This window comes from Pseudomonas urmiensis, assembly GCF_014268815.2.
Taxonomy (GTDB): Bacteria; Pseudomonadota; Gammaproteobacteria; order Pseudomonadales; family Pseudomonadaceae; genus Aquipseudomonas; species Aquipseudomonas urmiensis.
This window is the reverse complement of the sequence record NZ_JABWRE020000001.1, coordinates 5,462,972-5,577,211: the sequence shown is the minus strand read 5'-3', so window position 1 is coordinate 5,577,211 and position 114,240 is coordinate 5,462,972. Positions and strand designations below refer to the sequence as shown.

The window sequence follows — 114,240 nt, the reverse complement described above, 5'->3', positions numbered from 1 at the left end:
GCAGTACCTGGATGTGGAGACCGGACTGCATTACAACCGGTACCGGTACTATGATCCGCAGGTGGGGCGGTTTGTTTCGGCGGATCCGATTGGGTATGCCGGGGGGCTGAATCTTTATCAATATGCGCCGAATCCAGTTGAGTGGATTGATCCACTGGGTTTAGCAAAAAAACTATACCATACATACACTAAAACTCATCCGGAAAGTGGAACCGTATACTCGGGCAGAACTTGTGGTTGCAAATTGCCCGAAGAAAATATCGCTAGGAGAGACAGCGGGCACCATATGAACAAACAAGGCTTCGGGCCTGCAGTTCTTGACAAAACCTCAGAAAACCCGTCCGCGATTCGCGGAAGAGAGCAAATCTTAATAGACACCAACGGGAAAGCACAATCGATGGGAGGTACGTCGGGAAATGTGCTGAATGGCATTTCCACTAGAAACAAAAATGCATCAAATTACTTTGATGCAGCGCACCAGGAATTCGGAGAATAACATGCGTAAAAAGAATGGTACCTTAGGGGATATACTGAAAATTGATTTAAAAAATGGGTCCTACGCCTTTGGTCGAGTGCTCAAAAGCCCGCTCATAGCCTTTTACGATGTTGCCTCAGAAACTCAGACCCCACCGGAAGGACTTTTGAGCAGAGATATATTATTCAAAGTATGGGTAATGAAAAGCGCATTTAAATCCAAAAACTGGGTGATAATCGGAAACTCACCAATTGACACCCCTCTTATGGAAGATCCATGGTTCTTCAAAATAGACCCCATCAGCAAAAAATTCTCAAGATACAAAGACGGCATAGAAGTCCCAGCATTTCGAGAGGAGTGTTTGCATTTAGAAAGAGCTGCCGCATGGTCCCCAGAACATATTGAAGATAGGCTACGCGATTATTTCATGGGCATTCCAAACAAGTGGGTAGAGTCATTGAAATGCCCGACTTGATAGAGGAAATTTGATTCCCCCAGTGCATGTACTCTGTTTTACATGCCAGCAAGACTGACGCGAGAACCAAAAGTTCTTTAATAATCTGGTCTTCCCTTTTCAACGTTGAGACGCTGAAGAGCCACATTCAGCCACCGCCATGGCCAGCACTGGCAAAGCGAAGCCTTCCACTACGACGGCAACGGCCAGCTGCTCATGGCCGAGAACAGCTAGAGCAAAGCTGCAGTGGTTCTGGGGGACGAATATAGTGAGACTGGTAAAAACTGGTAGCTGAGTATTTAGCAGCACTGACGGATGACAAGAATTAAGAATCGACAACAAATCCACTAAAGGAAATCACACCCCTATTACTCCGAATGAACATCTGAACATATACGACCAAAACCCCACCACACCTAAAGCAAATAATCACATACCATTTTGGGCAAGTTGATGATCACACCTCAACTCAATAAAACTGGACGAATAATCGCTGATAATGACAAGGATTACTACATAAGGATAATATGCGACAAAGAAAATACGGGAGGCTATCTTATACTGACCTCATCCAACCTTGATTTAAGCAGCGGATTCGACAACTGGGTAGAAACAGAGGAAACCCTACAAAAATATATTGAAGAGTCAAAATGGGAAATAGATTGGACAGTAGAGTGAAGCACAACCGAAGAACAGTCGGAAAAACTTTATAACCCCTACTGTAAAAACCCAAAAAACAAGTGAAACTTTAATAACAGAAGACAAGTTCAACAGACTCATAGGTCTTTGCAACTCAGCGACTAGTGCCGTTTGGAAATCTCATCGAAGGTAGGAGAGTAGATCTAATTTCAGTACATAGGAAGTACGAGAGAAGAAATTTCAAGCGGACACACACTAACGATTACTCATGCCTGAAGGCCTGACTATAAAATACGAGCGCACAAGGTGAGTCACGAAATTGACAAGTCAAGGATAGCCACCGAAATCCTAGACTATTTGAATACGCACAAATACCAGCCCGATCGAGCGGCCCAATATATATTCAAGATATGGCTTGATGAAAAAATCTACCTTTTCGACGACCAACCATTTTGCGACAACATTGACAAACTTAGCAGCATGGACGCGGGAGATGAGTTCACTTTTACAAAGGAAGAGATTATAGAAATTCTCACCCCATACATTACACCCATCACATAAAACACCCATACACTTAACACCCCAGAGAACAAACACACCCCATCAAAAATTTACCTATAAGATCACGAAGGCATACTTGACATTCTAGATCCTAAAACCGGCGCTAGAAGTTCACGACTAGTGATACCGAAACCATGAAAAAACCTTTAACAACGAATAAAACATTCAACTCAACCTCAGTGCAACTTGGCTTCCAGGGGGATGGAGCCACCCGCTTCATCGAGAAAGCCGACTATTACCTACTAATAAACCACCAAAAATCAGCATACAACAAGACATTCTATATAAATGTTGGCATTATTTATAAAGAGCTATTAAGCACCCACCCTAGCGCACAACAATTAAACGGCGCTTTTAATGTAAAAAATCCAACAACTGTAATCCATGTTGACTTCAGGCTAGATGACTTCCCTGGAGCCTCGCAAAACTTACAGGAAACATTTGACTCACTAGTCAAACAGCACGACCTCGAAAGCAGTGCGAACGTACTAATGGACAATCTAAAAAAACTTTTAAGCTTCATGCAAGAAAACCATGCACGCGATAACATAAGATCCCTGAGAGACCAAAAAAAACTCAACGCAATGATACTCAAAGAGGTTTGACCTAAGCTTAGCTACGTTGGCGCCAAGCAAGCATGAACAATGAACTATACAAAGAATTAGAGTGCGCACTAAAAAAACTAAATATCAAAATCGAAAAACCTATCAATAGCGAAAAAAACACACTAGTTAGATCAATCGAGAAAAAATACATCAGAGGAAATCCTAGGGCGTGGTGGACCTCTATGCAAAGGCAGCCGAAAATATATGAGCAACCTGACAGCCGAGGACACCTTAAAATCCTTCAGATAGCGCCAAAAACCCATGAAGATGTTTGGCTCATCGCAGACGAAGACAATGAAGAAAAAATCATACTAGGACTTCCTATAGAACTCATACCCTCAGTACTCGAAGAATGCTATTACTTTGAGTATTACATTACACCAAAGGATTTGTCCTGGCTGCTTGCAGAGAACGACCACGGGGACCTCCTTTTAATCATTGACGACAACAAGTGAACTACCCGCACACACTGCTAAAGCTGATGAGCGCGCCGAGCACCACCAGAGTAATGAACTCAGGAAAAAACTCATGAAAATTTTAGTCCGACTAAGAATCGACTCAGATGACTACCCACCCGTTTCCTATGAATCACTGTGGGCTACCCTCAACCCTGACGACACATGCACAATAGACAACACTCCGTACTATGTATATGGCCTTAGCAAAGGGGACTCAGTGAGTGTGAAGTTCGAAGACGGGGAGCGTTATGCAGACACGATAACATCTAAAGGCGGACACTCAACTTTAAGAGTTTTTTCAAGCAACCAGGATGAGTCCATGGAGATAATAGATTTCATCAGGAAGAATGGGGGGAACTGTTCAAAATCTCATGGGCTATCACTATTTTCGGTCGACATCCCCGCAAAGTGCTCTTTTGAAGTGATTGATGATTATTTATCAAACATACAAAATGATGACACCATCGCATTCGAAGACGCGTGTCTGCAACATGCAAACATCCCTCAGGACAGACTGTTAGAGTGCCTATCACTGGCCACCCTAGTAGAAACCCCGGCCAAAGCCAAACTCACCCAATGACAACCTGAATACATCGAAAAATTAAATCCAAACAACAGCCGCTCAAAACTGGACCACCACACCATCAAATAAAACCAAGGCGAAGCCCCGAAGCCACCCAACTAAACAGACAAAAACAAAACAGACTATTAGAGTTCGATAACTGGCCAGAACAGTCTAACTCCGCGAAGGAAACATGAATGCAAGAAAAAACAAAACTCTCACGCTTTCATTTGAAGAGGCAATTACTCTACTGAGTGAGCTCGAAACCCTACTCATCTCTCTAGCTAATATTGGCAGACACTATCATCACGAGACCACACCCTTGAACGAGCAGGCCAATATACAGTACGCGCTAGAAACAACTCGGTTCATTGATGAATACAACATTACAAACACCCTCGCACAGATGAGGAAAATGATTTCAGAGAAATTTGACAACTCCATAGGCACGGATGACATGGGGACATTGAACGAGCAATTCAAAACCTCAAAACTTGGGAAAAACCAGGCGACCAGCTAAAATAATGTTTCAGTTTAGGAAAGATCAAATCAGCAAAAACACAATACAACAGGGCACAGTGTCGAGCATCCGACACCGCTCAGCCTGGGCTTCACCCTATCTCGAGTTTCGATGAAGAAATCGGTATCGGCGCGTCACGCCTCTAGCCCCGATCGCTTCGCAGCCACGAGCAATACCTGCGGATAGGTCGCTACAAAGTTCAGTGGACTCGCCCCTCACAGTATTGGGCGGATACATACCATTTTCTTCCCCTTATCACGCCTGCCTATTACGCTGTCGGTTTCATCTGCACGCCACTTAGACTCGACGCATCCCGCACCAGGACCACGCCCATGCCCGAGACCCTGCTCAGCTCCCGCAACCTCGCCTTCGAACTCTATGAAGTGCTCGACGCCCAAGCCCTGACCCAGCGTCCGCGCTTCGCCGAACACAGCCGCGAGACCTTCGATGCAGCGCTGGCCACGGCGCGCACCATCGCCGAAAAGTACTTCGCGCCGCACAACCGCAAGGGCGATGAGCACGAGCCGCGTTATGTCGACGGGCGTGCCGAGCTGATTGCGGAGGTCAAGCCGGCGGTCGACGCCTTCCTCCAAGCGGGCTTTCTCAATGCCAACCGCGATTTCGAGGTGGGCGGCATGCAGCTGCCGAGCCTGGTCTCGCAGGCCTGCTTCGCACATTTCCAGGCGGCCAACGCTGGCACCACGGCCTATCCGTTCCTGACCATGGGTGCGGCCAACCTGATCGAGAGTTTTGGCACCGAACAGCACAAACGCCTGTTCTTGCAGCCGATGATCGATGGCCGCTACTTCGGCACCATGGCGCTGACCGAGCCGCATGCCGGTTCTTCACTGGCCGATATCCGCACCCGCGCCGAGCCTGCTGCAGACGGCAGCTACCGGATCAAGGGCAACAAGATCTTCATTTCTGGCGGCGACCATGAGCTTTCAGAGAACATCGTGCACATGGTCCTGGCCAAACTGCCGGATGCGCCTGCCGGGGTGAAGGGTATCTCGCTGTTCATCGTGCCTAAGTACCTGGTCAACCAGGACGGCAGCCTCGGGCCGCGCAACGATGTGGCGTTGGCCGGGCTGTTCCACAAGATGGGCTGGCGCGGCACCACCTCCACCGCGCTGAATTTCGGCGACAACGGCGAGTGTGTCGGCTACCTGATCGGCCAGCCGCACCAGGGTCTGGCCTGCATGTTCCAGATGATGAACGAGGCGCGCATCGGGGTCGGCATGGGCGCGGTGATGCTCGGCTATGCCGGCTACCTGTACTCCCTGGAATACGCCCGTCAACGGCCGCAGGGCCGGCTGCCGGACAACAAGGATCCGCACAGCCCGGCGGTGCCGATCATCGCCCACAGCGATGTGAAGCGCATGCTGCTGGCGCAAAAAGCCTATGTCGAAGGCGCCTTCGACCTGGGCCTGTACGCGGCGCGGCTGTTCGACGACACCCACACCGCGCCCAGCGAAGAGGGCCGACGCCAGGCCCAGGAGCTGCTCGACCTGCTCACGCCCATCGTCAAATCCTGGCCGTCGGAGTTTTGTCTCAAAGCCAATGAACTGGCGATCCAGATCCTCGGCGGCCATGGCTATACCCGCGAATATCCAGTGGAGCAGTACTACCGCGACAACCGCCTGAACCCGATCCATGAGGGCACCCATGGCATTCAGTCGCTCGACCTGCTGGGACGTAAATTGGCGCAGAACGGCGGTGCCGGGCTCAAGCAGTTGATTCGCCTGATCGCGGCCACCGGCGAGCGCGCCAGCCACCACCCACGCCTTGACGCCCTGCGCGTGCCGCTCGAGCAACTGGTCAATCGGCTGCAGGCCGTCACCCTGGCCCTGCTGGGCGACCTGGCGCGAGGCAAGATCAGTGCCGCGCTGGCCAACTCGGCGCTGTACCTCAAGGCCTTCGGCCATTGCGTGATCGGTTGGCGTTGGCTGGAACAGGCGATCCACGCCGAGATCGGACTGCTCAACGGCCATCAGGCGGACCGTGACTTTTATCTGGGCAAATTGCAGGCCGCGCGTTATTTCCTGACCTGGGAAGTGCCGGGCTGCCATAATGACCTCGCATTGCTCGAGGCCCGCGACGATACCTGCCTGGGCATGCACGAGGGGTGGTTCTAGGGGGAGCCACCGCGCACACGGAGATTCCCGCATGTTCGATTCCAGCGCCCTGCTGCGCCAGCGCTTCGCTGCGCTGCGCAGTACGGCCGAGTTGTTTTCCCTGCGCCATGTGAAACAGTCCTACCAAGGCCTGTCGGTGCGCCGCAATGTCGCCGAGCCGCCATTCTTCAGCCAGGATGAAGGCGCCATGCTCACGGTGCGCATCAACGGTGTCGAGGCCTACGCGGCCACCGCCGACCGGTCCCAAGCCGGTTTGCAACAGGCACTGCAACAGGCCGAGGCATTGGCGCGGCAGATCGCCGCGCACAGCCTGCTCGACCTGCGCGAACACGCCGTGCCCAGCGAGCGTCACGAGCATATTTCGCCAAACTTCGAGCAGTCCTTGCCCAACCTTGCCGATTGCCTCGACCTGCTCGCCGCCGAGTCGGCCAGCGTGCCCAAGGACAACCGCCTGGTCGACTGGCAGGCGAGCCTGGGCATCAGCCGCGTCGAGCAGACCTACCTGAACTCCGCTGGCGCCGAGCTGCGCCATGCCCAGCGCTTTCTGTTCCCGGGCCTTGGCGTGACGGCCAGCGACGGCCAGGACAGCCAGAGCCGCAGCCTGGGGCGGGACAACTTTGGCCAGCAGGGCGGCTTCGAGATCATCGAGCGCTGTCGCCTGGTCGGCGCCGCCCGCCGCGTGGCCGATGAGGCCCTGCAATTGCTGCTGGCGCCCAACACCCCTAGCGGCCCGCGCGACCTGCTGTTGATGCCCGACCAGATGATGCTGCAAATCCACGAGTCGATCGGCCACCCGCTGGAGATGGACCGCATCCTCGGTGACGAGCGCAACTACGCCGGGACCAGCTTCGTCAAAGCCAGCGACTTCGGCCACCTGCAATACGGCTCGACACTGCTCAACGTGACCTTCGACCCAACCATCGACGAAGAGCTGGCCAGCTACAGCCACGACGATGACGGGACCCGGGCCCGCAAGCAGTTCCTGATTCGCCAAGGTAAGCTGCTGCGTCCGCTGGGTGGCGCGCTGTCGCAGTTCCGCTCGGGGCTGGACGGGGTGGCCAACAGCCGCGCCTGTAGCTGGAACCGCGCGCCCATCGACCGCATGGCCAACCTCAACATCGAGCCGGGCGATCAGTCGCTCGAGCAACTGATCGGCGGCATCGAGCGCGGCATCCTGATGCGCACCAACCGCTCCTGGTCCATCGACGATGCGCGCAACAAGTTCCAGTTCGGCTGCGAGTGGGGCCAGTTGATCGAAGAGGGTCAGCTCAAGGGCGTGGTGAAGAACCCTAACTACCGCGGCATCTCCGCGCAGTTCTGGAGCAACCTGGCGGCAGTCGGCGATCGCAGCACCTTCCAGGTACTCGGCACGCCCAACTGCGGCAAGGGCGAGCCTAACCAGGTGGTCCGCGTGGGCCATGCTTCGCCGGCTTGTGTATTCCGCCAGATCGACGTATTCGGAGGAGACGCCTGATGAGCGCCACACCCCAGCAACGCTTCGAACAGCTGCTGAGCGCCTTGCGCGCTGCGCTGCAGGATGGCGAGCAGTTCACCCTCGGTTTCAGCGCCGAGCAGTCGCAATTTATCCGTTTCAACCATGCCAAGGTGCGTCAGGCTGGCGAAGTCAGCCAGGCCAGCGCGCAACTGCGGCTGGTGCGCGATGGCCGCCAAGCCGAGCAGCAGTTCACCCTGTGTGGCGACGCCGAGCTCGACCGCCAGCGCCTGCACGAGGCCCTCGAGCAACTGCGCCAGACCCTGCCACTGCTGGCGCTCGATCCTTACCTGAGCCTGGACGACAGCGCCTGGCAGTCGCACAGCCAGCAGCAACAAGCGCTGCCTGACATCGCCGAGGTGCTGGCGCTGGTGGAACGCGAGGCGGGTCAGTTGGACCTGGTGGGTATCTACGCAGCCGGGCCGATCTGTCGGGGCTTTGCCAGCTCCTATGGCGCCTTTGGCTGGCATCAGGCCAATAGCTTCAACTTCGACTGGAGCCTGTTCCACGCCAATGGCCAGGCGGTCAAAGCCAACTACGCCGGGCAGTCGTGGGATGCTGCAGCGATGGTCGAGCGCCTGCGCCTGAGCCGCGAGCAACTGGCGTTTCTTGGCCGGCCGGCGATTACCCTCAAGCCTGGCAGCTATCGCGCCTACCTGGCGCCAGCGGCCATGGATGAAATTGCCGGGATGCTCGGCTGGGGCGGCTTCTCAGCCCAGGCCCTGACCACGGGTAACAGCCCGTTGCAGCGACTGTACGGCGGCGATGCGCAGCTCAATCCGCTGGTCAGTTTCGACGAGCAGGTCAGCGGCTCGCTGAGCCCTGCGTTTTCCGATGAAGGCCTGCCGCGCCGCGATGTTCGGCTGATCGGCGAAGGGCGTGGCCTGGAGCGGCTGATCAGCGCGCGCAGCGCCGCCGAGTTCGCCCTGACGGCCAATGGCGCCGACAGCTACGAAGCGCCGTGCGCCCTGAGCCTGGCGCCGGGCAATCTGCCTTCGGCGCAGATTCTGCAGCGCCTGGGCACCGGGCTGTACATCAGCAACCTGTGGTACCTGAACTACTCGGACCTGCCAGCGGCGCGCATGACCGGCCTGACCCGTTTTGCCACCTTCTGGGTGGAGGATGGCCAGATCCAGGGGCCGGTCAGCACCATGCGCTTCGACGATACCTTGTACAACCTGCTGGGTAACCAGCTGGAGGACCTGACCTGTGAGCGCGAGTTGATCCTGTCGACCAGCACCTATGGCCAGCGGCACACCGGATCGAGTCATTTGCCCGGGGCGTTGGTCAAAGGGCTCACGCTTACCCTGTAAACACCTCTGTACGGCTTTTCGTGGGAGCGGGCTTGCCCCGCGATAGCGTCAGCCATTGTCGGCCCTGTCGATCAGGCTGACGCTATCGCGGGGCAAGCCCGCTACCACGAGCCCCGCTCAGTTGCTCTCGACGCGAAGGTTGCTTATGTCCGAACGCCCGCCGCTGGACCCCGTCACCGCCCGCTGGATCCCCTGGGTCGTGGCCATCGCCTTCTTCATGCAGTCGCTGGACGGCACCATCCTCAATACCGCCCTGCCGGCCATGGCCCGTTCACTCGAAGAAGACCCACTGCGCATGCAAGGCGTGATCATCGCCTACATGCTCACCGTCGCCCTGCTGATTCCGGCCTCTGGCTGGATTGCCGATCGCTTCGGCACCAAACGGATCTTCTTCAGCGCGATTCTGCTATTCAGCTTCGGCTCGCTGCTGTGCGCCATCGCCAACAGCCTGACCTTCCTGATCATTGCCCGGATCATCCAGGGCCTGGGCGGCGCGCTGATGCTGCCGGTGGGGCGCCTGGTGGTCCTGCGCGCCTATCCGCGCTCGGAGCTGGTGCGGATCATGAGCTTCATCACCATTCCCGGCCTGCTCGGCCCGCTGCTCGGGCCGACGATGGGCGGTTGGCTGGTGGAGATCCTCAGTTGGCACTGGATCTTTTTGCTCAACCTGCCGGTGGGCGCCCTGGGCTGCTACGCGGTATGGAAGTTCATCCCTGATCTGCGCGGCACGGAACGGACCACCTTCGATGCCCCGGGCTTCATTCTGTTCGGCGCGGCGATGGTACTGATCACCATCGCCATGGAAGGCCTGGGCGAGCTGCACCTGCCGCACTTGCGCGTGATGTTGCTGCTGTTCGCCGGCATGGCGTGCCTGGCGGCCTATTGGCTGCGCGCCGGGCGCGATCCGGAGCCGCTGTTCTCGCCCAGCCTGTTCCGCGTGCGGACCTTTGCCATCGGCATCCTGGGTAACCTGTTCGCTCGCCTGGGCAGCGGCGCGTTGCCATTTTTGGTGCCGTTGTTGCTGCAAATCGCCTTGGGCTACTCGCCCTCCCAGGCGGGGATGAGCATGATCCCCCTGGCGGCGGCAGCGATGCTCGCCAAGTCAATTGCCAGGCCGCTGATCGAACGCCTGGGCTACCGGATCATCCTCACCGGCAATACCTTGCTGCTGGGCATTCTGCTGGCCAGCCTGGGCCTGGTGGACGAGCAGACGCCTTACGCCCTGCTGCTGGTGCAGTTGTCCTTGCTCGGCGCGGTCAACTCGCTGCAGTTCACCGCGATGAATACAGTGACCCTGATCGACCTGGACGACGCCAGCGCCAGCAGTGGCAACAGCTTGCTGTCGGTGGTCGCGCAGCTGTCGCTGAGCCTGGGCGTGGCCTGCGCCGGTGCCTTGCTTGGCGGTTTCACCGCGGCCGGCAGCGCCGAGGGCGTGGAAACCACCCTGGGCGCGTTCCAGCTGACCTTCTTCACCATCGGCCTGATGGCCATGCTGGCGGCGGCGATCTTCCTGCAACTGGCGCCGACAGACGGAAGGCGTGCCCGTCGTCCGGAACCGGAGATCGAACCTTAGGGCGAATGGCCACGAGGCTGGTAGACTGTGCGGCATTTTTCGCTTCGCAACGCAGGCCCGCCTCGTGACCACCGAATCCACCGCATTTGCCACTCTGCCGCTGTCCGCCGCCATGCTGGCCAACCTGGACGCCCTCGGCTATGCCGCGATGACCCCGATCCAGGCCCAGAGCCTGCCGGTCATCCTCAAGGGCCAGGACCTGATCGCCCAGGCCAAGACCGGCAGCGGCAAGACCGCCGCCTTCGGCATCGGCCTGCTCAACCCGATCAACCCGCGCTACTTCGGCTGCCAGGCGCTGGTCCTGTGCCCGACCCGCGAGCTGGCCGACCAGGTCGCCAAAGAACTGCGCCGGCTGGCCCGGGCCGAGGACAACATCAAGATCCTGACCCTGTGCGGCGGCGTCTCGCTCGGCCCGCAGATCGCCTCGCTGGAGCATGGCGCGCACATCATCGTCGGTACCCCAGGCCGGGTGCAGCAGCACCTGGACAAGGGCACCCTGGTGCTCGACGGGCTCAACACCCTGGTGCTCGACGAAGCTGACCGGATGCTCGACATGGGCTTCTTCGACGCCATCGCCAGCATCATCGGCAAGACCCCGGCGCGCCGCCAGACCTTGCTGTTCTCCGCCACCTATCCAAGCGGCATCGAGCAACTGGCCGCAGACTTCATGCGCAAGCCGCAGCAGGTCAAGGTCGAGGCGTTGCACAGCGAAACCCAGATCGAGCAGAGCTTTATCGAGATCGACCCACAGCAGCGCCTCGAAGCGCTGACCCGGGTGCTTGGCCACTATCGCCCTGAATCGTGCGTGGCGTTCTGCTTCACCAAGCAGCAGTGCGAAGAGGTGGTTGCCCACCTCACCGCCAAGGGCATCGTTGCCCAGGCCCTGCACGGTGATCTGGAGCAGCGTGACCGCGATCAGGTGCTGGCCATGTTCGCCAACCGCAGCAGCTCGGTACTGGTGGCCACTGACGTCGCCGCCCGTGGCCTGGACATCGATGGCCTGGACATGGTGATCAACGTTGAACTGGCGCGTGACGCCGAGATCCACGTACACCGCGTTGGCCGTACCGGTCGCGCAGGCGAGAAAGGCGTGGCGGTGAGCCTGGTGGCACCGGCCGAAGGCCATCGCGCGCAGGCCATCGAGCAGTTGCAGAAGCGCCCGCTGCGCTGGGAGCAACTGGACAGCCTGAAGAACAAAGGCGGCGAACCGCTGCTGCCGGTCATGGCCACCTTGTGCATTGCCGCCGGACGCAAAGACAAGCTGCGCCCAGGCGATATCCTTGGCGCGCTGACCGGTGATGCGGGGATTCCTGGCAAGCAGGTGGGCAAGATCGCCATCTTCGACTTCCAGGCCTTCGTGGCGGTGGAGCGGGCCTTGGCCAAGCAGGCCATGCAGCGGCTCAACAGCGGCAAGATCAAGGGCCGTTCGCTGAAAGTTCGTATCCTTTAAGCAGCACCACGTGCCCTGTAGGAGCGGGCTTGCCCCGCGATAGCGGTCGACCAGGCAACGTCGTTGACGCTATCGCGGGACAAGCCCGCTCCTACCAGGGTGGCGTCGACCTCCTATTTCATCGTTCGCAGGGAAACTATCTTGCACTCCACCGACGTGATCATCCTCGGCGCTGGCGCCGCCGGCCTGATGTGCGCTCAACTCAGTGCCCGACGCGGGCGCCGTGTGCTTCTGCTCGACCACGCCAACAAACCGGGCAAGAAGATCCTCATGTCCGGCGGCGGGCGCTGCAACTTCACCAACCTGTACACCGAGCCTGGCAACTTCCTCTCGCACAACCCACATTTCTGCAAGTCGGCGCTTGCCCGCTACACCCAGTGGGACTTCATCGAGCTGGTGGCCAAGCATGGCGTGCCATATCACGAGAAGAAGCTGGGCCAGCTGTTTTGCGATAACAAGTCCAGCGACATCCTCAACCTGCTGCTCGCCGAATGTGACGATGCCGGGGTCGAGCTGCGGATGGAAACCAGCATCGAGACCATCGACAAGACCGACAGCGGTTATCGCCTGCACACCAGCGCTGGGCCGTTTGCCTGCCAGTCGCTGGTGATCGCCACCGGCGGTCTGTCGATTCCGACCCTGGGCGCCAGCGGCTTTGGCTATCAGGTCGCACGCCAGTTCGGCCACAGCCTGCTGCCCACCCGCGCAGGTTTGGTGCCGTTCACCATCACCGAGCCCCAGCTCAAGGCATTGTGCAGTGAACTCTCGGGGACCTCGCTCGATTGCACCGCCAGCTGCAACGGCACCAGCTTCCGCGAGAACCTGCTGTTCACCCATCGTGGCCTGAGTGGCCCGGCGATCTTGCAGATCTCTTCGTTCTGGGAGGCAGGCGACACGGTCGAGATCAACCTGCTGCCGGACCGCGATGCCCTCGACTGGCTGCAACAGCAACAGACCGAGCGCGCCAACAGCGAACTGAAGACCGTGCTGGGCGAGGTGTTCACGCGCAAGCTGGCCAACCTGTTGGCTGATCAGTGGTTCGTCTCCAAGCCGATGAAGCAGTACACCCCGGCCGAGCTTGTGCAGATCGCCGAGAAGCTGGCGGCCTGGCAGGTTGTGCCGGCCGGGACTGAGGGCTATCGCACTGCTGAGGTGACGCTTGGCGGGGTGGATACCCGCGAGGTGTCGTCCAAGACCATGGAATCGCTGAAGAGCCCGGGGCTGTACTTCATTGGTGAAGTACTGGACGTCAGCGGCCATCTGGGTGGGTTTAATTTCCAGTGGGCCTGGGCCTCGGCTAACGCCGCCGCGCAGTTCGTGTAAGGTAGAATCCTTTCAGCACGGAACGCTTCTTGCTGGTCCGTGCCAGGATGCATCAAAGCTGGGTCCGCTGCGCGGCCCCTCGCGGGCAAGCCCGCTCCCACAGAGTTTTGCGCTGGCCGCTGTGGGAGCGGGTTTGCCCGCGAAGGGCCGCGCAGCGGACCCCAGCTGCAATGGCATTCACTGAACAGGTTCTCATTCGATCACTGCCAGCAGGCCATCATGTCATCGAGCTCGTTTCGCCATTCTCTGCGTCGCCTGTGGGGCCAAGACAAGTTCAGCTACAGCATCCGGGTAACCGTCGCCCTCACCGGCAGCATGGCCCTGTGCTGGTACCAGGATGAAATGAACCTGTTGATCCCGCTGTTCCTGGGGATCATCGCCAGCGCCCTGGCCGAGACCGACGACGGCTGGCAGGGCCGGCTCAGCGCGCTGATGGTGACCCTGGTGTGTTTTGCCATCGCCGCACTGTCAGTCGAGCTGCTCTTCCCCTATCCGTGGATTTTCGCCATCTCGCTGGCCTTGGCCGCGTTCTGCCTGACCATGCTCGGCGCCCTGGGCGAACGCTACGGGGCAATCGCCTCGGCAACATTGATTCTGTCGGTGTACACCATGATCGGCGTGGACCAGCGCGGTGGCGAAGTCACCGATTTCTGGCACGAGCCTTTGCTGCTGGTAGCCGGCGCCGCCTGGTATGGCCTGCTCTCGGTGCTGTGGCAGGCGCTGTTCTCCAACCAGCCGGTGCAGCAGAGCCTGGCCAAGCTGTTCAATGAGCTGGGCCGCTACCTCAAGCTCAAGGCCAACCTGTTCGAGCCGATCCGCAACCTCGACGTCGAGGCCCGGCGCCTGGAACTGGCCCAGCAAAATGGCAAGGTGGTGGCAGCGCTCAACGCAGCCAAGGAAATCATTCTGCACCGGGTCGGCAACAGCCAGCCGAACTCCAAGGTCAGTCGCTACCTCAAGCTGTACTTCCTGGCCCAGGATATTCATGAGCGGGTCAGCGCCTCGCACTATCCCTACAATGCGCTGGCCGAAGCGTTTTTCCACAGCGATGTGATGTTCCGTTGCCAACGCCTGCTACGCCAGCAAGGCTCGGCCTGCCAGCAGCTGGCTGAATCGATCCGCCTGCGCCAGCCCTTCGTCTATGGCACCGGCTTTGCCGAAGCACTGGAAGACCTGCACGCCTCGCTCGAACACCTGCGCATCCAGAGCAACCCCGCCTGGCGCGGGCTGCTGCGCTCGTTGCGCGCGCTGGCCGGTAACCTGGCCACCCTCGACCGCCTGCTCGGTGCTGCGAGCAACCCGGACAGCCTCGCCGACGCCAGCGACAGCAGCCTGCTCGACCGCTCGCCACGCACCTTCAAGGATGTCTGGAGCCGGCTGCGCACGCAGCTCACGCCCACTTCATTGCTGTTCCGCCACGCCCTGCGCCTGCCGCTGGCGTTGTCGATCGGCTATGGCATGGTTCATTTGATCCACCCGACCCAAGGCTACTGGATCATCCTCACCACGCTGTTCGTCTGCCAGCCCAACTACGGCGCGACCCGGCGCAAGCTGGTGCAACGGATCTTCGGCACGGCCATCGGCTTGACGGTGGGCTGGGCTCTGTTCGACCTGTTCCCCAACCCGATCATCCAATCGATGTTCGCGGTGGTGGCGGGCGTAGTGTTCTTCGTCAACCGTACCACCCGCTACACCTTGGCCACCGCCGCAATTACCTTGATGGTGCTGTTCTGCTTCAACCAGATCGGCGATGGCTACGGGCTGTTCCTGCCGCGCCTGTTCGATACCCTGGTCGGCAGCCTGATCGCCATTCTGGCGGTGTTCCTGTTCCTGCCCGACTGGCAGGGGCGGCGCTTGAACAAGGTGCTGGCCAATACCCTCAGCTGCGCCAGCGCCTACCTGCGCCAGATCATGCAGCAATACGCCCATGGCAAGCGTGACGACCTGGCCTATCGCCTGGCCCGGCGCAACGCGCACAACGCCGATGCAGCGCTGTCGACCACCCTGGCCAACATGCTCATGGAGCCGGGGCATTTCCGTAAGGAGGCAGATGTCGGTTTCCGTTTCCTGGTGCTCTCACACACCCTGCTCAGCTACCTCTCCGGGCTGGGTGCGCACCGTGATACGGCGCTGCCGGCCGAGGTGCATGAGCAGTTGATCGAGGGTGCCGGGCAGAGCTTGGCCAAGAGCCTGGAAGAGATCGCCAATGGCCTGGCAGCGCGGCTGCCAGTGGCCATCCACAGTGATGAAGAAGAGGCGCTGGCCAATGCACTGGAGCAAATGCCAGAGGAGTTGGATGAGCATCAGCGCCTGGTGCAGACGCAATTGGCGTTGATCTGTCGCCAGCTCGGGCCGCTGCGGACCATGGCCGCTCACTTGATCAAGGAAGGCTCTCCTGCCTGAGGATTGGCGGATGCCCAATTGTCCCCACGGCAGCGGGCTTACAACCTTCAGGCCTCAATTGTTCTCGTGGGAGCGGGCTTGCCCCGCGATCAGGCCTGCACCGCCCCCCCCTCAGAACCCATGCTGGCGTAGCAGCCGGGCATAACTGCCATCGGCCTTCATCGCCACGATTGCACGCTCGAACCGCTGCACGATCTGCTGATGCTGTGGATGCTTGAGGCTCACCAGGATATGCAGGCTGTTCTCCCCCAGCGGCGGCTCGACGAAGCTCACCGCATCGCGCACCTGCTGTGGCTCGCGCTGCAAGTTGTAGCGGGCCACATACTCGTCTTCCACTGCCAACTTCACCCGCCCTGCCGCCAGCATGCGTACGGCAGATGAGAAGTTACGCACAGGCACTTTGCTCAAGCGGGTATCACTGTCGAAATCCGGTGAGTAGGCATAATCGCGCACCACCGCAATCGAGTACGGATACAGGTCGGCCTGGCGCTTGTAGCTAAAGGCATCTCCCTGGCGCTTGAGCAGGCGAATCCGATTGGTCAGGTAGGCTTTGGAAAATTGGCCGATCAGCGCGCGCGAGTCGTTGTACCAGGCATTCACCAGTACATCGTAGCGACCATCAGCCACGCCCTTGAGCGCCCTGGCCCAAGGCACCTCCTCGAACTCGCTGGCATATCCCGCACGCATCAGGGCGGTGGTGACGATGCTGGTGGCCAGGCCGCCGCCGGGCATGCCGGTATCGGTGAAGGGCGGCCAGCTGTCGGACACCAGGCGTAGCTTGTCCTGCGCCGATGCTACGGGCAGCAGCATTAGCGCCAGCAAACCAACAACACAAAGCAGTGGCCGCATGCTCAAGTCCTTTCGCAATTAGGGGCTCACGCGGGAGCTTCATCACTACAGGTTGGCAGAGTACACACAGGCGAAAGCCGGTCGCAGCCGACAATAATGTCAAATAGCCTCTATTTTGGCCGAACTGCGCCGCAGTTGATCCACGGCATCGGTTTCTCGTGCTTGCCCGCCAGATTTGCGATGATCGTCAGCCCATCCCAGGAGCGCATCTCAATGTCCATCGAGTGGATCTGCAAGCACCATACCGACCTCGACAAGCAACAGCTGTATGACATCCTCGCGCTGCGCACAGAAGTATTCGTGGTAGAGCAGCGCTGTCCTTATCAGGAGGTCGACGGGCTCGACCTGAGTGGCGATACGCTGCACTTGATGGGTTGCCAGGACAACCGCCTGGTCGCCTATCTGCGCCTGCTCGACCCGCAGGCGCATGACGGCGAGGTGGTCATTGGCCGAGTAGTGACCGCAGCTGCCGCTCGGGGCAACGGCACTGGCCACCAATTGCTGCTCAAGGGCCTGGAGTGTGCCGAGCACTGCTGGCCAGGCACGCCGGTCTACCTGTCAGCTCAAGCACACCTGCAAGGCTACTACGCACGCCACGGCTTCGAGGTGGCAGGAGACGAATACCTTGAAGATGGCATCCCTCACATTGGCATGCGCAGGGGCTGAGCTCAGGGGCTGAGCCCAGCGTTGAGGCTCAGGGATAGCCCAACACCTGGCGGATTGTGCGCAGGTGCTGAATGATCCACTGCTTGTCGATCGCACCCCAGTCATGGATGCGGTAGTGCCCAGCATGGTTGCGAGCACCCGCTTCTTGCTCGAACTCGCAGACGATGTCCAGGTCGGCCAGGGCTGCGATGGTGTCCTGGGCGGTGCGCCGGGGCATGCCGGTGGCCTCCATCAAGGCGGGGACGCTGGTCGCGGTCTGGCTGTCGATCAGCCAGGCCACGTAGAGGCGGCGGTAGAAACTGCTCTTGGTCTTGCTTACATCCATGCTGGGTGGTCCTTACGTGGTGCCCGGCAGCTCCCGGTAGGTCAGGTAGACGCGCAGGTCGAATTCCAGTTGATGGTAGTCCGGCTCCATGTGCTGGCACAGCTGGTAGAAGGCCTTGCTGTGGTCGCGCTCCTTGAGGTGGGCCAACTCGTGCACCACGATCATGCGCAGGAACTGCGGCGCAGCTTCCTTGAACAATGCCGCAATGCGGATCTCTTTTTTCGCCTTGAGCTTGCCGCCCTGCACTCGCGATACCGCGGTATTGAGCCCCAAGGCACGGTGGGTCAAGTCCAGGCGGTTGTCGAACAGCACTTTATCCAGGTTCGGCGCGCTGCGCAGATAGGCCTGCCTGAGCTCTTGGGCATAGAGATACAAGGCCTTGTCGTTCTGCACCTCGTGGCGCCCTGGATAGCGCTGGCGCAGGTAATCGCCCAGGCGGTCGCTGGCAATCATCTGGCGCACCTGCTCCTGCAGGTGTGGTGGGTAGGCTTGCAAGTAGCGTAATTCGGTCATGGCACGGCGGTCGCTGAAAGCAGAGGCGATTCTAGCCAATCATGACCGTGGCCAGGGGAAAATCGCCGGAAAGCCGCTGGCATCGGCGCAGGTCATCGGCCGCGCCACCAAAAAGCCCTGCACGTAGGCACAGCCATTGGCCTTGAGCCAGGCGGCCTGGGCAGCGGTCTCGACGCCTTCGGCGATCACCGTGATGGCGTAGTCGGCGCACAGGCCGATGACACTGCGCACCAGCGCGGCATCACCCGCCGAGTCCGGCAATCGACTGACCAGATGACGGTCGAGCTTGAGGGTATCGATCGGCAAGTCGCGGACCATGCGCAACGAACACTCACCCGCGCCAAAGTCGTCCAGCGCCACCCGTACGCCCAGCTCGTGCAAGCGCTTGACCTGCTTGATCGCCGCATCGATGTTGTAGATCAGTGAGGTTTCCGCCACCTCGACCTCCAACTGCGCAGGTTGCAGGCCGTGCTCCTCGATTACCCGGCGCAACTCGTCGACCAGGTTGGGCATGGCGAACTGAATCCGGCTCAGGCTGATGCTGAGCACCAGGTCAGGTGCGAAGTGCTCATTCCAGGCTTGGCGCTGAGCGGCGCCCTGATCATAGATCCAGCTGGCCAGCCGGCTGATCAGACGGGTTTCCTCGAGCAAGGGAATGAACAGCGCAGGCGGAACGTCGCCGACGCTGGGGTGCTGCCAGCGCAGCAACGCCTCGAAGCCGCGCAATGTGCCGTCAGCGAACGCCACCTGGGGCTGGAACACCAGGCTGAAGTCCTTCTGTTCGATGGCCGTGCGCACCCCATCTTCGAGCATCAAACGGGACCGGGCCCGCCCATTGAGCTCCTGATCGTAGAAGCGGTACTGCTGGCGACCGGCTTGCTTGGCGGCGTACATCGCGGTGTCGGCCGCGCGGATCAAGCCTTCGACCGTGCCGCCGCAATCGGGGTAGGTGGCGATGCCGATGCTGACGCCAAGGCAGACATCCACGCCCTCGACCTGATGGGAAATCGACAGGCGCTCGATCACCTGCTCGGCAAACCGCCCGGCCCGCTCCGGATAGGGCAAGCCATCGAACAACGCGGTGAATTCATCACCGCCCATGCGCGCCAGCAAGGCCTCGCTGCCCAGGCAGTCCTTGAGTTGTTCGCCGACCCAACGCAGCACCTCATCGCCGGCCTCATGACCGAGTGAGTCGTTGATCCGCTTGAAACCATCCAGGTCCATGTACATCAATGCCTGGGCTTTGTCCGAGCGCTCACTGCGCAGCAGCGCGCCCTCGGCGGCCTGATAGAAGCCGCGGCGATTGAGCAGGCCGGTGAGCGGATCGGTGACCGCCTGGTATTCCAGTTGCTGGTGCAGGCTGCGTACCACCGACATGTCCAGCACCGTCACCACCATGGCGCGCTGCTCCGCCGGCAAGGGTGCGCAGGACAGCGCCACCGGCACCAACTGGCCGCCGAGGGTACGCAACTGGGCGTCATGCACGCGGAAGATCTGCCGGGCCAAATACGCCTGATAAAACTCCGACTCGCGCCACAGGCAGGCCGTTACCAATTGCACCAGGTCGAGCACATGCGCGCCTTGCAATTTATCCACAGGGGTTTCGAGCAAGCGCGAGATGGCCGGGTTGGCAAAGCCGATGGTGCCAGCCTCATCCACTACCAAAATGCCTTCGGCCGCGTTTTCCAGGATCGATGCATTGAACGCCCTGGCCGTTTCCAGCTCGCGGGTCAGACGTTGCAGCATGCGCCGGTTGCGCTGCTGCTCCAGCAATGCCTGCACCTTGGGCTTGAGGATCTGCGGATCGAAGGGTTTGAACAGGTAATCCACCGCACCTGCGGCATAGCCCTTGAGCACCGCGGCTTGCGACTGCTCGTTGGCGGTCAGGAAGATAATCGGCGTCAGCCGGGTTCGCTGGCTGCCGCGCATCAGCCGGGCCACCTCGAAACCGTCCATTTCGGGCATTTGCACATCCAGCAGGACCAGGTCCACGTCATGCTGCAGCAATGCGCTCAAGGCTTCCATCCCCGAGCTTGCCGTGAGCACCTGCCAGTCTTGCCGGGCCAACAGCGCCCGCATGCTGATCAGGTTCTCCGGGTAATCGTCGACAACCAGCAGAACGGATCGGCCATCCGGGGCATTGGGTTGAGCTTCATCCATGCTGCTTCTCTTGTAAGCGCGACTGCCACTACCAATTGGATCCGATTAACTACTCTAGTCGGGGGTTGGCCGGGTGCAATGCAATCAGAACGCTATCAGTCGGATATCTTCGCCCAAACCGACTAACGGTCGTGCCCGGTCTTGTTCCACGATGGCGCTAAATAGCAGCCATAAAAAAACCCGCATTTCTGCGGGTTTTTCCTGCACGGGTGCGGATCAGTTGACCTTGGCAGCCAGCTCGCCTTTCAGGTAACGCTGGTACATGCCTTCCAGGGAGATCGGTTTGATCTTGGAGGCATTACCGGCAGTGCCGAAGGCTTCGTAACGGGCGATGCAGACGTCGCGCATGGCTTTGACGGTTTCGCCGAAGAACTTGCGTGGGTCGAATTCGCTCGGGTTGGTCGCCATCAGGCGACGCATGGCACCGGTCGAGGCCAGACGCAGGTCGGTATCGATGTTGACCTTGCGCACGCCGTACTTGATGCCTTCGACGATTTCTTCAACCGGTACGCCGTAGGTTTCTTTGATGTCGCCGCCGTACTGGTTGATGATCGCCAGCCACTCTTGCGGTACCGAGGAAGAACCGTGCATCACCAGGTGAGTGTTAGGGATGCGCTTGTGGATTTCCTTGATGCGGTCGATCGCCAGTACGTCACCGGTAGGTGGCTTGGTGAACTTGTAGGCGCCGTGGCTGGTGCCGATGGCGATGGCCAGGGCATCGACCTGGGTCTTCTTGACGAAGTCGGCGGCTTCTTCTGGGTCGGTCAGCATCTGGCTGTGATCCAGAACGCCTTCGGCGCCGATACCGTCTTCTTCACCGGCCATGCCGGTTTCCAGCGAACCCAGGCAGCCCAGCTCGCCTTCAACCGAAACGCCGCAGGCATGCGCCATGGCGACGGTCTGCTGAGTGACGCGCACGTTGTACTCGTAGTCGGTCGGGGTCTTGCCGTCTTCGCCGAGCGAGCCGTCCATCATTACCGAGCTGAAGCCCAGTTGGATCGAGCGCTGGCAGACGTCCGGGCTGGTGCCGTGGTCTTGGTGCATGCACACCGGGATGTGCGGGAACTCTTCGATCGCGGCCAGGATCAGGTGGCGCAGGAACGGCGCACCTGCGTATTTGCGAGCACCGGCCGAGGCCTGCACGATGACCGGAGAGTCGGTCTTGTCGGCGGCTTCCATGATGGCGCGCATCTGCTCGAGGTTGTTGACGTTGAAAGCTGGAACGCCGTAGCCGAACTCGGCGGCGTGGTCCAGCATCTGGCGCATGCTAATGAGTGCCATTGTGTATCTCTCTCCCGACAAGCGTCGTTGTTTCGTGCAAGCCTGCCGCAGGGGCGGTTGCTGTTCAAGTAGTGTGGGCCACCATGGCGGCCCGGCCAGTCACGGTGCCTTGCAGCCCCGCCCAATCAGATCGTTGGTTGCCACCCAGTACACCAGGCCTTCATCGCCTTTGGTGTGCAGGGCCAGCACGCCGTCGCTGTATAGCGCGCCAGAGGCGCCCGGCTCGGACTTGAGCCGGTAGACCTGGTCGCCGCCGCCGAGGCGTACGTCGACCGAATCCTGGGTAGCGTCGGCGAAGCGCCAGAGTACTTCGGTCTGGGTATCGCAGACCCAGCGGGTCCAGTTGTCTGCCGGGGCGGGTTGCGCCGGCTGCAGCAGTGAGCATCCTGCCAGTGTCGCCAGGGCCGCAAAGGCCATGAGCGCTTTCATTCAGTTTCCTCGAATTGGGGCTGCTGTGCAGCCCTTCGCGGGCAAGCCCGCTCCCACAGGTTAAGCGCTGCTCCCGAGGTCAGCGCTGTGCCCGCGAAGGGCCGCACCGCGGCCCCCTTGTCCAAGACCACGAAAGGTCCGGTTGGTTGCTCGTCACCCGATCAAGGGCAACCCGGCGCCTTGCGCTGGTGCTCGTCGTCGTACTTTTCCAGGCCATCCGGGCCCAGGCGCTTGTTGATTACCGGCACCGTTTCCGCCTGCCACTGGGACTGATAGCAGCCGCCCTGGGGCGACTGCGACGGTTCGGCGTCCGCAGCCGGACCGCTGGAGCAAGCGCTCAGCAGCCCCGCCACGATCATCACAGGCAATTGCTTGACCATTCGGTCGCTCCCTTTGCCGCGCGCCTTCATGCTCAGGCCTTGGCCCGCTCTTCCAGGATCGCAACGGCGGGCAGGACTTTACCCTCGACGAATTCGAGGAACGCACCGCCACCGGTAGAAATGTAGGAGATATCGCTGCCAACGCCATATTTATCGATGGCTGCCAGGGTATCGCCACCGCCAGCGATGGAGAATGCCGCGCTATCGGCAATGGCTTTGGCCAGTACTTGGGTGCCGTTGCCGAACTGGTCGAACTCGAACACGCCGACCGGACCGTTCCACAGGATGGTCTTGGAGGTCTTGAGCAAGTCAGCGAACTGTTCGGCGGTTTGCGGGCCGATGTCCAGGATCATGTCATCGTCAGCGACTTCAGTGATGAGCTTGACGGTGGCCTGGGCGCTCTCGGCGAACTCCTTGGCAACCACCACGTCCACCGGCAGCGGCACATTGACCTTGGCCGCAATGGCCTTGGCGGTGTCGACCAGGTCAGGCTCGTACAGCGACTTGCCAACCTTGTGGCCTGCTGCGGCGAGGAAGGTGTTGGCGATACCGCCGCCGACGATCAGCAGGTCGCAGACGCTGCTCAAGCTGTTGAGCACGTCGAGCTTGGTCGACACCTTGGAGCCGGCGACGATGGCTGCCATCGGCTTGGCCGGGGCTTTCAGGGCCTTGCCCAGGGCGTCCAGCTCGGCTGCCAGCAGCGGACCGGCAGCAGCGACTTTGGCGAACTTGGCCACGCCATGGGTCGAACCCTCGGCGCGGTGGGCGGTACCGAAGGCGTCCATGACGAACACGTCGCACAGGCCGGCGTACTTCTGCGCCAGCTCGTCGGCGTTCTTCTTCTCGCCTTTGTTGAAGCGCACGTTCTCGAACAGCACCAGCTCGCCGGCCTGGACCTGGACGCCGTCCAGGTAGTCGGCAACCAACGGCACTTCGCGGCCGAGGGCCTTGCTCAGGTAGTCGGCGACGGGCTTGAGGCTGTTCTCGGCGGAGAACTCGCCCTCGGTCGGACGACCCAAGTGCGAGCAGACCATTACCGCGGCGCCTTTTTCCAGGGCCAGCTTGATGGTCGGCAGCGCAGCCAGGATACGCGCATCGCTGGCTACCACACCGTCCTTCACAGGCACGTTGAGGTCTTCGCGGATCAGTACGCGTTTACCTTGCAGGTCGAGGTCGGTCATCTTCAACACGGTCATGAATGCAGTCCTTCAGGGCTGTTTGGTGCGGGTTTGGTGGACGACGTGCAGATAGTGGTCAGCAACGTCGAGCATACGGTTGGCGAACCCCCATTCGTTGTCGAACCAGGCCAGCAGGTTCACCAGGCGGGGGCCGGAAACGCGGGTCTGGCTGGCATCGACGATGGCCGAATGCGGGTCATGGTTGAAATCACAGCTGGCGTGCGGCAGCTCGGTGTAGGCCACAAGCCCCTGCAGCGGGCCGCTCAGGGCGGCGTCGCGCAGCACCTGGTTGACCTCAGCCGCAGTCGTATCGCGAGCGGTCTGCAAGGTGATGTCCAGGCACGACACGTTGACGGTCGGCACGCGTACCGCTTTGGCCTGAATTCGCCCGGCAAGTTCCGGCAGCAGGCGCTCGATGCCACGGGCCAGGCCAGTAGACACCGGAATTACCGACTGGAATGCCGAGCGGGTGCGGCGCAGGTCTTCGTGGTGATAGGCGTCGATCACCGGCTGGTCGTTCATCGCCGAGTGAATCGTGGTGATCTGCACGTACTCGATGCCAAAGGCCTGGTCCAGCACACGCAACAGCGGCACGCCGCAGTTGGTGGTGCAGGAGGCGTTGGACACCAGCCGCTCGGCGCCGGTCAGGCAATCCTGGTTGATCCCATAGACCACCGTGGCATCGACATCCGCCTCGCTGGCCATCGGTTGGGAGAACAGCACCCGTGGCGCGCCGGCGTCGAGGAAGCGCTGGCCGTCGGCGCGGGTGTTGTAGGCGCCGGTGCATTCGAGCACCAGGTCGACGTCCAGGGCGGACCAGTCGATCCCTTCAGGGGTGGCACTGCGCAAAACCTGCACGCAGTCGCCATTGATATGCAGGCAATCGCCGTCGACCTTCACCTCACCGGGGAAGCGCCCGTGGGTGGAGTCGAAGCGTGTCAGGTATTCCAGGCTGGCCTGATCGGCCAGATCGTTCAGTGCAACGATCTCGAAGCCCGCCTTCGCCCCTCGCTCGACCAGTGCGCGCAGGACACAGCGGCCGATGCGGCCGTAACCGTTGAGTGCAACTTTGTAGGGACGCGGATGGGGCATGCCGGGCTCACGTATCGAAAGCGTTGTATGACCATCGCGGGGCAAGCCCGCTCCCACGCCAGCCAGTATTCGCGAGCTGGCGTGGGAGCGGGCTTGCCCCGCGATTGAAGGGGGCGGCAAAGCCCCCAGACTTTACATCAGTCTTCCAGCAGCTCTTCAGCAGTACCCAGGATGTTTTCCAGGGTGAAGCCGAACTCCTCGAACAGCGCCGAGGCCGGAGCCGATTCGCCGTAGGTGGTCATGCCGATGACGCGACCTTCCAGGCCTACGTACTTGTACCAGAAGTCGGCGTGGGCAGCTTCGATGGCGATGCGCGCACCGACTTGCAGCGGCAGTACCGACTGCTTGTAGGCAGCGTCCTGGGCATCGAACACGCTGGTGCTTGGCATCGACACGACGCGCACCTTGCGGCCCTGCTCGGTCAGCTTGGCGAACGCCTGCACCGCCAGGCCCACTTCGGAACCGGTGGCGATCAGGATCAGCTCAGGCTCGCCTGCGCAGTCCTTGAGCACATAGCCACCACGGGCGATGTCGGCGATCTGCTGGGCATCGCGGTCCTGATGTTGCAGGTTCTGGCGCGAGAAGATCAGCGCCGATGGGCCGTCCTTGCGCTCCAGTGCGACTTTCCAGGAGACGGCCGACTCGACCGCATCGGCTGGGCGCCAGGTGTCCAGGTTCGGCGTGCTGCGCAGGCTGGTCAGCTGCTCGATCGGCTGGTGAGTCGGGCCGTCTTCGCCCAGGCCGATGGAGTCGTGGGTGTAGACGTGGATCACCCGCTGTTTCATCAGCGCCGACATGCGCACTGCGTTACGGGCGTATTCCATGAACATCAGGAAGGTCGCGCCGTAAGGCACCAGGCCGCCGTGCAGGGCAACGCCGTTCATGATCGCGGTCATGCCAAATTCACGCACGCCGTAGAACACGTAGTTGCCGCTGGCATCATTGGCCTCGACACCCTTGCAACCTTTCCACAGGGTCAGGTTGGAGCCGGCCAGGTCAGCCGAGCCGCCGAGGAACTCAGGCAGTAGGAGGCCGAAGGCGTTCAGGGCATTCTGGCTGGCCTTGCGGCTGGCAATGGTTTCACCCTTGGCTGCGACTTCGGCGATGTAGGCAGCGGCCTTTTCCGAGAAGTCAGCTGGCAGATCACCGCTCAGGCGACGCTTGAGCTCGCTGGCCAGTTCCGGGAAGGCGGCGGCGTAAGCGTCGAAGCGCTGGTTCCATTCGGCTTCGACCTTGGCACCGGCGGCCTTGGCATCCCACTCGGCAGCGATGTCAGCAGGGATTTCGAACGGGCCGTGGTTCCAGTTCAGTTCTTTGCGGGCCAGGGCGATTTCGTCGTTGCCCAGCGGCGCACCGTGGCAATCTTCCTTGCCCTGCTTGTTCGGCGAGCCGAAACCAATGATGGTCTTGCAGCAGATCAGGGTCGGACGGTCGCTCTTGCGAGCGGTGTCGATGGCCATCTTGATTTCGTCGGCATCGTGACCGTTGACGTTACGGATGACCTGCCAGTTGTAGGCTTCGAAACGCGCTGGGGTGTTGTCGGTGAACCAGCCGTGCACTTCGCCGTCGATGGAGATGCCGTTGTCGTCGTAGAAGGCGACCAGCTTGTTCAGGCCCAGGGTACCGGCCAGCGAAGCGACTTCGTGGGAAATGCCTTCCATCATGCAGCCGTCACCCAGGAACACGTAGGTGTTGTGGTCGACGATGTTGTGGCCTTCACGGTTGAACTGGGCAGCCAGCACTTTCTCGGCGAGGGCGAAGCCTACGGCGTTGGCCAGGCCTTGGCCCAGCGGGCCGGTGGTGGTTTCGACACCTGGGGTGTAGCCGAACTCCGGGTGGCCTGGGGTGCGGCTGTGCAGCTGGCGGAACGACTTGAGGTCGTCGATGGTGACGTCATAGCCGGTCAGGTGCAGCAGCGAATAGATCAGCATCGAGCCGTGGCCGTTGGACAGCACGAAGCGGTCACGGTCAGCGAAGCTCGGGTTGCTCGGGTTGTGCTTCAGGTAGTCGCGCCAAAGCACTTCGGCGATATCCGCCATGCCCATAGGGGCACCTGGGTGGCCGCTGTTGGCCTTTTGCACGGCATCCATGCTGAGGGCACGAATGGCGTTGGCACGATCACGACGGCTGGGCATCGCTAAGTCTCCTGGGGCTTTGAATAAGTAGTGGAACGCAAAAAGGCGGCCATTTTCCCCCACAGGCGGCCTGGGGGCAATGACGGATGGTCGCAGTTGGGTATTTTTCCTGTGTTTAGGGGGCAATTCATGAAAAACGCTGGTGCAAACCTATAACGAGGAGACTCTGCGGAGCATTTTCAGCAAGCCTGTACTGCGTGGGAGCCTGTTCTGCGTGGGAGCGGGCTTGCCCCGCGATGGCGATGGTTAACGCACGGACGCCATCGCGGGGCAAGCCCGCTCCCACGCGCTCACCATCCCACTCTCTGTACCGCCGCTCGCACGACCAGCAAACCGTACGTCTTGCAATATCAAAACTTTTTGATATTGCTATTGCGAGGGCAACGATGCCTGTCTAGACTGCCGCGCTATGAACCTACGCGCCCAACCCATTCCCGTTCAGCGAAGCGACGCATTGGCTGCCTTGTGCAAAGCCAGTGGCGATGAGCTACGCCTGAATGTGTTGCGCGCCTTGGCCAGCGACTCGTTTGGCGTGCTGGAGTTGGCGCAGATCTTCGACATCGGCCAATCGGGCATGAGCCACCACTTGAAGGTATTGGCCCAGGCCGATCTGGTCGCCACCCGCCGCGAAGGCAATGCCATCTTCTACCGCCGCGCCCTGCCTGACAGCCTGCGTCCGGGCGGGCGCTTGCACAGCGCCCTGCTCGAAGAAGTCGACGACCTGGCCCTGCCGGAGGATGTGCAAGCGCGCATCGCCCAAGTACAGCAGCGCCGCGCGGCCACCAGCCAGGACTTTTTCCTGCGTGTAGAAGAGAAGTTTCGCGCCCAGCAAGACCTGATCGCCGGTCTGCCGCAGTACCGCGAAAGCCTCTTGGCGCTGCTCGACAAGCTGAGCTTCGGGCCTGCCGCCAGCGCCTTGGAAGTGGGCCCCGGTGACGGCGGTTTCCTGCCTGACCTGGCCCGCCGCTTCGCCCAGGTCACCGCCATGGACAACAGCTCGACCATGCTCGAGCTCGCCCGCCAGGTCTGCGAACGTGAAGGCCTGGGTAATGTAAATCTGCAGTTGGCCGATGCACTGGGTGCAACGGATGTGGAAGCCGACTGCGTCGTGCTGAACATGGTCTTGCACCATTTCAGCGACCCGGCCCTGGCCTTGCGCCAGTTGGCCAAACGGGTGAAGGCAGGCGGCAGCCTGTTGGTCACCGAGCTGTGCAGCCATGACCAAGGTTGGGCACGCGATGCTTGCGGCGACCTATGGCTTGGCTTCGAGCAGGACGACCTGGCCCAGTGGGCCCATGCTGCCGGGCTGCTACCCGGGGACAGCCTCTATGTGGGCTTGCGTAACGGTTTCCAGATCCAGGTCCGACATTTCCAGCGGACGGCTGGCGACACTCACCATTCGGTAAATTTTAGGAACCCGTCGAGATGAGCGAATACTCCCTTTTCACCTCCGAGTCCGTGTCCGAAGGGCATCCGGACAAGATCGCCGACCAGATTTCGGACGCGGTCCTGGACGCCATCATCACCCAGGACAAATTCGCCCGTGTCGCGTGCGAAACCCTGGTCAAGACCGGTGTCGCCATCATCGCCGGCGAAGTCACCACGTCGGCCTGGGTCGACCTGGAAGAAATCGTCCGTAAAGTCATCATCGACATCGGCTACGACAGCTCCGACGTCGGCTTCGACGGCGCCACCTGCGCGGTGATGAACATCATCGGCAAGCAGTCGGTGGACATCGCCCAAGGCGTTGACCGCAGCAAGCCAGAAGATCAGGGCGCTGGCGACCAGGGCCTGATGTTCGGCTATGCCAGCAACGAAACCGACGTGCTGATGCCAGCGCCGATCTGCTTCTCCCACCGCCTGGTCGAGCGCCAGGCCGAAGCGCGCAAGTCCGGCCTGCTGCCGTGGCTGCGTCCGGATGCCAAGTCGCAGGTCACCTGCCGTTATGAAGGCGGCAAGGTAGTCGGTATCGATGCCGTCGTCCTGTCGACACAGCACAACCCTGAAGTGTCGCAAAAAGACCTCCAGGAAGCGGTGATGGAGCTGATCGTCAAGCACACCCTGCCTGCCGAGCTGCTGCACAAGGACACCCAGTTCCACATCAACCCGACTGGCCAGTTCATCATTGGCGGCCCAGTGGGTGACTGCGGCCTGACCGGTCGCAAGATCATCGTCGACTCCTACGGCGGCATGGCCCGTCACGGCGGCGGCGCGTTCTCCGGCAAAGACCCATCCAAGGTCGACCGCTCGGCTGCCTACGCTGGCCGCTACGTAGCCAAGAACATCGTCGCCGCTGGCCTGGCCGAGCGCTGCGAGATCCAGGTCTCCTACGCCATCGGCGTGGCGCAGCCTACCTCGATCTCGCTGAACACCTTCGGCACCGGCAAGATCTCCGACGACAAGATCGTGCAGCTGGTGCGTGAGTGCTTCGACCTGCGTCCGTACGCCATCACTACCATGCTCGACCTGCTGCACCCGATGTACCAGGAGACCGCAGCGTATGGCCACTTCGGCCGTACTCCGCAGCAGAAGACTGTCGGCGACGACACCTTCACCACCTTCACCTGGGAGCGTACCGACCGCGCCCAGGCGCTGCGTGACGCTGCCGGCCTGTAAGCTTCCTACAGCTACAGACGAAAGCCCCTGCCGCGTAATCGGCAGGGGCTTTTTTGTGACATATCGGCTGACAACTGCGCCCTGCAAACCCGCTGTCGGCTGCCTAGGCTGAGCATTCCACACCGCCATGCAAGGATGCTGGCCATGTCGCTCAAGCTGCTCGTTGGTTTTTTAGCTAGCGCTTACTTATCCACAGCCGTCGCTGCCGACTGCCCTGCCTGGCCCGCTGAACGAGGGCGACAAGAAAGTGCGCAGCTGCAAGCCACGCTGGCCAAATGGGATGAGCACTACCATCGCCACGGCATTTCGCTGGTGGCGGATGAACTGTACGACCAGAGTCGGCAGCGCCTTCACTGGCTACAAAGGTGCTTTTCGCTCAATACCGTCGACCACCCGCTGGCCAGCGCTCGCGGTCAGATTCCCCACCCTGTCGCGCACACCGGCGTCGAAAAGCTGGCCAACGAGCAGGCGGTCGCTGGCTGGATGCGTGGCAAGCAGGGCATCTGGATTCAGCCCAAGGTCGATGGCGTTGCGGTATCGCTAGTCTTTCGCCAGGGCCGCCTGAGGCAATTGCTCAGCCGGGGCGATGGCATCCATGGCCACGACTGGAGCCGGCATATCCCTGCGCTAGGCGGCCTGACTCAACAACTGCCACAGCCGCTCGATATGGTTTTGCAAGGCGAGCTGTACTGGGCGCTGGATAAGCATGTGCAAGCAAGTGCTGGCGGGCTCAATGCCCGAGGGACTGTCGCCGGGTTGCTGGCACGCAAGCAGATCAATGCCGAGCAAGGGCAGAATATCGGGCTGTTCGTCTGGGACTGGCCGCAAGGCCCCGCCAGCCAGGCCGAACGCTTGGCCAAGCTGGCAGAACTGGGTTTTGCCGACAGCCAGCGCTACAGCGTGGCCATCAGCACCTACGAGCAGGCCGCTGATTGGCGCCAGCGCTGGTATCGCACGCCGCTGCCGTTCGCCACCGACGGGGTGATCTTGCGTCTGGACAGTCGCCCACCGGCTGAGCGCTGGCGGGCCAAGCCGCCGTACTGGATCGCAGCGTGGAAGTACCCGTTCAGGCAAGCGCTGGCTGAGGTCCGAGACGTTCGCTTCAGGGTCGGCAGGACAGGCCGAATCACCCCCATGCTGCACCTTGAGCCACTGACCCTGGATGATCGCCGAATCAGCCTGGTCAGCTTGGGATCACTCGCGCGCTGGCAAGCGCTGGACATACGCCGCGGCGACCAAGTGGCCGTGAGCCTGGCGGGGCTGACCATCCCCCGCCTGGACAGCGTGGTGCATCGCAGTTTGCATCGTGAGCCTGTGGCTGCGCCGGTGCCTTCCGAGCATCACCCCCTCAGCTGCTGGCAAGACAGCGACAGCTGCAGACAGCAATTTATCGCCCGCTTGAACTGGCTAAGCGGCAAGCAGGGCTTGGCCATGGCAAAGCTGGGCTCATCGACCTGGGCGCAATTGGTCGACAGCGCTGCGGTCGGCAACCTGGACGACTGGCTGAACCTGACGCGCGCCGACTTGCTGCTCACCCCTGGGATTGGCGAGAAACGCGCCGAGCAATTGCTGCAGGCCTTCGAGCAAGCCCGTCAACAACCCTTCCAACGCTGGTTGCGCGCCATCGGTGTACCGGCGCCCAAGGACCTCGATCTGGGTTCCGACTGGTCGACCCTGGCCGCCAGAAATACCGAGCAATGGTTGGCGCAACCCGGCATCGGCCGCCGTCGGGCCGAGCAACTGCGCGCTTTCTTCCAGCATGACGACGTGCAGATACTGGCCGCGCAATTGCGCCTGCACGCAATCAAGGGTTTCTAATTTCGCCGGTTCAGGGCAGCATTTCATTTTCCGTTGCCCTGCCTTCGAATGGAGTCCCTGATGAAACTGCTCTCGTCCCTCGCCCTGTCCGCCGTGTTCTGCCTGTCCGCCCATTCTGCGCTGGCTGCCGAGCAGCAGCCCGGGTTGACCGGTTGCGCAGCCAAGCGTCAGGCCATCAGCGAACAGATCGAACAGGCCCGCGCCCACGGCAACAGTGCCCAGCAGGCCGGTCTGGAGAAGGCCCTGAGCGAAGTCACCGAGCACTGCACCGACGCTAGCCTGCGCAAAGAGCGCGAGCAGAAGGTGCTCGATGCCCGCCATGAAGTGAACCAGCGCACCAAGGACCTGGACAAGGCGATGAAGAAAGGCGATGCCGAGAAGATCAACAAGCGCAAAGACAAGCTCGCCGAATCGAAGAAAGAACTGCAGAGCGCGCTGGACGAGCTGGAGCGTTGATTTCAATCAATCGATGCCACTAAAGCTGTAGGAGCCGTCTGAAAAGGGGCCATATTTGCCGTTACTGGGTTCCCGGAGCAAAGCGTTGAGCGCACTATGCCCTTACAGTTTTTGTTGCCATTACCCTGTAAAGGAGGCCCCCCATGAAACGGCTGTCTACCCTGGCCTTGCTGAGTGCCTTAGCTTTGCCCGCGGGCTCGTTGCAAGCCGCGCAGATCCTCAGCCCCGGCCTGACCGGCTGCGCAGCCAAACGTGATGCCATCGAGCAGCAGCTGCAGCAAGCCCAATCCCGGCAGAACTCCGGCGAAGTGCGCGGGCTGCAAAAAGCGCTGAAAGAGAATACCGAGCACTGTACCGATGAAGGCTTGCGCGCTGAGCGCCAAGCAAAAATCGACAAGGCCAAGGCTGAAGTTGAAGAGCGCCAGGCGGACCTCAAACAGGCGCAAGCCAAGGGCGACCCAGGCAAGATTGCCAAGCGCCAGAGCAAGCTGGCGGAATCTGAAGCCGAGCTGAAACAGGCGCAGGCCGAGCTGGATAAATAGCCCCGACAGTAATGCTGTTCACTTAAGGCCCTTGTCGCCTGCTTTGGGGCCGCTTTGCGCCCCTTCGCGGGCAAGCCCGCTCCCACAGGTACGGCGCCGACCGTCCGAGCGGCGCTATACCTGTGGGAGCGGGCTTGCCCGCGAAGGGGCGCAAAGCGGCCCCAAAATCTTAAGTGAACAGCATTACGGCGCTGTCAGTGGTTGCGAAACTCGCTATGACAGGCCTTGCAGGCGGCTTCGACCTTGTCCATCGGTGCCTTCAATTGCGCCATTTCCAGCGGTTGAGTCCGCGTCACGCCTACCAATTGCGCGGTGACACCTTCCAGTTGCCGCGCCAGATCCTCAAAACGCGCCTGCCGCTGCCAAACCTCGGCCCGAGCACTGCTGTCGCCCTCATCCTGCACTTGTGGAAAATGCTGCCATGGCGCATGGGCCAGGCTATCGAGCTTCAGCGCGCCGTCGGCGAACTTGCCGCCATCGAAGGGTAAGCGCCCACGCAGCATGCCGCCCATGTCTTCGCTGGTCTTGAGCATCTGCTTGAAGATCGCCTTGCGCTGCCCCAGCGGTGAGTTAGGATCGACACGGTCGCAACCCACCAGGGACACGCTGACCAGCAGCAGCACGGTGAAACATTTGAACATCACGGTCACATTGGCATCGGAATAGGGCCGACAGTATCCTCGCCTGCTCGACAAACACCAATACCCTTACGAAAAACAGGGGCAGCCACGCGCTCGCCCGCTCAAGGATTCAGCCATGAAATCTGCTCTGCGCCATCTCGCCTGGGCACTCCCCGCCCTGGCCCTGCTGGCCGGCTGCAACGGCGGCGAAAGCGCCAAACCCGAACCCCATGCCGTGGCCACCTACGCCCCCGCCACCTGGAAAGACCTGCCCAGTGTCAGCGATGCCGACTTGCTGGCAGGCTTCGTGGCCTGGCGCAATGGCTGCGAGAAGCTCAAGCGTGACCCGGTCTGGGCGCCGACCTGCGAAGCAGCGCAGCGGATTCCGGACGATGCCGCCCAAGCTCGTGCCTTCCTCCAGCAGAACCTGCAGGTGTATGGCCTGCGCTCGGCCGAGAACAACGCCAATGGCTTGATCACTGGTTATTACGAGCCGGTCTACCCCGGCAGCCTGGAACGCACTGAAGCTGCTCAGGTGCCGGTTTATGGCATTCCCGACGACATGATCGTGGTCGACCTGGCCAGCATCTATCCCGAGCTCAAAGGCAAACGCCTGCGTGGCCGCCTTGAAGGCCGGGTGCTCAAGCCGTACGACACTGCCGAGGTGATCTATCGCGACGGTGTCAAAGCGCCGGTGCTGGCCTGGCTGACCGACCCGATGGACCTGCAATTCCTGCAGATCCAGGGTTCGGGCCGCGTCGAGCTGGAAAATGGCCGGCAGTTGCGCCTGGGTTACGCCGACCAAAACGGCCACCCGTACCGGCCGATTGGTCGCTGGCTGATCGAGCAAGGCCAGTTGAAGAAGGAAGACGTGAGCATGGGCGCCATTCATGCCTGGGCCCAGGCCAATCCACAACGGGTGCCGGAACTGCTGGCCAGCAACCCCAGCTATGTCTTCTTCAGCACCCGTCCGGACAGCAACGAAGGCCCGCGCGGTTCGCTCAACGTGCCGCTGACTGCGGGCTACAGCGTGGCCATCGACCGTAAGGTGATTCCGCTGGGCAGCTTGCTGTGGTTGTCCACCACGCGCCCGGACGGCACGCCAGTGGTGCGGCCAGTGGGCGCACAGGACACCGGCGGTGCAATTACCGGCGAGGTGCGTGCGGACCTGTTCTGGGGCACCGGGCCTGAGGCCGGTGAACTAGCGGGTAACATGAAGCAGCAGGGACAGATCTGGATGCTTTGGCCTAAAGGCAAACCATTGCCTGAAGTGCCGAAAGTCCTCTGATTTTGCGGTGAGCTTTTCGCGGGCAAGCCCGCTCCCACAGGGACTGCGCTGGCTTCAAGGTCAACGGGGTGCCTATAGGAGCGGGTTTACCCGCGAAAAGCGCGACTCGATGTCAGACCGAAACCACGAAGAACGACACAATCAACGCCAGCCCGGCAAACCACACCAGCGAGCGCAACGCCGCCCAGTCCGCCAGGTAGCAAATGATGTAGAGCAACCGGCTGGTGATGTACATCACCCCCAGCACATCCTGCGTCACCTGTTCGGCATTGCCGACGATATCCGCCACCAGCACCGCCGCCGCGAACGCCGGGAACGCTTCATAGCTGTTCTGCTGCGCGGCATGGGCACGCCGTGGCAGGCCCGACAGCGTGTCGAGAAAGGCTCGCGGATCGTGATTGTCCTTAAGGCCGAATCGCCCGCTGCTGAGCTTGGCGATCAGCGCACACAGCGGCGGCAGGATCAGGGCAATCAGAATGCACCACAGGGCAACGGTCATGGACAGGACTCCTTGTTCGAAATGATCGGGATCAGAGCTTCATCACCAGCATGCCCGCCAGGACCAGCCCGCATGCTAAGAGCCTCGGACCGCCAAAAGGTTCTTTGAGGTAGCGCATCCCCAACAGCACCACCAGGATCACACTCAACTCGCGCAGCGCCGCAGCCTCGGCCACCGACCCTAGGTGCATGGCCCACAGCACCAGGGCGTAGCTGAACAACACACACAAGCCCACCGCCAACCCCAACCGCCATTGCGTGCGCCAGAACAGCGCGAACGGCGCACGCCTCGCCACGCTGGCCAGCAGCGGAAACGGCCAGGCGCTGAGCAAGGTCAGCCAGACCAGGTAATCCCAAGGCTGGCCCCACAGGCGCACGGCCTGGCCATCGAACCAGGTGTAACAGCCGATGCACAGACCAATTAACGCCACTACCGGCAGCATCGACCAAGGCAGCCGCTCACCGCCTCCGCCCTGCCACAGCAAGCAGGCCATACCGCAGGGGATCAACAGGATGCCGATGATCTGCTGCTGGCTCAGTGTTTCTCCGGCGAATGCCAGGGTCAGGCCCAGCACCACCAAAGGCGACAGGCCGCGCATCAGAGGATAGACCAGGCCCAGGTCGCCAACGCGGTAGGCCTTGATCAGCAGTACCCGGTAGAGCTGCTCGGCAAGCGCCGAGGTCACTAGCCAGGGCCAGATTTCAGCGGGCGGGAAGTCGACGAAAGCGACGGCCGCGAGGGCGAAGACCAGGGCCACCGCATCCATGCTGGCGATCACCAGCAGGCGCTCGCCACTGAATTTGATCAGGGTATTCCAGGTGGCGTGCAGGAGGGCTGCGATGAGCACGAGGGAGGTTGCCAACACGCTGTATTCCTTGCAGAGAGCCGGGGTGGCCTGTGGCGGATGAGGGCACAAATATAGCGGTTTCCTGTCGATCTTTGGGGCCGCATAGCGACACCTGTTTCTGAACGAATCGGAGATTTCCGGTCAGAGGGTGTGTCCCGAAACCCTCGCCAGGCCATCAAACAACTGCCCGAGCGATTCGGGTTACGACTCGGAAGCCACTCTTTACAGGATTTGGGATGCTTGAACTTGTTGCCGCGTTTATCTGCCTGACCACCCTTCTCACCTACGTCAATTACCGTTTCATCGGCCTGCCACCCGCCATCGGCGTGATGGTGACGGCGCTATTATTCTCCTTGATTCTCCAGGGCTTGAGCCTGATCGGTTTCCCCGGCTTGGAAGAGCGCGTCGAAGGCCTGATGAACCAGATCGACTTCAACGATCTGCTGATGCACTGGATGCTGTCATTCCTGCTGTTCGCCGGCGCCTTGCACGTCAACCTCGGCGACCTGCGCAGCTACCGCTGGCCCATCGGCCTGTTGGCGACCATCGGCGTGTTGATCGCCACTGTGGTCATCGGCTTTTTGGCGCACTGGGTGTTCGCCCTGTTCGGCTGGCACGTCAGCCTGATCTATTGCCTGCTGTTTGGCGCACTGATTTCGCCGACCGACCCGATCGCGGTGCTCGGCGCACTGCGCACCGCCAATGCTTCGAAACCACTGAAAACCACCATCGTCGGCGAATCGTTGTTCAATGACGGCACGGCGGTGGTGGTGTTTACCGTATTGCTGGGGATCGTCCAGCTCGGCGAGACGCCGAGCGTTTCCGAGACCGCCATTCTGTTTGCCCGCGAAGCACTGGGCGGCATCGCCTTTGGCGGCCTGATCGGCTACGCGACCTACCGCATGATCAAGAGCATCGAGCAGTACCAGGTCGAGGTCATGCTGACCCTGGCGCTGGTCATCGGTGGTTCGGCGATGTGCTACGAGCTGCACGTTTCGGCGCCAATCGCCATGGTGGTGGCCGGTCTGATCATCGGCAACCTGGGGCGCAACCTGGCGATGAACGACATGACCCGGCGCTACATGGACGGCTTCTGGGAGCTGATCGACGACATGCTCAATGCGCTGCTGTTCGCCCTGATCGGCCTGGAGCTGTTGCTGCTGCCGTTCAACTGGCTGCACCTGGCGGCCGGCAGCGTGCTGGCGGTCGCGGTATTGATGTCGCGTTTGCTGACCGTGGCACCGGCGATCGTCCTGCTGCGCCGCTGGCGTAGCGTGCCCAAAGGCACGGTGCGGGTACTGACCTGGGGTGGTTTGCGCGGTGGGGTTTCGGTGGCTCTGGCGCTGTCGCTGCCGGTGGGTGATGAGCGCGACCTGCTGCTGTCGATCACTTACATCGTGGTGCTGTCTTCGATCCTGATTCAGGGCTTGAGCATTGGCCGCGTGGTACGTGGCGTTACTGCCCAGCCCTGAAAGAGCGATTTGTTGGACTCGTGGGAGCGGGCTTGCCTCGCGATGGCAGCGGTGGGTTCACCCTCGCATCGCGGGGCGAGCCCGCTTGTATGGTTAGACTTGAAGGGGTGGTGGGACTAAATGCCCGATTCTGACTGTTCGCAGCAGTACAGACCGTGGGAGACATCGCCCCACCCCTTCCACCAAAGCGCCGATAAAGAATGCATCGTTTGCAAGCGACGATAGAAGCAAGCCAGCGCCTCTTGGTGAAACCCCTTCAAGCCGAAAAACCTTAACGTGGAGAACCGCCCATGGCAATGCAGGCAGGCAAACTGATCGTGGGTACGGACGTCGCAAAGGCTGAGTTGGTTATCCATCACGACGCTAGTGATGAGGTAATCAAACTGAAAAATTCAAAACCCGACATCAAGCGATGGTTGAAACAACAGCCGCTCAACACGGCTATCGCAGTTGAAGCGACCAACGTCTATCACTTGGACCTGGTCGAGTTAGCCCATGGTGCGGGTCTTGAGGTTTATGTCATTGATGGCTTTCAACTGAGCAACTATCGGAAAAGTGTTGGAGGACGAGTCAAAACTGACCCTTCTGATGCGAGATTGTTGTCCCGGTTCTTGAGAAACGAAGGGGAAGATCTTCGCCCCTGGAGCCCCCCTCCCGCCGTCTACGGCAAGGTCCAGAGCCTTCTGCGACGCAGAGCTGCCTTGGTGACAGCGCGCACTGCAATGACTCAGAGCTGGGCCAATGAAAGCCTTTTGAAGAGCGCCTTCGAAGTGTTCGTCAAATCGATAGACCGCCTCGATTTACTGATTCAGAAAAAACTTAAGGACGTGCTCCGAGAAGCCGGACTACAAGAACAAGTGGCTCGCTGCCAAGCCGTAGAAGGAATTGGTTTTCTGACCGCTGCGGCATTAGTCATGGCCTTTGTCAGAGGCGAATTTAAAAACAGTGACTCCTTCATCGCATTCCTTGGAATGGACCTGCGAGTTAATGACTCTGGGCAGACGAATGGACGTCGTCGCCTGACAAAGCGGGGATGTTCAGAGATCCGTCGTTTGCTGCACAACGCGGCAATGTCCGCCAGCAGGTCGGCCGCTTGGAGAGACCTTTATGAGCAGCATCGAAACAGCGGTAAAGCAACAACCCAAGCCTTGGTCATCTTGGCTCGAAAGCTTGCCCGCGTGGCTTTCGCCCTGATGAAAAATCAGGGCGAATACATCACCAGAGCTATGAAATTGGCTTGCCCATAACCATAGAATCTCCCACGCCCCTATAGCCCAAGCCCCACGCCAGCCGCTTATTCGACGGCGGTATCCGGGAACTGATCCTGCACATACTTGATCTGCGTCCGCCCGTGCGCCGCGGGCAGGCCATCATCGCCCAGGTTGACGAAGACCATCTTGTCCACGGTCAGGATGCTCTTGCGGGTGATCTTGTTGCGCACTTCACACTTGAGGGTGATCGAGGTGCGGCCAAACTCGGTGGCGGTGATGCCCAGCTCGATGATGTCGCCCTGACGCGAAGCGCTGACGAAGTTGATTTCCGACATGTACTTGGTGACCACGCGCTGGTTGCCCAGTTGGACGATGGCGTAGATCGCCGCCTCTTCGTCGATCCAGCGCAGCAGGCTGCCACCGAACAGCGTGCCATTAGGGTTGAGGTCTTCGGGTTTAACCCACTTGCGGGTGTGGAAGTTCATCATTGCTCCTGACGGCTTGGCTTACGTGCAGTCATGATGGCAGAGCCTGCCGCCGCTCTCCATTACCCATCGACTATCGTCTCGATTAATCGACAGAAAACCTTGGGTCTGATAGCCCACCCCGGCTATAATCTGCGCCGTTTCACATGGCCACCCGCTGCGGGGCCATGCCCGCCACCCATCCGAGGGGCGCTGCAGCAGGCTCGGCCTGTCAGGCTCGGTTGGGGCGTTGTCCGCCATGCGGACGCTCAACGCACAACGGCGCCCATTCGCACACTACGAATGGAGGCTCTTGATGAGCGCTGTAAACACGCCTGCTGGTTTTACCGATTTCAAAGTCGCTGACATCTCCCTGGCCGCCTGGGGTCGTCGCGAAACCATCATTGCTGAATCGGAAATGCCTGCACTGATGGGCCTGCGTCGCAAGTACCTCGAAGAGCAACCGCTCAAGGGTGCGAAGATCCTGGGCTGCATCCACATGACCATCCAGACCGCCGTGCTGATCGAAACCCTGGTTGCCCTGGGTGCCGAAGTGCGCTGGTCGTCCTGCAACATCTTCTCCACCCAGGACCAGGCCGCCGCTTCCATCGCCGCTGCCGGTATCCCGGTGTTCGCCTGGAAAGGCGAGACCGAAGAAGAGTACGAGTGGTGCCTGGAGCAGACCATCCTCAAGGATGGCCAGCCATGGGACGCCAACATGATCCTCGACGACGGTGGTGACCTGACCGAGCTGCTGCACAAGAAGTACCCCGCAGTGCTGGATCGCGTCCACGGCGTCACCGAAGAAACCACCACCGGCGTTCACCGCCTGCTCGACATGCTGGCCAAGGGCGAGCTGAAAGTCCCGGCGATCAACGTCAACGACTCGGTCACCAAGAGCAAGAACGACAACAAGTACGGCTGCCGTCACAGCCTCAACGACGCCATCAAGCGCGGCACCGACCACCTGCTGTCGGGCAAGCAAGCCCTGGTGATCGGCTACGGTGACGTGGGCAAGGGTTCGGCCCAGTCGCTGCGTCAGGAAGGCATGATCGTCAAGGTCACCGAAGTTGACCCGATCTGCGCCATGCAGGCCTGCATGGACGGCTTCGAGCTGGTCTCGCCGTTCATCGACGGCATCAATGACGGCACCGAAGCCAGCATCGACAAGGCCCTGCTGGGCAAGATCGACCTGATCGTCACCACCACCGGTAACGTCAACGTCTGCGATGCCAACATGCTCAAGGCCCTGAAGAAGCGCGCCGTGGTCTGCAACATCGGCCACTTCGACAACGAGATCGACACTGCCTTCATGCGCAAGAACTGGGCGTGGGAAGAGGTCAAGCCGCAGGTGCACAAGATCCACCGTACCGGCGCTGGCGACTTCGACCCGCAGAACGACGATTACCTGATCCTGCTGGCCGAAGGCCGCCTGGTGAACCTGGGTAACGCCACTGGCCACCCAAGCCGCATCATGGACGGTTCGTTCGCCAACCAGGTACTGGCGCAGATCTTCCTGTTCGAGCAGAAGTACGCCGACCTGTCGGCCGAGAAGAAAGCCGAGCGTCTGACCGTTGAAGTGCTGCCAAAGAAACTCGACGAAGAAGTGGCCCTGGAAATGGTCCGCGGCTTCGGCGGCGTGGTCACCCAGCTGACCAAGCAGCAAGCCGATTACATCGGTGTGACCGTCGAAGGCCCGTTCAAGCCGCACGCCTACCGGTACTAAGCGGCAAGCTGCAAGTTTCAAGCGGCAAGCAGAGGCAGACAGTGCCAAGCCGCTTGAAACCTGTAGCTCTTGAATCTTGAACGATGCCCAAGCCAGACCGGCCTCTACCGGTCTGGCTTTGACTTGCAGCTTGCGGCCTGAAGCTTGCAGCTGAGGAACGAGTGATGTCCCAAGAACGCCGTTACAGTTTCGAATTCTTCCCGACCAAGACCGAAGCCGGCCATGAAAAGCTGATGGGCGTTGCCCGTGAGCTGGCAAGCTACAACCCCGACTTCTTCTCCTGCACCTACGGCGCTGGCGGCTCGACCCGTGACCGCACGCTCAATACCGTGCTGCAGCTGGAAAGCGAAGTGAAAGTCCCTGCCGCTCCGCACCTGTCGTGCGTGGGTGACACCAAGGCCGACCTGCGCGCATTGCTTGGCGAATACAAAGCGGCCGGCATCAAGCGCATCGTCGCCCTGCGTGGCGACCTGCCTTCGGGCATGGGCATGGCCTCGGGCGAACTGCGCTACGCCAGCGACCTGGTCGAGTTCATCCGCCAGGAAACCGGCGATCACTTCCACTTGGAAGTGGCCGCCTACCCGGAGATGCACCCGCAGGCGCCCAACTTCGAGGCTGACCTGGCCAACTTCGTGCACAAGGTCAAGGCTGGCGCCGACAGCGCCATCACCCAGTACTTCTTCAACGCCGACAGCTACTTCTACTTCGTCGAGCGCGTGCAGCAGATGGGCGTCGACATCCCGGTTGTGCCCGGCATCATGCCGATCACCAACTACAGCAAACTGGCGCGCTTCTCCGACGCCTGTGGCGCTGAGCTGCCACGCTGGATTCGCAAGCAACTGGAAGCCTACGGCGACGATACCGCCAGCATCCAGGCGTTCGGCGAGGAAGTGATCAGCCGCATGTGCGAGCAACTGCTGCAAGGCGGCGCTCCAGGGCTGCACTTCTATACCCTGAACCAGGCCGAAGCGAGCCTGGCGATCTGGAACAACCTCAAGCTTCCTCGTTGACCGTCAATCGCCGGTAACAAGAATATGAGGACATGAAAAAGGCTTTAGCTTAGGCTAAAGCCTTATTCATTTTGGCTCCTCGATAGGTTACTGCACGGAATGCATCCCCAACATCCCTCCAAGCCTCAACTGGTTTACCTCGCATTCGGCCCGGCCACCTACCACCAGGAAGCCTGCTTCAGCATCGTCAGCGCCCTGGCACATTTGCGCCAGACGCCCGATGAAGCGATCGATATCCAGGTCTACACAGACTCTCCCGAGCCCTACGCCAAGCTGCCAGTTGTCGTCCATGCGCTGGACGAAGCAACGCGCAAGGCCTGGAACCAGCCGCACGGTTATCATTTCCGCAGCAAGCATGTGCTGATGCGCCAGCTGCTTGAGCAGCACCCGCTGGCGGTGTTGATCGACACCGACACATTCTTCCGCCAATCGCCGATGCAGCTGTTCCGTCGCATCAAGACCGGCACGCTGCTGTGCAACGCCATTGGCGCACGTTATGGCGCAAACCCCGACTGCCAGCTGTACAAGACCCTGCATCAGGCCCTGCAAGCACGCGGGCTGGCCGACACGCAGATGCCGCTGGTCAACTCTGGGGTAATCGGCCTGACCGCGGCTGACGCAGCGACGCTCGATCACTCCATCGCCTTGATGGACGAGTACTACCCGCAGGCTCGCCAGGCCTACACTTTGGAAGAGTTCTGCCTGGCGGTCGCCGCCTATCGCACCCTTGAACTCGCCGAATGTACCGACGTGATCCATCACTACTGGAGCCGCAAGGCGCAGTTCCGGGCGAAGATCCAGGCCTGGCTGCACAAGCACGGTGACGACCCGCTCAGTGAAGCGGCGCTGGCCGACGTGTACCTGGTCAACGATCAACTGCCCCGACCTCCGGCCCTGCACCGGCTGGGCTACAAGGCCATGAGCCTGACCCTGCCCAGCCATCAGCGCCAGTTCGCCCGCGAATTGCTGTATGGCTGCTACGCCTATGCCAATGAGTTCGACCGAGCCTGCGCCCCGGCGTGGTGGGACAAGGCCCTGGAGAACCTGCACGAGCGCCATGGTCGAATGGAGGCAGAGCAATTGCGCCAATGCCTGCGCCAGCCTGGCTTGCGCTTGTCACTGGGTCGCCGGCACAAAGAAGTCGAGCGCCATCTGCTCAAGGATTCGCGAGCCTGACCCGGCCCTCAACGTGGCCAGGCTGCACTGGTCACGTTTTCACTTAGCGCGTACTCTGCGGCCATGCCAGACCTCGCCCGCCTTCTTGGCCTTCTGCTGCTTGTTTGCCTGAGTTCATTGGCTCAGGCCGAGCGCCTGCGCCTGGTATCCGATGACTGGGCGCCCTACATCTATCAGGAAAACGGCCAACCGAAAGGCATCGACTACGAAGTCTCACGGGAAGTGTTCAAGCGCCTGGGCATTGAGGTCGACTGGCAGTTCCTGCCCTGGAAGCGCTGCCTGGCGATGGTCGAACAGGGCCAGGTCGACGGTGTGCTCGACATCTTCCAGATCGACACGCGTAAAACCTACATGATCTACCCAGACGAACCGCTATCGAATGTTGAATTCGTGGTGTTTCGCAAACGTGTCCAGCGTCCGCTGATCACACACCTGCACGACCTTGCCGGCCTGACCATTGGCACCTCACCCGGTTATGCCTACGGCGCGCATTTCAACGAGTCTGCGCTGTTCAAGCGCGAGGCCGCGCCCACCCATGAAGCCAACTTCGGCAAGCTGATGCTAGGGCGCATCGATGCGCTGGTGACCGATCGCCAGGTCGGCCGCTTCCTGCGCCATCAATTGGGGTTGCTGCAGCAGGTCGAGGAGCAGCCGTTGCTGATCAGCCGTCACGCGCAGTATCTGGGGCTTGCGCAGAAGCCTGGACGGCAGAAACTCGCTCAAGCGTTCGCCGACGAACTACGCCAGTTCAAGCGCGAGCCCGCCTACGCCGCCATTAGCGCGCGCTATGCGGGCGACGCCGAGCGGTTTGATGACGCCATTGAGCAGCAGGAACGCGGCACGCTGCGATAGCTCTGTTATACTCGGGCCTTCCCGCCCGGCTCACGCCCGGACGCTCGGCCTCGCAGTAGGCATCTCGACCGTCGGCCATGCACCTCAAATGCACGCCCGCCGCCTCCCGGATGCGCAGTGAACGCCCAGCTGGACCGGACGCGATCGCATCCCTCAGATGCCCGTCGCGCCAGGCAGATCACCCCATAGGGCCTAGCCCCCACGAGAACAGGATTGCCCATGTCCTTTGCTTCCCTCGGTCTCTCCGAGGCTCTTGTCCGCGCTATCGAGGCAGCGGGCTATACCCAGCCCACCCCGGTGCAACAGCGGGCCATTCCCGCCGTGTTGCAAGGCCGCGACCTGATGGTTGCCGCCCAGACTGGTACCGGTAAGACCGGCGGTTTCGCCCTACCGATTCTTGAGCGCCTGTTCCCGGGTGGCCACCCCGACAAGTCCCAGCGCCACGGCCCGCGTCAACCGCGGGTACTGGTCCTGACCCCGACCCGCGAACTGGCGGCTCAGGTCCACGACAGTTTCAAGGTGTATGCCCGCGACCTCAGCCTGGTCAGCGCCTGCATCTTCGGCGGCGTCGGCATGAACCCGCAAATTCAGGCCATGGCCAAGGGCGTCGACGTCCTGGTCGCCTGCCCCGGTCGCCTGCTGGACCTGGCTGGCCAGGGCAAGGTCGACTTGTCCCATGTCGAGATCCTGGTACTCGATGAAGCCGACCGCATGCTCGACATGGGCTTCATCCATGACGTCAAGAAGGTCTTGGCGCGCTTGCCAGCCAAGCGCCAGAACTTGCTGTTTTCGGCGACCTTCTCCAAAGACATCACCGACCTTGCCGACAAGCTGCTGCACAACCCCGAGCGCATCGAGGTCACGCCGCCGAACACCACGGTCGAACGGATCGAGCAACGCGTCTATCGCCTGCCGGCCAGCCACAAGCGTGCCCTGCTGGCGCACCTGATCACCCTCGGCGCCTGGGAACAGGTGCTGGTGTTCACCCGTACCAAGCACGGCGCCAACCGCCTGGCCGAGTACCTGGAAAAGCACGGCCTGCCTGCCGCCGCGATCCACGGTAACAAGAGCCAGAACGCTCGCACCAAGGCCCTGGCCGACTTCAAGGCCAACACCGTACGTATCCTGGTTGCCACCGACATTGCTGCCCGTGGCCTGGATATCGACCAGCTGCCGCACGTGGTCAACTTCGAGCTACCCAATGTCGAGGAAGACTACGTTCACCGCATTGGCCGTACTGGCCGTGCCGGGCGCTCCGGTGAAGCCATCTCGCTGGTCGCGCCAGACGAAGAGAAACTGCTCAAGAGCATCGAGCGCGTCACCCGTCAGAAGATCCCGGATGGCGATCTGATGGGCTTTGATGCCAGCCAGGTTGAAGCCGAAAAGCCAGAGGTGCGCGAGCGCCCGCAAAACACCGGTCGCGGCGGTCGTAACCAGTCGCGCGGCGAAGCTGGCAAAGACAGCAATGGCGGGCGCAAAGACAAGGGCAAGGATAAAGGCAAGGCCAAGCCCCAGGCAGCTGAGAAGTCGGCCGAAAAGAGCAAATCCGCCGACAAGCAGCAACAGCAGCCGCGCAAGTCGCGTGATGGCAAGCCGCGTCAGCAGCAGGCTGGCCAGGGTGAAAGCCGTGTTCCGCCAGCGCCGGCCAACCGCGCACCCGACGAGTTCCTGGACGACGAAGTGGATAACTTCGGCAACCGCGCCGACTACGTCAGCCCCTACCAGAACGCCAAGAACCAAGGCCGCAACCGTCGCCCAGGTGGCGCTGCTGGCCAGGGTCAGGCGCAGGGCAGCGGCCAACGCGGCGCAGGCGCTGGCGGGCAAAACCAGGGCCGCAGCAATAACGGCGGCCAGCCACGCCAGGGTTCGGGCGAGAAACGTCCGCGCAACAACAGCAACAATGGCGGTGGTCGCCGTGATGGCAACCCAGGTCGCAACCGCTCGGCGGGCCGCGACGAGGCTTCGCGTCAGGAGCCAGCGGTACGCAATCCGCGTGAATCGCAAAGCCAGCCCGTGATCATCCGCAAGGAATCCAAGCTCGACCGTTACCCAACGCCTGAGCAACTGGACGATCTGCCGAGCCGCCCGCGTGGCGAGCGCCCGGCCCTGCTGACCCGCAATCGCTGATTCGGATCACGCAGACATGAAAAAGCCGCCCAATGGGGCGGCTTTTTCATGTCTGGAGCAGCGTATTACTTCTGCTTGACGCCTTCGACGCTGATGTCCAGGTCGAGGGTTTGCGAAGTTGGGCCTGGGCCCTTGATGCCGAAGTCGTTCAGGTTCAGCGTGGTCTTGGCGTTGAAGCCAGCGCGCTCGCCGCCCCATGGATCCTTGCCTTCACCGTTGAACACAGCCTTGAAGGTAACAGGCTTGGTCACGCCGTGCAGGGTCAGATCACCGGTCACGTCGGCAGTCTTGTCGCCGGTCGATTTGACCGCGGTGGAGACGAACTTGGCTTCTGGGTACTTCTTCACGTCGAGGAAGTCAGCGCTGGCGATGTGCTTGTCACGCTCAGCGTGGTTGGACCACAGGCTGGCGGTTTTCAGATCGACGCTGATCTTGCTGGCTTCAGGCTTGGCGCTGTCCCAAGTGAAGTTGCCATCGAAGTCCTTGAAGGTACCGTGAATGAAGCTGTAGCCCAGGTGGCTGATTTTCCAGTCAACGAACGCGTGCTGGCCTTCTTTATCGATCTTGTACTCGGCAGCCATGACCTGGCCAGCAGAGAGCAGAGCGGTACCGAGCGCCAGAGCGGCAAAAGTCTTTTTCAACATCCTTTCTATTCCTTGCAATTGAGGTTGAGAGTCAAGCTTTGCGGCCCAGCATGCGGATCAGGGTCGCGTCACGGTCGATGAAATGGTGTTTCAGTGCTGCAAGACCATGCAAGCCGGCGAAAATCACCAGGCCCCAGGCCAGGTAAAAATGGATCTCGCCAGCGGTATCTGCCTGGTCGGGCAGGTTACTGACCAGCGCTGGCACTTCGAACAGGCCAAACACCGGAATGCCGACGCCATCGGCGGTAGAGATCAGGTAACCGGCGATCATCACCGCGAACAGCCCCAGGTAAAGCGCCAGATGCCCCAGCTTGGCGGCCATGCGGGTGAATGCCCCATGGTTGGCCGGCGCCGGTGGCGGCGGGCTGATGAAGCGCCAGAGCACACGCAGCAGCATCACCGCCAACAGCACCAGGCCGATGCTTTTGTGCAGATCAGGGCCAGATTTGCGCCACGGGCTGTAGTAGTCCAGACCGACCATCCACAAGCCCAAGCCAAACAGACCGAAGACTGCCAAGGCCACACCCCAGTGCATGACGATGCTGACCAGGCCATAGCGAGAAGGTGAGTTACGAACTTGCATGTTGGCGTATTTCCCCGTGAAAGCTGTGCACAGACTATCGCGTAACGTATCGAATAAAAGCGGAAAAATCTGACTCGGATGATCGAGTTTTCCGATATGTATTGTGTGCATTGGCTATTAAGGAAACATTAACCATAGCGGAAATTCGTCGGGGAGGGGTGAGGCGCAATCGTGGGTCCCATCGCGGGCAAGCCCGCTCCTACAAAGGTATGTGCCGAACCTGTAGGAGCGGGCTTGCCCCGCGATGGGCTGCAACGCAGCCCCGAGTGTGAATCAGCCAGCCTTGGCCTGAGTATTGGCCAGCGGCTTTTTCGCCGGTTCAGACTTGGCCGTCGCCTTCTTCACTGGCGCAGGCTTGCTGGCGGCCTTCTTCGCCGGCTCAGTCTTCGCCGCCGGTTTGTGCGTCGGAGCATACTTGGCAGGCGCAGCTTTGGCAGCCGGTTTGACGGGCTGTTCCTTGGCCACAGGCGTTGGCGCAACGGGAGCAGGCGCAGGGGCAGAAACCGGCGCAACTTCCTCAGCCTTGGCAATTGGCGCAGCCTTCACTTCAGGCTTGGCACTGCCACCGAACAGGCGCGAGAAGAAGCCCGGTTTACCCCCTTCAGCCTCCTTTGCGGTCACCGGCTCGGCCTTGGCGGGTGCCTTGTCGGATTTATCGGAAGAACCGCCGAACAGGTTCGAGAAGAACCCGCCCTTCTCCTTCGCCGCCACCGCACCGGCTGTCGCTGCAGCGGCAATCGGCACGGCCTTGGCTGGGTCGAACGACTTGCCGGCGAGCAAGTCCTGGACCTGCCCGGCAGCGCGCTGACCGCTGCGCAGAGCGCCTTCCAGCGTGCCTGGGTACAAAGCGTCGGTGTGTTCACCCGCAAACGCTACGCGCTGCACCGGACGCTCCCACAGGCGCCAGTACTTGCTGATCTGCCCTGGGCCATAGGCCAGGTAAGCGCCACCGGTGCCAGCATCGGTGCTGTAGCGTTTGACTTCATAGCCCGTGAAGGCGCCACGGGCTTGTGGATAGAACGCGTGAAGGCGAATCAGCACCTGATCGACCATCTGCTTGTCGCCAAACGCCTGCAACAGGCGGGCGTTATCGCCAGACAGGTTGATCACCACGTTGGCCCCCCCCTTGAGTGCAGGCTCGATCCACAGCATGCCGAGGCCTGCGTTGCTGAAGATCTCGCCAGACATCCGCGCACGGCTTTCCCACACCGGCGTCTTGAACTTGAGCATCAGCTGGTCGCGCCAGCCGTAGTTGGTGCCCTTGAGGGCGGCCAGGTGCTTGCTGTCCAGGCCTGGAGTCATCTGGATCTTGGCCAGCGCCCGCAGCGGCACCGCCAGCACCAGGTAGTCCGCCTGATAGCCGACGCTACCGACCTTGACGGTAACGCCGTCCTTGTCCTGGACGATGGACGTCACCGGCGAACTGGTCTTGATGGTCTTGAGTTGTTTGACGAAGGCCTGGGCCAGCACTGGGCTACCGCCTGGCAGGCGTGCGGCACGCAGGTCGCGGTCGCTGACACCGCGGTAGACGCGGGTCTGCTGGGCGAAATACAGCAACGACAGCCGCGATGGCTCGTCATAGCGGGTACGGATCTGCTGGTTGATCAGCTGCCGAGCTGTGGTTGGCAGTTGCAGCTTGTCGAGCCAGGTCGACACGTTGATCTGGTCGAGGGCGAACAGCGTGCTGTTAGCCTGCGGGTTCAGCGGATCGTCGATCGAGCGGGCCAGGTCGTCGAGGGTCTTTTCGTAACGCTTGAGCGCCTCTGCGGTGGCAGGTTGCTTGGTGGCCAGGTCTGTGGCGTTGAAGTACTCGCCGTCGATCAGGTAACCCGGCGTTCGCACGAACTCCGGCGCTGGCAGTGTTTCCAGCTTGAAACGGTCGACATACTGGTTGAGGACTGGCTGCGCCTTGCCGTTGCCGATCCATTCGCTAGTGGCCAGCCCCGAGCGGCCGCCCATCCCCGACTTGGCTTCGAGCAAAGTCACTTGCCAACCCTTGTTTTGCAGTTCGTAGGCTGCGGTCAGGCCTGCCAGGCCGCCGCCTACCACGATCGCAGTAGGTGTCTTGTCCTTGGCGATTGCGGCGCCACTGGACACACCAATCAATAGCAACGCGCACAGGCGCACCCAAGCAGCAGCCATGTCGGCGAACTCCGGTTGAAATAGGTTTATGAGATCGGGGGAAGGGACGCCCCAGGATGATGCGTTAAGAATACGTCACCCTTGGGCACCCTGCCAGCAGAGCGACGACAAGTCGTTTATGCAACTGGCATTTTTGTCAGTAGCCAAAATCGGCGATTGCAGTGGAAAGTGGCAGCATCCAAGCCCCAATGGAAACTCGCGCATGGAATGCCATCAGCACTTTGCCCGCATGCAGCCTCATCACTTCAAACCCCACGACATCTGGCAGGGCAACAGTGGCTTGAGCATTACCTCCAATTGCACCTCATACGCGGGGCTTTACCAAGATTTCCAGGGCAATCCCGGCACTGAACTGGTGATTGGTGAAAACAACGACCTGCAGATCGACTTCGGTAAGGAAATCGATTGCGTCATGCTCGATTTCTACGTGGTTAGCAACTGTCCATGGCTGGATGAAGACGACCTGATCGAATGCGACTACTTAGGCATCAGCACCGATCTACTCGACGCACCACCGCTGTACTGGCTGACCCTCAGTGGCCAATCGGGCACTGAATACGTTCCGGGGGTATTCGCCAGCACGCCTACCCGCCAGTTGCTGCTGGGGCCCTTTCGCAAGCTGACCATCTCCACCAAGCAGGCCAGCACCCTGCACATTCCAGCCCTAAGCTGGAGGCCCGTCCTGCGGCACTGAACCTGAACACGGTTGTGATGCCCGGCACCTTTGCTTAGGCTTACGCGGTCAAACCAAGCCGCGTCGCCAGGAGAAGTGCCCATGGGCCTCAACGATCAGTGGATGCAACGTGACCTCAAGGTCCTGTGGCACCCCTGCACCCAGATGAAAGACCACGAGCAGCTGCCGCTGATCCCGATCAAGCGCGGCGAAGGCGTGTGGCTGGAGGACTTCGAGGGCAAGCGCTACCTGGACGCGGTCAGCTCCTGGTGGGTCAATGTCTTTGGTCACGCCAATCCGCGTATCAACCAGCGCATCAAGGATCAGGTCGACCAATTGGAGCATGTGATCCTCGCAGGCTTCAGCCATCAGCCGGTGATCGAGCTGTCCGAGCGTCTGGTCGCCATGACCCCAGATGGCCTGGACCGGGTGTTCTACGCCGACAACGGCTCATCGTGCATCGAAGTGGCGCTGAAGATGAGCTTTCACTACTGGCTGAACAAGGGCCAGCCGGACAAGAAGCGCTTCGTCACCCTGAGCAACAGCTACCACGGGGAAACCATCGCGGCGATGTCGGTGGGCGACGTGCCGCTGTTCACCGAAACGTATAAAGCGTTGCTTCTGGACACCATCAAGGTGCCCAGCCCCGACTGCTACCTGCGCCCCGAAGGGGTGAGCTGGGAAGCGCATTCACGGACGATGTTCGCCGCCATGGAGCAAACCCTGGCCGAGCATCACGCCAGTGTCGCCGCGGTGATCGTCGAGCCGTTGATCCAGGGCGCTGGTGGCATGCGCATGTACCACCCGATCTACCTCAAGCTGCTGCGCGAGGCCTGTGATCGGTATGGTGTCCACCTGATCCACGATGAAATCGCCGTCGGCTTCGGCCGTACCGGCACGATGTTCGCCTGCGAACAGGCCGGCATCCGCCCCGACTTCCTGTGCCTGTCCAAGGCCCTGACCGGCGGTTATCTACCGCTGGCCGCCTGCCTGACCACCGATGACGTTTACCAGGCCTTCTACGACGATTACCCAACCCTGCGCGCCTTCCTCCACTCGCACAGCTATACCGGCAACCCGTTGGCCTGTGCCGCAGCGCTGGCGACCCTGGACATCTTCGAACAGGACAACGTGATCGAGGCCAACAAGGCGCTCTCGGCGCGCATGGCCAGTGCCACCGCGCACCTGGCCGATCATCCGCATGTGGCCGAGATTCGCCAGACCGGTATGGCCTTGGCGATCGAGATGGTCCAGGACAAGGCCGGCAAAGTCGCCTACCCATGGCAGGAGCGCCGCGGCCTCAAGGTCTTCGAGCACGCCCTGACCCGTGGCGCCTTGTTGCGTCCGCTGGGCAGCGTGGTGTATTTCCTGCCGCCTTACGTGATTACCCCAGAACAGATCGACTTCCTCGCCGAGGTGGCCAGCGAAGGGATCGACATCGCCACCCGCGACAGCGTCAGCGTGGCAGTGCCCAAAGACTTCCATCCCGACTTCCGCGATCCGGGCTAGCCCGCAAGATCGCCGCCAACCCTGTAGGAGCGGGCTTGCCCGCGAACAAGGGCGAAGCCCTTGGCAGACACCGCAGTGTCTTGTTCGCGGGCAAGCCCGCTCCTACAGGGAACTTTGTGCCCCCTACTCCCTGAGCTGAACCATGAGACTGTCCCGCTTCTTCATCGACGCCCCCTTGAGCCTTGGCCAGCACGACCTGCCCGAAGCCCAGGCCCACTACATCGGCCGCGTACTGCGCATGGCCCCTGGCGATGCCGTGCAATTGTTCGACGGCAGCGGCCAGGAATACCTCGGCCAGCTGCTTGAAGTCGGCAAGAAGAGCGTACGCGTCACGCTCGACCAGGCCCTCCCCGGCCAGGCCGAATCGCCGCTGCATATCCACCTCGGCCAAGGCCTGTCGCGTGGCGAGCGGATGGACTGGGCAATCCAGAAAGCCACTGAACTGGGTGCCAACGAAATCACCCCGATCGTCAGCGAACGCTGCGAAGTACGCCTCAAGGACGAACGCGCCGACAAGCGCCTGGCACACTGGCGCCAGGTGGCGATCAGCGCGTGCGAGCAATGCGGCCGCTCGACCCTGCCCGTGATCCATCCACCGCTGACCCTGGCTGAATGGCTCAAGGCAACCGAGGCCGACCTCAAGCTGGTCTTGCACCCGGTAGCCGAGCCGCTGACCAGCCATGCACGCCCAGCGCGCCTGGCCTTCCTGATCGGCCCAGAGGGTGGTTTGAGCGACGCCGAAGTGGAGCAGGCCAAAAACGCCGGCTGCCACGCCGCCCGCCTCGGCCCACGCGTGCTGCGCACCGAAACCGCGCCGGTGGTGGCGCTGTCGGTGGCCCAGCAGCTATGGGGCGACTTCTAAACGCGTGCCCTAACGCACGTAGAAGAACACTGCGATGAAGTGCAGCAAGCTGCCGGCGATGACGAACAGATGCCAGATGCCATGCCAATGGCGAAAGCGGCTGTCGAAGGCGAAGAAGATGATGCCGATGGTGTAGAACGCACCACCGGCTGCCAGCCAGGCAAAGCCAGCACCGCCGAGGGTGTGCAGCAGGGGCTTGACCGCCACCAGCACGATCCAGCCCATGACCGCGTAGATGATGATCGACAGCACCCGCGCTTCGGAGCGTGGCTTGATCTCTTGGAGCATGCCGATCACCGCCAGCCCCCAGACCACCCCGAACAGGCTCCAGCCCCAAGGCCCGCGCAGGCTGACCAGGCAGAACGGGGTATAGCTGCCGGCGATCAGCAGGTAGATCGACAAGTGATCGAGCTTGCGCATGATCACCTTCGCCCGCCCGCGAGTGCTGTGGTAGAGGGTCGAGATGCTGTAGAGCAGCAACAGGGTGCCGCCGTAGATGGAGAAACTGACGATCTTCCAGGGATCGCCCTGCAACCCGGCCGCAACGATCAGCCAGATAGCGCCTATGCAGGCCAGTACCGCACCGACCAGGTGCGTCCAGGCATTGAAGCGTTCACCGTAATACATGCAAACACAGACCTCCGATGGCGGGGCAGGTTCCTGATTTGGTGTGTTTTAAGGCAAGCACCGCGTCGTGCTTTTCGCGAGCAAGCCCGCTCCCACAGGGTAAGCGGGGAGCCCGGGGACAATCCGCAACATCCTTTACAGGGTGAGCGAGGAGCCCAAGCCAACGCTGTTCCTGTGGGAGCGGGCTTGCCCGCGAAAAGGGCCACGCGGCTTCAAGTTTGACGCCCTATCCTAACCCGCAACAGGTTGCAGATCCGCGTCACGCACCATGCGCTCCAGCCCCACCAGATCCGGCACCCGCGCCACCTGCTCGGCCACCTGCACCGCCGCCAGCTCCAGTTCGCTCAGCGGCACATCGACATAATTGAGCTGGCTGTCGAGCTTGCACGAGCGTGGAATGTCCTGCAGCAACAACGCCAAGTAACGCAGGCCGGTATCGCCCAGTGCATTGAGCACGACAATCCGCGCGCGCTCGCCACACACCGTCTCTGCACCACAGGCAGCCTCGAAGCCAATCAACGGCAAGCGCTGCTGACGCCAGTCGATCCAGCCCAGGTGCCAACGCGGCTCGCCAATCTGGCACGACAGCGCGCGCTGGCCAATCAATTCGGCCACCGCGACATTGGGCAACACCAGGGTGCGATCGCCCAGCGGTAACAACAGCCCGGTCAAGGTGCTGCGTTGACCGGCAATATGTTCAAGCATGCGATTGGCTCCAGTGAGCGATGCTCTGCAGCAACACCGATTCCTGATACGGCTTGCCAAGGTAATCATTGACGCCGATGGCCATGGCTCGGTCGCGGTGCTTCTGGCCGCTGCGCGAGGTGATCATGATGATCGGCAGATCTTTCAGGCGCTGGTCGCGGCGGATCCGCGTGGCCACTTCAAAGCCGTCCATGCGCGGCATCTCGATGTCCAGCAACAACACATCTGGCCGATGTTCTTCGAGCAGGGCCATGGCATCGAGGCCATCCTTGGCGGTCAGCACGCTCATGCCGTGGCGCTCGAGCAAGCGGCTGGTGACCTTGCGCACGGTCACCGAGTCGTCCACCACCATGATCAACAAACGCTGACGCGGCGCCGGGCCGAACAGCTGGTGCTGTCGATCATTACCGCCCGGCAGACGCGCCAGACGCCGCTGCTGGCCCCGTAGCTGACCGAGCAGATCGAGAATCAGCACCACCCGGCCATCGCCGAGCAAGGTTGCCCCAGACAGGCCAGGTACAGCAGCGAACTGCGGCCCCAGGCTCTTCACCACGATCTCGCGGCTCGGCGACAGGCTGTCAACCTGGATGGCGAACGACTCCTCATGGGAATGCACCAGCACCACCGGCAGCGGCACGCTTTGTCCGAGCAGGCTTGGCCGGGCACTGCCGCCTTGCAACAGCTCGCCGAGATAGCGCAACTGATAGGCATGGCCGGCATACACGTAACGCGGCGCCTCCAACTGGTAGCAGGCGGCAAGCTCGGCCGGCGGCACGCGCACGATACCTTCGATGGTGTTGAGCGGGATCGCGTATTGCTCATCACCCAGGTGCACCATCAATGCCCGGTTGATCGAAACGGTGAACGGCAGGCGAATCAGGAAGCGTGCGCCCTTGCCTGGACTGGATTCGATACTCATCGAGCCGCCGAGCTGCTTGACCTCTTCGTGGACCACATCCATGCCCAAGCCACGCCCGGAAATCTGCGTGATCTTTTCCGCCGTGGAGAAGCCTGGCCGCAGGATGAACTGCAGGATCTCGTGATCGCTCAAGCGCGCTTGCGGGTCGAGCAAGCCGCGCTTGATGGCCTTGTCGCGCACCGCAGCCAAGGGCACCCCAGCGCCGTCATCGCTCATTTCGATGACGATGTCGGCGCCTTCGTGCAGCAGGTTCAGGTGAATCGTGCCCAGCTCAGGCTTGCCCGCCGCCAGGCGCACGTCACGCGACTCCAGGCCATGGTCGACGGCATTGCGCAGCATATGCTCCAGTGGCGCCACCATGCGCTCCAGGACGCTGCGGTCGAGCTCGCCCTCAGCATTGCCAACCACCAGCTCGACTTGCTTGCCAAGCTCGCTGGCCACTTGCCGCACTACCCGCTGCAAACGCGGCACCAGGCGCTCGAACGGCACCATCAAGGTGGCGGTCAGGCCCTCTTGCAACTGGCTGTTGACCCGCGCCTGCTGTTGCAGGAGGCTCTGCGCTTCCTGAGCACGCTGGGTCAGGGTTTCCTTCAGATCGAGCAGGTCCGAGGCCGACTCGAACAGCGCCCGCGACAACTGCTGCAACTGTGAGTGGCGGTCCATCTCCAGGGGGTCGAAGTCATCGTAGGCGTCGCCCTCGGCCTGGTAGCGGCTGGACATGCGCCCCTGGGTCTCAATGTCCAGGCGCAGCAGTTGGTCGCGCATCCGCTCAAGGGTAGTTTCCATCTCGTTGAGGGCGAATTGGGCGTCGTTGACCTGTTGCTCGATACGCCCACGGATCACCGAATGCTCACCCGCCAGGTTGCCCAGGTCATCGAGCAGCTCGGCATCGACCTTGACCATGTCGCCCGGCGCACGCTCCGCAGCGGCAACCGGGGCTTCGGCAGGGGCGATGTCGGCTGGGCCCTGGCTGGCCACACTGTCAGTCAAGGCGGCGCTGCTGAAGTTACGGATGTAGTCGATCAGCGCCGTGGCGGCATGCAACGGCTGGCCCAGGCGCACCGCATCGAGCATGTGCGCCAGGCGGTCGTGGCAGTTTTGCAGCAGCGAGAACAGCGCCGGGGTCGCGGGCAAACGCCCAGCGGCGAGCAATTCGTAAAGAAATTCCAGTTCGTGGGCGAGGTCGCCAATGGCGGCGATCTCGACCATGCGTGCGCCGCCTTTGAGCGTGTGCAGGTCACGCAGCAGGGTTTCGACTTCGACGCTACTGCGCGGATCAGCCTGCAAACGCGCCAGCGCGGCTGCAGAGCTTTCGACGATGTCGGAGCTCTCTTCGAGGAACACGTCGAGCAGTTCCTTGTCGCCAGGGCTGTCGACCTCTGGAGGCGATTCTGACAGTTCGGCAGGCGCAGGTGCATGGCGAAACTCACGCAGCTGCGCGAGCAGCGCTACCGCCGAGGCTGGTGATTGCCCCTCGCGCAGGCTTTCGAGCATCTCGGCCAGCGCCGCATGGCTGCGCTTGAGCAGCTCGAACAGCGCCGCGCTGGGGCCCAGGCGGCGATCCACCAGGCCCTCGTAGAGCAGCGCCAGCTCCTGGGCGAGAATCTCCACCGCGCCTACCGCAGCCATCTGCGCGCCGCCCTTGAGGGTTTGCACCTCATGCTGCAACGCCGACAGGTTCGACGCGCTTTCGCTGTCCTGCTGCCACTGCTGCAGCGCCTGGTCGGCACTGTCGAGGATATCCCCGGCCTCTTCGAGAAACAGTTGCACCAACGCCGGTTCCGAGCTGTTATCCACAGCCGGCAATGGCGTCACGCCCTCGCGCCCCACCAACCCGGTGGCATCAGGCGCCAGCGCCGTGTCCAACAGCGCGCGCAGGCCATCGAGGCATTCTGGGCGCGCGGTCACTTCCTGCCCGGCAGCGACCTCGTCGAGCATGTCGATCAGCGCGTCATGGGCTTGTTGGGCCTGGGCGAAGAACGCTGGGTCAGCCGCCAGGCTGCCCTCTTCCACCGCCCCGTACAGATCGAGCAGGCCTTCGCAGAGCTCATCCAGCTGCCACAGGTCCGCCAGGTGGGCGCCATGGCTGAGCGTGGTCAGCTCGTCGAGCAGGGCCTCCAGCGCCTGGCGTTGCTCCGGATGCTGCTGCCAGCTCGAAAGCATCGACTCGGCATCGAGCAGGATGTCCATGCCCTGGGCGAGAAAGTTGGCGATCAGCTGAGGGTCGCGGCGCCGGCGACTGTGATGGGGCTCATCCTGCAAGCTGGCCAAACGGCCATCGACGCCTTGACCAACTTGCTCGATCAGCTCGGCAGCGCCGGGAATGGCTGCCAGCGGCGTGCTGCCCAGTTGGCTCAGGCCCAACTGGAACAGCGTGCGCCCGGCTTCCAGCCAGTCGATCTCGGCCAGCTGCAACGGCAGCTGGTGGCCTTTGTATTCTCGCGCCAGGCGGTCGAAGGCGGTGGCCAGCTCGGCGATCGGCATCACCCCGGCCATGGCGGCGCTGCCCTTGAGCGTGTGCAGGGCGCGCTGCAAGCTGTCGCTGACCGGTGTGTCCTGGCCGTGCGTCTCCTGCAAAAACGCCTCCAGGCTGGCCATGTGGCCCTGGGCCTCGTTACGGAAGATCTCCAGCAACTGCGGGTCGAGCCCGTCGACTTCGGCGGCGCTGCTGGTCTGGTTGTTGGCCAAGCCATGCAAGTGCGCCGACAACGGCTCGACTTCGGCCAGCGGCGGCAGATGACCGACGGCAAAATCGGCAAGCAGGTCTGGAAGACGCACGAACACCTGCTGCAAGGCGACCACACTCTCGCCCGCCAGGCTCACCCGTCCTTCCAGCGCGCGGTTGATCAGGTGCTCGGCGCCCCAGGCCAATTCGGCGAGGGCCTGGGCATGGACCATCCGCCCACTGCCCTTGAGCGTGTGCAAAGCTCGACGGACTTCGATCAGGGCATCGCGCAAACTGTTGTCGGCGCGCCAGCGCAGCCAGTGCCGCTCAAGGTCTGGCAACAGCTCGTTGGCTTCTTCGAGAAACACCTCACGCAGTTCGGCATCGATTTCCTCGACCTCATCGGCCAACCCGCCAATGCGGCAAGTCACACCCAGCGCAGCCAGGCTGGCACGGGCCATTTCAATGAATGGCTGCGCATCGGCCAGCGGATCGGCCACCCGCCATTGCAGATAGCATTCGCCAGCACTGAGGGCGTCGGCCAGGTGGGTCAGTTCAGCCTGCGGCGGCTCTTCGTCCAGGTGCGCCAGCCAGCCCTGCACATAGCCGGCGGCGCCAGCGAACAGCTCGGCGGCGGCTGGCAGCATCAGCATCGACAGCGCCCCGCGCACCTGGTGCAGCAAGCCCGGCAGCGCCTGCAAGCGCTGGCGGGGCCAGCCGGATTCAAGGCAGTCGCCGATCAGGTCCTTGGCCTGCTGCAGCACCGATACCGCCTCACTCAGCACCAGTTGACGGATCTGCGCCAGGTCCGAGCCTGGCATGCTGCCTTGGCCACTCTCTTCCAGTGGGCCGACCATGCCGTTGAGGGTCGCCTCGACGTACAGCAGCGCCCCGGCGACGTCCATCAACAGGGCATCGTCCACCGGTTGCTGGTCTTGGGCCAGGGCCTGCAAGGCCAGCACCTGGTCGATGATCACCCGCCGCGGCTGTTGGAAATTCAGCACCGCCAGGGTGTCCGCGACTTGGCGCAACGGCGATACCAGGGCATCGAGTTGCTCACGCGACTGCTCGCCGCGCACGAACTGGTCCAGGCAATCCTTGATGCGCATCAGGTCGTCGCACAGCGCGCTGACCACCGAGCGCAGGGCATCGCGGCCTTGGCCGGCCTGCAATTGTTCGCGCCAGTTGCCCAGCGACAAGTCGAGGTCAGCCAGATCCGCCGCGCCCGCCAGGCGCTGCGCCGCGTCGCCCATCAGGCTGCCCTGGGCCAACGCCTCGACGCCGCGACACTCGCGCAGGCGGTTGAGCAGCGGCAGCATGACCAGCGGCAGGTCATGGCGGGCGCCGCGCAGGCGCTCAAGATACGGCGGCAGTTGCTCCAGACCACGGAACATCGCGCCCAGGCAATCGCCCCGCGGGGTGATCTGGCCGTCAGCCATGGCCCGGCCAAGCAGCTCGAGTTCTTCGGCCAGGCGCGTTGCGCCACGCAGCTCAAGCATGCGCAGGCAGCCATGCACCTGGTGCAGGTTATCCACAAAAAAGGCCAGCATCGACAGATCGCCGGGGTCGCCGGCAAAGCGCTCCAGGGCCTGGCGCGCCTGCGCCAGGCAATCGAGAATCGGCGCCTTGGTCCAGGCCAGGGCGACCGTGTCGTGGCGTTCGGGGCTCACTTCGGCAGAGGCCATGGGTGATTCCTCAACGCGGCTCGGCGGGTGCCGGCAGGGTGAAACCGGAAACCGAGCGGCGCATCTCACTGGCCATGCGCGCCAGGTGGCGAATGCTGTCGGCGGTGGCACCGGAGCCGGCGGAGGTCTGCGCGGTGATTTGCTGGATCACCGCCATGGTGTGGGAAATCTGCCCGGCCGAGGAAGTCTGCAACTGGGCGGCATCGGAGATACTGTGGATAAGATCGGCCATGGTCTGCGAAACCCCTTCGATCTCGGCCAGGGCAACCCCGGCATCCTGCGCCAGGCGCGCACCACGTACCACCTCGGCGGTGGTCTGCTCCATGGAAATCACCGCCTCGTTGGTGTCGGTCTGGATGGTACGCACCAGCGCTTCGATCTGGCGGGTGGCCGACGAGGAGCGCTCCGCCAGGCGCTGCACTTCGTCGGCGACCACGGCAAACCCGCGCCCCGCCTCCCCGGCCAGCGAGGCCTGGATCGCGGCGTTGAGCGCGAGGATGTTGGTCTGCTCGGCAATGTCGTCGATCAGGCTGACGATATCGCCGATCTCCTGCGACGACTCACCCAGGCGTTTGATCCGTTTGGCGGTGTCCTGGATCTGCTCGCGGATGTTGTCCATGCCTTGGATGGTGTTGTGCACCACCTCGTTGCCCTTGTTGGCGATGGCCACCGAACGCTCGGCGACCTTGGCCGACTCATAGGCATGCGCCGAGACGCGGTCGATCGACTCGACCATGTCGCCGACCGCCAGCGACGCTTCGCTGATCTGGTCGGCCTGGTGCTCGGAGGCCTTGGCCAACTGGCGGGCGGTGTTTTGCGTGTCTTGCACCGCAGCGGCCACTTGCACGGCGCTGTGGATGATGGTCGCGACCAGATCGCGCAACTGGTCGACGGAATAGTTGATCGAGTCGGCGATCGCTCCGGTGAAGTCCTCGGTCACCGAAACCGTCACGGTCAGGTCGCCGTCGGCCAGTTCTTCGATTTCATCGAGCAGGCGCATGATCGCCTGCTGGTTGCGTTCGTTCTTCTCGGCGGTTTCGCGCAGTTGGCGGTTAGTGGCACGAACCATCACCGAACCGATGAGGATGATCGAGGCCAAGGCAATCAGGCCCAGTACGTAGCCGCCGACAGTATCCAGGGTGCGCCCGTTGGCCAGGTTCTCGAAGCCGTTGGCCAGGTGCGAGGCCTCATCAAGCAAGGTCTGCGACAGGCTGAAGATGTTGCTCGCGGCTTCGCGCACACGGAACAGCTCAGGCGAGGTTTCCAGAATTTCATCAACGCTGCCGGCGACGAACTGGAACAACTCGGCGATCTCGGCCAGCCGCGCGCGGGCGTCGGCATCCTCGACCCGGGTGACCTGGATCGCCGGGTTGCCGCCGAGCATGCCTTCGAGCACCTGACCGAAGCGGCTGGCATCGCGGCCAAAGGCGTCTGCGGCCTGCACTGCGGTGTCATCGCCGGCCAGCACGGTGTTGACCGAACCGAGAATGCGCTCAGCCAACAGCAACTGACGCTGCGCCACCGCCACCTGGCTGGCGGGCGCGCCGCTCTGCAGGAGGATTTCCACCACCTTTTCATATTCGACCTGCAACTGCGGCACGGTTTCGGCCAGGGTTGCCGCCACCTGGTGCAGCGACAATACGGTCTGCTCGCTGGCCAAGATGGTGTCGGTGTTCTTGCGCAGGTTTTCCCAATCCTGGCGCACCGCCTCCATTTCATCGCGCATCTTCGCCGGAGCTGCTGGCAACGCCGTGGTCTTGTCGCCTTCGCGCAGGTAACTCCAGCGACGCTCGAAGTCGTTGCGCGCATCCGACAGCAACCTGAACGCCAGGGCCTTGCCTGCGGCAGCTTCGGTGGCGTTCTTGGCAATGCGCTGGGACAGCACGCGCAGCTCGCCGGCATGGCCGATGTACTGCTTGTCGTAGTTGGACTGGGTATTGAGGTAGGCGAAGTTGGCGAACAGCAAGACGATCGACAGGATCAGCACCACGAACAGCACGGTGATCTGCGCACTGCTGCGCGCACGCGGAGTCACGGCGGGTGGAGTGACGGGGCTGGCGGGCTTGTTCACGGTCGATCCTCTACAACGCTACATCAAGAAAGCCCGGCGCCTGGGCCAGGGCGAACGGACTGAAGATCGCCCAATTGCGCTCCCGCGGGAAATGCCCCTGAACGAACGGCGCCGCTGCGCGCAACAGCGGCTGCGGCGGCGACAGGTCGAGGCTGCTCAAGGCGAAGTGCTGCAATCCCAGCACCTCATCGACCAACAGCCCGGCGAACAGGTCTTCGTGGTCCAACACCAGCACGCGCCGCTGCTTGCCCGGCGCTACCGGGCCGAGGCCGAAGAAGCTGCTCAGGTCCATCACCGGCAACAGCCGTCCACGCAGGTTGGCAACGCCGCAGACCCACGGCTGCACCCCCGGCACACGGCTGCTGCGCGGTTCACGCAAGACTTCGGCGACTTCGCCCATCGGCGCCACGAACCACTGCCCGGCAATCCGAAAACCAATCCCGCTCCACTGCTGCAAGCGGTTGTCCTGCAGCGGTTGGTCGGCCACCAGCAGGCGGCAGCGCCGGTCGATATCCAGCAGCAACTCGAAGGCGGTCAGCGACGCGCCTTGCGGGCGGGTGGTCAACCTGCGAGCACTTCTTTGAGTTTGGCGATCAGCGCCTCTTCTTCCACTGGCTTGATCAGAAAATCACGGGCGCCCTGACGCGATGCCCAGATGCGGTCGGTATCCTGGTCTTTGGCGGTGATGACAATTACCGGAATGGCGCTGGTCGCCGGGTCCTTGGCCAGCTGTCGGGTGGCCTGGAAACCATTGAGGATCGGCATGACGATATCCATCAGGACCACGTCGGGCTTCTCCTGACGGGCCAGGGCTACGCCATTGGCGCCGTTTTCCGCTTTAAGGACCTCATGGCCATGCTTTACCAGTATTGCGGTCAGTTTGTGCAACTCTGTCGGCGAGTCGTCGACAATCAGAACTCGGGCCATGCTGTTTCCCCATCAAGGAAAAGTGACGCCGCCAGCACCGGCGGGGTCAGGGTGCGTGTTGTTCCTGCGCGGCGAATTCGGGCACATGCGCCCTGATCGCATCGAGCAGTTCTTCTTTGCTGAAGGGTTTGGTCAAGAATTGATCGGAGCCGACCACCCGCCCGCGGGCCTTGTCGAACAGGCCGTCGCGTGACGACAGCAGGATCACCGGGGTGTCCTTGAAGGCGCTGTTGTGCTTGATCACGGCGCAGGTCTGGTAACCGTCCAGGCGCGGCATCAGCACATCGACGAAGATGATCCGCGGCATGTGGTCGACGATCTTGGCCAGCGCATCGAAGCCGTCGCTGGCGGTAATCACCTCACAGCCGGCTTCGCTCAGCAGCATCTGGGCGGTGCGGCGGATCGTACGCGAGTCGTCGATCACCATCACCTTCAGGGGTTGTTCCATAATCGCGTTGAGTCCGCTTATCGCGAGGCTTGCCCGCGATTGAATCGCCCGAAGGCCTATGCAGGCATTTTTAGCACACTCCGTGTGGCCATTCCATCTGCTGCCCCCCTTGACCATCCACGCGTGCGGCGCCACCCTGAGCCACTTTTCTTTCCAGTCATCGCGGCCAGGCGCCGCCAAGAGGAAACTACCGATGAGCGTTCGCCTCGGGATTGTCATGGACCCCATCGCGGCCATCTCCTACAAGAAAGACAGTTCGCTGGCCATGCTGCTGGCAGCCCAGGAGCGCGGCTGGACGCTGTTCTACATGGAGCAGCAGGACCTCTACCAGAACCAGGGCGTGGCCCGCGCCAAGGTGCGCGGGCTCAAGGTGTTCGCCGACCCGGCGCACTGGTTCGAGCTGGACGCCGAAGCCGATCTGCCGCTGAGCGACCTGGATGTGATCCTGATGCGCAAGGATCCGCCGTTCGACATGGAGTTCGTCTACAGCACCTACCTGCTGGAGCAGGCCGAGGCCGCTGGCGTGCTGGTGGTCAACCGCCCGCAGAGCCTGCGCGACTGCAACGAAAAGCTGTTCGCCACGCTGTTCCCGCAGTGCACCCCGCCGACCTTGGTCAGCCGACGTCCGGACATCATTCGCCAATTCGCCGCCGAGCATGGCGATGTCATCCTCAAGCCGCTGGATGGCATGGGCGGCACCTCGATCTTCCGCCACCGGGTCGGCGACCCCAACTTGTCGGTGATCCTCGAGACCCTGACTGCGCTGGGCACCCAGCAGATCATGGCCCAGGCCTACTTGCCGGCGATCAAGGATGGCGACAAGCGCATCCTGATGATCGACGGCGAGCCAGTGCCGTACTGCCTGGCGCGCATTCCGGCCAGCGGCGAGACCCGTGGCAACCTGGCCGCCGGTGGCCGTGGCGAGGCGCGCCCGCTGACCGAACGCGACCGCTGGATTGCCGCCCAGGTCGGCCCGACCCTGCGGGAGAAGGGCCTGCTGTTCGTCGGCCTGGACGTGATCGGCGAGCACCTGACCGAGATCAACGTCACCAGCCCGACCTGCATCCGCGAGATCGACAACGCCTTTGGCACCCAGATTGGTGCGCAACTGATGGACGCCATTGATCGCAAGCTCAAGGCGCGCTGACCACCAACGCGGAGCAAAACCGCGCAGTGGGGTATGATGCGGGTCTTTTTCACCTGACCTGCTGCCCCGCTTCGCGGTTGCTGGATACCTGATGACGCTGCCCGCCGACATCCCTGCCGACATGCTGCCACCCCGCGTTCGCCCGGCGGACCGGCTCGGCTTTACCCTGTTCCTGGCTGCCCTGGTGCACCTGGCGCTGATCCTTGGCGTCGGCTTTACCGTGGTCAAGCCCAGTGAAATCCGCCACACCATGGACATCACCCTGGCCACCTTCAAGAGCGAAAAGCCGCCCGAGAAGGCCGACTTCCAGGCCCAGGACAATCAGCAAGGCAGCGGCACCCTGGACAAGAAGGCGGTGCCCAAGACCACCGAACTTGCACCGTTCCAGGACAGCAAGATCAACAAGGTCACCCCGCCCCCTGCGGCCAAGCCCGAGACCCCGCCGGCGCCACACAAGTCCGCGGTGGCCACGCAGGCGAGCAAGCTGCACAAGGTCGAGCCCAAGCCCAAGGAAAGCAAGCCACAGCCCAAGCCTGCCGCGGCCACGCCCGACTTCGACAGCTCGCAGCTGTCCAGCCAGATCGCCAGCCTTGAGGCAGAGCTGTCCAACGAACAACAGCTGTATGCCAAGCGCCCGCGCATCCACCGCCTCAATGCCGCCTCGACCATGCGCGACAAAGGCGCCTGGTACAAAGAGGAATGGCGCAAGAAGGTCGAGCGGGTCGGCAACCTCAATTATCCCGACGATGCCCGCCGCCAGCAGATCTACGGCAATCTGCGCATGATGGTGTCGATCAACCGCGATGGCTCGCTGTATGAGGTGTTGGTCCTGGAGTCGTCCGGCCAACCGGTGCTCGACCAGGCTGCCCAACGCATTGTGCGCCTGGCGGCGCCATTTGCGCCGTTTACCGGGGATCTGGCCGAGTTCGATCGCCTGGAGATCATCCGCACCTGGCGCTTTGCCCGCGGCGACCGCTTGTCGAGCAATTAGGCCATTACTGAACCCATGCTGATGGGTTGATCTGGCACCCACCCTGTGGGAGCGGGCCTGTGGGAGCGGGCTTGCCCGCGAACGAGGGCGAAGCCTGGCCATCCACAAGGGTGCTCAAACCGGTCTCTTCGCGGGCAAGCCCGCCCCCACAAGGTCGGGCAGCGCTGCCAATGACCTATCCAATGCACGACAGTGTGCGGTCGGGACTGCAGACACTGTGCAGCACCTTGTCAGTCTCGCCACCTGGCGCCACACTATCCCCCATGAAAACCCTCACGCCGAGTTACCTCAAGCATCAGTTCCTGATCGCCATGCCGCACATGGCCGATCCGAACTTTGCCCAGACCCTGACCTACATCGTCGAGCACAACGCCAATGGCGCCATGGGCCTGGTGGTCAACCGGCCCCAGGAGCTGAACCTGGCCGACATCCTCGAGCAATTGCGCCCCGACGATGAGGCGCCTGCCAGCACCCTGCAGATCCCGATCTACCAAGGCGGCCCGGTCCAAACCGACCGTGGCTTCGTCCTGCACACCCCGGAGCGCAGCTTCCAGGCCACCATCGAGCTCGACGGCCTGTCGCTGTCCACCTCGCAGGATGTGCTGTTCGCCATCGCTGAAGGCAACGGGCCGAAACAGAGCCTGATTACCTTGGGTTACGCCGGCTGGGAAGCAGGTCAACTGGAAGCTGAGCTGGCCGACAACGCCTGGCTCAACTGCCCGTTCGATGCCGAGATCATCTTTGGCCTGGCCAGCGAGCAGCGCCTGGAAGCTGCCGCTGCACTGCTGGGGATCAACCTCAGCCTGCTGACCAGCCAGGCGGGCCACGCCTGATGAGCGAGCTACGCCTGCTGCTGGGTTTTGACTACGGCACCAAACAGATCGGCGTCGCGGTGGGCCAGGTGATCACCGGCCAAGCCCGCGAGCTGTGCACCCTCAAAGCCCAGGACGGCATCCCCGACTGGGCCCAGGTAGAAAAACTGATCAAAGAATGGAAGCCCGATGCCATCGTCGTCGGCCTGCCATTGAACATGGACGGCACGCCCAGCGAGATGAGCGCCCGCGCGCAAAAATTCGCCAATCGCTTGCACGGGCGCTACAACCTGCCGGTGCACACCCACGACGAACGCCTGACCACCTTCGAAGCCAAGGGCGAGCGCATGGCCCGTGGCGGCCAGCGCGGCAGCTACCGTGACAATCCGGTCGACGCCATCGCCGCAGCGCTGCTGTTGCAGGGCTGGCTGGAGGCCAACACCTAATTCCTTCATTCGCTTTGCCGCCGGGCCAACCCGGCGCCCCGAGGAGCACGCAATGAGCCTACCCAATCCCGCCGAGCTGATCCGGCAGATGGCCGTCGACCTACGCGCCCACCTGGCCCGCCGCGCCATTGCCGAGCCACGCTTCATCGGCATCCGTACCGGTGGCGTGTGGGTAGCCCAGGCCCTGCAACAGGAGCTGGCCGACACAAGCCCGCTGGGCACCCTCGACGTGTCGTTCTACCGCGATGATTTCAGCCAGAATGGCTTGCACCCGCAGGTGCGTCCCTCCGAGTTGCCCTTCGAAGTCGAAGGCCAGCACCTGGTGCTGGTCGATGACGTGCTGATGAGCGGTCGCACCATTCGCGCCGCGCTCAACGAACTGTTCGATTATGGCCGCCCCGCCAGTGTCACCCTGGTCTGCCTGCTGGACCTGGATGCCGGCGAATTGCCGATCCGTCCCAATGTGCTCGGTGCCACCCTGTCGCTGGCCGCCCATGAGCGGGTAAAATTGACCGGACCCGCACCGCTCGCCCTCGAGCGCCAGGACCTCGCCACCGCTTCCGCCCTTTAAGAGTCCCCCGCGATGACGCCATTCGACGCCAAGCGCCCGCTGCAGCTCAATGATCAGGGCCAGCTGCGCCACTTCCTCTCGCTCGACGGTTTGCCTCGCGAACTGCTCACCGAGATCCTCGACACTGCCGACTCGTTCCTCGAAGTCGGCGCCCGGGCCGTCAAGAAAGTCCCGTTGCTGCGCGGCAAGACCGTGTGCAACGTGTTCTTCGAGAACTCGACCCGCACCCGCACCACCTTTGAACTGGCCGCCCAACGGCTGTCGGCCGACGTCATCAGCCTGAACGTGTCGACCTCTTCGACCAGCAAAGGCGAGACCCTGTTCGACACCCTGCGCAACCTTGAAGCGATGGCCGCCGACATGTTCGTCGTGCGCCATTCCGACTCTGGCGCGGCGCACTTCATCGCCGAACACGTCTGCCCGGATGTGGCAGTGATCAATGGCGGCGACGGCCGCCACGCGCACCCAACCCAGGGCATGCTCGACATGCTCACCATTCGTCGCCACAAGGGCAGCTTCGAGAACCTCTCGGTGGCCATCGTCGGCGACATCCTGCATTCGCGCGTAGCCCGCTCGGACATGCTCGCGCTCAAGGCCCTGGGTTGCCCGGACATCCGCGTGATCGGCCCGAAGACCCTGATTCCAGTAGGCATCGAGCAATACGGGGTGAAGGTCTACACCGATCTTGCCGAAGGCCTCAAGGACGTCGACGTGGTGATCATGCTGCGCCTGCAGCGTGAACGCATGGCCGGCGGCCTGCTGCCCAGCGAAGGTGAGTTCTACCGCCTGTTCGGCCTGACCACCGCACGCCTGGCTGGAGCCAAACCGGATGCCATCGTCATGCACCCTGGCCCGATCAACCGCGGCGTGGAAATCGAATCGGCCGTGGCCGACGGCCAACACTCGGTGATCCTCAACCAGGTCACCTACGGCATTGCCGTACGCATGGCCGTGCTGTCGATGGCCATGAGCGGACAGAACGCGCAACGACTACTGGACCTGGAGAACGCCCTGTGAGTATCAGCATTCTTGGCGCCCGGGTGATTGACCCCAGCAGCGGCCTGGACACCATCACCGACCTGCACCTGGAAAACGGCCGGATCGTTGCCCTAGGCGCCGCCCCTGCCGGCTTCAACCCCAGCCGCACGATCCCGGCCGACGGCCTGGTAGCAGCCCCTGGCCTGGTCGACCTCGATGTATCCCTGCGCGAGCCGGGCTACAGCCGCAAGGGCAACATCGCCAGCGAAACCCGCGCCGCAGTCGCCGGTGGCGTCACCAGCCTGTGCTGCCCGCCGCAGACCCGCCCGGTGCTGGACACCTCGGCGGTCGCCGAACTGGTGCTGGACCGCGCCCGCGAGGCCGGCAACAGCAAGGTTTACCCGATCGGCGCCCTGACCAAGGGCCTGGAAGGCGAGCAACTGGCCGAACTGGTCGCCCTGCGCGACACCGGTTGCGTGGCATTCGGCAACGGTTTGAAGGAAATCCCCAACAACCGCACCCTGGCCCGCGCCCTGGAATACGCCGCGACTTTCGACTTGACCGTGGTCTTTCACTCGCAGGATCGCGACCTGTCGCACGGCGGCCTGGCCCATGAAGGCGCCATGGCCAGCTTCCTCGGCCTGCCGGGGATTCCGGAAAGTGCCGAAACCGTGGCCCTGGCGCGCAACCTGCTGCTGGTCGAGCAGACCGGCGTACGTGCGCACTTCACCCAGATCACCAGCGCCCGTGGCGCGCGGCTGATCGCCCAGGCGCAAGAGCTTGGCCTGCCGGTGACGGCCGATGTGGCGCTGTACCAGCTGATCCTCACCGACGAGGCGCTGCGCGATTTCTCCAGCCTGTACCACGTGCAGCCACCGCTGCGCACTGCGGCCGACCGTGACGGTCTGCGTGCAGCGGTCAAGTCGGGGGTTATCCAGGCGATCTCCAGCCATCACCAACCGCACGAGCGCGATGCCAAGCTGGCGCCGTTCGGCGCTACCGAGCCGGGTATCAGCAGTGTCGAGCTGCTGCTGCCGCTGGCGATGACCCTGGTCGAAGACGGCTTGCTCGATCTGCCGACCCTGCTCGCACGCCTGACCGCAGGCCCGGCGCAGGCGCTGCGTCTGCCGGCCGGTGAGCTGAAGGTCAGCGGTGCGGCGGACCTGGTGCTGTTCGATCCAAAGGCATCGACGGTAGCTGGCGAACAATGGCTGTCACGCGGCGAGAACTGCCCGTTCATCGGCCACTGCCTACCGAGTGCGGTGCGTTATACCTTGGTCGATGGCCACGTCTGCCACGAGGCCTGATCACGACGCGCACCACGCGTAGAGTGGCATGTCACGTGGGAGCGGGCTTGCCCCGCGATAGCAATGTGTCTGCATCGTTGCTATCGCGGGGCAAGCCCGCTCCCACGCCACACCCTTCAGGTTGCATTCGGCGACCATTCATCCTCCCCGGTTGAAATTCTTCCCCCCTCCCCCCATATGAGTCTGCATCAGGCATTTTCGCCCCGCTGCGTGGAGACTCTCCCTTGACTACCATCGTTTCAGTCCGCCGCCACGGCAAAGTCGTCATGGCGGGCGACGGCCAGGTTTCCCTCGGCAACACCGTGATGAAAGGCAACGCGAAAAAAGTTCGTCGCCTGTACCACGGCCAGGTCATCGCCGGCTTCGCCGGTGCCACCGCCGATGCCTTCACCCTGTTCGAGCGCTTTGAAGGCCAACTGGAAAAACACCAGGGCCACCTGGTCCGCGCCGCCGTCGAGCTGGCCAAGGAATGGCGTACCGACCGCTCCCTGAGCCGCCTGGAAGCCATGCTGGCAGTGGCCAACAAGGACGCCTCGCTGATCATCACCGGCAATGGTGATGTAGTCGAACCGGAAGATGGCCTGATCGCCATGGGCTCCGGCGGCGCCTTCGCCCAGGCCGCTGCCCGCGCGCTGCTGAACAAGACCGACCTCTCGGCCCGCGAAATCGCCGAGACCGCCCTGAATATCGCTGGCGACATCTGCGTGTTCACCAACCACAACCTGACCATCGAGGAGCAGGACCTGGCCGAGTGATCAGCTGTCTTGGCGCCCAACCCCGGTGGTTGGGCTTTCCCACGCTGACCCACTGCGCCCAAGGACCACATTGATCATGTCCATGACCCCCCGCGAGATCGTCCACGAACTCAACCGCCACATCATCGGCCAGGAAGACGCCAAGCGCGCTGTGGCCATCGCCCTGCGCAACCGCTGGCGGCGCATGCAGCTGCCTGCCGAGCTGCGCGCTGAAGTGACGCCGAAGAACATCCTGATGATCGGCCCGACCGGCGTCGGCAAGACCGAAATCGCCCGTCGCCTGGCCAAGCTGGCCAACGCGCCGTTCATCAAGGTCGAAGCGACCAAGTTCACCGAAGTCGGCTACGTTGGCCGTGATGTCGAGTCGATCATCCGTGACCTGGCCGACGCTGCGCTGAAGATGCTCCGCGAGCAGGAAATCATTCGCGTGCGCCACCGCGCCGAAGACGCCGCCGAAGACCGTATCCTCGACGCCCTGCTGCCGCAGGCGCGCAGCGCCAGCAGCTTCGCCGAAGAAGCTTCGCAGTCGAGCAGCGACTCCAACACCCGTCAGCTGTTCCGCAAGCGCCTGCGCGAAGGCCAGCTGGACGACAAGGAAATCGAGATCGAAGTCGCCGAATCCATGGGCGTCGAAATCGCCGCGCCCCCCGGCATGGAAGAGATGACCAACCAGCTGCAAAGCCTTTTTGCCAACATGGGCAAGGGCAAGCGCAAAGCCCGCAAGCTCAAGGTCAAGGAAGCGCTGAAAATGGTCCGCGAAGAAGAAGCGGGCCGTCTGGTCAACGAAGAAGAGCTCAAGGCCAAGGCCCTGGAAGCGGTCGAGCAGCACGGTATCGTGTTCATCGACGAAATCGACAAGGTTGCCAAGCGTGGCAATGTTGGCGGCGCCGACGTCTCCCGTGAAGGCGTGCAGCGCGACCTGCTGCCGCTGATCGAAGGCTGCACCGTCAACACCAAGCTGGGCATGGTCAAGACCGACCACATCCTGTTCATCGCTTCTGGCGCGTTCCACCTGAGCAAGCCGAGCGATCTGGTGCCTGAGCTGCAAGGCCGTCTGCCGATTCGCGTTGAACTCAAGGCACTGACCCCAGGCGACTTCGAGCGCATCCTGCAAGAGCCGCATGCCTCGCTGACCGAACAGTATCGCGAGCTGCTCAAGGTCGAAGGCCTCAACATCGAGTTCGTCGGCGACGGTATCCAGCGCCTGGCCGAGATTGCCTATCAGGTCAACGAGAAGACCGAGAACATCGGTGCGCGTCGCCTGCACACCCTGCTCGAGCGTTTGCTCGAAGAGGTGTCGTTCAGTGCTGGCGACCTGGCCAGCGCGCATGACGAAGCGCCGATTCGCATCGATGCCGCGTATGTGAACAGCCACCTCGGTGAGCTGGCGCAGAACGAAGATCTGTCGCGCTACATCCTGTAACACCTTTCCCGAGGGTAATGGGAGCGGCGCGTGGGAGCGGGGCTTGCCCCGCGATAGCGTCGGCAGCAACGCCAGCTATCGCGGGGCAAGCCCGCTCCCACGCCTTCTGAAGGCTCCAGCGAATCAGCCCCCGCTTGAATCTAATCTCTCCAAGCCCGAAGCTTGCAGCATAAAGCCCCGAGAGATTCCGCCCATGGCCCGCCTGCCCACCGCAATCAACCTGCACAAAGCCTCGAAAACCCTGAGCCTGACCTACGGCCCAGATGAGGTCTATCACCTGCCCGCCGAGTTCTTGCGCGTGCACTCGCCCTCCGCCGAGGTCCAGGGCCACGGCAATCCCATCCTGCAATTTGGCAAGATCAACGTCGGCCTCACCGGCCTGGAACCGGCCGGTCAATATGCACTGAAATTGACCTTCGACGACGGCCATGACAGCGGATTGTTCACCTGGGAGTACCTTGAGCAACTGTGCCTGCGCCAAGCGCAGCTGTGGGCGGAGTATCTCGATGAACTGAGCAAGGCCGGAAAATCTCGCGACCCGTCCGAATCAGTGGTCAAACTGATGCTCTAGCTCAGGGCTCTCAAGGATTAGAGCGCATTTTCTAATTTGGTCTGCTTGAATGGCTGCACGAGCGCCAAGCAATGGCTGTCTTGCGCATTACATGAAAGTCGGGTAACCAATGGAGCTGGCAAGTTCCCTGCATTGCTTCTCGGGCAAGCAGGGCCAGGCCGGTTGTTGTAGAGGTCGCGAGCGAAAGCAGGCTGTCTTCACACGCAGAAAAACCCGCAGCTCATCACCGACACGCATCCGGTCGCAGCACCGCTGTTCCTTATCACTGGTCACCCGAGCAAGCAGTACCGGGCAGTCGTCTGTGTACCCGCCACAGCCAACCGGTACTCGTCTCAGGACAACGGAGCGTCGTAGATGAGTAGCAAGAACAACGATGAGTTGCAGCGGCAAGCCTCGGAAAACACCCTGGGCCTGAACCCGGTGATCGGGATTCGCCGCAAGGATCTGCTGAGTTCAGCGCGCACCGTTCTGCGTCAAGCCGTGCGCCAGCCGCTGCACAGTGCCAAACATATTGCGCATTTCGGCCTGGAACTGAAAAACGTGCTGCTGGGCAAATCCAGCCTGCACCCCGAGGGCGACGACCGTCGCTTCAACGACCCGGCCTGGAGCCACAACCCGCTCTATCGGCGCTACCTGCAGACCTACCTGGCCTGGCGCAAGGAGCTCAACGACTGGATCAGCGAAAGCGATCTGTCGCCCCAGGACATCAGCCGCGGCCAGTTCGTCATCAACCTGATGACCGAGGCCATGGCACCGACCAACACCCTGTCCAACCCGCAAGCGGTCAAGCGCTTCTTCGAGACCGGCGGCAAGAGCCTGCTCGATGGCCTGTCCAACCTGGCCAAGGACATGGTCAACAACGGCGGCATGCCCAGCCAAGTCAACATGGACGCCTTCGAGGTCGGCAAGAACCTCGGCACCAGCGAAGGTGCAGTGGTCTATCGCAACGACGTGCTGGAGCTGATCCAGTACCGCCCGATCACCGAGCAGGTGCACGCCCGGCCGCTGTTGGTGGTGCCGCCGCAAATCAACAAGTTCTACGTCTTCGACCTCAGCCCGGAAAAGAGCCTGGCGCGCTTCTGCCTGCGCTCGCAGCAGCAGACCTTCATCATCAGCTGGCGCAACCCGACCAAGGCCCAGCGCGAATGGGGCCTGTCGACCTACATCGATGCGCTCAAGGAAGCGGTCGACGCGGTACTGGCGATTACCGGCGCCAAGGACCTGAACATGCTCGGCGCCTGCTCCGGTGGCATTACCTGCACCGCGCTGGTCGGCCACTACGCAGCCCTTGGCGAGAACAAGGTCAACGCCCTGACCCTACTGGTCAGCGTGCTCGACACCACGGTCGACACCCAGGTCGCGCTGTTCGTCGACGAGCAGACCCTGGAAGCGGCCAAGCGCCACTCCTATCAGGCCGGCGTGCTCGAAGGCAGCGACATGGCCAAGGTGTTCGCCTGGATGCGCCCCAATGACCTGATCTGGAACTACTGGGTCAACAATTACCTGCTCGGCAACGAGCCGCCGGTGTTCGACATCCTGTTCTGGAACAACGACACCACGCGCTTGCCGGCCGCCTTCCATGGCGACCTGATCGAGATGTTCAAGAACAACCCGCTGACCCGCTCCGAGGCCTTGGAGGTGTGCGGCACGGCCATCGACCTCAAGCAGGTCAAGTGCGACATCTACAGCGTCGCCGGCACCGCCGACCACATCACGCCCTGGCAGTCGTGCTACCGCTCGGCGCACCTGTTCGGCGGCAAGATCGAGTTCGTGCTGTCCAACAGCGGGCACATCCAGAGCATTCTCAACCCACCCGGCAACCCCAAGGCGCGCTTCCTGACCGGTGAAGACCGGCCCAACGAACCGCTGGTCTGGCAAGAGAACGCGAGCAAGCACGCCGACTCCTGGTGGCTGCACTGGCAGAGCTGGCTGGGCGAGCGCGCGGGTGAATTGAAAAAGGCCCCGACGCGCCTGGGCAACCGCGCCTACGCCGCTGGCGAAGCAGCGCCGGGCACCTACGTTCACGAGCGTTGAGCAGGACGCCGTGGCCGCTGCTGGGCGCCACGGCGATTGACCCCTTACCGAGTGTCGCGCATGTCGCAACCCTACGTTTTCAGGACCGTCGAGCTGGACAACCAGTCCATCCGCACCGCGGTCCGCCCAGGCAAACCGCACCTGACGCCGCTGCTGATCTTCAACGGCATCGGCGCCAACTTGGAGCTGGTGTTCCCGTTCATCGAGGCGCTGGATCCGGACCTGGAAGTCATTGCCTTCGACGTGCCCGGCGTCGGCGGTTCCTCGACCCCGCGCCATCCCTATCGCTTTCCTGGGTTGGCCAAGCTGACCGCGCGGATGCTCGATTACCTGGACTACGGCCAGGTCAACGTCATCGGCGTGTCCTGGGGCGGGGCGCTGGCCCAGCAGTTTGCCTACGACTACCCCGAGCGCTGCAAGAAATTGGTGCTGGCTGCCACCGCTGCCGGGGCAGTGATGGTGCCGGGCAAGCCCAAGGTGCTGTGGATGATGGCCAGCCCGCGGCGCTACGTGCAGCCCTCCCATGTGATCCGCATTGCACCGATGATTTATGGCGGTGGTTTTCGCCGCGACCCGGACCTGGCCATGCACCACGCCGCCAAGGTTCGCTCGGGCGGCAAGCTGGGCTACTACTGGCAGCTGTTCGCCGGGCTAGGCTGGACCAGCATTCACTGGCTGCACAAGATCAGCCAGCCGACCCTGGTGCTGGCCGGCGACGACGATCCGCTGATCCCGTTGATCAACATGCGCCTGTTGGCCTGGCGAATTCCCAATGCCCAGCTACACATAATCGACGACGGCCACTTGTTTCTGATCACCCGGGCCGAGGCCGTCGCCCCGATCATCATGAAGTTCCTCCAACAAGAGCGTCAGCGTGCGGTCATGCATCCCCGCCCCGCCTCCGGTGGTTGAGTGGGGCGCTGTGCTTGGAGGCGCCAACTGGCTTGGTTGTGTCAGTGACGGCCTCATCGCGGGGCAAGCCCGCTCCCACGCAGTCCGCTATGAAGCAGGTTAGCGTGGGAGCGGGCTTGCCCCGCGATGAGGCCGGCACGACCGACACCGTAACGACGAGGGAGTGTTGTCATGAAGGAAAAGCCGGCCAAAGGGACCGCACAGGTCCCCGCCACGATCATGAACGTGCAGAACGCCATCACTGGCCTGCGCGGCCGCGATCTGATTAGCACATTGCGCCACGTCGGCCACCACGGCTTGACCAACCCCTTGCACACCGCCCGCCACTTGCTGGCCCTGGGCGGCCAACTGGGCCGGGTCATGCTCGGCGATACCCCCTACCAGCCGCACCCGCGCGACAGTCGCTTCAAAGATCCCACCTGGAGCCAGAACCCCTTCTACCGGCGCGGCCTGCAGGCCTATCTGGCCTGGCAAAAACAAACCCGGCTGTGGATCGAGGAAAGCTCGCTGTCCGATGACGACCGCGCCCGCGCGCATTTTCTATTCAGCCTGATCAACGATGCCCTGGCCCCGAGCAACTCGCTGCTCAATCCGTTGGCGGTCAAGGAGCTGCTCAACACCGGCGGGCAAAGCCTGGTGCGCGGGTTGAGCCATCTGTTCGATGACCTGCGTCATAACGACGGCCTGCCGCGGCAGGTCGACGAACGCGCCTTCGAGGTCGGCGGCAATGTCGCCACTACCCCAGGTGCGGTGGTGTTTCGCAACGACTTGCTGGAGCTGATCCAGTACAAGCCGATGAGCGAAAAGCAGTACGCCCGGCCGCTGCTGGTGGTGCCACCACAGATCAACAAGTACTACATCTTCGACCTCAGCCCTACCAACAGCTTCGTCCAGCACATGCTCAAGAACGGCCTACAGGTGTTCATGGTCAGCTGGCGCAACCCCGATCCGCGCCACCGCGAGTGGGGCCTGTCGAGCTACGTGCAGGCGCTGGAAGAAGCGCTCAACGCCTGCCGCAGCATCAGCGGCAATCGCGATCCCAACCTGATGGGCGCCTGTGCCGGCGGCCTGACCATGGCCGCGCTGCAAGGCCACCTGCAGGCCAAGAAGCAGCTGCGCAAGGTGCGCAGCGCCACCTACCTGGTCAGCTTGCTCGACAGCCAGTTCGACAGCCCCGCCAGCTTGTTCGCCGATGAACAGACAGTCGAGGCGGCCAAGCGTCGCTCCTACCAGCGCGGCGTGCTCGATGGCGGCGAGGTGGCGCGGATTTTCGCCTGGATGCGGCCCAACGACCTGATCTGGAACTACTGGGTCAACAATTACCTGCTCGGCAAGACGCCGCCGGCTTTCGACATCCTCTACTGGAATGCCGACAACACCCGCCTGCCCGCCGCGCTGCATGGCGACCTGCTGGATTTTTTCAAACACAACCCACTGACCCACCCCGACGGGCTGGAGGTGTGCGGCACGCCGATCAACCTCAAGCAGGTCGCGCTGGACAGCTTTCACGTCGCCGGCAGCAACGACCACATCACCCCGTGGGATGCGGTGTACCGCTCGGCGCAACTGCTCGGCGGCGAGCGGCGCTTCGTACTGGCCAACAGCGGCCACATCCAGAGCATTATCAACCCGCCTGGCAACCCCAAGGCCTACTACCTGGACAACCCCAGGCTATCCAGCGACCCCCGGGCCTGGTTCCACGATGCCACACGCAGCGAAGGCAGTTGGTGGCCGCTGTGGCTGGAGTGGATCAGCCAGCGTTCAGGGCCGCTCAAGGAGCCGCGCGTCGAGTTGGGCAACACCACCTATCCACCCCTGGGGCCGGCACCGGGCACTTACGTATTGGCGCGCTGAACGCATGAAGACCCGTGATCGTATCCTTGAATGCGCCTTGCAGTTGTTCAACCAGCAAGGCGAGCCGAATGTCTCGACCCTGGAAATTGCCAACGAGCTGGGTATCAGCCCAGGCAACCTGTACTACCACTTCCACGGCAAGGAGCCGTTGGTCCATGGCCTGTTCGAGCGCTTCGAGGAGGCATTGATGCCGCTGCTCGACCCGCCACTGGATGTGCGCCTGGATGCCGAGGACTACTGGCTGTTCCTGCACCTGATCGTCGAACGCATGGCGCAGTACCGGTTTCTGTTCCAGGACTTGTCCAACCTGACCGGGCGCCTGCCCAAACTGGCGCGCGGCATGCGCAGCCTGATCAACGCGATCAAGCGCACGCTGGCGGCGCTGCTGGCCAGCCTCAAGTCGCAAGGGCAGGTAACCAGCGAGACCCAGGCGCTGGGGCAACTGGTGGAACAGATCACCCTGACCTTGATGTTCTCACTGGATTACCAGCGCGTGCTGGGCCGTGAGGGCGATGTCGGGGTGGTGGTGTATCAGGTGATGATGCTGGTGGCGCCGCACTTGCAGGCACCGGCGCGCAAGGCCGCCGAGCAGTTGGCGATGAAGTATCTGGAGGGGTGAACATCAGCGCTATAGCGCCTGAAAGCATCGCGGGGCAAGCCCGCTCCCACGCAGCCCGGATGAGTCAGGGCTAACGTGGGAGCGGGCTTGACACGCGATAAGGACGACCCGGTATCAGGCCTGAGTGACCGCGCTCACCGGTGCCGACGGCGCGCTGCTAGCGGTAGCTGCGCTTGGCGCGGGTGCCGCAGTAGCGGCGGGTGCCGCGCTGGCCGCCGGAGCGGCTGGCTTGGCTGCTGCCGGTTTAGGCGATGCCTTCTTCGCTGCTGGCTTTTTCGCCGCAGCAGGTTTTGCCGCAGGTTTGGCAGCAGCAGGCTTGGCTGCTGGTTTCGCTGCAGCAGGTTTGGCCGCCGCGGTTTTCGCCGCAGGCTTGGCCGCAGGTTTCGCCGCGGCGGTCTTGGCAGCAGGTTTAGCCGCAGCCTTGGCCAGTGGCTTGGCGGCAGTCTTGCTCGCCGCCGCCTTGGACACCGGCGTAACCGACGCGCCAGTCAGCTTCTCGATCTGCTTGGTCAGCGTATCGACCTGTTGATGCAGAGCCTTGATCTCGTTGCGGCTCGGCACGCCCAGGCGCGAGATGGCGCTGTTCAGGCGTTTGTCGAAGGCCTCTTCAAGCTCGCTCCACTTGCCCAGCGCACGCTCTTTGACATCCGACACCCGCGAAGTGGTGGCAGACTTGGCGCCGTCGGCGGCCGAGTCGACAGTCTTCTTCGCCTGCTTCTCGGCTTTCTCGCCATCCTTGACCAGTTGATCGAACAGCTTGGGGCCGTCTTGATCGACCTTGGAGTAGATACCCAGGCCAGCCAACCAGATCTTGCGGGAGTACTTCTCGATTCCGCCGATCCAGGAGCTGCCTTCTTTTTCGGTGTTCTTCTTGCCAGCCATCCTGCTCTCCTTATGGTTTGCGCGCGACACGCTCGAGCAACTCGTGCAGTTGTTCCAACTTGATGGACAACGCCTCAACGTCATGTTTAGACGGAATGCCGAGGCGATTCAAGCCACGAGCGACACGTGCATCGAAAGCTTTTTCGATCTTGTCGAGCTGAACCTCGACCTTGCCGCGTACGCGGCTGACTTCTTCACCGGCTTCATCGATCTGGTGATTGGCGGCATCGAGCTTCTTGTCGAGGGTTTTCTTGCCACGCTTCTCGACGCTTTCGCCAGCCTTCACCAGCTCTTTGAAGTACTCGCTGCCTTCCTGACCGACACGGGCGTATGCGCCAATGCCTGCCAGCCAGATTCGACGCGCATAGCTACGCACCTCGCCCAGGGTGCCCTGGGCGTCGTCATTTTTCTTCAAATTGATTTTGGCCATGCTCTGCACCTCACGCTCATAGGGGATGGAGGAACTGCCCATGGATTCAGGGCTTGAGCACAAAGGTAGGGAGAAAAATTAGAATCATCACCCTAAGCGGTGGTGGCTGACACACTTTGCGGCTGCGATGGGCCGCAAAGCGGCCCCAATACACGGACTCAGGCCAGCGCCTTATCCAGCGCCCGCTCGATCTCACCCTTGATCGTGCCGCTCATCATCGACAGCATCATGCCCAGCTTGAGCTCGACGCGAATGCTGTCCTCACCAATGTGCACGCTGCCATTGGCGCCGCTGCGCGACACATCCACGCGGTCACCATTCCACTGGGCCTTGAGGTCGTATTCGCGGGTCAGCTTGTCCACCAGCGCCTCGGCCTTGGCGCGGGCGGCGTCGCGGCCGAGGGCATGTTTGCGTTCAACGCTGATCTGGGTCATGCGGGCAATCCTGAATATGAAGACAATGCCCTCATTATGCCCGCCCCCGCCGCACGGCACACCCCGCCAAGACAAATCCGCCCGTTGCCCCTAGAATGGCGGTAATTTTTTCCGGTGATGCGATATGAACGACCAGCGCAAAGGCGAACACGCCGAACCCACCACTCATTTCGGCTTCAAGGACGTCCCAGAAAGCCAGAAGGCGAAGAAAGTCGCCGAGGTGTTCCACTCGGTGGCCGCCAAATACGACCTGATGAACGACGTCCTCTCCGGCGGCATGCACCGTCTGTGGAAGCGCTTCACCATCGAGCTGTCCGGGGTGCGCAGTGGCAATCGGGTGCTGGACATCGCCGGTGGCACCGGTGACCTGGCAGCCAAGTTCTCGCGCCTGGTCGGCCCTACCGGCCAAGTGGTGCTGGCCGACATCAACGAGTCGATGCTCAAGGTCGGCCGTGACCGCCTGCTCGACCGTGGCGTTGCCGGCAACATCGAGTTCGTCCAGGCCGACGCAGAAAAGCTGCCATTCCCGGACAACCATTTCGACTGCGTGACCATCGCCTTCGGCCTGCGCAACGTGACCCACAAGGACGAAGCCATTCGCTCCATGCTGCGCGTGCTCAAGCCGGGTGGCCGGCTGTTGGTGCTGGAATTCTCCAAGCCGACCAACAAGCTGATGTCCAAGGCCTACGACGCCTACTCGTTCGCCTTCATGCCGCTGGCAGGCAAGCTGATCACCAATGATTCGGAGAGCTACCGCTACCTGGCCGAGTCGATCCGCATGCACCCTGATCAAGAAACCTTGAAGGCCATGATGGTCGATGCCGGCTTCGACCGCGTCACCTACCACAACATGACCAGCGGCATCGTTGCCGTACACCGGGGGATCAAACCCTGATGCTGTTGGCCGGCCTTCTTGCCAGCGTCGAGCATGGCCTTAACCGCATCCTGCGCATGGACAGCACGGCCCTGCCGCGCCTGGCCGCGCTGGAAGGCAAGGTGATCGCCGTCGACTGCGTGCAGCCGGCCTTGCAGCTGTACATCCTGCCCGACGAAGACGGCCTGATGCTTGCCGCTCACTGGGAAGGCGAAGCCGACTGCACCCTGCGCGCGCCTGCCGGCAGCCTGGTGCAATTGGCCTTGGCCAAGGACAAGAGCGCCGTGCTGCACAGCCCGCAAGTCCAGCTGCATGGCGACAGCGCCGTGCTGCTCGACCTGGTTGCGGTGCTGCAGGACCTGGAGCTGGACTGGGAGTACGAGCTGTCGCGCTGGCTCGGCCCGGTGCCCACGGCCATGCTCGCCGGCCACGTACGGCTACGCGCACGCTGGACCCGCCAGGGCCTGGCGCGGTTCAGCCAGAACCTGTCCGAGTACCTGGCCGAAGAATCCCGTACCCTGGTCGGCCGCCGCGAAGCCGAAGCTGCATTCAGCGAGCTCGACACCGTGAAAATCGACATAGAACGCCTCGAGGCGCGCATCCGCCGCCTTGCCCGATCCCTTGATACCAGCGATAACGCATGAAGCTGCTCGCCGTCCGCCGTCTGTTGCGCATCCAGCGCGTCGTGATCCGCTACCGCCTCGATGACCTGCTGTTCGACCTGCCCCTGCCTTGGTGGCTGCGCAGCCTGCGCCTGCTCATGCCCTGGCGCTGGCTGCCGCGCAAGGCCTCCGAGCTCAGCCGCGGCGCACGCCTGCGCCTGGCCCTGCAGGATCTGGGGCCGATCTTCATCAAGTTCGGCCAACTGCTGTCGACCCGCCGCGACCTGCTGCCGATCGACATCGCCGATGAGTTGATGCTGCTGCAGGACCGCGTCCCGCCGTTCGACCCCAAGCAAGCTGTCGCGCTGATCGAAGAACAGCTCGGGGCCAAGGTCGGTGAAGTGTTCAGCCGCTTCGACGTCGAGCCGCTGGCCTCGGCATCCGTGGCCCAAGTGCATGCGGCGCGCCTGAAAACCGGTGAAGAGGTGGTGGTCAAAGTGGTACGCCCGGGGTTGAAGCCGGTGATCGCCCAAGACCTCGCCTGGCTGTTCCTGATCGCCAAGGGCGCCGAGCGGGTTTCTGCCGATGCCCGCCTGCTGCACCCGGTGGAAGTGGTCGGCGACTACGAAAAAACCATCTACGACGAGCTCGACCTGCTGCGTGAGGCGGCCAACGCCAGCCAACTGCGACGCAACTTCGAAGGTTCGGAGCTGATGTACGTGCCGCAAGTGTATTGGGACCTGTGCCGGCCAAAAGTGCTGGTGATGGAGCGCATCTATGGCGTGCCGGTCACCGACATGGTGACCCTGGCCGACCAGCGCACCGACATGAAACTACTGGCCGAGCGCGGCGTGGAGGTGTTCTTCACCCAGGTGTTCCGCGACAGCTTCTTCCATGCCGACATGCACCCAGGCAACATCTTCGTCAGCACCGTCAAGCCGTGGAGCCCGCAGTACATCGCCATCGACTGCGGCATCGTCGGCAGCCTCACCGCCGAAGACCAGGACTACCTCGCACGCAACCTGATCGCTTTCTTCAAACGCGACTACCGCCGCGTAGCGCAGCTGCACATCGACTCCGGCTGGGTGCCAGCGCATACCAAGGTCAACGAATTCGAAGCGGCGATTCGCACCGTGTGCGAGCCGATCTTCGAAAAACCGCTCAAGGACATCTCCTTCGGCCAGGTGCTGATGCGCCTGTTCCAGACCGCCCGGCGCTTCAACATGGAAGTCCAGCCGCAGCTGGTACTGCTGCAAAAGACCTTGCTCAACATCGAAGGCCTGGGCCGCCAGCTGTACCCCGACCTGGACCTATGGAGCACGGCCAAGCCGTATCTGGAGCGCTGGATGCGTGACCGCATGAGCCCCAAGGCGGTGTTCGGCAACCTGTACAGCCAGGCCGAGCAGCTGCCGCACCTGGCCGACATGACCCGCGACCTGCTCGAACGCCTGTCGCAGCCGCACCTGCACGACCCGCAACTACCTGAGCGCCGTCGCCAAACCGACAACTGGGCGCTGCGCCTGCTCGGCGCCGGCCTGCTCGGCGGCGGCGCGACCCTGGCAGCCGGCGCGGTCAGTCTCAGCGCCCCCGCTGCCTGGCCGGCCTGGCTGATGCTCGCGGCGGGCCTTTACCTGATCGTGCGCCGATAGCCAGCCGCGCCGCTGGCTGGCACACTAGCGCAACAGGCCCGGTACAGGAGCGGGCCCGGTTTTGGAGTCGACGATGAAAGACTGGCTGGACGAGATCAAGTGGAACAGCGATGGCCTGGTACCGGCGATCGCCCAGGACCACCAGACCGGACGCGTGCTGATGATGGCCTGGATGAACCGCGAATCGCTGGCCTTGACCGCCGCCGAGCAGCGCGCCATCTACTGGTCGCGCTCGCGTGGCAAGCTGTGGCGTAAAGGTGAAGAGTCTGGCCACGTGCAGAAACTGCATGAAATGCGCCTGGACTGCGACGCCGACGTGATCATCCTGATGGTCGAGCAACTGGGCCAGATCGCCTGCCATACCGGCCGCGAAAGCTGCTTCTACCGGGTCTATGAAAATGGCCAGTGGAACACCGTCGACCCGGTCCTGAAAGATCCCGATGCAATTTACAGCGCAGGACACTGACATGAGCGATACCCTGACTCGTCTGGCCGAAGTGCTGGAGGCCCGCAAAGGCGCGGCCCCGGACAGCTCGTATGTGGCCAGCCTGTACCACAAGGGCCTGAACAAGATCCTTGAGAAAGTCGGCGAAGAATCGGTAGAAACCATCATCGCGGCCAAAGACGCCGAACACAGCGGTGATTACAGCGATGTCATCTACGAGACCGCAGACTTGTGGTTCCATAGCCTGGTGATGCTCAGCGCGCTGGGCCAACACCCACAAGCGGTGCTGGACGAACTGGACCGCCGCTTCGGCCTGTCCGGCCACGACGAAAAAGCCGCCCGGCAAAGCTGACCGGTGGGAGCGGGCTTGCCCCGCGATAGCGTCGGCTCGGCCAACACATCATTCAAGGGAGTACACCATGGGTATTTTTGACTGGAAACACTGGATCGTCCTGCTGGTCGTCGTGGTCCTGGTGTTCGGCACCAAGAAGCTGAAAAACTTCGGCGGTGACCTGGGCGAGTCGATCAAGGGCTTTCGCAAAGCCATGAGCGACGAAGAGAACAAGCCCGCCGAGCAGACCCCACCACCGGTGCAGCCCGTGCCACCCACCCAGCAGCCGCACAACACCGCGCCGCTGAACCAGACGCACACCACCATCGAAGGCCAGGCCCAGCCGGTCCAAGAGCCACAGCGGAAAGACTGACCCATGTTTGGCATCAGCTTCAGCGAGCTGCTGCTCGTCGGCCTGGTCGCCCTGGTGGTGCTCGGCCCCGAGCGTCTGCCGGGCGCCGCGCGCACTGCGGGGCTGTGGATCGGGCGGCTCAAGCGCAGCTTCAACAGCATCAAGATGGAAGTCGAGCGCGAAATCGGTGCCGACGACATCCGCCGCCAGCTGCACAACGAGCACATCCTGTCGATGGAACAGGAGGCTCGGCGCATCCTCAATCCGCTGGCCGAACCCGCCAAGCCAGCCGAAACGCCGGCCGCCGCCAGCACGCCTGCAGCCGCTGCGCCAGAGCAAGGCGCAGCGCCAGCCAGCGGCCACGCGGCTACTCCAGCCGATGCCAGCACGCCCGCCAGCCCTGCTACCCCTCCTGAGCCACCCCAGACGCCACGAGTCCCATGAGCGATAGACCGGAACACGATCAGCCAATGCCGCTGGTCTCGCACCTGACCGAATTGCGCACGCGCCTGCTGCGCTGCGTTGTCGTTGTCTTCCTGATCTTCGCCGGGCTGTTCTCGTTCGCCCAACAGATCTATACCCTGGTCTCGGCGCCGCTGCGCGATCACTTGCCGGCCAATGCGACGATGATCGCCACCGACGTGGCCTCGCCGTTCCTCACGCCGTTCAAGCTGACCATGATCGTCGCGCTGTTCCTGGCGATTCCGTTCATTCTCCAGCAGATCTGGGGCTTCATCGCACCGGGCCTGTATCGCCACGAGAAGCGCATCGCCATTCCGTTGCTGATTTCCAGCATCCTGCTGTTCTACGCCGGGATGGCCTTCGCCTACTTCCTGGTGTTCCCGCTGATCTTCGGCTTCTTCGCCAGCGCCACGCCGGAAGGGGTGTCGATGATGACCGACATCGCCAGTTACCTCGATTTCGTCATGACCCTGTTCTTCGCCTTCGGCGTCGCCTTCGAAATCCCGGTGGCGGTGGTGCTGCTGGTGTGGATCGGCGTAGTCGACGTCAAGTACCTGAAGAAGATCCGTCCCTACGTGATCATCGGCTGCTTCGTGGTCGGCATGATCCTGACCCCGCCAGACATCTTCTCGCAGACCCTGCTCGCCGTGCCGATGTGGCTGTTGTTCGAGATCGGCGTGCTGTGCGGCGGCCTGATCCGCAAGCGCGACCATGTCGACGAGGCTGGCGCAGACGACCACAACGACCAGCCGCCAGCGACCCAGCCATGAACCTGTTGTTGCTCGAAGAGGCCGACTTCATCGCGGCCGACCGCGTCGTGCTGGCTGATCGTCGCTTCACCCACATGCAGGAAATCCACCGCGTTGCAGTGGGTGACAGCCTGCGCGTGGGGCGTATCAACGGGCTGATGGGCCAGGCCACAGTGGTACGCCTGGAGGGCCATGAGGCCGAATTGCAGGTCGCCTTCGACCAGCAACCCCCAGCCAAACTGCCACTGACCCTGGTACTGGCGGTACCGCGCCCGAAAATGCTCCGGCGCTTGTTCCAGACCGTCGCCACCCTGGGCGTGCCCCGGCTGATCCTGGTCAACAGCTACAAAGTCGAGAAGAGCTTCTGGCAGACGCCGTTTCTCAACCCCGAGACGATCCGTGACAACCTGATCCTCGGCCTTGAGCAGGCTCGCGACACGGTACTGCCGCAAGTGATCATCGAGAAACGCTTCAAGCCGTTCGTCGAAGACCGCCTGCCCGCCATCGCCGCAGGCACCCTCGGCCTGGTCGGTCACCCCGGCCCCTACCCTGCCTGCCCCCGCGCCGTGAACGAGCCGGTAACCTTGGCGATTGGCCCCGAAGGTGGCTGGATCCCCTACGAAGTCGAGCTATTGGGCAAGGCTGGCCTGGCACCGGTGCAACTGGGCGAACGCATCCTGCGCGTAGAGACTGCCGTCACGGCGTTGCTGTCACGAATTTTCTGACGCATCAGTCAGACCTTTCCCCCATCAAGTTTCCCCGGCGCAAGCCGATGGCCTTTGCAGCACAACAATAATCTGCGCTGCCAAACGCCGGGGAGTCGAACATGTACCAGTGGTTTGCCCAGTCTCTGGGAAATATGAGTGTCAGCCGCAAGCTGGGCTTTGGCTTTGGCCTGGTCTTGCTGTTGACCTTGGCCATCACCTTGACCGGATGGTTCGGTGTGGACAGTGTCACCAGCCGCGGCGATAAGCTCGGCAATATCTCGGTGATCCATCAAGGCACCCAGGAGTTGCGCATCGCCCGGCAGCACTACGCGCGTGATCGCAATGAAGCCTCGGTAGCCGAACTGGAAAAAGCCCTGAGCAGCCTGCAGAACCAGGTGCAGTTCATGCTCGGCCAGATCGAGCAGCCCGACGACCTCAAGCGCCTGGAGCAGCAGCGCGAAGCGGTGCGGCAGTACCAGCAGGCATTCCAGCAGCTCAGACAGGCTGATCAGCAGCGCACTGCTGGCCGCCAAGTGCTGGGCGACAGCGCCGACAAAGCCGCTGAGCTGATCAGCAAGGTCCAGCAACGCCTGCTGCAAGGCGGTGATATCGGCCAGTACCAGGAGGCCGTCGAAGTCAGCGCCCAACTGCAACAGGCGCGCTTCCAGGTCCGGGGCTACACCTACAGCGGCAAAGCAGAGTTCCAGCGCACCGCGCTCGATGCCATCGACCAGGCCATGCCAATACTCAAGGCACTGCCGGGCAAAGTCGGCGCCGAGCACGCTGCCAGCCTGGACGACGCAGCGAGCGCGCTGGCCGCCTATCGGGATGCCGTGATCCAGGTCGGCAATGCCCAGGATGCCAGCGAGCAGGCACTCAAGCACATGGCCGAGCAAGGCACGATCCTGCTCGACACTGCGCAGCAGATGACCCGCTCGCAAACCCAGGTTCGCGACCAAGGCACCCAACAGGCCAAGACCCTGCTTGCCGGCGCCACCGCCCTGGCGCTGCTGCTCGGGCTGATCGCGGCCTGGGCGATCACCCGGCAGATCATCGTGCCCCTGCGCCAGACCCTGACCGCCGCCGAGCGGGTCGCGGCAGGCGACCTGACCCAGAACCTGCAAGTGGACCGCCGCGACGAGCTGGGCCAGCTACAAGCCAGCATGCAGCGCATGACCCTGAGCCTGCGCGAGCTGATCGGCGGCATCGGCGACGGCGTCACCCAGATCGCCAGTGCTGCCGAGGAGCTTTCGGCGGTGACCGAACAGACCAGCGCGGGCGTCAACAACCAGAAGGTCGAGACTGACCAGGTCGCCACCGCGATGAACGAAATGGCGGCCACCGTGCATGAGGTCGCGCGCAATGCCGAACAGGCCTCGGAAGCGGCGCTGGTAGCCGACCAGCAGGCCCGTGAAGGCGACCGCGTGGTTGGCGAAGCCATCGCCCAGATCGAGCGCCTGGCCGGCGAGGTGGTCAACTCCAGCGAGGCGATGAACCAGCTCAAGGCCGAAAGCGACAAGATCGGCAGCGTGCTGGATGTGATCAAGGCAGTGGCCCAGCAGACCAACCTGTTGGCGCTCAACGCCGCCATTGAGGCTGCCCGCGCAGGCGAGGCCGGGCGCGGCTTTGCCGTGGTCGCCGACGAAGTGCGCAGCCTGGCCCAGCGCACCCAGCAATCGACCGAAGAGATCGAGGAACTGATCGCCAGCTTGCAGACCGGCACGCAACGCGTGGCCAGTGTCATGGACGCCAGCCGCGGTTTGACCGACAGCAGCGTCGAACTGACCCGCCGTGCGGGTGGTTCTCTTGAAACCATTACCCGCACGGTGTCCTCGATCCAGGCGATGAACCAGCAGATTGCTACCGCCGCAGAACAGCAGAGCGCGGTGGCCGAAGAAATCAACCGCAGCGTGATGAACGTGCGGGATATTTCTGACCAGACCTCAGCGGCTAGCGAGGAGACCGCCAGCTCCAGCGTTGAACTGGCCAGACTGGGTACCCACTTGCAGGGGCTGGTCGGTAAGTTCCGGCTCTGATGGGTGTCATCGAGGGCTTCTCGCGGGCAAGCCCACTCCTATAGGGCTTGCCCGCGAAGAGGCCCTCGATCACAGCACAACACCCAAGTTAATTCCCGCTCACTTAAGCGACTTTTCCTACACAACTTACAGGTCCAGTCCCACACCCCCTCTGCCGATGAGCAGGCATGGCCATATCACGTGGCCATCACTCTATTGGACGGAGGCATGCCATGTTCGGAAACATCAATCGCAGGTTAGGCAACCTGAGCGTAGGACTGAAGCTCGCCCTGGGCTTCGCGATCGTACTGCTGCTCACCCTGGCCACCACGATCAGTGGCTGGCGCGCCCTCGATGGCGCCATCACCCGCTCGCAACAGCTGAGCGAAATCGTTCGGATCAACGAGCTGGGCAAAGACTTGCGCGCCGAGCGCATTACCTTCCGCGTCCTTGCCGATGACACCAGCAAGGCGCGCATTACCCACATCCTCGAGCAGTTGCAGCACATGCTCAGCACCCTGCAACAACGCAGCAGTGTCGAAGAGTCACGGCAGCTGCTCACGCAGAAACTGCAACAACTGCAGCGGCTGCGTGACGACTTCGCCGCCCTGCTGCGCGCCGTCGATCTGCGCAGCCAGACCCGCAGCACCTTGCAGGCGCAGGCACAGAAGCTCGATGAGGTGATCGACGAGCTACAGACTCAAGCCCTGCTGCGAATGCCCGCTGACAACCAGCAAGGAGGAGTATTGGGGCTGATGGACAGCCTGTCGCGCCATATCGACAACGCCGCGCAACAAAGCCTGGTGCCGGCCTACACCTTCTCCCCCATCGAAGACTTCGCCACGGTTGGCGATACGGCCCTGAATGCTGCCGACGTCGCGCTCGATCAGCTCCTAAGGGCCTTGGCCCGGCTCGAATTGCCGCGCAGCCTGATGGAGCAGCCTGCTGCGCAGCTAGCAAGGTATCGCAGCAGCCTTGAGCAATACCGCCGCGCGGCAATCAACGTCGAACAGTTGCAGAACAACATGGAGAAGATCGGCGACGAACTTAGCGCAGCGAGCATCGCGCTGGGCGAACAGAAGGTCGAGCAGCGGGACCATGAAGCGCTGGCTGCGCGCTCGCTGCTGACCACGGTCGCTTTGCTGGCATTGCTGCTGGGTATCGCCGCCGGCTGGGTGATCACCCGGCAGATTACCCAGCCGCTACGCCAGACCCTGGCCCAGGCTGCGCGCATCTCCCGCGGCGACCTAAGCCAATTGGAGCCGGTCACACGCTGCGATGAAATGGGCCAGTTGCAGGCGAGCATGCGCGACATGACCCTGAGCTTGCGTGAGCTGATCGGCGGCATCGACCAAGGTGTCAGCCAGTTATCCAGTGCAGCCTCACAACTGGCAAATGCCAGCGAAGACACCAAAGAGCGGATCAACCAACAGCGCGAAGAGACCGACCAGGTGGCCACCGCGATGAACCAGATGAGCGCCACGGTGCAAGAAGTGGCACAAAATGCCGAGCAGGCCTCGCAAGCCGCGACCACCGCCGATCATCAGGCGCAGCTGGGCGATGAAGTGGTGGCCCAGGCGGTCGCGCAGATCGAGCAGTTGGCCGGGCAGATGGATCATTGCCTACGAGCCATGCATCACCTGGCGGGGGAAAGCCTGCGCATCGGCAGCATTCTCGATGTGATCAAGTCGGTGTCAGAGCAGACCAACCTGCTTGCGCTCAATGCCGCCATCGAGGCCGCCCGCGCGGGTGAAGCGGGGCGCGGCTTCGCGGTGGTCGCTGATGAGGTCAGAGGTTTGGCCCAGCGCACCCAGCAATCGACCGAAGAGATCGAGCAACTGATCGCCAGCTTGCACAGTGGCACAGACGAGGTCACCGGCCTGCTCGACAGCAGCAAGCAACTTACCGAACAAAGCGTGGAGCTAAGCCGTAAGGCCGGTGACGCGCTGGGGCAAATCACCCAGACAGTTTCCAGCATCCAGGGCATGAACCAGCAGATTGCCACGGCCAGCGAGGAGCAAAGTGTGGTGGCCGAGCAGATCAATCGCAGCGTGATCAATGTGCGGCAAGTGTCGGATCAGACCAGTGCCGCCAGTGAGCAGACGGCGGCTTCCAGTGGCGAGCTGGAGCAGCTGGGGCAGCAACTGCGCGGGATGGTAGGGCGGTTCAATCTCTAACAACGCGCATCAACGTGGGAGCGGGCTTGCCCCGCGATAGCGTCAGCGCCAACAACGCTACGCGGGGCAAGCCCGCTCCCACGCAAACGCTCTCTGCGTCTTACAGCACCTGACGCAGGAACGCCTGGGCGCGCGGATCCTTCGGCGAATCGAAGAACGCCACCGGCGCCGAGTCTTCCAGCAATTTGCCGTGATCGAAGAACAGCACCCGATCAGCCACTTCGCGGGCAAAGCCCATCTCGTGGGTCACGCAGACCATGGTCATGCCTTCCTGCGCCAGGGTCTTCATGACGTCCAGCACTTCGCCAACCATCTCTGGGTCCAGCGCCGAGGTCGGCTCATCAAACAGCATCACCTTCGGGTCCATCGCCAGCGCCCGAGCAATCGCTACCCGCTGTTGCTGGCCACCGGAGAGCCGCGATGGATACTCGTTGGCTTTCTGGCCGATGCCCACCTTTTCCAGCAGCGCCCGCGCCTTGGCTTCGCGGTCCGTCCTGTTGCGCTTGCGCACGACTTTCTGCGCCAAGCACAGGTTCTCCAGCACGGTCATGTGCGGGAACAGGTTGAAATGCTGGAACACCATGCCGACTTCGCGGCGATAGGCGTTGATGTCGGTCTTGGGGTCATCCAGCTGCAGGCCATTGATCGACACATGACCGGCATCGAAGTGCTCCAGGCCATTGAGGCAGCGTAGGAAGGTCGATTTACCCGAGCCCGACGGGCCCAGCACCACCACCACTTCGCCCTTGGCCACCTGCGTGGTGACGTTGTCCACCGCACGCACCACCTGGCCGCGGGTGTCGAACACTTTCAACAGATCACGGACTTCAATCACTTTGCGCAAGCCTCCGCTCGAGCCGGCTGGCAAGGTGCGACAGCGGCAGGTTGATCAGCAGGTACAGGCCTGCCACGCAGAACCAGATCTCGAAGGTCGAGAACGAGGTGGTGATCGCCTCGCGACCGCTCTTGGTCAGCTCGGTGATGGCGATGACCGAGACCAGCGAGGTGTCCTTGACCAGGCTGATGAACTGCCCAGCCAGCGGCGGCAGTACGCGTTTGAACGCCTGCGGCAAAATCACATGACGCATCGACTGCCCGGCATTCAGGCCCAGCGAGCGCGCCGCCTCGTTCTGCCCCTTGGCAATCGACTGCACACCGGCGCGCACGATCTCCGCGACGTAGGCGCCCGTGAACAGCGCCAGCGCCGCCACCCCAGCGAACTCGCGAGACAGATTGAGCACAGTGCCGATGAAGAAGTAGAAGATGAAAATCTGCACCAAAAGTGGTGTGCCGCGTACCAGTTCGACGTAGACCGTCGACAGGTCACGCAGGGTCGGGTTGTTCGACAACCGGCACAAACCGGCGATCAGGCCGATCACCAGGCCCAACGCACCGGACACCACCGACAGCCACAGCGTGGTCCACAGGCCCCAGGCCAGCGGACCGGCCGCCCAGTGCCGGGTTACACCGATCTGATCGCCTTCGGCGACGTCGTCACCGCGGCTCAGTTGCAGGCTGTCCTTGGCCACGTCCAGCACCTGCTCTTGGCCATCCTCGCCCTTGAGCGTGACGCGGGCGCTGTCGCCTTGCAGGACGATGTCCTGCACGGTGCCATAGCTGGCTGCGCGCTGAGCCTCTTCGGCCTGGTAGGCGAAGTACTGGGGAACGCGGTTCCAGCGCCACTCGTAGGACATCAACGAGGTGGCGAAGTACAGGCTGATCGCCAGGCCCACCAGCACCAGCGCGGTCAGCGCGTGCCAGGGCCACTGGGCTTTCTTGTGTTTGATCACGTGGGGTACTTCCGTAAATGCGAACGCGCAGGGTTTGCCTGCGCGTTGGGATCAAAGCCTAGGCTTGTGGCCTGCTTATTCCATTTCCTTCAGCCAGTCCTTGTTCTTGAACCACTTGTCGTGGATACGATCGTAGGTCCCGTCATGCTTGATCTGGTGCAGGAAGTTGTTGATGAAGTTGATGCTGTCGTAGTCGCCTTTCTTCAGGCCGAAAGCCAGCGGCTCGTAGGTGAAAGGTTCTTCGAGGAACAGCAGCTTGCCAGCGCCGGCCTTCTCCACCGCCACCACGTTGTACGGCGCGTCGTAGACGAAGGCATCAGCCTTGCCGTTGACCACGTCCATCACCGCTTCCTGCTCGTTGTCGTAGCCGTGGTACTTGGCTTTGCTGATCAGCTTCTTGGTGACCATCTCGCCGGTGGTGCCGAGCTTGGAGGTAACGCGGTACTTCTCGTTGTTCAGGTCTTTATACGACTTGATCTCACCCGCCAGCTCCTTGCGGATCAGCAGGGTCTGGCCGACGACGATGAACGGTTCGCTGAAGTTCAGGCGCAGGTTGCGCTCTTGGGTCAGGGTCATGCCGCTGCCGATCATGTCGAACTTGTTGGTCAGCAGGGCTGGGATGATGCCGTCGTAGGCGGTGGAGACGGTCTCGAGCTTGACGCCCATGGACTTGGCCATGGCCTTGAGGATGTCCACTTCGAAGCCGATGATTTCACCGCGCTTGTTGGTCATCTGGAAGGGCATGTAGGTCGGGTCCATGCCGACCCGCAGGGTACCGCTCTTGACCGCGTCGTCGATGGCGCCGGCCTGGGCGCTGGCCACTGCGACCAGCGCGGTGACGCCGACCAGCAGTCGCGACAGGTATTTCTTCATCATCACCAAGTCCCCTAGCGAAAAGAGTACGAATCTTATTGTTGGCAGTAACGGTCCTACAGACCGCTGCGAAATATCGGATGGGATGCTAACGCATGCGCGGCTCGGGACCTAGAGCCTGGGGGGACTTTGTTGGCCAAAATAGGCCTATGGGCTGCTTTGCAGCCCATCGCGGGCAAGCTGATCTGGCCTAATGATTTTGGACACCTTCTACGGGCGCTATGATGGCGCCCAATTGGAGGCAAAATCAGTGCGAAAGTCATACTCGAAAGAACAGAAAATCCGGGCTGCTGAGATGGTGCTCGACGGTGGTCAATCAGTACCCGAAGTCTGTGAAATGCTTGAAATTGGGCCTACAGCCCTGCGTCGCTGGGTTGAGCAAGTGCGCAAGGAGCGAGAGGGCAAGGTACCGGCTGGAGCCAAGGCTATCACCCCGGATCAACAACGAATCCAAGAGTTGGAGGCGTTGGTTCGGCAGAAAGACCGAGATATCGAAATCCTAAAAAAGGCCAGTGCTCTCCTGCTTCGGGACTCCAAAGATCGTTTTCGCTGATCAACGAGCTGAGTGAGCAATACGGTATCGTCGAATGCTGTCGCGTGCTTGGGGTCAAGCGCAGCAGTTTCTATGCATGGCGCAAACGCCAAGCCCGGAAAAATCCAGAGCGGGATCAGTTACGCTCGGCTGTAGAGGGCCATTTCAAAGTCTCTCGAGGTTCGGCTGGATCGCGAACACTAACCGAGGAACTGCGGCGTGACGGCCATAAAGTCGGACGCTACAAAGTGCGTAGTCTGATGCGTGAAGCTGGCCTGAAATGCAGGCAGCGCCGGCCGCACCGGTACCGTTCTTCAGGCGCGGAAGCGCTGATTGCAGAAAATCAGTTGAAGCGGAATTTCAAAGTTTCGACGATCAACGAAGTGTGGTGTGGGGATGTGACCTATATCCAGGTTGGCAAGCGCTGGCTGTACTTGGCAGCTGTGCTCGACCTGTACGCACGACGGGTGGTGGGCTGGGCATTTTCAATGATTGCGGACGCCAGGCTGGCCTGCAGCGCGCTACGCATGGCGGCCGAATCCCGCGGCAAGCCGAAGGATGTGATGTTTCATTCCGACCAGGGATGCCAGTACACCAGCCACAAGTTCAGGGCTGCACTTGAAGAGTACGACATGAATCAGAGCATGAGCCATCGAGGACAATGCTGGGATAACGCCGCCATGGAGCGCTTTTTTGGGGCCCTGAAGTCAGAGTGGATTCCCGCAGGGGGTTATGAAACCGAAGCACAGGCGCGGGCTGACGTTCAGGCTTATTTGGTCCGCTACAACCTGAAGCGCCTCCACAGCTACAACGGTTATCAAACCCCGGTAGCCATGGAGAAAAAGCTCAAGGATGCGGCATGAAACCTTAACTGGTGTCCAAAATAAGTTGACCAGTTCAAGCCCGCTCCTACAGGTCGTGCATCGAACCCTGTGGGAGCGGGCTTGCCCGCGAAGGGCCGCAAAGCGGCCCCCATGCTGGATCAGGCACCTACCAAGGAAGGCTGTGCCTCATTCTCCGGATGCAACGGCAACAGCGGCGAATGCGGATCGCTGTTGATCGAGTTGCGCCAAACATCGATCCAGGCCGAATTGTGCTCGGCCCAGACCCGCTCATGCAGACGCGACAGCGCCACCGGATCGCTCAACAGCGCCAGACGGGTGTTGCCGTCCAGCCCTTTCGGCCCGACTTCCAACGCCTTGGCGATGCGCTCTTCACGCAGCGCTTCGATCGGTGCCGCCTGGCCATGCCGGGCAGTCCCCATCGCGCAGGCCAAAGCGTTCTGGCGTGGGTCGACCACTGCCCGCACGAAGCCGTCATGCAGCGCATGCCAGCGGTTCTCGTGGGTGTACTGGTCGGTCGCCAACAGCTCGTGCGGGGTCGCGTATTCCTCAGGAATGAGGAACAGCTTCTCGTCCTTGGCCCGCAGGCCCAGGCGCACCCGGCTGGAGATCACCGAAACCGGGATCGACAGCACCAGCGAACCAACGATCGGCGCCAACCACCACAGGAAGCTTGGGTTCAACCAGGCCACCAACGCGGCCCAGGCAAAGCCCAACAGGGTCTGTGGACCATGGCGACGCACCGCTTCGCTCCACGGGGTGGAGTCGTCGTCACGCTGCGGCGAGTTCCAGGTCGCCGCCCAGCCGAGGAACGCGGCCAGGACGAAGCGGGTATGGAAGATCATCCGTACCGGCGCCAGCAGCATCGAGAACAGCATCTCGATCAGCATCGACAGGGTGACCTTGATCCGCCCACCGAACTCGGTGGCGCCCTTGGCCCAGATCAGGATGATGCTCAGCAGCTTGGGCAGGAACAGCAGCACTATGGTGGTGGAGAACAGCGCAATGGCCTTCTCCGGGTGCCATTGTGGCCACAACGGGTAGAGCTGGAACGGCTCGATGAAGTACTGCGGCTCCATCAGGGTGTTGGTCGCCAGCAAGGCGGTCGACAGCACCAGGAAGAAGAACCACAACGGCGCCGACAGGTACGACATCACCCCGGTAAGGAACACCGCACGGTGTACCGGGTGCATGCCCTTGACCAGGAACAGGCGGAAGTTCATCAGGTTGCCATGGCACCAACGCCGGTCGCGCTTGAGCTCATCGAGCAGGTTGGGCGGCAACTCTTCATAACTGCCTGGCAGGTCGTAGGCGATCCACACTCCCCAGCCGGCCCGACGCATCAGCGCCGCTTCGACGAAGTCGTGGGACAGAATCGCACCGGCGAAGGCGCCCTTACCGGGCAACGGCGCCAGGGCGCAGTGCTCGATGAACGGCTTCATCCGAATGATCGCGTTGTGCCCCCAATAGTGCGATTCGCCCAGCTGCCAGAAGTGCAGGCCAGCGGTGAACAGCGGGCCGTATACGCGGGTAGCGAACTGCTGCAGTCGCGCGTACAGGGTGTCCATCCCCGAGGCCTTCGGCGCGGTCTGGATGATGCCGGCATCCGGGTTGGCCTCCATCAGGCGCACCAGGCTGCTCAGGCAGTCACCACTCATCACGCTGTCGGCGTCGAGTACCACCATGTACTTGTACTCGCTGCCCCAACGACGGCAGAAGTCGTCAAGGTTGCCGCTCTTGCGTTTGACGCGACGGCGGCGACGGCGGTAGAAGATGCGGCCAAAGCCCTTGGCCTCGCGGCACACGTCCAGCCAGGCCTGCTGTTCGGCAACGGCGATGTCTGGATCGTTGGTGTCGCTGAGCACGAAGAAATCGAACCGATCGAGGTTGCCGGTGGCGGCCACCGACTCGAAGGTCGCGCGCAGACCGGCAAACACCCGTGGCACGTCTTCGTTGCAGATCGGCATTACCAGCGCGGTACGCGCTTCGGCGGCGATCGGCTCGCTACCGGCACTGCTGCCGGAGATCTTGTACTTGTCACGCCCGGTGAGCAGCTCGAGGAAGCCCATCAGCGCGGTCCAGAAGCCCGCCGACACCCAGCAGAAGAGGATACCGAACAGAATCAGGATGGAGGTCTGCAATGCATACGGCCAGACCTGCACGACGGTGTCCCACAGCGACTGGTTCATGATCTCGTCGAGATCGACGAACGACCAGCCCTGGTACGGCAGGATGCCTTTCATGTACCAGCCGGCAACGATGGTCTGACCGAGCATCAGCGCCAGCAGGATATAGCGACGCAGCGAGCCGACCCAGCGCCAGCGCGCTGGCGGCAGTTCGCGTTTGGGCGGCTGCGGTGCGTTGGTGCGGCCCGTCATGCGCCGCCACATGCGTACCAGGATATTGGTGCGCCATGGCTCGGGCAGAACCCGGGTGCGCTTGATCGGCGGGGCGATCTTCAAGCACAGCCGACCGCTGCCGTCGACGCCGAGCATTTCGGCGTCTTCCAGCTCGGCGGCGCTGCCCACGGTCAGGCGTGGGCCCACAGAGGCCTGTACGGCCTCGGTGGCAGTGGCGGCCGGATTGGCCGCCAGGCGTTGGTGCAGCTCGCTGAACGAGGCGCAGTTGGCGAGTTCCGCCCGCTGCTCGTCGCTCAGTGGTAAGTGGGCCAGGTACTCGCCAAGCGATTCTGGCCTTGCGCTTGAGTTACTCATCGGCAGGCAACTGATAGCTCCAGGTTTCGGTCAGCACCTTCTCGGTGGTGGCCGGGGCCCCGTTGGTGGACGCCGCATCGGCGGCTGGTTGCTCGGCAGGCTTTTCAGCCTTGGCATGCTTGGCCGCAGCCTTGTCATGCTTGGTGTCCTTGGCCGGCTTAGGTGCTTCGACCGGAACGTCCTGCAGCAGGGCAGCGCGCATCTCGGTGGACTTCTTCGGGTCCTGGATCTTCAGGCGCAAGGTCAGGCGCCAGCCCTTGGTCTCTGGGTTATAGCGCAGATTGTTCTCGACCACCTCGGCGTTGTCGCCAACGCTGATCTGGCTACGCACCTTGGCGTCTTCCTTCAAAGCAGCCAGGGCGGGGCCCGCGAAATCGACCAGGAAAGCCACGCTGCCGTCCGGCTGACGGATCAGGTTGGACTGCTTGACGTCACCGGTCGAACGCAGGGTCTGCTTGACCCAACCCAGCTCTGGGGCCTGGAACTTAGGCTCGTCGATGGTCCAGTGCAGGCGGTAGTCGTAGTCGGCTGGTTTACCTGGCTCTGGCAGGGTCTCCGGGCTCCAGAAGGCAACGATATTGTCGTTGGTCTCGTCGGCGGTCGGGATCTCGACCAGATCGACGGTGCCTTTGCCCCAGTCGCCCTTAGGCTCGATCCAGGTGCTTGGACGCTTCTGGTAGTTGTCATCGAGGTCTTCATAGTCGCTGAAGGCGCGGTGACGCTGCATCAGGCCGAAACCACGCGGGTTCTCGACGCTGAAGTTGCTCACAGCCAGGTGTTTCGGGTTGTTCAGCGGGCGCCACAGCCATTCGCCGTTGGCGGCATGGATCGACAGGCCTTCGGAGTCGTGCAGGGCCGGACGGTAGTTCATGACCTTGGAGGGCTGGTTAGGGCCAAACAGGTACATGCTGGTCAGCGGCGCGATACCCAGGCGGCTGACGTGATCACGCAGGTAGATGCGCGACTTGACGTCGACGATGGTGTCGTTGCCCGGGCGCACGGTCAGCTTGTAGGCGCCGGTGGAACGCGGCGAGTCGAGCAGGGCGTAGATCACCAGGTGCTTGTCGGCGGGCTTGGGCTTCTCGACCCAGAACTCGGTGAAACGCGGGAATTCTTCGCCGGACGGCAGCGCGGTGTCGATGGCCAGGCCACGGGCCGACAGGCCATAGGCGTGGCCCTTGCCGACGACGCGGAAATAGCTGGCGCCAAGCAAGGTCATGATCTCGTCTTGCTTGTCGGCCTTGTTGATCGGGTAGAGCACGCGGAAACCGGCGTAGCCGAGGTTTTCGACGGTCTTGGCGTCGTGCGGCACGTCCTGGAACTCGAAGCGGCTCGGGTCGTACTTGATTTCCTCGACCTTGGTGGCGGTGACCTGGTTGATCTTCACCGGTGTGTCGAAGTGCATGCCCTGGTGGTAGAAGGACAGCTTGAACGGCGTCTTGTCCTTGGCCCACTCGGCCTTTTCCTGAAGGAAGCGGATTTTCTGGTAATCGGCGTACTTCATGTCGCGGAACACCGCCGGCAGATTGCTCTTCGGTGCTTCGTACTTCTGGCCGGCCAGATCCTTTGCCTTGGCTGCAACATCGTCAAGATTGAATGCCCACAGCTGGCCAGCGCTCATCAGGCCGACCAGTGCTACGCCAGCCGCCAGGGCCTTGCGCAGCCGATTGCCGGGGATTCTTGGTGCATTACAGGGACTTACAATCACGAGCAACCCTCGCCGAAAACAGATCATGAAACCAACGGCCAGCGACCAATGCCGGGTTGGCGAGCACTGTTCGGACCCCGTGAGGGCGTAATGATTCCCCAAACGGATCCAGACAATGCTCGAGTCAAGGTGAAACGAACCTGCGAACGCAGGTTCACGCAGCGCGCGATTATCCAGCAGGCCGCGTTACAACGCATCAGGCTGTACAAACTATTTATCGTACAAACCCCCTTGTTTTCCTGCAAACAGGGGGTTATTTCGCCTCAGATTTGTAACATAAATGTTACGGGGCCATCATTGACCAGGTGCACCTGCATGTCGGCGCCAAAACGACCGCTGGCAACGTCCTCGTGCGAGGTTCGTGCGCGCGCTAGCAGATAGTCGAACAACTCGGCGCCCAGCGCCGGTGGCGCGGCAGTCGAGAAGCCCGGGCGCATGCCGCTACGCGTATCTGCCGCCAGGGTGAACTGGGACACCAGCAGCAAGCCGCCACCGATGTCCTTGAGCGACAGGTTCATCTTGCCGTCGGCATCGCTGAACACCCGGTAGTTGAGCAGCTTGTGCAACAGCTTATCGGCATGTTCACGGGTATCTTCAGGCTCGACTGCCACCAGCACCAGCAAACCCTGGTCGATGGCACCGACGATCTCCCCCTCTACCTCGACTCGCGCCCCGCGCACTCGCTGCAGCAAACCTTTCATGCTTCTTCCAAGGGCAGGTCGAGCAGGCGCCGGGCCATCTGATCGGCAGCGCGCACCAACGCATCGGTGATACCGGGCTCCGACGCGGCATGACCGGCATCGCGGATAACCTTCAGCTCACTGTTGGGCCAGGCCTGATGCAGCTCCCAGGCGTTGTCCAGCGGACAGATGACGTCGTAGCGGCCATGCACGATCACCGCTGGCAGGTGGGCGATCTTGGGCATGTCGCGGATCAGCTGGTCCGGCTCCAGGAAAGCATTGTTGGTGAAGTAGTGACACTCGATCCGGGCGATCGACAGTGCGCGCTGTGGCTCGGAGAAACGATCGACCACCAGCGGATTGGGGCGCAGGGTCGCGGTACGGCCCTCCCAGGTCGACCAGGCCTTGGCCGCGTGCATCTGGGCGATCTGGTCGTTGCCGGTCAGGCGCTTGTGGAAGGCCTTGACCAGGTCGTCGCGTTCATCGGCGGGGATCGGCGCGATGTAGTCCTGCCAGTAGTCAGGGAACAGGCGGCTGGCACCTTCCTGGTAGAACCAGCGGATCTCCTGCGGGCGGCACAGGAAGATGCCGCGCAGGATCAAGCCATGCACGCGCTCGGGGTGGGTCTGGGCGTAGGCCAGGGCCAGGGTCGAACCCCAGGAGCCGCCAAACAGCACCCACTTGTCGATGCCTAGGTACTGGCGAATGCGCTCCAGGTCCTCGACCAGATGCCAGGTCGTGTTGTTCTCCAGGCTCGCGTGCGGCGTGGAACGGCCGCAACCGCGCTGATCGAAGGTAATGATGCGATACAGGTTTGGATCGAAATAGCAGCGGCTCTGCGCGTCGCAGCCGGCACCTGGGCCACCGTGGATGAACACCACCGGCAGACCTTCCGGCGAACCGCTCTCATCGACATACAGCACATGCGGCGCTTGCACGGCCAGATCGTGCCGGGCGTAGGGTTTGATCTGCGGGTACAGGGTCTGCATTGCGCACTCCATGAAGGGCTATTCTTCGGCTGGCGCCATCATAAACCCGAATCATGCCAGGGCGCACCGGCAACGAGTGCTAACAATCGGCGTCGCCCTCTCGGACTTGGCTGCCCTTAAGATAGCGCCCTGCCCATCAACACCGAGGGAGCCCATGAAAACATTGACCATCGCTGTTCTCGCGCTGCTGTCTTTTACCACTCTAGCTGCACCGCCGGAGCCGCGTCTGGAACTGCAAGCTGCCATCGCCATGGCCGACGCCGCGCAGAGCGCCGCTCAAGCCCAGCATTACAACATCGTCATCAGCATCCATGACCAGCACGGCAATCTGAAGTACTTTCGGCGCATGGACAACACCAGCGTCGGTAGTATCCAGGTCGCGCAGTTGAAAGCATCGACGTCAGCCAGCTTCCCAGTCGAGTCCGGTGTGCTCGCTGAGCGCAGTGCGGGACTGCCTGCTAATCCTTATGGCTCGATCCCGGGGTTCTTGCTATTGGAAGGCGGGCTGCCGATTTTCGACCAGCACAAACGTCACGTCGGCAGCATTGGCATCAGCGGCGCCACACCTGAGCTGGACAAGGCGTTCGCCAAAGCTGGCGTCGAAGCCTATACAGCCTGCAAAAGTCACCAGTACGCTAAAACCTGCAGCGGGCGGTGACGAGAGTCTCCGCTCGCTGCGCCATTATTTGTCGTAGCGCTCCCGGCCCCATGCCAGGAGTGTTTCCAGCAAGCCGTTGAGTACCACCTGAGTAGGCCGGGCCAGATCCTCACGGTAAGTGAACGGCTCGATCTCCTCCATATAGGTGCTCTGGGCCAACTCCAGTTGCACCGCATGGATGTGCTGCGCAGGGTTGCCGTAGTGACGGGTGATGTGCCCGCCCTTGAAGCGTCCGTTGAGCACGTGGCTGTAACCTTCGGCCCCAGCGCACACCCCCTTGAGCCGCTCGGCCAACTGCGCGTCGCAGCTGGCGCCGTTGAACGTGCCAAGGTTGAAGTCCGGTAGTTTGCCCTCGAACAGATGCGGGATATGCGAGCGGATCGAATGTGCATCCCACAGCAGGGCATAGCCAAACGCTTCGCGTAGACGCGCCAACTCGTGCTTGATCGTGTCGTGATAGGGGCGCCAGATCTGCTCCAAGTAGGTCGCACGCTCGTCAGCAGAAGGCGTCAGGCCGTCTTTGAACAGTGGCTCGCCCTCGAACAATGTGGCCGGATACAGGCCCGTGGTTGCTCCGGCGTACAACGGCTTGTCATCCTCAGGCCGATTGAGGTCGATGACAAAGCGTGAGTATTGCGCCGCCACAACACTTGCGCCCAGCTCACGGGCGAAGTCGTACAGCAGGGGAATGTGCCAGTCGGTGTCTGGCAGGCTGCGCGCCTGATCGACCAGCCCATCGCGCACAGCCGGCGTCAGGCCAAGGCCTGCATGCGGCATGCTGATCAGCAGCGGCAGCCGACCTTGATGGAAACTCAATACCTTGTGCATGTCTGCCTCGCTCAATTGGAAATCTCGTGGCCGCGGCGCACCACGCGCTTGGGCAAGTCACCGCCGAGCCAGTAGGCAAGGTCGGCGGGGCGTTCGATCTGCCAGGCGATGAAGTCCGCCAGCTTGCCGACTTCCAGCGAGCCGTGGCTGGCGCCCAGCCCGAGCGCGGTAGCAGCGTGCAGGGTGACGCCGGCCAGGGCCTCCTCCGGGGTCATGCGGAACAACGTGCAGCCCATGTTCAGCATCAAGCGCAGCGACAGGCCTGGCGAAGTGCCTGGGTTAAGGTCGCTGGCCAAGGCGATCTTCACGCCATGCTTGCGCAGCGCGTCCATCGGCGGCAGCTGGGTCTCGCGCAGGAAGTAGAAGGCGCCCGGCAGCAGCACGGCAACAGTGCCAGCCGCAGCCATGGCGATGGCATCCTCTTCGGTCATGAACTCCAGGTGATCGGCAGACAACGCCTGGTAGCGTGCCGCCAGGCTCGATCCATGCAGCGACGACAACTGCTCGGCATGCAGCTTGACCGGCAGGCCCAGTTCTCGGGCCTTGATGAACACCCGCTCGACCTGGGCCGGGGAGAACGCCAGGTGCTCGCAGAATGCATCCACTGCATCTACCAGGCCCTCGGCCGCCAGCGCGGGTAGCAGCTCGTCGCAGATATGCGCGATGTAGTCATCGGCCCTGCCTGCGTATTCCGGCGGCAGCGCATGAGCGGCCAGGCAGGTGCTGCGCACGGTCAGTGGCAGCTCTTCGGCCAGGCGCCGGGCCACGCGCAGCATCTTGCGTTCGTTGGCCAGGTCCAGGCCGTAGCCGGACTTGATCTCCACGGTAGTGACGCCATCGCGCATCAGCGCTTGCACGCGCTGGTGGGCACTGGCGAACAGCTCGTCCTCGCTGGCCGCACGGGTGGCCCGCACGGTGCTGGCAATGCCGCCGCCTTGCGCGGCAATTTCGGCATAGCTGACGCCCTGCAGGCGCTGTTCGAACTCGCCGCTGCGGTTACCGCCGAACACCGCGTGGGTGTGGCAGTCGATCAGCCCTGGGGTAACCCAGGCGCCCGCCAGATCCACCGTGCGCTCGGCATCGACCGGCGGCAGTTCGCGACGCGGGCCGATCCACTCTATCAGGCCTGCGTTGCTGACGATGGCCGCGTCGTCGATGATCGAGTAGCTGCCCTGGGCCATGCTGGCCACGTGGCAATGCTGCCAAAGGGTTCTCATAGAGCGTCTCCGTTACTAGCGATGCAGCTCGGCGTGTTCCCTGGCCAGCTCGCCCTGGCCTGCGCTCGGCTTGCACCACAGCAGGTAGGAGGCCACCAGGAACACCACCCAGACCACACCGACGAGCAATGCCGCCTGGGTATCCGGGAAGTAACCGAGCACCGCAAAGATGAACACCATGAAGGCAATCGCCAGCGCTGGTCCATAAGGCCAGAACGGCACCGGGAACTTGAGCTGGGCCGCCTCTTCGCGCGTCATCCGGCGACGCATGGCGACTTGTGTGACCAGGATCATCAGCCACACCCACACCGTCGCGAAGGTGGCGATCGAGGCGATCAACAGGAACACGTTTTCCGGGATCAGGTAGTTGAGCACCACACCGATCAACAGCGCCGCCCCCATCACCAGCACCGTGAGCCACGGTACGCCGTGTTTCGACAGTTGGGCAAAACCGCGTGGCGCGTGGCCCTGTTGCGCCAGGCCATACATCATCCGGCCCGCGCCGAAGATGTCGCTGTTGATCGCCGACACGGCCGCAGAAATCACCACCACATTGAGCACGGCGGCAGCCGAGCCGATCCCCAGGTTGCTGAAGATCTGCACGAACGGGCTGCCTTGGCTACCGATCTGCGGCCACGGGTACAGGCACATCAACACGAACAGAGTAAGCACATAGAACAGCAGGATGCGCAGCGGCACGGCGTTGATCGCCTTGGGAATCACCCGCTGCGGATCCTTGGCTTCACCGGCGGTGATGCCGATGATTTCAATACCGCCAAAGGCGAACATCACCACGGCAAAGGAGGCGATCAAACCGCCGATACCGTTGGGCATGAAGCCGCCATGCTCGAACAGATTGCCGACCCCCACGGCAGCGCCGTTGCCGACCTGGCCAAAACCGAAGGCCATGATGCCCAGGCCGGCGAGGATCATCGCCACGATGGCGCCGACCTTGAGCAGCGACAGCCAGAACTCCATCTCGCCGAACACCTTGACGTTGCACAGGTTCAGCCCACCGATCAGGAAGACGATGCCCAGCACCCAGATCCAGCGCGGCACGTCGGGGAACCAGAAGCCCATGTAGATACCGAAGGCGGTCACGTCGGCAATGCAGACGATGATCATCTCGAAGGCGTAGGTCCAGCCGAGGATGAAACCGGCCATAGGCCCCAGGTAGGTGCTGGCGTAGTGGCCGAAGGAGCCGGCCACCGGGTTGTGCACGGCCATCTCGCCGAGGGCGCGCATGACCATGAACACCGCAGCGCCGCCAATCAGGTAGGCCAGCAGCACGGCGGGGCCGGCCATCTGGATGGCCGAGGCAGAGCCGTAGAACAGGCCGGTGCCGATGGCAGAGCCGAGGGCCATGAAACGAATGTGGCGGGACGATAGCCCGCGTTTGAGTCCTTGAGCTTGTTGCATTCTGCGTCCCTTTTATTTTTTTTGGACGAACAACCGCGTGTTGGGGCCGCATTGCGGCCCCCGCTATCTCACAGGCTCGGCAACACTCCAGCCGGCAACAACCCTGTCAGCGTGCCCTCAGCCAGCAGTTCACTGGCAATCTCGATATCCGGCGAGAAGAACCGGTCACGCTCGTAGTGCGCGACTTTCTCGCGCAGCGCCTTGCGGGCCTGTTCGAGCTTGGCCGAGGTTTTCAGCCCCTTGCGCAGGTCGAGCCCTTGGCACGCGCCCAGCCATTCGATAGCCAGCACGCCACGGGTGTTCTCGGCCATTTCCCACAACCGCTTGCCCGCCGCCGGGGCCATCGACACATGGTCTTCCTGGTTGGCCGAAGTCGGCAGGCTGTCGACGCTGTGCGGATGCGACAGCGCCTTGTTTTCGCTGGCCAGCGCGGCAGCCGTCACCTGGGCGATCATGAAGCCCGAGTTGACCCCGCCGTTTTCTACCAGGAACGGCGGCAGCTGGGACATGTGCTTGTCCATCATCAGCGAGATGCGCCGCTCGCTCAGCGCACCGATCTCGGCAATCGCCAGCGCCAGGTTGTCAGCCGCCATCGCCACCGGCTCGGCGTGGAAGTTACCCCCGGAGATCACATCGCCTTCGGCGGCGAACACCAACGGGTTATCCGACACCGCGTTGGACTCGATGGCCAATACCTCGGCAGCCTGGCGCAATTGGGTCAGGCAGGCGCCCATGACCTGTGGCTGGCAGCGCAGCGAGTAGGGATCCTGGACCTTGCCGCAGTTCTCGTGCGAGCGCGACACCTCGCTGGAATCGCCGAGCAGATCGCGGTAGCAGGCTGCCGCGTCGATCTGGCCGCGCTGGCCACGCACTTCGTGGATGCGTGCATCGAATGGTGAACGCGAACCCAGCGCCGCTTCGACGGTAAGGCCGCCGCAGGTGATCGCCGCAGCGAACAGGTCTTCGGCGTGGAACAACCCACGCAAGGCGTAGGCAGTCGATGCCTGGGTACCATTGAGCAGGGCCAGGCCCTCTTTGGCTGCCAGGGTCAGCGGCTCGAGGCCGGCCACTGCCAGGGCCTCGTTTGCAGGCAACCACTGACCCTGATAACGCGCCTTGCCCTCACCCAGCAGCACCAGCGACATGTGCGCCAATGGTGCCAGGTCGCCCGAGGCGCCTACCGAACCCTTGAGCGGAATGTGCGGATAGACTTCAGCGTTGACCAAGGCGATCAGCGCATCGATGACCTTGCGGCGAATACCGGAGAAACCCCGGCTCAGGCTGTTGATCTTGAGCACCATGATCAAGCGCACCATGGAGTCATCCAGCGGCGCGCCGATGCCGGCAGCGTGCGACAGCACCAGCGAGCGCTGCAGGTTTTCCAGGTCTTCGCGGGCAATGCGGGTCGAGGCCAGCAGGCCAAAACCGGTGTTGATGCCGTAGGCTGTGCGGTCCTCGGCGAGAATCTGTTCGACGCAAGCGACGCTGGCATTGATCGCCGGGCCAGCACTGTCATCCAGGCGCAGTTGCACGGGCGCTGCGTGGATCGCGCGCAGCTGGGCCAGGGTCAGGGTACCGGGCTTGAGGGTCAGTTCGGTCACTTCGCTACTCCATTCGCATGGGGCCCACAGGCCCCTTCTTGTTATTCAGTATCGCCCTTGCTCGGTGCTGACGATCAACCTGTGATCATCGGCAGATCGAGGCCCTGCTCTTTGGCGCAGTCGACAGCGATCGGGTAACCGGCGTCGGCATGGCGCATGACGCCAGTGCCTGGGTCGTTGGTCAGCACGCGGGCAATGCGCTCGGCGGCTTCATCGCTACCATCGCAGACGATGACCATGCCTGAGTGTTGCGAGAAGCCCATGCCCACTCCGCCACCGTGGTGCAGCGAAACCCAGGTAGCGCCGCTGGCGGTATTGAGCAGGGCGTTGAGCAGCGGCCAGTCGGACACCGCGTCGGAGCCATCGCGCATCGATTCGGTTTCGCGGTTCGGGCTGGAGACCGAGCCGGAATCAAGGTGGTCGCGGCCAATGACGATCGGCGCCGACAACTCGCCGCTACGCACCATTTCGTTGAAGGCCAGGCCCAGCTTGGCACGCAGGCCCAGGCCAACCCAGCAGATACGCGCCGGCAGGCCCTGGAAGCTGATGCGCTCGCGGGCCATGTCCAGCCAGCGGTGCAGGTGGGCGTCGTCAGCGATCAGCTCTTTGACCTTGGCATCGGTTTTGTAGATGTCTTCAGCTTCGCCCGACAGCGCGGCCCAGCGGAATGGACCCACGCCGCGGCAGAACAGCGGACGGATATAGGCCGGAACGAAGCCTGGGAAGTCGAAGGCATTGCTCACGCCCTCTTCCTTGGCCATCTGGCGAATGTTGTTGCCGTAGTCGAAGGTCGGCACACCCTGCTTCTGGAAGTCGAGCATGGCCTGCACGTGAACGGCCATGGACTGCTTAGCAGCCTTGACCACTGCGGCCGGTTCGGTCTGGGCGCGGTCGCGGTACTGCTCCCAGGTCCAGCCAGCGGGCAGGTAGCCGTTGAGCGGGTCGTGGGCGCTGGTCTGGTCAGTGACCATGTCCGGACGCACGCCACGCTTGACCAGCTCCGGCAGGATTTCGGCGGCGTTGCCCAGCAGGGCGATGGAGATGGCTTTGCCTTCGGCGGTGTATTTGCCAATGCGCGCCAGCGCGTCGTCCAGATCGCTGGCTTGCTCGTCGACATAGCGGCTGCTCAGGCGGAAATCGATCCGGCTCTGCTGGCACTCGATGTTCAGCGAGCAAGCGCCGGCCAGGGTCGCCGCCAGTGGCTGGGCGCCGCCCATGCCGCCAAGGCCGGCGGTGAGCACCCACTTGCCCTTGAGGCTACCGTTGTAGTGCTGGCGACCGGCTTCGACGAAGGTTTCGTAGGTGCCTTGGACAATGCCCTGGCTGCCGATGTAGATCCAGCTGCCGGCGGTCATCTGGCCGTACATGGCCAGGCCCTTGGCATCCAGTTCGTTGAAGTGCTCCCAGTTGGCCCAGTGCGGCACCAGGTTGGAGTTGGCGATCAACACGCGCGGGGCGTTGCTGTGGGTCTTGAACACGCCGACCGGCTTGCCAGACTGCACCAGCAGGGTCTCGTCGTCTTCCAGGCGGGTCAGGGTCTCGACGATCTTGTCGTAGCACTCCCAGTTACGTGCGGCGCGGCCAATGCCGCCGTAGACCACCAGTTCCTTGGGGTTCTCGGCCACCTGCGGGTCGAGGTTGTTCATCAGCATGCGCAGCGGCGCTTCGGTCAGCCAGCTTTTGGCGGTCAGCTTGTTGCCACGCGGGGCACGGATTTCTACGTCACGGTATTTGTTGTTGTCAGTCACGGGGAAGGTCCTCTGCGGTCATCCGACGGCGGTGTGTCGATGGCCAATATACAAACACACCTTTACTTGTATGTACAAGCATGGACAACCAAAAATCTTTCTATCTTCCTTGCAAATGATTGGGGCCGCTTCGCAGCCCATCGCGGGGCAAGCCCGCTCCCACGTGCGCACTACAGCTTGCGTGGGAGCGGGCTTGCCCCGCGATGGATTGCGAAACGGCCCCGATAATCGTTATCTCAGCGCGCAGTCAGCTCAATCAGGCAAAACCGCCCCTGCACATCCAACCCCAGCAAGCCATCATTGCCTTCCAGCCGCAGGCAGTCGTACAACCCCAGGCTCTGCGACTCATGCCCGGCCAGCCCGACTTCGACATGATTGCTGCCAGCAAACAGCAACACCGTCGGCGCCGAACTGAATAACCGGCTACTGCCATCGAACCACTGCAAGCGCGCCCGATAGCGCTGCGGCGCATAGATCAGGTTGAAATCCCTGATAGGGCCACCCAGCAGCTTGCAGCTGACCTGGCTCTCGCCATTGAAGGCGAAGGCATCGAAGCTAAGTAGCGGTCGGCTAGCCTGGCCATCGACCAACAAGCGCATGCCGTCGCCTTGCAGCACGGTGATGATCCGCTGATAACCGCTGAAGCTTGAGAAACCGCCAGACTCTTCAATATCGGCAATCGACAGGCGCCAGCCAAATCCTTCCAGGCTATCGCCCGCGTCGCGGGCAATCTCCTCGGTGAAACCGCCGCCGTTCTTCCACGGCATGCGTGGGTAGTCGCGAGCACGCAACAACTGCAACTGGCTCATTTGCTGAAACGTCCTTCCAGGCGATGACGGGAGCCGGGGTGGATCAACCGCGCGGCAGTAACTGGCTGGCGACCGGACCAGGTGCGCCGGCGGATCAGCAGGCACGGCTCACCACGTTCGATCTGCAGCAAGCGGCACTCTTCGGGCTCGGCAAGAATGGCTTCGACCACGTGCTCGCCCTCGGTCAGCGGAGCGACCTGGGACAAGTAGGCGTAGGGCGTCTGCCGGGTGAAGTCCTGGCTCAGGTAATCCGGGGCGATCAGGGCGTTGACGTAGCGGTCTTCGATCTGCACCGGGATGCCGTTCTCGTAATGCACGATCAGCGAATGGAACACCCGCTGACCTTCGCGCATGTCCAGCGCCAGGGCGCGCTCGGAGCCTGCCGCTTCTTCGGCCAGGGTAATCACTTGGCAGCTATGCTGATGGCCACGGCTGGCGATCTCGTCGGCAATGTTGTTGACCTCGAACAGCGCCGAACGGGTCTTGGGTTCGGCAACGAAAGTGCCCACCCCTTGCATGCGCACCAACAGGCCATCGGCGGTCAGTTCACGCAGGGCGCGATTGATCGTCATGCGGCTGAATCCCAGTTGGCTGACCAGCTCGCTCTCGGAAGGCACCCGGTGATGGGGCGGCCAAGTGCCGTTTTCGATCTGCTGGATGATCATCTGCTTGACCCGGGCGTACAGCGGCGCCGGACCTTCGCCCATCTGGGCCACCAGCGCGGAGACAGGAGGTGTCGGCACGGCTTTTATCCTTGTGCGGTATGAGTGAACGGTAGCTTGCCGGAGTTTACCGGGCAGGCAAACGCCTGTATATGTATATACAAGTTAACAAGAACAGGAAAAACCCATGCCCGTCTTCTTCGCCGAGCGCGCCCTGCTGTCCACTGGCTGGGCGCGCAACGTCCGTCTTGAGGTCGCCGCCGATGGTCGACTGTCCAGTCTCCAGGCCGATGCCTCGGCCGAGGGCGCCGAGCGACTGGCCGGCCCGCTACTGCCGGGCATGCCCAACTTGCACTCGCACGCCTTCCAGCGCGCCATGGCAGGCCTGGCTGAGGTGGCGGGCAATCCCAACGACAGTTTCTGGACCTGGCGCGATCTGATGTACCGCCTGGTGGGTCGGATCAACCCGGAGCAACTGCAAGTCATCGCCCGCCAGCTGTACATCGAAATGCTCAAGGCCGGCTACACCTCGGTGGCAGAGTTCCACTACGTGCATCATGACCGCGATGGCCAGGCGTATGCCGACCCTGCCGAGCTGTCGCGGCGTATCAGCGCCGCCGCGAGCAGCGCCGGGATTGGCCTGACGCTGCTGCCGGTGTTGTATAGCCATTCGGGCTTTGGTGGCCAGGCGCCCAATGACGGTCAGCGCCGCTTCATCAACTCAAGCGAACAATACCTGCGCTTGCAGGAGCAGCTACAGCCGCTGTTGGCCGCTCAACCAGCACAACAGCTAGGCCTGTGTTTCCACTCCTTGCGCGCGGTGACCCCGACGCAGATTGCCGGTGTCGTGGCGAACGGTGACCAGGCCTGCCCGATCCACATCCACATCGCCGAGCAACAAAAGGAAGTCGACGATTGCCTGGCCTGGAGCGGCGTGCGTCCGCTGCAATGGCTGTATGAACATGTCGATGTCGACCGCCGTTGGTGCCTGGTGCATGCCACCCATGCCGAGCCAGATGAAGTTCGCGCCATGGCTCATAGCGGCGCGGTGGCCGGGTTGTGCCTGAGCACCGAAGCGAACCTTGGGGACGGGATCTTCCCTGCGGTGGATTACCTGGCCCTGGGTGGCCGCATGGGGATTGGCTCGGACAGCCATGTATCGCTCAGCGTGGTCGAGGAGTTGCGCTGGCTGGAGTATGGCCAGCGGCTGCGTGACCAACGACGTAATCGGCTGTACCGGGGCGATCAACCGATGGTTGGCAGAACCCTCTACGATGCCGCGCTCAGTGGTGGCGCGCAGGCGCTGGGGCAGCCGATTGGCGAGCTCAGCGTGGGCAAGCGCGCCGACTGGCTGGTGCTCGATGGGCAGGATCCGTACATTGCCACCGCCGAGGGCGACGCCATTCTCAACCGCTGGCTGTTTGCCGGCGGCGATCGCCAGGTGCGCGATGTGATGGTCAACGGGCAGTGGGTGGTGCGCCAGGGGCGGCATGCGCAGGATGAGGACAGTGGGCGAGCGTTCGTCGAGGTGCTGCGCCAGCTGCTGGACTGATTAAACGCAGTTCCACCGCTATCGCGGGGCAAGCCCGCTCCCACGCTATCTATCTAGGGTCTGTATGAAAAGTCTTGAGACGCCGGTCAGGCAAGGCGAAAACAGCCGAGGAACGGTCGGAGTCGCGCTCGACTTTACTGGAGTAAATGAGCATTCCGAGGCTGTTTTCAACGCAGCATGACAAGTATCAAGGCTTTACGTACAGAGCCTAGGCAAGCGTGGGAGCGGGCTTGCCCCGCGATGACAACCGCATTACCTGGCGGCGATATCCCGATCCGCCACCCGCCAAATCAAGCGATTGGTGTCATACCCCTGCTGGCGCGCCTTGGCCAACAGGTTTTCACGCTGCCACGCCGGTAGCGATGGGGTGCGCGACAGAATCCACAGGTACTTGCGATCAGGGCTGCCGACGATGGCCGTGCGGTAATGGGCATCCACATACAGCACCCAATACTCACCCTTGGCCACGCCCGGCGCCAGGCGGGTAAACCAGTTATCGAATTCGACCCATAGCTTGTCGGTGTGCCCCGCTTCCTGCGGCTTGGCATTGCCTTCGGCACGAATCCACTCGCCATCGAGCATCCGGCAGCGGTTCAACACACCAAGGGTGCCATCGGGCTTGGCGTTGTAATGCGCCTCGGACTGGGCACAGTCGCGCTGGAAGTACATCGGCAGGCGCGCCAGCTCATACCATTTGCCCTGGTAGCGCTTGAGGTCCACCGCGCCGGCCGTCTTCGGCGCCAGCGGGTCGACGCTGGAGCTGGCACAGCCGCCCAACAGCAGCGCCAGGCAGACGCCCAGCAGCAGGCTCAACCGCCTCATTTGAGGCCCTGCCCGGAGTACATCAGCACCTTGTCCGCCGCGTACTGCACGCTGATGAAACTCTTCTCGTCACCCCAGGTGCAGCTGCTCATGCCCAGCGCTCCGGAGCATTCGGTTGGCGTACCCAACAGTTGCTCGACCTCGGCCTTGTTCATGCCGGCCTTGAGCTTGGAATAGTTTTCCTGATTGATCTTGCTGCACGCAGTCAGGACGACGCACAAGGACAACAGGGCGAGGGAACGCAACGACATGAAGGGACACTCCTGGGACATGGGGCTCAGGCGAGGCGCCTGTGGAGAGCTTAGAAGGCAAAAAGCCTCCTCGGTTCCCTGCCCTGGGTGCTTTGACCCCCTGCCATTGGTCGACTGGTTCGCAATTGATTAATGTTTTACCCGCGCAGGTCGACACAGCTTCCAGCGGTGTGGCCGATTGCCGCCCCCTCCCTTCGACGTGCTTCCCTGCGCAGACTTTGCCATGACCAACAACCTCAAGTTCAGCCACAAGATCCTGCTGGCCGCTGCCCTCGTGGTGGCCGTTGCCTTTACCTGCTTCGTGCTGTTCAACGATTACCGACAACGCCAGTCCCTGCGTAGCGATACCGAGTCGACCCTGCAGGACCTGGGCAACCTGACTGCCGGCAACATCCGTAACTGGCTCGACAGCCGTATCCAACTGCTCGACACCTTCGCCCAGCAGATTGCCGTCGACGGCAAGCCTGGCCTGGACCGCGCCCTGGCGCTGCCGGTGTATGCCAACACCTTCCAGCTCACCTACTTTGGCGGCCAGGACGGCAGCATGCAGTCGGTGCCAGTAGGCAACCGCGCCGCTGACTACGATCCGCGCGTGCGCGGCTGGTACAAAGCCGCCAGCGCCGCCAACCAGACCATCGTCACCGAGCCGTACATCTCGGCCTCCGCCGGCAAGCTGGTGATCACCCTGGCTAGCCCCGTGCAGCAAGGCGGCCGACTGATTGGCGTCAGCGGCGTAGACACCGACCTGCAGACCATCAGCAACCTGATCAACGCGCTGGACTTCGACGGCAGTGGTCACGCGTTCATCGTCAATGGCGAAGGCAAGATCCTGATTCATCCCAAGGGAGAGCTGGCGCTCAAGAGCCTCGCCGATATCTACCCGACCGACACCCCGCGCATCGGCAGCGGCCTGAAGGAGGTCGAGTTCGAGGGGCGCAAGCAGTTCATCAGCTTCACCCATGTCGACGGCGTGCCGTCGGCTGACTGGTACGTGGCGCTGGTCCTCGACCAGGACGCAGCCTTCGCCATGCTCAGCGAACTACGTACCTCGGCAGTGGTGGCGACGCTGATCGCGGTAGTGGCGATCATCGCCCTGCTGGGCCTACTGATCCGCGTCTTGATGGAACCGCTGCACATCATGGGCCGCGCCATGCACGACATCGCCCAGGGCGAAGGCGACCTGACCCGGCGCCTGACCATCCACGCCCAGGACGAGTTCGGCAGCCTCGGCCAGTCGTTCAACCGCTTCGTCGAGCGCATCCATGAGTCGATCCGGGAAGTGTCCTCGGCCACGGGCCAGGTCAATGCGGTGGCGAGCCAGGTGATTACTGCCTCCAACGCCTCGATCCACAATGCCGACCAGCAGTCGAGTCGCACCAGCAGCGTTGCCGCAGCGATCAACCAGCTTGGTGCCGCCGCCCAGGAAATCGCCCAGAACGCCGCGCTCGCCTCGCAGCACTCAAGCGATGCGCGCAACCTGGCCGAGGATGGCCAGCAGGTGGTCGGCCAGACCATCGAGGTGATGAACCAGCTCTCGGCGCGGATCAGCGATTCGTGCGGCAACATCCAGACGCTCAACTCGCACACTGCCAACATCGGTCAGATTCTCGATGTGATCAGCGGTATTTCCCAGCAGACCAACCTGCTGGCACTCAATGCCGCCATCGAAGCCGCCCGTGCCGGCGAGGCTGGGCGTGGGTTTGCCGTGGTCGCCGACGAAGTACGCAACCTCGCGCATCGCACGCAAGAGTCGGCGCAGCAGGTGCAGAGCCTGATCGAAGAGCTGCAGGCGGGCGCCCAGGTGGCGGTCAGTACCATGAACCAGAGCCAGCAACAGAGCGAGCACAGCGTGGGCATCGCCAACCAGGCCGGTGAGCGCCTGGGCAGCGTGACCCAGCGCATTGGCGAGATCGACGGCATGAACCAGTCGGTGGCGACTGCCACTGAAGAGCAGACAGCCGTGGTCGAGTCGATCAATGTCGACATCACCGAGATCAATACGCTGAATCAGGAAGGGGTGCAGAACCTGCAGAGCACCTTGCGCGCCTGCAATGACCTGGAGCACCAGGTGGACCGCTTGAAGCAGTTGGTGGGCAGTTTCAGGATCTGATCCGGCAACTGCTGGTATCAGCTGGATCGTGCGTGGGAGCGGGCTTGCCCTGCGATGGCGAAGGTGAATTCACCACTACTATCGCGGGACAAGCCCGCTCCCACGTTCGATCCAAACGATGGTGCGCCCTTAGAACCTGGAGCCAGGTTCGAGGAGAAAATCCATCTCTTCACTGGTACTAGGGCGCCCCAGCATCAGGTTGCGATGCGGGAAGCGCCCGAACCGGGCAATCACCCGCTGATGCTGTTCGGCATAATCCAGAAAACCTTCGAACAACCGGCGGTTAGCCTCCGGTTGTTCTTCGAGCAGCGTCTGGTAACGCTCGACGCTCAGGTTCTGCCAATCGAGCACCTCGGCATGCTCCAGCACCAGCAGCACGAACACGCGCTGGATCGGCAGCAGCTGGTAATCCCAGCCTTTCTGCAAGCCCTGCATCGCCACCACTTGGGCGCGGCGGTCGCCTTCGAAAGCCAGCGGCGTGTCGCGATGGATCATGCGCGGCAGCTGGTCGAGCAGCAGGATCAGCCCCAGCCAGCCCTGCGGGCTCTGCTGCCACTCATCCAGGCCACCGGCCAAGGCTTGCTCGCATAGATCGCCGAAGCGATCGCGCGCTTCGTCGTCATGGTGCTTGCCAAACCACAGCGTACTCTTCTCGTCAGCCACGGCCTGGGCACTGGTGCCCCAACCGAACCACCATTCCAACAACGGCTGCCAAGGTGCGAGCATGACTTACTCCTTGTGGTAGGCGGTGACGCGCTCCACCTCTTCCTTCGAGCCAAGGATTACCGACACGCGCTGGTGCAGGCTTTCTGGCTTGATGTCGAGGATACGCTCGTAACCGTTGGTGGAGGCGCCGCCGGCCTGCTCGATGATGAACGACATCGGGTTGGCTTCGTACATCAGGCGCAGCTTGCCCGGCTTGCTCGGCTCGCGGGCATCGCGCGGGTACATGAACAGGCCGCCACGGGTGAGGATGCGGTGCACGTCGGCCACCATCGAGGCGATCCAACGCATGTTGTAGTTCTTCTTCAGCGGGCCGGTCTCACCTGCCAGCAGCTCGCCGACGTAACGCTGCACCGGGGCTTCCCAGTGGCGTTGGTTGGACATGTTGATGGCGAACTCGGCGGTGCTGGTCGGCACCTGGATGTTTTCGTGAGTCAGGACGAAGCTGCCCAGCTCGCGGTCCAGGGTGAAGCCCTTGACGCCATTACCCAGGGTCAGGATCAGCATGGTCTGCGGACCATAGATCGCGTAACCGGCGGCGACCTGCTCGGTGCCAGGCTGGAGGAAGGCGTTCTCGTTGAGGGTTTCGTTCTGGCTCAGGTATTCGTTGGGGCAGCGCAGCACCGAGAAGATGGTGCCGACCGAGACGTTGACGTCGATGTTCGACGAACCGTCCAGTGGGTCGAAGACCAGCAGGTAGGCGCCTTTGGGGTATTTACCGGGGATCTGGTAGGCATTGTCCATTTCTTCGGACGCCATGCCGGCCAGGTGACCGCCCCATTCGTTGGCTTCGAGCAGGATCTCGTTGGAGATCACGTCGAGCTTCTTCTGCACTTCGCCCTGCACGTTTTCGGTGCCCATGCTGCCCAGTACGCCGCCCAGGGCGCCTTTGGACACGTTGTGGCTGATCTCCTTGCACGCACGCGCCACCACCTCGATCAGGAAGCGCAGATCGGCAGGGGTATTGTTGCTGCGGGTCTGCTCAATCAGATAGCGACTCAGGGTAACGCGGGACATGTATGGCTCCG

106 protein-coding genes, 3 pseudogenes and 1 riboswitch are annotated in these 114,240 nt (G+C 62.3%); of the genes and pseudogenes, 64 read left to right on the top strand and 45 right to left on the bottom strand.

The features are described from left to right. The 14 genes from HU737_RS25165 to yccS form a co-directional block, all read left to right on the top strand. Positions 1 to 496 (top strand): RHS repeat-associated core domain-containing protein (locus tag HU737_RS25165; RefSeq protein ID WP_217838545.1); only part of this gene is annotated, 496 nt, incomplete at its 5' end. 1 nt (position 497) lies between these two features. Beyond that, a complete protein-coding gene (locus HU737_RS25160; protein ID WP_186557517.1) occupies positions 498 to 950 on the top strand; it encodes an immunity 26/phosphotriesterase HocA family protein in 453 nt (150 codons plus the stop codon). Positions 951 to 1,382: 432 nt separating this feature from the next. Continuing rightward, positions 1,383 to 1,607, top strand: a complete 225-nt coding sequence (locus HU737_RS25155) for a hypothetical protein (RefSeq protein WP_186557518.1) — start codon at positions 1,383 to 1,385, stop codon at positions 1,605 to 1,607. Positions 1,608 to 2,263: 656 nt separating this feature from the next. Then, a complete protein-coding gene (locus tag HU737_RS25150) occupies positions 2,264 to 2,734 on the top strand; it encodes a DUF4304 domain-containing protein (protein WP_186557519.1) in 471 nt (156 codons plus the stop codon). 32 nt (positions 2,735 to 2,766) lie between these two features. Beyond that, the gene (locus tag HU737_RS25145) at positions 2,767 to 3,189 is read left to right on the top strand and encodes a DUF6756 family protein (RefSeq protein WP_186557520.1); all 423 of its coding nucleotides are present in this window, start codon (positions 2,767 to 2,769) and stop codon (positions 3,187 to 3,189) included. Between the two features lie 73 nt (positions 3,190 to 3,262). Beyond that, complete coding sequence (locus tag HU737_RS25140) at positions 3,263 to 3,772, top strand: DUF4265 domain-containing protein (protein ID WP_186557522.1); 510 nt, start codon at positions 3,263 to 3,265, stop codon at positions 3,770 to 3,772. 175 nt (positions 3,773 to 3,947) lie between these two features. Continuing rightward, a complete protein-coding gene (locus tag HU737_RS25135; protein WP_225915645.1) occupies positions 3,948 to 4,274 on the top strand; it encodes a hypothetical protein in 327 nt (108 codons plus the stop codon). Positions 4,275 to 4,606: 332 nt separating this feature from the next. Continuing rightward, a complete protein-coding gene (locus HU737_RS25130) occupies positions 4,607 to 6,409 on the top strand; it encodes an acyl-CoA dehydrogenase (protein ID WP_186557524.1) in 1,803 nt (600 codons plus the stop codon). Between the two features lie 31 nt (positions 6,410 to 6,440). Continuing rightward, complete coding sequence (locus HU737_RS25125; RefSeq protein WP_186557525.1) at positions 6,441 to 7,883, top strand: TldD/PmbA family protein; 1,443 nt, start codon at positions 6,441 to 6,443, stop codon at positions 7,881 to 7,883. After that, on the top strand, positions 7,883 to 9,214 hold the full coding sequence (locus HU737_RS25120; RefSeq protein WP_186557526.1) for a TldD/PmbA family protein: 1,332 nt from the start codon (positions 7,883 to 7,885) through the stop codon (positions 9,212 to 9,214). The genes HU737_RS25125 and HU737_RS25120 overlap by 1 nt, the downstream gene beginning before the upstream one ends. A 145-nt stretch (positions 9,215 to 9,359) precedes the next feature. Further along, positions 9,360 to 10,787, top strand: a complete 1,428-nt coding sequence (mdtD, locus tag HU737_RS25115) for a multidrug transporter subunit MdtD (protein ID WP_186557527.1) — start codon at positions 9,360 to 9,362, stop codon at positions 10,785 to 10,787. Positions 10,788 to 10,899: 112 nt separating this feature from the next. Next, positions 10,900 to 12,237, top strand: a complete 1,338-nt coding sequence (dbpA, locus tag HU737_RS25110; RefSeq protein ID WP_264082888.1) for an ATP-dependent RNA helicase DbpA — start codon at positions 10,900 to 10,902, stop codon at positions 12,235 to 12,237. A 141-nt stretch (positions 12,238 to 12,378) separates the two neighbouring features. Next, positions 12,379 to 13,560, top strand: a complete 1,182-nt coding sequence (locus HU737_RS25105; RefSeq protein ID WP_186557529.1) for a BaiN/RdsA family NAD(P)/FAD-dependent oxidoreductase — start codon at positions 12,379 to 12,381, stop codon at positions 13,558 to 13,560. Between the two features lie 219 nt (positions 13,561 to 13,779). Continuing rightward, the gene (gene yccS / locus HU737_RS25100; RefSeq protein WP_186557530.1) at positions 13,780 to 15,963 is read left to right on the top strand and encodes a YccS family putative transporter; all 2,184 of its coding nucleotides are present in this window, start codon (positions 13,780 to 13,782) and stop codon (positions 15,961 to 15,963) included. Positions 15,964 to 16,074: 111 nt separating this feature from the next. On the opposite strand, the gene HU737_RS25095 is transcribed toward yccS, so the two are convergent. Then, the gene (locus HU737_RS25095; RefSeq protein ID WP_186557532.1) at positions 16,075 to 16,812 is read right to left on the bottom strand and encodes a substrate-binding periplasmic protein; all 738 of its coding nucleotides are present in this window, start codon (positions 16,810 to 16,812) and stop codon (positions 16,075 to 16,077) included. 213 nt (positions 16,813 to 17,025) lie between these two features. Here HU737_RS25095 and HU737_RS25090 point away from each other — a divergent pair, with 213 nt between their 5' ends. Then, positions 17,026 to 17,478, top strand: coding sequence for a GNAT family N-acetyltransferase (locus HU737_RS25090; protein ID WP_186557534.1), 453 nt, complete (start codon positions 17,026 to 17,028; stop codon positions 17,476 to 17,478). Positions 17,479 to 17,506: 28 nt separating this feature from the next. Here the strand turns inward: HU737_RS25090 and HU737_RS25085 are convergent, their stop codons facing one another. From HU737_RS25085 to tkt, 9 genes are all read right to left on the bottom strand, one after another. Further along, entirely contained in the window at positions 17,507 to 17,803 is a 297-nt protein-coding gene (locus HU737_RS25085) for a winged helix-turn-helix domain-containing protein (RefSeq protein ID WP_186557536.1), read from the bottom strand. A 12-nt stretch (positions 17,804 to 17,815) separates the two neighbouring features. After that, entirely contained in the window at positions 17,816 to 18,316 is a 501-nt protein-coding gene (locus HU737_RS25080; protein ID WP_186557538.1) for a M48 metallopeptidase family protein, read from the bottom strand. Between the two features lie 39 nt (positions 18,317 to 18,355). Continuing rightward, entirely contained in the window at positions 18,356 to 20,476 is a 2,121-nt protein-coding gene (locus HU737_RS25075) for a putative bifunctional diguanylate cyclase/phosphodiesterase (protein WP_186557540.1), read from the bottom strand. 216 nt (positions 20,477 to 20,692) lie between these two features. Beyond that, positions 20,693 to 21,757, bottom strand: a complete 1,065-nt coding sequence (gene fba / locus HU737_RS25070; protein WP_012274520.1) for a class II fructose-bisphosphate aldolase — start codon at positions 21,755 to 21,757, stop codon at positions 20,693 to 20,695. A 99-nt stretch (positions 21,758 to 21,856) separates the two neighbouring features. After that, positions 21,857 to 22,186, bottom strand: a complete 330-nt coding sequence (locus HU737_RS25065) for an MliC family protein (protein ID WP_186557542.1) — start codon at positions 22,184 to 22,186, stop codon at positions 21,857 to 21,859. A 161-nt stretch (positions 22,187 to 22,347) separates the two neighbouring features. After that, a complete protein-coding gene (locus tag HU737_RS25060) occupies positions 22,348 to 22,566 on the bottom strand; it encodes a hypothetical protein (RefSeq protein WP_186557544.1) in 219 nt (72 codons plus the stop codon). Positions 22,567 to 22,598: 32 nt separating this feature from the next. Continuing rightward, entirely contained in the window at positions 22,599 to 23,762 is a 1,164-nt protein-coding gene (locus tag HU737_RS25055) for a phosphoglycerate kinase (protein ID WP_186557547.1), read from the bottom strand. Between the two features lie 12 nt (positions 23,763 to 23,774). After that, entirely contained in the window at positions 23,775 to 24,836 is a 1,062-nt protein-coding gene (gene epd / locus HU737_RS25050; protein ID WP_186557549.1) for an erythrose-4-phosphate dehydrogenase, read from the bottom strand. Between the two features lie 137 nt (positions 24,837 to 24,973). Continuing rightward, entirely contained in the window at positions 24,974 to 26,971 is a 1,998-nt protein-coding gene (gene tkt / locus HU737_RS25045; RefSeq protein ID WP_186557551.1) for a transketolase, read from the bottom strand. A 409-nt stretch (positions 26,972 to 27,380) separates the two neighbouring features. Here tkt and HU737_RS25040 point away from each other — a divergent pair, with 409 nt between their 5' ends. The 5 genes from HU737_RS25040 (at position 27,381) to HU737_RS25020 (ending at position 32,403) form a co-directional block, all read left to right on the top strand. Further along, positions 27,381 to 28,400 (top strand): ArsR/SmtB family transcription factor, encoded by a 1,020-nt coding sequence (locus tag HU737_RS25040; RefSeq protein ID WP_186557553.1) that lies wholly within the window; start codon positions 27,381 to 27,383, stop codon positions 28,398 to 28,400. After that, entirely contained in the window at positions 28,397 to 29,587 is a 1,191-nt protein-coding gene (gene metK, locus HU737_RS25035; RefSeq protein WP_186557554.1) for a methionine adenosyltransferase, read from the top strand. Before HU737_RS25040 ends, metK begins: the two co-directional genes overlap by 4 nt. 144 nt (positions 29,588 to 29,731) lie before the next feature. Further along, on the top strand, positions 29,732 to 31,405 hold the full coding sequence (gene ligB / locus HU737_RS25030) for an NAD-dependent DNA ligase LigB (RefSeq protein WP_186557555.1): 1,674 nt from the start codon (positions 29,732 to 29,734) through the stop codon (positions 31,403 to 31,405). Between the two features lie 60 nt (positions 31,406 to 31,465). Beyond that, positions 31,466 to 31,861: a DUF1090 domain-containing protein gene (locus tag HU737_RS25025; RefSeq protein WP_186557556.1), complete on the top strand. Its 396-nt coding sequence runs from the start codon at positions 31,466 to 31,468 to the stop codon at positions 31,859 to 31,861. 143 nt (positions 31,862 to 32,004) lie between these two features. Continuing rightward, positions 32,005 to 32,403: a DUF1090 domain-containing protein gene (locus HU737_RS25020; RefSeq protein WP_186557558.1), complete on the top strand. Its 399-nt coding sequence runs from the start codon at positions 32,005 to 32,007 to the stop codon at positions 32,401 to 32,403. A gap of 194 nt (positions 32,404 to 32,597) precedes the next feature. On the opposite strand, the gene HU737_RS25015 is transcribed toward HU737_RS25020, so the two are convergent. After that, positions 32,598 to 33,044 carry a c-type cytochrome gene (locus HU737_RS25015; RefSeq protein WP_186557560.1) on the bottom strand — a complete coding sequence of 149 codons (447 nt, stop codon included), beginning with the start codon at positions 33,042 to 33,044 and terminating at the stop codon, positions 32,598 to 32,600. A gap of 115 nt (positions 33,045 to 33,159) precedes the next feature. Here HU737_RS25015 and mltA point away from each other — a divergent pair, with 115 nt between their 5' ends. Further along, complete coding sequence (gene mltA, locus HU737_RS25010; RefSeq protein WP_186557567.1) at positions 33,160 to 34,311, top strand: murein transglycosylase A; 1,152 nt, start codon at positions 33,160 to 33,162, stop codon at positions 34,309 to 34,311. Between the two features lie 112 nt (positions 34,312 to 34,423). On the opposite strand, the gene HU737_RS25005 is transcribed toward mltA, so the two are convergent. Together HU737_RS25005 and HU737_RS25000 are read right to left on the bottom strand one after the other, a co-directional pair. Further along, positions 34,424 to 34,810: an MAPEG family protein gene (locus tag HU737_RS25005; RefSeq protein WP_186557569.1), complete on the bottom strand. Its 387-nt coding sequence runs from the start codon at positions 34,808 to 34,810 to the stop codon at positions 34,424 to 34,426. 31 nt (positions 34,811 to 34,841) lie between these two features. Then, complete coding sequence (locus HU737_RS25000; protein ID WP_186557571.1) at positions 34,842 to 35,675, bottom strand: EamA family transporter; 834 nt, start codon at positions 35,673 to 35,675, stop codon at positions 34,842 to 34,844. A 218-nt stretch (positions 35,676 to 35,893) separates the two neighbouring features. On the opposite strand from HU737_RS25000, the gene HU737_RS24995 reads away from it, so the two are divergent. Both HU737_RS24995 and HU737_RS24990 read left to right on the top strand, forming a co-directional pair. After that, positions 35,894 to 37,129 (top strand): cation:proton antiporter, encoded by a 1,236-nt coding sequence (locus HU737_RS24995; RefSeq protein ID WP_186557572.1) that lies wholly within the window; start codon positions 35,894 to 35,896, stop codon positions 37,127 to 37,129. 290 nt (positions 37,130 to 37,419) lie between these two features. Then, positions 37,420 to 38,376 (top strand): transposase, encoded by a 957-nt coding sequence (locus HU737_RS24990; RefSeq protein WP_186557780.1) that lies wholly within the window; start codon positions 37,420 to 37,422, stop codon positions 38,374 to 38,376. 47 nt (positions 38,377 to 38,423) lie between these two features. On the opposite strand, the gene HU737_RS24985 is transcribed toward HU737_RS24990, so the two are convergent. Beyond that, on the bottom strand, positions 38,424 to 38,825 hold the full coding sequence (locus HU737_RS24985) for an acyl-CoA thioesterase (RefSeq protein WP_186557388.1): 402 nt from the start codon (positions 38,823 to 38,825) through the stop codon (positions 38,424 to 38,426). Between the two features lie 178 nt (positions 38,826 to 39,003). Further along, positions 39,004 to 39,099: riboswitch (S-adenosyl-L-homocysteine riboswitch) on the top strand. Positions 39,100 to 39,120: 21 nt separating this feature from the next. On the opposite strand from HU737_RS24985, the gene ahcY reads away from it, so the two are divergent. The 5 genes from ahcY to rhlE2 all read left to right on the top strand — a co-directional run bounded on the left by ahcY (position 39,121) and on the right by rhlE2 (position 45,695). Then, entirely contained in the window at positions 39,121 to 40,530 is a 1,410-nt protein-coding gene (gene ahcY, locus HU737_RS24980; RefSeq protein WP_186557387.1) for an adenosylhomocysteinase, read from the top strand. Between the two features lie 164 nt (positions 40,531 to 40,694). Continuing rightward, positions 40,695 to 41,540 carry a methylenetetrahydrofolate reductase [NAD(P)H] gene (gene metF / locus HU737_RS24975; protein ID WP_186557386.1) on the top strand — a complete coding sequence of 282 codons (846 nt, stop codon included), beginning with the start codon at positions 40,695 to 40,697 and terminating at the stop codon, positions 41,538 to 41,540. Between the two features lie 99 nt (positions 41,541 to 41,639). Beyond that, positions 41,640 to 42,716, top strand: a complete 1,077-nt coding sequence (locus tag HU737_RS24970; RefSeq protein WP_186557385.1) for a hypothetical protein — start codon at positions 41,640 to 41,642, stop codon at positions 42,714 to 42,716. A 63-nt stretch (positions 42,717 to 42,779) separates the two neighbouring features. Continuing rightward, positions 42,780 to 43,568 carry a substrate-binding periplasmic protein gene (locus HU737_RS24965; protein ID WP_186557384.1) on the top strand — a complete coding sequence of 263 codons (789 nt, stop codon included), beginning with the start codon at positions 42,780 to 42,782 and terminating at the stop codon, positions 43,566 to 43,568. A 219-nt stretch (positions 43,569 to 43,787) separates the two neighbouring features. Next, the gene (gene rhlE2, locus HU737_RS24960; RefSeq protein ID WP_186557383.1) at positions 43,788 to 45,695 is read left to right on the top strand and encodes an RNA helicase RhlE2; all 1,908 of its coding nucleotides are present in this window, start codon (positions 43,788 to 43,790) and stop codon (positions 45,693 to 45,695) included. Positions 45,696 to 45,760: 65 nt separating this feature from the next. On the opposite strand, the gene HU737_RS24955 is transcribed toward rhlE2, so the two are convergent. From HU737_RS24955 to HU737_RS24945, 3 genes are all read right to left on the bottom strand, one after another. Continuing rightward, positions 45,761 to 46,339: a YceI family protein gene (locus HU737_RS24955; RefSeq protein ID WP_186557382.1), complete on the bottom strand. Its 579-nt coding sequence runs from the start codon at positions 46,337 to 46,339 to the stop codon at positions 45,761 to 45,763. Between the two features lie 31 nt (positions 46,340 to 46,370). Then, positions 46,371 to 46,922: a cytochrome b gene (locus HU737_RS24950; protein WP_186557381.1), complete on the bottom strand. Its 552-nt coding sequence runs from the start codon at positions 46,920 to 46,922 to the stop codon at positions 46,371 to 46,373. Positions 46,923 to 47,195: 273 nt separating this feature from the next. Continuing rightward, on the bottom strand, positions 47,196 to 49,064 hold the full coding sequence (locus tag HU737_RS24945; protein WP_186557380.1) for a flavin monoamine oxidase family protein: 1,869 nt from the start codon (positions 49,062 to 49,064) through the stop codon (positions 47,196 to 47,198). A 202-nt stretch (positions 49,065 to 49,266) separates the two neighbouring features. On the opposite strand from HU737_RS24945, the gene HU737_RS24940 reads away from it, so the two are divergent. The 3 genes from HU737_RS24940 to HU737_RS24930 all read left to right on the top strand — a co-directional run bounded on the left by HU737_RS24940 (position 49,267) and on the right by HU737_RS24930 (position 52,108). Next, a complete protein-coding gene (locus HU737_RS24940; protein WP_186557379.1) occupies positions 49,267 to 49,758 on the top strand; it encodes a hypothetical protein in 492 nt (163 codons plus the stop codon). 81 nt (positions 49,759 to 49,839) lie between these two features. Beyond that, positions 49,840 to 51,246, top strand: a complete 1,407-nt coding sequence (locus HU737_RS24935; protein WP_186557378.1) for an adenosylmethionine--8-amino-7-oxononanoate transaminase — start codon at positions 49,840 to 49,842, stop codon at positions 51,244 to 51,246. A gap of 142 nt (positions 51,247 to 51,388) precedes the next feature. Further along, positions 51,389 to 52,108 carry a 16S rRNA (uracil(1498)-N(3))-methyltransferase gene (locus HU737_RS24930; protein ID WP_186557377.1) on the top strand — a complete coding sequence of 240 codons (720 nt, stop codon included), beginning with the start codon at positions 51,389 to 51,391 and terminating at the stop codon, positions 52,106 to 52,108. Positions 52,109 to 52,117: 9 nt separating this feature from the next. Here HU737_RS24930 and trhA read toward each other — a convergent pair whose 3' ends face one another. From trhA to HU737_RS24895, 7 genes are all read right to left on the bottom strand, one after another. Then, a complete protein-coding gene (trhA, locus tag HU737_RS24925; RefSeq protein WP_186557376.1) occupies positions 52,118 to 52,735 on the bottom strand; it encodes a PAQR family membrane homeostasis protein TrhA in 618 nt (205 codons plus the stop codon). A gap of 231 nt (positions 52,736 to 52,966) precedes the next feature. Continuing rightward, entirely contained in the window at positions 52,967 to 53,440 is a 474-nt protein-coding gene (locus HU737_RS24920; RefSeq protein ID WP_186557375.1) for a chemotaxis protein CheW, read from the bottom strand. Next, positions 53,433 to 58,709 (bottom strand): Hpt domain-containing protein, encoded by a 5,277-nt coding sequence (locus tag HU737_RS24915; RefSeq protein WP_186557374.1) that lies wholly within the window; start codon positions 58,707 to 58,709, stop codon positions 53,433 to 53,435. Before HU737_RS24915 ends, HU737_RS24920 begins: the two co-directional genes overlap by 8 nt. A 10-nt stretch (positions 58,710 to 58,719) precedes the next feature. Beyond that, entirely contained in the window at positions 58,720 to 60,780 is a 2,061-nt protein-coding gene (locus tag HU737_RS24910; RefSeq protein WP_186557373.1) for a methyl-accepting chemotaxis protein, read from the bottom strand. Positions 60,781 to 60,790: 10 nt separating this feature from the next. Continuing rightward, a complete protein-coding gene (locus tag HU737_RS24905) occupies positions 60,791 to 61,345 on the bottom strand; it encodes a chemotaxis protein CheW (protein ID WP_186557372.1) in 555 nt (184 codons plus the stop codon). Beyond that, positions 61,342 to 61,707 (bottom strand): twitching motility response regulator PilH, encoded by a 366-nt coding sequence (gene pilH / locus HU737_RS24900; RefSeq protein WP_186557371.1) that lies wholly within the window; start codon positions 61,705 to 61,707, stop codon positions 61,342 to 61,344. Before pilH ends, HU737_RS24905 begins: the two co-directional genes overlap by 4 nt. A 46-nt stretch (positions 61,708 to 61,753) precedes the next feature. Further along, positions 61,754 to 62,155, bottom strand: a complete 402-nt coding sequence (locus tag HU737_RS24895; protein ID WP_186557370.1) for a response regulator — start codon at positions 62,153 to 62,155, stop codon at positions 61,754 to 61,756. A 193-nt stretch (positions 62,156 to 62,348) separates the two neighbouring features. On the opposite strand from HU737_RS24895, the gene gshB reads away from it, so the two are divergent. The 14 genes from gshB to HU737_RS24825 all read left to right on the top strand — a co-directional run bounded on the left by gshB (position 62,349) and on the right by HU737_RS24825 (position 76,575). Then, positions 62,349 to 63,302 (top strand): glutathione synthase, encoded by a 954-nt coding sequence (gene gshB / locus HU737_RS24890; RefSeq protein ID WP_186557369.1) that lies wholly within the window; start codon positions 62,349 to 62,351, stop codon positions 63,300 to 63,302. Between the two features lie 91 nt (positions 63,303 to 63,393). Next, a complete protein-coding gene (locus HU737_RS24885; RefSeq protein ID WP_186557368.1) occupies positions 63,394 to 64,293 on the top strand; it encodes an energy transducer TonB in 900 nt (299 codons plus the stop codon). Positions 64,294 to 64,556: 263 nt separating this feature from the next. Then, positions 64,557 to 65,126: a YqgE/AlgH family protein gene (locus HU737_RS24880; RefSeq protein WP_186557367.1), complete on the top strand. Its 570-nt coding sequence runs from the start codon at positions 64,557 to 64,559 to the stop codon at positions 65,124 to 65,126. Further along, entirely contained in the window at positions 65,126 to 65,551 is a 426-nt protein-coding gene (gene ruvX / locus HU737_RS24875; protein WP_119146817.1) for a Holliday junction resolvase RuvX, read from the top strand. The genes HU737_RS24880 and ruvX overlap by 1 nt, the downstream gene beginning before the upstream one ends. A 52-nt stretch (positions 65,552 to 65,603) precedes the next feature. Continuing rightward, positions 65,604 to 66,122, top strand: coding sequence for a bifunctional pyr operon transcriptional regulator/uracil phosphoribosyltransferase PyrR (gene pyrR / locus HU737_RS24870; protein WP_186557366.1), 519 nt, complete (start codon positions 65,604 to 65,606; stop codon positions 66,120 to 66,122). 12 nt (positions 66,123 to 66,134) lie between these two features. Next, positions 66,135 to 67,139 carry an aspartate carbamoyltransferase catalytic subunit gene (locus tag HU737_RS24865; protein WP_186557365.1) on the top strand — a complete coding sequence of 335 codons (1,005 nt, stop codon included), beginning with the start codon at positions 66,135 to 66,137 and terminating at the stop codon, positions 67,137 to 67,139. After that, on the top strand, positions 67,136 to 68,407 hold the full coding sequence (locus HU737_RS24860; protein WP_186557364.1) for a dihydroorotase: 1,272 nt from the start codon (positions 67,136 to 67,138) through the stop codon (positions 68,405 to 68,407). Before HU737_RS24865 ends, HU737_RS24860 begins: the two co-directional genes overlap by 4 nt. 224 nt (positions 68,408 to 68,631) lie before the next feature. Then, entirely contained in the window at positions 68,632 to 69,162 is a 531-nt protein-coding gene (gene hslV / locus HU737_RS24855) for an ATP-dependent protease subunit HslV (RefSeq protein ID WP_158458616.1), read from the top strand. 76 nt (positions 69,163 to 69,238) lie between these two features. Continuing rightward, positions 69,239 to 70,585, top strand: a complete 1,347-nt coding sequence (gene hslU, locus HU737_RS24850) for an ATP-dependent protease ATPase subunit HslU (RefSeq protein WP_186557363.1) — start codon at positions 69,239 to 69,241, stop codon at positions 70,583 to 70,585. A 193-nt stretch (positions 70,586 to 70,778) separates the two neighbouring features. Further along, entirely contained in the window at positions 70,779 to 71,156 is a 378-nt protein-coding gene (locus HU737_RS24845; protein WP_186557362.1) for a gamma-butyrobetaine hydroxylase family protein, read from the top strand. Between the two features lie 354 nt (positions 71,157 to 71,510). After that, on the top strand, positions 71,511 to 73,190 hold the full coding sequence (gene phaC / locus HU737_RS24840; RefSeq protein ID WP_186557361.1) for a class II poly(R)-hydroxyalkanoic acid synthase: 1,680 nt from the start codon (positions 71,511 to 71,513) through the stop codon (positions 73,188 to 73,190). Positions 73,191 to 73,250: 60 nt separating this feature from the next. Beyond that, entirely contained in the window at positions 73,251 to 74,102 is an 852-nt protein-coding gene (gene phaZ, locus HU737_RS24835; protein WP_186557360.1) for a poly(3-hydroxyalkanoate) depolymerase, read from the top strand. 171 nt (positions 74,103 to 74,273) lie between these two features. After that, on the top strand, positions 74,274 to 75,956 hold the full coding sequence (phaC, locus tag HU737_RS24830) for a class II poly(R)-hydroxyalkanoic acid synthase (protein ID WP_186557359.1): 1,683 nt from the start codon (positions 74,274 to 74,276) through the stop codon (positions 75,954 to 75,956). A 4-nt stretch (positions 75,957 to 75,960) separates the two neighbouring features. Then, the gene (locus HU737_RS24825) at positions 75,961 to 76,575 is read left to right on the top strand and encodes a TetR/AcrR family transcriptional regulator (protein ID WP_186557358.1); all 615 of its coding nucleotides are present in this window, start codon (positions 75,961 to 75,963) and stop codon (positions 76,573 to 76,575) included. A 114-nt stretch (positions 76,576 to 76,689) separates the two neighbouring features. On the opposite strand, the gene HU737_RS24820 is transcribed toward HU737_RS24825, so the two are convergent. The 3 genes from HU737_RS24820 to HU737_RS24810 all read right to left on the bottom strand — a co-directional run bounded on the left by HU737_RS24820 (position 76,690) and on the right by HU737_RS24810 (position 78,321). After that, positions 76,690 to 77,457 carry a phasin family protein gene (locus HU737_RS24820; protein ID WP_186557357.1) on the bottom strand — a complete coding sequence of 256 codons (768 nt, stop codon included), beginning with the start codon at positions 77,455 to 77,457 and terminating at the stop codon, positions 76,690 to 76,692. Between the two features lie 10 nt (positions 77,458 to 77,467). Beyond that, positions 77,468 to 77,887, bottom strand: a complete 420-nt coding sequence (locus HU737_RS24815; RefSeq protein ID WP_186557356.1) for a phasin family protein — start codon at positions 77,885 to 77,887, stop codon at positions 77,468 to 77,470. Positions 77,888 to 78,045: 158 nt separating this feature from the next. Further along, entirely contained in the window at positions 78,046 to 78,321 is a 276-nt protein-coding gene (locus tag HU737_RS24810; RefSeq protein WP_186557355.1) for a polyhydroxyalkanoic acid system family protein, read from the bottom strand. A gap of 124 nt (positions 78,322 to 78,445) precedes the next feature. Between HU737_RS24810 and ubiE the strand changes: the two genes are divergently transcribed. From ubiE to HU737_RS26705, 13 genes and pseudogenes are all read left to right on the top strand, one after another. Beyond that, complete coding sequence (gene ubiE, locus HU737_RS24805) at positions 78,446 to 79,216, top strand: bifunctional demethylmenaquinone methyltransferase/2-methoxy-6-polyprenyl-1,4-benzoquinol methylase UbiE (protein ID WP_186557354.1); 771 nt, start codon at positions 78,446 to 78,448, stop codon at positions 79,214 to 79,216. Beyond that, entirely contained in the window at positions 79,216 to 79,839 is a 624-nt protein-coding gene (locus HU737_RS24800; RefSeq protein ID WP_186557353.1) for a ubiquinone biosynthesis accessory factor UbiJ, read from the top strand. Before ubiE ends, HU737_RS24800 begins: the two co-directional genes overlap by 1 nt. Then, the gene (gene ubiB, locus HU737_RS24795) at positions 79,836 to 81,446 is read left to right on the top strand and encodes a ubiquinone biosynthesis regulatory protein kinase UbiB (protein ID WP_186557352.1); all 1,611 of its coding nucleotides are present in this window, start codon (positions 79,836 to 79,838) and stop codon (positions 81,444 to 81,446) included. The genes HU737_RS24800 and ubiB overlap by 4 nt, the downstream gene beginning before the upstream one ends. Before the next feature lie 73 nt (positions 81,447 to 81,519). After that, a complete protein-coding gene (gene hisI, locus HU737_RS24790; RefSeq protein WP_186557351.1) occupies positions 81,520 to 81,912 on the top strand; it encodes a phosphoribosyl-AMP cyclohydrolase in 393 nt (130 codons plus the stop codon). Between the two features lies 1 nt (position 81,913). Then, complete coding sequence (locus tag HU737_RS24785) at positions 81,914 to 82,243, top strand: phosphoribosyl-ATP diphosphatase (protein ID WP_186557350.1); 330 nt, start codon at positions 81,914 to 81,916, stop codon at positions 82,241 to 82,243. 67 nt (positions 82,244 to 82,310) lie between these two features. Beyond that, positions 82,311 to 82,595: a twin-arginine translocase TatA/TatE family subunit gene (locus tag HU737_RS24780; protein ID WP_186557349.1), complete on the top strand. Its 285-nt coding sequence runs from the start codon at positions 82,311 to 82,313 to the stop codon at positions 82,593 to 82,595. A 3-nt stretch (positions 82,596 to 82,598) separates the two neighbouring features. Beyond that, positions 82,599 to 83,018, top strand: a complete 420-nt coding sequence (tatB, locus tag HU737_RS24775) for a Sec-independent protein translocase protein TatB (protein ID WP_186557348.1) — start codon at positions 82,599 to 82,601, stop codon at positions 83,016 to 83,018. Further along, entirely contained in the window at positions 83,015 to 83,806 is a 792-nt protein-coding gene (gene tatC, locus HU737_RS24770) for a twin-arginine translocase subunit TatC (protein ID WP_186557347.1), read from the top strand. Before tatB ends, tatC begins: the two co-directional genes overlap by 4 nt. Then, positions 83,803 to 84,510 (top strand): 16S rRNA (uracil(1498)-N(3))-methyltransferase, encoded by a 708-nt coding sequence (locus HU737_RS24765; RefSeq protein WP_186557346.1) that lies wholly within the window; start codon positions 83,803 to 83,805, stop codon positions 84,508 to 84,510. Before tatC ends, HU737_RS24765 begins: the two co-directional genes overlap by 4 nt. A 101-nt stretch (positions 84,511 to 84,611) precedes the next feature. Beyond that, positions 84,612 to 85,673: pseudogene (locus HU737_RS26720) on the top strand (methyl-accepting chemotaxis protein); the annotation flags it as partial. Next, complete coding sequence (locus HU737_RS26715; RefSeq protein ID WP_372353299.1) at positions 85,656 to 86,528, top strand: methyl-accepting chemotaxis protein; 873 nt, start codon at positions 85,656 to 85,658, stop codon at positions 86,526 to 86,528. The pseudogene HU737_RS26720 and the gene HU737_RS26715, both read left to right, overlap by 18 nt. Before the next feature lie 167 nt (positions 86,529 to 86,695). Continuing rightward, positions 86,696 to 87,781, top strand: a pseudogene (locus HU737_RS26710) (methyl-accepting chemotaxis protein); the annotation flags it as partial. Positions 87,782 to 87,790: 9 nt separating this feature from the next. Continuing rightward, a complete protein-coding gene (locus HU737_RS26705; protein WP_405130351.1) occupies positions 87,791 to 88,684 on the top strand; it encodes a methyl-accepting chemotaxis protein in 894 nt (297 codons plus the stop codon). 100 nt (positions 88,685 to 88,784) lie between these two features. On the opposite strand, the gene HU737_RS24750 is transcribed toward HU737_RS26705, so the two are convergent. The 3 genes from HU737_RS24750 to HU737_RS24740 form a co-directional block, all read right to left on the bottom strand. After that, positions 88,785 to 89,519, bottom strand: a complete 735-nt coding sequence (locus tag HU737_RS24750; RefSeq protein ID WP_186557390.1) for an amino acid ABC transporter ATP-binding protein — start codon at positions 89,517 to 89,519, stop codon at positions 88,785 to 88,787. Beyond that, on the bottom strand, positions 89,512 to 90,474 hold the full coding sequence (locus HU737_RS24745; RefSeq protein WP_186557343.1) for an amino acid ABC transporter permease: 963 nt from the start codon (positions 90,472 to 90,474) through the stop codon (positions 89,512 to 89,514). Before HU737_RS24745 ends, HU737_RS24750 begins: the two co-directional genes overlap by 8 nt. 75 nt (positions 90,475 to 90,549) lie before the next feature. Beyond that, positions 90,550 to 91,347 (bottom strand): transporter substrate-binding domain-containing protein, encoded by a 798-nt coding sequence (locus HU737_RS24740; RefSeq protein WP_186557389.1) that lies wholly within the window; start codon positions 91,345 to 91,347, stop codon positions 90,550 to 90,552. Between the two features lie 193 nt (positions 91,348 to 91,540). On the opposite strand from HU737_RS24740, the gene HU737_RS26320 reads away from it, so the two are divergent. Both HU737_RS26320 and HU737_RS24735 read left to right on the top strand, forming a co-directional pair. Further along, positions 91,541 to 91,900 (top strand): transposase, encoded by a 360-nt coding sequence (locus HU737_RS26320; protein WP_225915574.1) that lies wholly within the window; start codon positions 91,541 to 91,543, stop codon positions 91,898 to 91,900. Continuing rightward, complete coding sequence (locus tag HU737_RS24735; RefSeq protein ID WP_225915657.1) at positions 91,897 to 92,742, top strand: IS3 family transposase; 846 nt, start codon at positions 91,897 to 91,899, stop codon at positions 92,740 to 92,742. The genes HU737_RS26320 and HU737_RS24735 overlap by 4 nt, the downstream gene beginning before the upstream one ends. A gap of 119 nt (positions 92,743 to 92,861) precedes the next feature. Here the strand turns inward: HU737_RS24735 and mdoH are convergent, their stop codons facing one another. The 4 genes from mdoH to pip all read right to left on the bottom strand — a co-directional run bounded on the left by mdoH (position 92,862) and on the right by pip (position 98,812). Further along, the gene (mdoH, locus tag HU737_RS24730) at positions 92,862 to 95,435 is read right to left on the bottom strand and encodes a glucans biosynthesis glucosyltransferase MdoH (protein ID WP_186557636.1); all 2,574 of its coding nucleotides are present in this window, start codon (positions 95,433 to 95,435) and stop codon (positions 92,862 to 92,864) included. After that, on the bottom strand, positions 95,428 to 97,143 hold the full coding sequence (locus HU737_RS24725; protein ID WP_217838544.1) for a glucan biosynthesis protein G: 1,716 nt from the start codon (positions 97,141 to 97,143) through the stop codon (positions 95,428 to 95,430). The genes mdoH and HU737_RS24725 overlap by 8 nt, the downstream gene beginning before the upstream one ends. 263 nt (positions 97,144 to 97,406) lie before the next feature. Then, the gene (gene dtd / locus HU737_RS24720) at positions 97,407 to 97,844 is read right to left on the bottom strand and encodes a D-aminoacyl-tRNA deacylase (protein ID WP_186557635.1); all 438 of its coding nucleotides are present in this window, start codon (positions 97,842 to 97,844) and stop codon (positions 97,407 to 97,409) included. Further along, positions 97,841 to 98,812 (bottom strand): prolyl aminopeptidase, encoded by a 972-nt coding sequence (gene pip, locus HU737_RS24715; protein ID WP_186557634.1) that lies wholly within the window; start codon positions 98,810 to 98,812, stop codon positions 97,841 to 97,843. Before pip ends, dtd begins: the two co-directional genes overlap by 4 nt. 154 nt (positions 98,813 to 98,966) lie before the next feature. Here pip and HU737_RS24710 point away from each other — a divergent pair, with 154 nt between their 5' ends. Continuing rightward, complete coding sequence (locus HU737_RS24710; RefSeq protein ID WP_186557633.1) at positions 98,967 to 99,470, top strand: GlcG/HbpS family heme-binding protein; 504 nt, start codon at positions 98,967 to 98,969, stop codon at positions 99,468 to 99,470. 24 nt (positions 99,471 to 99,494) lie between these two features. On the opposite strand, the gene hutG is transcribed toward HU737_RS24710, so the two are convergent. The 7 genes from hutG to hutC all read right to left on the bottom strand — a co-directional run bounded on the left by hutG (position 99,495) and on the right by hutC (position 107,799). Beyond that, a complete protein-coding gene (hutG, locus tag HU737_RS24705) occupies positions 99,495 to 100,298 on the bottom strand; it encodes an N-formylglutamate deformylase (protein ID WP_186557632.1) in 804 nt (267 codons plus the stop codon). 11 nt (positions 100,299 to 100,309) lie between these two features. Then, entirely contained in the window at positions 100,310 to 101,515 is a 1,206-nt protein-coding gene (gene hutI, locus HU737_RS24700) for an imidazolonepropionase (RefSeq protein ID WP_186557631.1), read from the bottom strand. A 15-nt stretch (positions 101,516 to 101,530) separates the two neighbouring features. Beyond that, entirely contained in the window at positions 101,531 to 102,934 is a 1,404-nt protein-coding gene (locus HU737_RS24695; protein WP_186557630.1) for an amino acid permease, read from the bottom strand. Between the two features lie 68 nt (positions 102,935 to 103,002). Continuing rightward, positions 103,003 to 104,535, bottom strand: coding sequence for a histidine ammonia-lyase (hutH, locus tag HU737_RS24690; RefSeq protein WP_186557629.1), 1,533 nt, complete (start codon positions 104,533 to 104,535; stop codon positions 103,003 to 103,005). Positions 104,536 to 104,609: 74 nt separating this feature from the next. Then, positions 104,610 to 106,283 (bottom strand): urocanate hydratase, encoded by a 1,674-nt coding sequence (gene hutU / locus HU737_RS24685; protein WP_186557628.1) that lies wholly within the window; start codon positions 106,281 to 106,283, stop codon positions 104,610 to 104,612. A 236-nt stretch (positions 106,284 to 106,519) separates the two neighbouring features. Continuing rightward, positions 106,520 to 107,092: a HutD/Ves family protein gene (locus tag HU737_RS24680; protein WP_186557627.1), complete on the bottom strand. Its 573-nt coding sequence runs from the start codon at positions 107,090 to 107,092 to the stop codon at positions 106,520 to 106,522. Next, positions 107,089 to 107,799 carry a histidine utilization transcriptional repressor HutC gene (hutC, locus tag HU737_RS24675; RefSeq protein ID WP_186557637.1) on the bottom strand — a complete coding sequence of 237 codons (711 nt, stop codon included), beginning with the start codon at positions 107,797 to 107,799 and terminating at the stop codon, positions 107,089 to 107,091. Before hutC ends, HU737_RS24680 begins: the two co-directional genes overlap by 4 nt. Positions 107,800 to 107,941: 142 nt before the next feature. On the opposite strand from hutC, the gene HU737_RS24670 reads away from it, so the two are divergent. Then, positions 107,942 to 109,306, top strand: a complete 1,365-nt coding sequence (locus tag HU737_RS24670; protein ID WP_186557626.1) for a formimidoylglutamate deiminase — start codon at positions 107,942 to 107,944, stop codon at positions 109,304 to 109,306. Positions 109,307 to 109,558: 252 nt separating this feature from the next. Here HU737_RS24670 and HU737_RS24665 read toward each other — a convergent pair whose 3' ends face one another. After that, positions 109,559 to 110,128 carry a lipocalin family protein gene (locus HU737_RS24665; RefSeq protein WP_186557625.1) on the bottom strand — a complete coding sequence of 190 codons (570 nt, stop codon included), beginning with the start codon at positions 110,126 to 110,128 and terminating at the stop codon, positions 109,559 to 109,561. Beyond that, positions 110,125 to 110,379, bottom strand: a complete 255-nt coding sequence (bamE, locus tag HU737_RS24660) for an outer membrane protein assembly factor BamE domain-containing protein (RefSeq protein ID WP_079230016.1) — start codon at positions 110,377 to 110,379, stop codon at positions 110,125 to 110,127. Before bamE ends, HU737_RS24665 begins: the two co-directional genes overlap by 4 nt. Before the next feature lie 223 nt (positions 110,380 to 110,602). Here bamE and HU737_RS26700 point away from each other — a divergent pair. Further along, positions 110,603 to 111,634, top strand: a pseudogene (locus HU737_RS26700) (HAMP domain-containing protein); the annotation flags it as partial. Between the two features lie 24 nt (positions 111,635 to 111,658). Further along, complete coding sequence (locus HU737_RS26695; protein ID WP_392467953.1) at positions 111,659 to 112,489, top strand: methyl-accepting chemotaxis protein; 831 nt, start codon at positions 111,659 to 111,661, stop codon at positions 112,487 to 112,489. Positions 112,490 to 112,618: 129 nt separating this feature from the next. Here HU737_RS26695 and HU737_RS24650 read toward each other — a convergent pair whose 3' ends face one another. Both HU737_RS24650 and HU737_RS24645 read right to left on the bottom strand, forming a co-directional pair. Then, positions 112,619 to 113,215, bottom strand: a complete 597-nt coding sequence (locus HU737_RS24650; protein ID WP_186557623.1) for a DUF924 family protein — start codon at positions 113,213 to 113,215, stop codon at positions 112,619 to 112,621. Positions 113,216 to 113,218: 3 nt separating this feature from the next. Then, positions 113,219 to 114,229: a class 1 fructose-bisphosphatase gene (locus HU737_RS24645; protein WP_186557622.1), complete on the bottom strand. Its 1,011-nt coding sequence runs from the start codon at positions 114,227 to 114,229 to the stop codon at positions 113,219 to 113,221. Between the last annotated feature and the right edge of the window lie 11 nt (positions 114,230 to 114,240).

Excerpts from the sequence above, each read along its gene's own strand:
- ruvX (WP_119146817.1), top strand. The coding sequence starts at position 65,126 with ATGAGCGAGCTACGCCTGCTGCTGGGTTTTGACTACGGCACCAAACAG.
- HU737_RS25140 (WP_186557522.1), top strand. The coding sequence starts at position 3,263 with ATGAAAATTTTAGTCCGACTAAGAATCGACTCAGATGACTACCCACCC.
- HU737_RS24765 (WP_186557346.1), top strand. The coding sequence starts at position 83,803 with ATGAACCTGTTGTTGCTCGAAGAGGCCGACTTCATCGCGGCCGACCGC.
- HU737_RS24740 (WP_186557389.1), bottom strand. The coding sequence starts at position 91,347 with ATGAAGAAATACCTGTCGCGACTGCTGGTCGGCGTCACCGCGCTGGTC.
- dbpA (WP_264082888.1), top strand. The coding sequence starts at position 10,900 with ATGCTGGCCAACCTGGACGCCCTCGGCTATGCCGCGATGACCCCGATC.
- HU737_RS24650 (WP_186557623.1), bottom strand. The coding sequence starts at position 113,215 with ATGCTCGCACCTTGGCAGCCGTTGTTGGAATGGTGGTTCGGTTGGGGC.
- HU737_RS24665 (WP_186557625.1), bottom strand. The coding sequence starts at position 110,128 with ATGAGGCGGTTGAGCCTGCTGCTGGGCGTCTGCCTGGCGCTGCTGTTG.
- ligB (WP_186557555.1), top strand. The coding sequence starts at position 29,732 with ATGTCGCTCAAGCTGCTCGTTGGTTTTTTAGCTAGCGCTTACTTATCC.
- rhlE2 (WP_186557383.1), top strand. The coding sequence starts at position 43,788 with ATGTCCTTTGCTTCCCTCGGTCTCTCCGAGGCTCTTGTCCGCGCTATC.
- HU737_RS24865 (WP_186557365.1), top strand. The coding sequence starts at position 66,135 with ATGACGCCATTCGACGCCAAGCGCCCGCTGCAGCTCAATGATCAGGGC.
- hutC (WP_186557637.1), bottom strand. The coding sequence starts at position 107,799 with ATGGGCGAAGGTCCGGCGCCGCTGTACGCCCGGGTCAAGCAGATGATC.
- HU737_RS25055 (WP_186557547.1), bottom strand. The coding sequence starts at position 23,762 with ATGACCGTGTTGAAGATGACCGACCTCGACCTGCAAGGTAAACGCGTA.
- mdoH (WP_186557636.1), bottom strand. The coding sequence starts at position 95,435 with ATGAGTAACTCAAGCGCAAGGCCAGAATCGCTTGGCGAGTACCTGGCC.
- HU737_RS25150 (WP_186557519.1), top strand. The coding sequence starts at position 2,264 with ATGAAAAAACCTTTAACAACGAATAAAACATTCAACTCAACCTCAGTG.
- HU737_RS24885 (WP_186557368.1), top strand. The coding sequence starts at position 63,394 with ATGACGCTGCCCGCCGACATCCCTGCCGACATGCTGCCACCCCGCGTT.
- HU737_RS25065 (WP_186557542.1), bottom strand. The coding sequence starts at position 22,186 with ATGAAAGCGCTCATGGCCTTTGCGGCCCTGGCGACACTGGCAGGATGC.
- HU737_RS24810 (WP_186557355.1), bottom strand. The coding sequence starts at position 78,321 with ATGACCCAGATCAGCGTTGAACGCAAACATGCCCTCGGCCGCGACGCC.
- HU737_RS25135 (WP_225915645.1), top strand. The coding sequence starts at position 3,948 with ATGAATGCAAGAAAAAACAAAACTCTCACGCTTTCATTTGAAGAGGCA.
- HU737_RS24935 (WP_186557378.1), top strand. The coding sequence starts at position 49,840 with ATGGGCCTCAACGATCAGTGGATGCAACGTGACCTCAAGGTCCTGTGG.
- HU737_RS24895 (WP_186557370.1), bottom strand. The coding sequence starts at position 62,155 with ATGGAACAACCCCTGAAGGTGATGGTGATCGACGACTCGCGTACGATC.
- HU737_RS24670 (WP_186557626.1), top strand. The coding sequence starts at position 107,942 with ATGCCCGTCTTCTTCGCCGAGCGCGCCCTGCTGTCCACTGGCTGGGCG.
- HU737_RS24915 (WP_186557374.1), bottom strand. The coding sequence starts at position 58,709 with ATGGCCTCTGCCGAAGTGAGCCCCGAACGCCACGACACGGTCGCCCTG.
- HU737_RS24950 (WP_186557381.1), bottom strand. The coding sequence starts at position 46,922 with ATGCAAGTTCGTAACTCACCTTCTCGCTATGGCCTGGTCAGCATCGTC.
- tatC (WP_186557347.1), top strand. The coding sequence starts at position 83,015 with ATGAGCGATAGACCGGAACACGATCAGCCAATGCCGCTGGTCTCGCAC.
- HU737_RS24940 (WP_186557379.1), top strand. The coding sequence starts at position 49,267 with ATGGAATGCCATCAGCACTTTGCCCGCATGCAGCCTCATCACTTCAAA.
- HU737_RS26705 (WP_405130351.1), top strand. The coding sequence starts at position 87,791 with ATGGGCCAGTTGCAGGCGAGCATGCGCGACATGACCCTGAGCTTGCGT.
- HU737_RS25120 (WP_186557526.1), top strand. The coding sequence starts at position 7,883 with ATGAGCGCCACACCCCAGCAACGCTTCGAACAGCTGCTGAGCGCCTTG.
- ubiE (WP_186557354.1), top strand. The coding sequence starts at position 78,446 with ATGAACGACCAGCGCAAAGGCGAACACGCCGAACCCACCACTCATTTC.
- fba (WP_012274520.1), bottom strand. The coding sequence starts at position 21,757 with ATGGCACTCATTAGCATGCGCCAGATGCTGGACCACGCCGCCGAGTTC.
- HU737_RS24800 (WP_186557353.1), top strand. The coding sequence starts at position 79,216 with ATGCTGTTGGCCGGCCTTCTTGCCAGCGTCGAGCATGGCCTTAACCGC.
- HU737_RS25005 (WP_186557569.1), bottom strand. The coding sequence starts at position 34,810 with ATGACCGTTGCCCTGTGGTGCATTCTGATTGCCCTGATCCTGCCGCCG.
- HU737_RS24880 (WP_186557367.1), top strand. The coding sequence starts at position 64,557 with ATGAAAACCCTCACGCCGAGTTACCTCAAGCATCAGTTCCTGATCGCC.
- HU737_RS25160 (WP_186557517.1), top strand. The coding sequence starts at position 498 with ATGCGTAAAAAGAATGGTACCTTAGGGGATATACTGAAAATTGATTTA.
- trhA (WP_186557376.1), bottom strand. The coding sequence starts at position 52,735 with ATGTATTACGGTGAACGCTTCAATGCCTGGACGCACCTGGTCGGTGCG.
- HU737_RS25130 (WP_186557524.1), top strand. The coding sequence starts at position 4,607 with ATGCCCGAGACCCTGCTCAGCTCCCGCAACCTCGCCTTCGAACTCTAT.
- HU737_RS25040 (WP_186557553.1), top strand. The coding sequence starts at position 27,381 with ATGAACCTACGCGCCCAACCCATTCCCGTTCAGCGAAGCGACGCATTG.
- HU737_RS24985 (WP_186557388.1), bottom strand. The coding sequence starts at position 38,825 with ATGAACTTCCACACCCGCAAGTGGGTTAAACCCGAAGACCTCAACCCT.
- hutG (WP_186557632.1), bottom strand. The coding sequence starts at position 100,298 with ATGCACAAGGTATTGAGTTTCCATCAAGGTCGGCTGCCGCTGCTGATC.
- HU737_RS24970 (WP_186557385.1), top strand. The coding sequence starts at position 41,640 with ATGCATCCCCAACATCCCTCCAAGCCTCAACTGGTTTACCTCGCATTC.
- HU737_RS24945 (WP_186557380.1), bottom strand. The coding sequence starts at position 49,064 with ATGGCTGCTGCTTGGGTGCGCCTGTGCGCGTTGCTATTGATTGGTGTG.
- HU737_RS24785 (WP_186557350.1), top strand. The coding sequence starts at position 81,914 with ATGAGCGATACCCTGACTCGTCTGGCCGAAGTGCTGGAGGCCCGCAAA.
- HU737_RS25085 (WP_186557536.1), bottom strand. The coding sequence starts at position 17,803 with ATGGATGTAAGCAAGACCAAGAGCAGTTTCTACCGCCGCCTCTACGTG.
- bamE (WP_079230016.1), bottom strand. The coding sequence starts at position 110,379 with ATGTCGTTGCGTTCCCTCGCCCTGTTGTCCTTGTGCGTCGTCCTGACT.
- HU737_RS25060 (WP_186557544.1), bottom strand. The coding sequence starts at position 22,566 with ATGGTCAAGCAATTGCCTGTGATGATCGTGGCGGGGCTGCTGAGCGCT.
- HU737_RS25090 (WP_186557534.1), top strand. The coding sequence starts at position 17,026 with ATGTCCATCGAGTGGATCTGCAAGCACCATACCGACCTCGACAAGCAA.
- metF (WP_186557386.1), top strand. The coding sequence starts at position 40,695 with ATGTCCCAAGAACGCCGTTACAGTTTCGAATTCTTCCCGACCAAGACC.
- HU737_RS24965 (WP_186557384.1), top strand. The coding sequence starts at position 42,780 with ATGCCAGACCTCGCCCGCCTTCTTGGCCTTCTGCTGCTTGTTTGCCTG.
- mltA (WP_186557567.1), top strand. The coding sequence starts at position 33,160 with ATGAAATCTGCTCTGCGCCATCTCGCCTGGGCACTCCCCGCCCTGGCC.
- dtd (WP_186557635.1), bottom strand. The coding sequence starts at position 97,844 with ATGAAAGGTTTGCTGCAGCGAGTGCGCGGGGCGCGAGTCGAGGTAGAG.
- ubiB (WP_186557352.1), top strand. The coding sequence starts at position 79,836 with ATGAAGCTGCTCGCCGTCCGCCGTCTGTTGCGCATCCAGCGCGTCGTG.
- HU737_RS24780 (WP_186557349.1), top strand. The coding sequence starts at position 82,311 with ATGGGTATTTTTGACTGGAAACACTGGATCGTCCTGCTGGTCGTCGTG.
- yccS (WP_186557530.1), top strand. The coding sequence starts at position 13,780 with ATGTCATCGAGCTCGTTTCGCCATTCTCTGCGTCGCCTGTGGGGCCAA.
- HU737_RS25025 (WP_186557556.1), top strand. The coding sequence starts at position 31,466 with ATGAAACTGCTCTCGTCCCTCGCCCTGTCCGCCGTGTTCTGCCTGTCC.
- HU737_RS24815 (WP_186557356.1), bottom strand. The coding sequence starts at position 77,887 with ATGGCCAAAATCAATTTGAAGAAAAATGACGACGCCCAGGGCACCCTG.
- HU737_RS25020 (WP_186557558.1), top strand. The coding sequence starts at position 32,005 with ATGAAACGGCTGTCTACCCTGGCCTTGCTGAGTGCCTTAGCTTTGCCC.
- phaZ (WP_186557360.1), top strand. The coding sequence starts at position 73,251 with ATGTCGCAACCCTACGTTTTCAGGACCGTCGAGCTGGACAACCAGTCC.
- pilH (WP_186557371.1), bottom strand. The coding sequence starts at position 61,707 with ATGGCCCGAGTTCTGATTGTCGACGACTCGCCGACAGAGTTGCACAAA.
- HU737_RS24930 (WP_186557377.1), top strand. The coding sequence starts at position 51,389 with ATGAGACTGTCCCGCTTCTTCATCGACGCCCCCTTGAGCCTTGGCCAG.
- HU737_RS24825 (WP_186557358.1), top strand. The coding sequence starts at position 75,961 with ATGAAGACCCGTGATCGTATCCTTGAATGCGCCTTGCAGTTGTTCAAC.
- hisI (WP_186557351.1), top strand. The coding sequence starts at position 81,520 with ATGAAAGACTGGCTGGACGAGATCAAGTGGAACAGCGATGGCCTGGTA.
- HU737_RS25155 (WP_186557518.1), top strand. The coding sequence starts at position 1,383 with ATGATCACACCTCAACTCAATAAAACTGGACGAATAATCGCTGATAAT.
- HU737_RS25015 (WP_186557560.1), bottom strand. The coding sequence starts at position 33,044 with ATGTTCAAATGTTTCACCGTGCTGCTGCTGGTCAGCGTGTCCCTGGTG.
- HU737_RS26715 (WP_372353299.1), top strand. The coding sequence starts at position 85,656 with ATGCAGCGCATGACCCTGAGCCTGCGCGAGCTGATCGGCGGCATCGGC.
- HU737_RS24645 (WP_186557622.1), bottom strand. The coding sequence starts at position 114,229 with ATGTCCCGCGTTACCCTGAGTCGCTATCTGATTGAGCAGACCCGCAGC.
- HU737_RS25075 (WP_186557540.1), bottom strand. The coding sequence starts at position 20,476 with ATGGATGAAGCTCAACCCAATGCCCCGGATGGCCGATCCGTTCTGCTG.
- HU737_RS24845 (WP_186557362.1), top strand. The coding sequence starts at position 70,779 with ATGGCCCGCCTGCCCACCGCAATCAACCTGCACAAAGCCTCGAAAACC.
- mdtD (WP_186557527.1), top strand. The coding sequence starts at position 9,360 with ATGTCCGAACGCCCGCCGCTGGACCCCGTCACCGCCCGCTGGATCCCC.
- tkt (WP_186557551.1), bottom strand. The coding sequence starts at position 26,971 with ATGCCCAGCCGTCGTGATCGTGCCAACGCCATTCGTGCCCTCAGCATG.
- HU737_RS26320 (WP_225915574.1), top strand. The coding sequence starts at position 91,541 with ATGATTTTGGACACCTTCTACGGGCGCTATGATGGCGCCCAATTGGAG.
- HU737_RS24920 (WP_186557375.1), bottom strand. The coding sequence starts at position 53,440 with ATGCTTGAACATATTGCCGGTCAACGCAGCACCTTGACCGGGCTGTTG.
- hslU (WP_186557363.1), top strand. The coding sequence starts at position 69,239 with ATGTCCATGACCCCCCGCGAGATCGTCCACGAACTCAACCGCCACATC.
- HU737_RS24995 (WP_186557572.1), top strand. The coding sequence starts at position 35,894 with ATGCTTGAACTTGTTGCCGCGTTTATCTGCCTGACCACCCTTCTCACC.
- HU737_RS24710 (WP_186557633.1), top strand. The coding sequence starts at position 98,967 with ATGAAAACATTGACCATCGCTGTTCTCGCGCTGCTGTCTTTTACCACT.
- HU737_RS25095 (WP_186557532.1), bottom strand. The coding sequence starts at position 16,812 with ATGCGGCCACTGCTTTGTGTTGTTGGTTTGCTGGCGCTAATGCTGCTG.
- HU737_RS24955 (WP_186557382.1), bottom strand. The coding sequence starts at position 46,339 with ATGTTGAAAAAGACTTTTGCCGCTCTGGCGCTCGGTACCGCTCTGCTC.
- hutI (WP_186557631.1), bottom strand. The coding sequence starts at position 101,515 with ATGAGAACCCTTTGGCAGCATTGCCACGTGGCCAGCATGGCCCAGGGC.
- HU737_RS25145 (WP_186557520.1), top strand. The coding sequence starts at position 2,767 with ATGAACAATGAACTATACAAAGAATTAGAGTGCGCACTAAAAAAACTA.
- phaC (WP_186557361.1), top strand. The coding sequence starts at position 71,511 with ATGAGTAGCAAGAACAACGATGAGTTGCAGCGGCAAGCCTCGGAAAAC.
- HU737_RS25080 (WP_186557538.1), bottom strand. The coding sequence starts at position 18,316 with ATGACCGAATTACGCTACTTGCAAGCCTACCCACCACACCTGCAGGAG.
- HU737_RS25125 (WP_186557525.1), top strand. The coding sequence starts at position 6,441 with ATGTTCGATTCCAGCGCCCTGCTGCGCCAGCGCTTCGCTGCGCTGCGC.
- HU737_RS24695 (WP_186557630.1), bottom strand. The coding sequence starts at position 102,934 with ATGCAACAAGCTCAAGGACTCAAACGCGGGCTATCGTCCCGCCACATT.
- HU737_RS24820 (WP_186557357.1), bottom strand. The coding sequence starts at position 77,457 with ATGGCTGGCAAGAAGAACACCGAAAAAGAAGGCAGCTCCTGGATCGGC.
- pyrR (WP_186557366.1), top strand. The coding sequence starts at position 65,604 with ATGAGCCTACCCAATCCCGCCGAGCTGATCCGGCAGATGGCCGTCGAC.
- ahcY (WP_186557387.1), top strand. The coding sequence starts at position 39,121 with ATGAGCGCTGTAAACACGCCTGCTGGTTTTACCGATTTCAAAGTCGCT.
- pip (WP_186557634.1), bottom strand. The coding sequence starts at position 98,812 with ATGCAGACCCTGTACCCGCAGATCAAACCCTACGCCCGGCACGATCTG.
- tatB (WP_186557348.1), top strand. The coding sequence starts at position 82,599 with ATGTTTGGCATCAGCTTCAGCGAGCTGCTGCTCGTCGGCCTGGTCGCC.
- metK (WP_186557554.1), top strand. The coding sequence starts at position 28,397 with ATGAGCGAATACTCCCTTTTCACCTCCGAGTCCGTGTCCGAAGGGCAT.
- HU737_RS24680 (WP_186557627.1), bottom strand. The coding sequence starts at position 107,092 with ATGAGCCAGTTGCAGTTGTTGCGTGCTCGCGACTACCCACGCATGCCG.
- epd (WP_186557549.1), bottom strand. The coding sequence starts at position 24,836 with ATGCCCCATCCGCGTCCCTACAAAGTTGCACTCAACGGTTACGGCCGC.
- gshB (WP_186557369.1), top strand. The coding sequence starts at position 62,349 with ATGAGCGTTCGCCTCGGGATTGTCATGGACCCCATCGCGGCCATCTCC.
- phaC (WP_186557359.1), top strand. The coding sequence starts at position 74,274 with ATGAAGGAAAAGCCGGCCAAAGGGACCGCACAGGTCCCCGCCACGATC.
- HU737_RS24990 (WP_186557780.1), top strand. The coding sequence starts at position 37,420 with ATGGCAATGCAGGCAGGCAAACTGATCGTGGGTACGGACGTCGCAAAG.